Genomic DNA, 106,157 nt, shown 5'->3' with positions numbered 1-106,157 from the left:
GACAGTTCCAGGCACGTGTCAGCCACTACAAACGACGCGGTCACACACCACCAGAAGCCAACAAACCATCACAGCAAGTACCGTTGCAGTACTAGAGCCACTTGTTGCGGCGCAGCGCGCGGTAGATGACCGTGCATACGATCGCCATCAAGGCCCAGACCGCGGGGTAGCCGTACGGGGACTTGAGCTCGGGCATGTGCTCGAAGTTCATGCCGTAGACGCCGACGATCATGGTGGGGACGGCGATGAGGGCGGCCCAAGCGCTGATGCGGCGCATGTCGGCGTTCTGCTGGACGCCGAGCTGGGCGATGCTCGCGCTGAGCATGCCGGAGACGAGTTCATCGAAGGACAGGATCTGTTCGCTGACCCGCTGGTGGTGGTCGGCCACGTCCCTGAAGTACGTGGCGACCTCCGACGGGATGCCGGGGACCGCACCTTCACTGAGGCGCTGCAGGGCGCCAGCGAGCGGCATCACTGCGCGCTTAAATTCGAGGAGCTCGCGCTTGAGCTGGTAGATCCGCCCCGCGTCCACCGGACGGTCCGGGGAGAAGACCTCGCCTTCCAGGGAGTCGACGTCGCCGGCGAAGGCGTCCGCGACCTCGACGTAGCGGTCGACGACCATGTCCGCCACGGCGTGCAGGACCGCCGCGGGTCCGCAGCCCAGTTGCTGCGGATCGTCCTGGAGCTGTCGGCGCACGTCGTCCAGCGGCGGGGCGCTGCCGTGGCGGACGGTGATCGCGTAGCCCGGGCCGGCGAAGACCATGATCTCGCCGGTGTCGACGATCTCGCTGGTCGCGGTGACTTTCTCGTGGTCGACGTAGACGATCGTCTTCAGCACGAGGAACAGCATGTCGCCGTAGCGTTCAAGCTTGGGCCGCTGGTGGGCGTGGACGGCGTCCTCCACGGCGAGGGGGTGCAGGCCGAAGGCCTCGGCGACCTCCTGGAGCTGCTCCTCGGTGGGCTCGTACAGACCGATCCACGCGAACCGACCCTCCTGCGGGTCCATGCGCTTCATGACCGTGTCCAGGGTCACCTGGCCGGGGATGCGGTGCCCGTCCTCGTAGAGCGCGCAGTCCACTACCGCCGATGGCAGACCCGCACCACCCTTGCCACCCCGCTCCGCCACCATGTGCTGCCTCGTGTCACTCGTCCGATGCGTAGGGATGCAACCTACCCGCGACCAGCAGGTGATCACCCGCGCCCCTGACCGCGACTGGTGCTGGCGGAGTGTCGGCCCCGTCATGTCCCCCTCGGCGAGTGCTGCGAGGAGAGGTCCCGGGCGTTCTCGCGGCGGGTATAGCCTGCTCGATGGCCTAATGTCCCGCGCGTACGAAAGGCAGGTGAGTCCCCCGATGTGTGGTGAACCTCCCAGTCGCGCGCCGCGGGGCGCTGCCGTGCCCGGCTCGTAGCCGGCTCTGCAGGCGGCGTCTGCGGCGTGCCCTCGCGCATCCCTCACGCCTTGCTGCTTCCTGCCTGCGGAAGGACCCCTGCCGTGTCCGAGAGTCGTCTGCGTGCCCTGCGCGCGTTCACCAAGCCCGCCAAGCGCCCCGCCGAGCCCCGCCCCGATGCCGGGCAGCCCGCGCCGGCTGTGTCAGCCGGCCAGCAGCCACCCAACGGAAACAGTGTGGTCACGGCCGCGATCTACCACGACGGTGTCCGCACCAGCACCCATGACTCCCTCGCCGAGACCTTCGGAAAGCTTCGCGAGGCGGAAGGAGGCATGGCGTGGATCGGCCTGCACCGGCCGACCGAGGCAGAGCTGCTGTCCGTCGCCGAGGAGTTCGACCTGCACCCCCTCGCCGTCGAGGACGCCCTGGAAGCCCACCAGCGACCCAAGCTGGAACGCTACGGCGACACCCTCTTCGTCGTGCTCCGTGCCGCCCGCTACCTCGACGCCGCCGAAGAGGTCGACTTCGGCGAGCTCCACGTCTTCGTCGGACCCGACTTCGTCATCACCGTCCGCCACGGCGCCGCCCCCGACCTGGCAGCGGTCCGGCGCCGGATGGAAGGCAGCCCGGATCTCCTCAAGCGCGGACCCGAGGCCGTCCTGTACGCGATCCTCGACGCAGTCGTCGACGGCTACGCCCCCGTCGTGGCCGGCGTGGAGAACGACGTCGACGAGATCGAAACCGAGGTCTTCAGCGGAGACCCGAAGGTCTCCCGCCGCATCTACGAGCTCTCCCGGGAAGTGGTCGAGTTCGCCCGCGCGACCCGACACCCCTGACCCGGATCCTCGAAGGGCTCTCGGCCGGCTTCGAGAAGTACGGCATCGACGAGGAACTCCGCCGCTACCTGCGCGACGTGGCCGACCACGCCACCCACGTGACCGAACGCGTCGACGGCTTCCGCCTCGCGCTCCAGGACATCCTCGCCGTCAACGCAACCCTGGTCAGCCAGCAGCAGAACGAGGAGATGAAACAGCTGGCCCAGGCCGGCCACGCGCAGAACGAGGAGATCAAGAAGATCTCGTCATGGGCCGCCATCCTCTTCGCCCCGACCCTGGTCGGCACCATCTACGGCATGAACTTCGAGACCATGCCCGAACTCGGCTGGGTCCTCGGCTATCCCTTCGCCGTCGCCCTGATGGCCCTCGTGTGTCTCAGCCTGTACGTGATCTTCAAGCGACGCGACTGGCTCTGACACTGCATGGAGCCGTGCAGAGCCCGGATATCGCCCCACCCTGCATCGACCCCTGCGCACTTGACTTCCGGCACCGCGGAACGGGCCTCCACCACCGGCTCCACCACCGGCACGTCGGCCTCGGTCCTACGCCGCTGCCGGACAAGGCAGCTGGCGCCGGAGTTCAAGGCCGGTAGATCATTTCGAGGAGGAAGGCGGCGATGAGCATCCATACGCCGATGCCGATCAGCCACCACCACTCAGCGAGGGCACCTGCCGTCACGAGGACAGCGGCCCCGATCGTCAGGCTGATGATCCTGGGCCGCATTCCCCATTCCCGAAGGGCTTTCATTCTCTGCAGTCCCGTCAGTGGTCAGGGTGTCCTCGTGCGGAGGGCGTGAGGTGCCCTCTCGGGGAGAGGCTCACGCACGGCAGTCTAGGTGCGAGGCCGGTCGATGCCGGGTAGCGCGACGACCGAAATCCGGCTCTGCGGACGGCGTGCCTGGCGCGTTGCCGGTGGTCTGCCCGGCTGGAGCGTCGGGTGGCTGTGGTGGTCAGCCGCCGACGTGGATGCCGGGGCGGCGGTCGGGGTCGGGTTCGTGTTTGCGGATGATCTCGCGGGTGACCGGGGCGGTGTCGCCGCGGCCGAGCAGGAAGTAGCGGACCATGTGGACCAGCGGGCTTCCTTCGGCCCAGGCGAAGTAGCAGTGCGGCTGGACGCCGGTGGCGTCACGCAAAGCCAGCAGGATGGCGGCGATGGCGTTGGGAGCGGCCGGTGCAGCTGCGCGCAAGATGCGGTAGCCGTCCACGTCGATGCCATGGACGGTGAGGGTGTCGCTGAAGTCGGACGGGTCGACGACGTCGATCTCCAGGAACAGCACGTCCGCCTGGCCGGGCACCGGGTTGACGCCGCGCTGCTCGCGTTCCTTGTCGCTGTATTCGGCGACGTCGCCGGCCTGGCGGCGGTTGGCGATGATGTTGATGGCACCGTCGTGGGCGAGGGTGTCGTCGATGAACCGGCGGGCGGCCTCGTCGAAGACGATGCGGTCGGCGCGCAGCTCGGTGGTGCGTGAGACACGCGAGATCAGCGACACGATGATGATGCCGGCGATGAAGAAGCCGGAGATGACGATGCCGTCGGGCTTGTCGATGATGTTCGCGACCAGGGCGTAGAGCAGGACGGCTGTGAGCAGGGCGAAGCCGACAGTGGTGGCGCGGTGGCGGCGGCGTGCGGTGGAGACGGTGACGGCGAAGGCGCCGGAGACCATCATGGCCAGGATGCCGGTGGCGTAGGCGCCGGCCTGGTCGTCGACGTCGGCGTCGAAGGCGATCGTGATGGCGATGCACAGGGCGGTGTAGACGATCACGACGGGGCGCACAGCGCGTCCCCATTCGGGGGCCATGCCGTAGTCGGGCAGGTAGCGGGGGACGATGTTGACCAGTCCCGCCATGGCCGAGGCGCCTGCGAACCACAGGATCAGGATGGTGCTGATGTCGTAGACCGTGCCGAACGCCTCCCCGACATGCTCGTGGGCCAGCCACGCCAGCGCGCGGCCGTTGGCGGCGCCCCCCGGCTCGAACAGCTCGTGCGGGATCAGGAGGGTGGTGACGAAACTCGCGGACAGCAGGTAGACGCTCATGATGAGCGCGGCGACGGTCAGCAGCTTGCGGGTGTTGCGGATCCGCGAGCGCAGCCGCTGCTCCTCATCCGCCCCGTCGGCGGCGACGAGCGGCATCATGCTCACGCCGGTCTCGAAGCCCGACAGGCCCAGCACCAGCAGGGGGAAGGCCAGCAGCGCCGGGCCCATCAGGTCGCCGAAGCCACCTCCGCCCGCTGCGAGTGCGTCGGTCCACGCCGACCAGGCCCCCGGGGTGGTGAACACATGCACCAGGCCGATACCGATGACGACCGCGTTCAGCACAAGGAACACCGCGACCAGGGGGATGGCCACGCTGACCGCTTCGCTGAACCCGAGCAGGAACACCCCACCGAGTACCAGCAGCAGCGCCACCGTGAGGGCGACCTCGTGGCCGTGCAGCACCGCGGGGAAGAAGGGGTTCTCCACCACGTGTACAGAGGCGTCCGCTGTGGAGAGCGTGATCGTGATGATCCACGAGGTGGCCACGAAGCCGAGCAGGATGAGCACGAATAGCTTGCCCCACCAGAACGGCAGCAGGTCCTCCAACATCGCCACCGACCCGGCGCCGTGCGGGCTCTCCTTCGCCACGCGCCGGTACATCGGAAGCATGCCCAGCAGCGTCAGCGCCACGATCAGTAGCGTCGCCAGCGGCGAGACCGCGCCGGCGGCCAGGGCGGCGATCGCAGGGACGTAGGCGAGGCTGGAGAAGTAGTCGACGCCGGTCAGGCACATCACCTTCCACCACGCGTGCGGGACGGCATGCCCTTCACCGGCCGCCGGGCCCACCGGCTGCACCCGATGACGCAGCAACCATCCCGCCAGGCCCCCGGTGGGCTGAGCCCGCAGAGACGGACTTTCCACCACTTCCGGCACAACCGGACCTTCCATGTCCTTCATATCCCCCATCGCTTTCTCTCACGGTCTCAAGACACCCGTTGACAGCAGCGCACCAGCGCCACGGCACGATCATCGAGTATCCGACCGGCAGAAGCCGCCACCCACCCCGCGCCTGGCCGACGCGACATACCGTCCCGCCACCCGCAGCCATCTGCGCTCTTCCGCATCGCGGGTCAGAACGTCGGCCGGTGATCGAGCAGCGCCTGATCTATTGCTGGGCTGGTCAAGACGTTCGTTGCGATGCAGGGCACGGTAGATGACGGTGCAGAAGGCGACGTTGGCGGCCAGGACGGCGTGGCAGCCTTGATCCGGGACATCTGCGCTGGCTGGAGCGGCACGAGCCGATCGGGCAGGGAAGAGTACGAAGCTGGGGAGAACAGCGCAGTGACTCCCAGGCGTGCTGCCAGGCCCCGCCCCGCGTCGCCCGGGCGTCGAGGCTGACGAACTGCCGGAACGCGCCCGGCCCCACCACGGAGGTGGCAACCGCTCAGCTGACCTTCGTCACGATAGGCCCCTCGGCAAGCCCCCATCAGGCCTGCCGGGCATGATGGGCCCGACTGATGAACCGCGGCTGCTACGACACCGCGCATTGTTTACTGTCCACAACGTCGTACGGCGACCTCCCGGACAGGACGACAGCAGACCACAGCTCGGGAGGAGAGCTCCCCTGGAGCTGCCCACGGCCCTCCAGGCTGCCCGCGCCACACCCGTTCGGCGTGACGTTCCACTGCTCTGCCCTGACTTTCCCTCCCAGTATCTAACTACTCGTCAGTAGAGTCAGGCTTCGGGCGCGGCGCGTCCTCGACGCCGACGGCATCGCCGCCGCCATACCCGGCCTCGACGTACTGATCAGCGGATTCCAGCCCGGAAACGCCGCCAGGGACATCGCCGACACCGTGGCCCGCTCGATCGCCGACCCCACGGTGTACGCCACGGCCGCGCGAGCACTCCTTAAGACGCTGGAGAGTCATCCGCGGATCCGGCTCATCGTCATCGGCGGCGCCGGCAGCCTGGAGATCGCGCCCGGAGTCGTACGGGCCGACTCCGACGCACTCCTACACGAGACCCTCGACGCGATCGGCCTGCCCAGGGAATACTCCGCCGCGGTGCGCGGCCACCGCGATGCCCTGAACGTCCTGCGCACCTCCAACCGGCTGTGGACCTACTTCAACCCTGCCGAGGACATCGCGCCCGGCGAACGTACGGGCCGGTTCCGGATCGGCGGCGACCAGCCGGTCCGCAACGCGGACGGGCGCAGCCGCATCTCCATGGAGGACGCCGCCGTCGCCCTCGTCGACGAGGCGGAGCTACCGCGCTTCGTCCAACGCCGCTTCACCATCGGCTACTGACCCAACTGCCGGACGGCCCTGACAGTGCGCCACCGCGCCGACAGGACCGGATGCCCACGGAGGCGAAGACCCGAACATCTCCCGCCTGGTCGGCATTGGCCCGTACGCCTGCCGACTACGCCCCGGCCTTCGGCCGGTAGGTGCACACGTGCACTCCGGTGCAGCTGACGACCGTGGAGACCAGTTCGAACGCGCGGAGCCGGCCGTCCGTCGGGTAGATCGTCTTACCGCCGCCGACGAGCACCGGCAGGATCATCAGCCGGAGCTCGTCGACCAGTCCCTCGGCCAGCAGGGTTCGGGTGAGGGACGCGCTACCCATGACCACCAGGTCACGGCCTTCGGCTTCGCGCAGCTTCTTGATCTGGTCCAGTGCTTGGTCGCCGGGGATGCGTGTGGTGTTGTTCCACGTCAGCTCGTCTTCGCCGAGGGTGCTGGACACGACGTACTTGGTGACGCTGTTCATGTGGTCGGCGAACGGGTCGCCGGCCCGGTCCGGCCACGCCGCCGCCATGGTCTGCCAGGTGCGGCGTCCGAACAGCAGGGCCTCGGTGCTGGTCTGCCACTCGGCCAGAGCGCCACCCATCACCTCCGGGTCGAAGAACGGGTGGCTCCAGCCACCGTGGGCGAAACCGCCGTCGGTGTCCTCGTCCGGGTGCCCCGGGGCCTGAACGACGCCGTCCAAGCTGATGAATTCACCAATCGCAATGCGCATGGGGGTGTCTCGCTTCCTGATCCGTTGGGTTCAGATGGGATGGACCGCGGCGGTACCGACGGCCTGGAGGCGCATGTCGGGCTCCATACCGCTGGAATCCCTGTCGTTCGCGACAGAACAGAAGTTGCGTTGCGTTCAGAGATTCAGCAACAGGTGGAACCATCAACCCCCGCTTAGATGAAGGTCACTTGACCAATATCATTGCAATGGCATGAGCGTGAACACTCAGTGGCGGCCTGTGTGGACTACTTCGCCTTGTCCTCCGCGAGGGTGTGGGCGACCAGGGCGTTGGCGTGGCCGTGACCCAGGCCGTGCTCGGACTTGAGCCACGAGACGAGTTCCATGTGCTTCGTCAGGGGGGAGGTCCGGATCAGGTCCTTCCATTCCGCGATCGGACGGCCGTACTTCTTCTCGATCGAGGGGAAGTACGCGGCACCCTGCAGTGAGTCCGGCATGTCGTCCGTGCCTTTCGTTCGTTCCGGTGTGCGTGAGTGTTCGAGTGCGTGAGTGCCGGTACCGCTAGAGGCGCGCCAGCCGGGCTGTCACCGCGGCGAGTCCGGCCAGGCCGAGTGCCGCCCCCGCCGTGAAGGACAGTACGGAGGCACCGGATCCGACGAACCCGGCGAGGACGCCCACCGGGAGCAGGCGGTAGGCGAACGCCCAGCCCGGCTGCCCCTCGGCGGCGAGGCGGCGGGACAGGACCAGGAAGGCGGCGCACAGCGCGAGGTAGCCGACCATGCCGCCAGCCATGTGGACCGCGCCGTGCACGCTCAGCGCGGCGGTCGCGGAGTCCGGCGTACCGGCCGGGAAACCGGCCCCGGGGTCGGCCGAGAACACGCCGCTGACCAGGAAGGATGCCCCGAACACCCCGACCAGCCACGGCGCCGCGCGGTGGCCGGGCCCCTCGGACACCGATCGCCGCATCCCGACCGCACCGGCGATCAGCAGGGCGCCGGCGACGAAGAAGTTGATAATCTGGATCCAGCCCAGGTCTCCGAGGCTCAGCTGGCTGATGGCGTTGCGCGTGAAGTCGAAGCCCTCACGCGTCAGGCCCTGGGCGATCCCCGCGCCCAGGAACAGCGGCCCCGCCACCGCTGCGCCCTTCAGCAGCACCCGCGCCGAGGAGTCGGACCCCGCAGTGGTGGAAGCAGAGGCGGAAGCGGTGGCGGAGGCGCTGATCGTGTCGGTCATGGCATGCCTTCCTCATGTGCCGCACCCACCCGGGGGCCGGGCCTGCGGCGTTGGAATCTCGTTGCATGTAAGACCGTGACGGAAACCCGAACTCATCGGCCCCGATCGTGTGACCCGCGCCACACAAGCAGGGCCGATGTCGCCGACGCAGGCTCAGGCTCAGGCGAACAGCTCGGCGAGCAGCTCGGGGCCGATGGCGATGGGAGCGGGGCGGTAGGCAGGAGGCTGGGTGCCCAGCAGCTCGCGGACCAGGAAGTCCCAGCAGCGTGTACGGACATAGGCCAAGTGGTCGATGAACGTGTGCTCGGCGCCGGGCACGATGAGCAGCTCGAAGTCCTTGCCAGCGGCGATGAGCCGGTCGGCCAGGCGGAGGGTCTGGTCCGGGTGGACCTGGTCGTCCATGTCGCCGTGGATCAGGAGCAGCTTGCCCGCCAGGCGGTCGGCGAGGTCGATGTTGGAAGTGCGGCCCCAGGCCTCGGGGTTGTCCGCGCCGTCGTAGGTCTCCACGAAGCCGGCGTTGAAGTGGCGGGCGTCGTGCGAGCCGGAGAGTGCGGCTCCCACCTTGTATGTCTCGGGGAAGTCCAGCATCGCGCGGGCCGCGGCGAATCCGCCTCCGGAGTGGCCGAACACGCCCACCCGGTCCAGGTCCATCCACGGCCGGGTCTCGGCCAGTTGACGCAGCGCCGCGACGTGGTCGGCCAGGTTGCCCGCGTCGGCCAGGTGGCCGTACGAGGCGTCGTGGAAGGCCTTGTCCCGGCCCGGGGTGCCGCGTCCGTCCAGTGCTACCACTACGAAGCCCAGTGCCGCGAGGGGTTCCGCGTCGAGGCCCAGCCCGCCGGGGTCGAAGGACGGGGAGACCCGGTTGAGCTGCGGGCCGGGGTAGACGTTGTCGACCACCGGGTAGGAGCGGGCGGGGTCGAACTCCCGCGGCCGGTACAGCACTCCGTAGATGTCCGTCACCCCGTCGGCCGCCTTGACGCAGAAGCGTTCCGGCAGAGTCCAGCCGGTGGCGGTGAGCTTGCCGATGTCCGCGCGCTCCAGCTCGACCAGCACGCGGCCAGTCCAGTCGCGGACCGTCGTCACCGGCGGGGTGTCGACCGTGGACGCGGAGTCGACGAAGTAGTCCTGGTGGTCGGGGAGGGCGGCGATGTGGTCCTGGTCGTCGTGGGTGACCTTGGCGAAGCCGGAGCCGTCCAGGCCGGCCCGGCAGACCGTGCGCCGGTACGGGTCCTCGTCGACCAGCCCGGAGGCGGTGAAGTACACCACCCGCTCAGCCTCGTCGACGCGCAGGATCTGCCGCACCGCCCACGGCCCGGAGGTGACCTGCCCGAGCAGCGCGCCGGTGCGCAGGTCGTACCGGTACAGGTGGCCCCAGCCGTCCCGCTGCGAGTACCACAGCACCTCGTCGGCCAGCACCCGCACGATCGGCGGCTCGTACGCCCACTGGTTGGGCTCCACACGGGTGGCCCCAGTCTCGCTGAGCACCGTGGTGACCTCGCCGGTGGCCGCGTCCAGCCGGTACAGGGTGAGCGTGCGCAGGTCGCGCGGCCGGCCGAGGTAGTACACCGCCGAGCTGTCTGGGACCCACCAGGCCCACTTGATCGTGATCGGCGACAGTGTCGGCATGAGCAGCGGCTCGGCCTGGGCGCGGACCACCGTGCCCGCGGCGACGTCCAGTACGACCAGCTCGGCCAGCGGTACGTGCTCGTCCCCGGGGTAGGCGAACCGCTGGGTGTGCAGCACCGGGGCGCCACCGTCGACGGGCCTGGCCTCCAGCAGGTGGGTCTCCCGGACCTCGCGCTCGTCGGTCCGGTGCGCCAGCACCTTCGTCGAGTCCGGCGACCAGGCCACCGCGGGCGGCAGGTACGGCAGGCCGATCTTGCGCAGCAGGGTGCTGTTCGCCGTGCACTCCGGGACGGTGCCGTACTGGTGGCCGGGCGCGCCATCGGCGGTCAGTGCCCACTCGCGGCCGTCGGACAGCGAGCGCGCCCACAGGTCGTGGCCCCGCCGGGACACCGCGAACTTCCCGTCGGGTGACGGTACGTCGAGGGGGCTGCCCGGCGGCGTGAACTCGGCCCGCTCGCACACGTAGTCGTCCAGCCGGCACCGCCAGTACTCGCCGAACGCATCGAACTCGACGGTGTTCCCGCCCAGTTCTATCGACGAGGCCGGCAGGAACTCGGGGTCGACCTGCTGCCCGGAGGCGGTGGCCAGCGCGGCGGCGAGCCGGGAGTGGTCGAAGGCCGGCTCACGGGTTCCGGCCGCAGGGTCGACCAGCACGAACCGCTTACCGACATCGTTGCTCACGGCGTACCAGAAGCGGGCCCCTCCGTCGATCCACTGCGGCCGGACCTTGTCGCCGACGACGAGCTCGCCGGAGCGGGCGGGCCGGCGCAGAAGCTGTTCCGCAGCCTGGTAGTCCTGAATGGTGCTCATTCTTCTTATCCTTCTTCGGTGTCGGTTTGGGCATGGTGATGCCACGGCGGCGCCATCACGGCAGAGGTGATGCGGCCGAGGAGGGCTGAAGCGAGGGCGTCGGCCGTCTCGCGAGCCAGGCTGAGGTGAGGTGGGCTCAGTGAGCGCCGTGTCGGCGTCTGGAATCGCTTCCCGAGCGCGTCCTGCGAGGGGGCGCGACGGATTCATCCTGCAGCTACGAGCCTCTGCGTCGCTCTCTAGAAGCACCTCGGCCAGGGATATTGCTGCATCGTCCAGGTAGTTCCGTGCGGTGGCCGGAGGCGGCGTCGCGAGCTTCGCTGAGCTTGCTCGTCATGTTCACCCAAGGGGGTGCCCGTTCGGAGCTACGGGGGTCAGAGGCTGCGGGCGGTGATGTCGCCGTAGGAGGTGGTCGCGTGGATGTTCAGGCCGGAGGCGGCACCGTCGGCGTTGTTGAGCGAGTTGTGGATCCGGCCGTAGCTGGTGCCGGCGTCCAGAGAGGCGGAGACCCCGCGGGCGGCGCCGACCGAGATCTCGCCGTGCTCGGTGCTCAGGGTGACCGTGCCGGTCATGGCCTCCGCGATGTGGATGGCGCCCTTCTGGGTGCTGATCTGGGCCGGACCACCCAGGCGGCCGACCGAGACGTCGCCGGCCTGGAGGGTGAGGCGGGCGCTCGCGGTCTCGTCGAGCTTGACCGTGCCCTGCGCGCCCTCGAAGGCGACATCGCCAAGCCGTCCGACGCCCTGAAACTCGGCGCTGGCCGTCTTCGCCTCAATGCGGGAGTCGGCGGGCAGGTGGACGGTCACCTCGACGGATCCGGAGTTGCCGAGGATCTGGTTCTTCGCCTCCGGGGCCGCGATCCGCAGGACGCCGTCGCCGTACTCGACCGTGGTCTCCTTCGCCGCCTGCGCGTCGCGGCCCTTCGAGGCGTCCGCGGGCAGGATCTCGACGGTGGTGTCGGCGCGGTCGGCGGCGATGAACCGAATGCGTCCCGCGGGGATGTCGAGGACGGCGGCGATCGGAGCAGGGGTGTCGAACTTCTGCATTGTTCTGTCCTTCGAGTCGTTGTTTCCTGTGAGGGAAAAGCTACGTTGCGTTCAGAGATTCCTCAACGTATCTACTGCGAGAAATCACCATCACTGCAAGTGAAAGGCGGAAAATCGTTGCAACGATCTTCAAAGTAAACGCAACGGCGGACGCCTGATCGTTGCAATGAATTGAACGTGAACGCTCATGGCCTCAGCCAGTGGTGGCCGGGACACGCGGCGGCCGTACGTCAGGGTCCGGCGACCGTGGCGAACTGGTCCTGGGTCCGGGCGGCCTCCTTCGCGGCCGCTTCGGTCGCGCGGTTCTGCATGAGGAAGAGCGCCAGCACCGCGGCACCCAGTACCCCGCAGACACCGACCAGGAAGGTGGCGGACATCGCGGCGGTGAAGGCCTCCCGGGCGGTGGCTGCCAGCCCCTCGTCCCCGGTACGTGCGGCCAGGACGTGCGCCTCGGAAACGGCGTGACGGGCGGACTCGGGCGCACCGACAGGCATCTCGGAGGTGTACGTGCTCGACAGGACTGCGCCCAGCACGGCCACACCGAGGGCGGCGCCGGCCTGCTGGATGGTGTCGTTGAGCGCGGACCCGACACCGGCACTCTCGGCCGGGACCGCCCCCATCAGGGCGCTGGTGGCCGCGGGCATCACCAGTCCGGCACCCGCTCCGATCAGGATCATCGCGGTGGTCAGCGGTCCCCAACCGTCACCCGAGGAGAGGCCGGTGAGGACACCGGACCCGGCCGCGATCAGCAGCAGGCCGAGGACCACCATGATCCGGGTGCCGGTCTTCGCCAGCAGCGCGGCGCCGATGCCGTTGAAGGCGAGCGCGGCGACAGCGAGCGGGGTGAAGGCCAGGCCGGTCTCGGTGGGCGTGTAGCCGAGGACGAACTGCAGGTACTGGGTCAGCACGAGCAGAAGGCCGCCGTTGGCGAAGGTCAGCAGCACCAGCGACAGGCTGGAGCCGGTGAAGACCCGGTTGCGGAACAGCGACACCGGGACCATCGGGTGTGCCGTACGGGTCTCCCAGACAGCGAATCCTGCCAGGCTCAGCACCGCCACGGCGAGCGTGACCTGGGTACTCGTACGCTCCAGGCCCTCCTTGGGCAGCTCGGTGATCGTCCACACCAACGCGGTCATCCCGGCCACGGACAGCACCATGCCCAGCGGATCGGCCTTGCGCCAGGGCCCCTTCGACTCCGGCATCAGGACCAGCGCCGCGAGGATGGCCAGCGCCGCGATCGGGACGTTGATCAGGAAGACCGCACCCCACCAGTACACGGCGATCAGCCAGCCACCGAGCAGCGGGCCGCCCACCACGCCGAGCATGGACACCGAACCCCAGGCGGCGATCGCCTTGGGACGCTCCTTCTCGTCGAAGACGGTGATCAGGATGGACAGCGTGCTCGGCATGATCAGCGCGCCGCCGACGCCCATCAGTACGCGAGCCAGGATCAGCTGAGCGGGACTGTCGGCGATGGTCCCGAGGACCGAGGCCGCGCCGAACAGCGCGAGCCCGATGACCATCACACGGCGTCGGCCGAACCGGTCGGACAGGCTGCCCGAGGTGAGGAGCAGTCCGGCGAAGACCAGGATGTAGGAGTCGATGATCCACTGAATGTCCTGCGCGCTCGCCCCCAGGTCCTCGGCGAGCGGCGGGATGGCCACCGTGAGCACCATGTTGTCGATGACCAGGACCAGCGTGCTCAGGCACAGCACGACCAGGATAAGCCAGCGGCGCGGATCGGGCCGGTGCGACTCTCGTACTTCGTCCACGAAAAACTGAAACCCTTCGACTAATTGCGTTCGGAGGCGCCAGCCGGCGGCACCCATTCGGTGAGCCGGACCACAACGCCATTGGGATCGGTGAGCTGGAACAGCCGCTCACCCCACGGCTCTTGGCGGATCGGGCCGGTGACGGGGGCGTCTTCCCGGCGCAGCCGTTCGTACTCGGCCGCGACATCCGTGACGGTCAAGGTCACGGCCAGATCTGCCAGCCCCTGGCCCCGCCAAGCCTGCGGCGGCAGCTCGGGGTCACGCTCGGACAGGGCGATCTCGGCAGAGCTGTCGTCCCGGCGGAGACAGACGTAACCCTCCGCCGACTCGACCTCACGAAAGCCCAGATGGGTGGTGAAGAACCGGCTGGAAGCGCCTACGTCCTCCACGGTCAACGACACCTTCGTAGTGACGACGTTCATGCACTGAGCATCCGGTGTGGACAAGTTGATCATCAACGGTCGATCATGCAACGTTGATTAAGCCAGGGGTTAACGAACAAGCGGGGCGTGGGGGCGCGTGGAACTGCGCGACATCGAGATCTTCCTGACATTGTCGGAGGAGCTGCACTTCGGACGGACGGCCGAGCGGCTGCACGTGTCAGCGGCGCGGGTCAGTCAGGCGATCAAGAAGCAGGAACGCTCGATCGGGGCGCAACTCTTCGAGCGGACCAGCCGCCACGTACGACTCACACCGGTGGGCGAACAGTTGCTCGGTGATCTGCGGCCGGTATTCCAGAGCCTGAAGGCGAGCGTGGAGAGGGCGCGGCTCACAGCCCAGGGCAAGACGGACATCCTGCGGATCGGCCTGATGGTCACCAACGGCCACGAACTGCGGCCCTTCTGGGACGCCTTCCGTTCGCAGCACCCGCAGTGGGGTCTGCGACTGAGCCACAACGGCTACATGGACCCGTTCGCCCCACTGCGCAACGGCGAGATCGACCTGCTCCTGTCATGGCTCCCGGTCGCAGAGCCCGATCTGACCGTGGGGCCAGTGCTCTTCGACGAGCCCAGGGTCGCACTAGTGGCCGCCGACCACCGGCTGGCCGGCCGCTCGTCGGTCACCTTGGAAGCGTTCGCGGACCACGGTGTCGTGGGGCCGGACGGACTCCAGCCCGAGTACTTCGAGAACGCCTTCGTCCCGTTCTCCGCGCCCAGCTGTCGTGACATCGAACGGAAGTTCCTGGTCACGACGCTGGACCAGCTGTACACGTACGTTGCCGACGGGGAGGTCATCCACCTCCTTGGCAATCAGGTCACCCGCTTCTATGCCCGCCCCGACGTCACGTACATCCCCGTTCGTGACACGCCCCTCCTGCGGTGGGGCCTGGTCTGGCGCTCGGACAACGACAGCCCGATGGTCCGGGCGTTCGTACGCATCGCCCGGGAACTCGGGACGATGTCGCTGTGAGTGACATGCAAGTTAATGATCAACGGCCGACCGTGTACAGCCGGTTGAGGCCAGAGTCAGTGAACAGATGGGGCGTGGGGGCGCGTGGAACTGCGCGATATCGAGATCTTCCTGACATTGTCGGAGGAGTTGCACTTCGGGAGGACGGCCGAGCGGCTGCACGTGTCGCCGGCACGGGTCAGTCAGGCCATCAAGAAGCAGGAACGGTCCATCGGGGCGGAGCTCTTCGAGCGGACCAGCCGCCAGGTCCGGCTCACGCTCGTCGGTCAACAGCTGCGCGACGACCTACTCCCCGTCTACCAGGGGTTGAAGGCGAGCATGGACCGGGCGCGGCTCACCGCCCAGGGCAAGACGGACATCCTGCGGATCAACCTGTTGGTCTCCAACGCACACGAACTGCAGCCCTTCTGGGATGCCTTCCGCTCCCTGAATCCGACGTGCGGGATCCGACTCCGCTACAACGGCTTCATCGATCCGTTCGGGCCGCTGCGCAGGGGCGAAGCGGACCTGCTGCTCGCCTGGCTCCCCGTCGAGGAACCGGATCTCACCGTGGGCCCGGTGCTGTTCGAGGAGCCCCGGGTCGCAGCCGTGGCGTCCGGCCACCGACTGGCGGTCCGGCCGTCGGTGTCCCTGGAGGTGTTTGCCGACCACGGCGTGATCGGCGGGGAGTCACTGCAGCCCGACTACTGGGAGGACGCGTTCATGCCCTTCTTCACCCCCAGTGGCCGGACGATCGAGCGGAACATTTGCTTCGCCACTGATCTGGACTCGCTGTTCATGATCATCTCCTCGGGTGAAGCCGTCCACTCCTTCGCCGCCCAGGTCACCCGCTTCCACGTCCGCCCGGACATTACGTACCTGCACCTCCACGACGCCCCGATGCTGCGCTGGGGCCTGGTCTGGCGTTCGGACAACGACAACCCGATGGTCCGGTCGTTCGTAGCCGTCACCCGCGAGCTCGGCACGATGTCCTTGTAAGGGGCTTTCGGCCAGCCTCACGCACCGACCCCCTGGCCGAGGAAGTGCCGGACATCGGTCGCGAGAGCGGACATCCGCTCGCCGACTTCCAGCCAGGTGGTGACGGCTGCCTCAACACCGCGCTTTGTGAGCTGTCCACAACACAGCTCACCAGCTTCCACGACAGACCGACAGCGGGCTGCGGACTCGAAGGAGAGCCCACCCAGAGCCGCCCGCGGCAGCCGAAGAGTCCGGGGACCAGACCTCTCGGCATGAGGTTCCTCTGCCGAGAGGCGCGCCCACGCTCCCTGTCCAGGAATCTAACTACTCGTCAGTAGAGTCAGCAAAAGGTCGGCATCCGTCCGACCAGACCTGACCACAGCCTGCTTCACATGAGACTCGGCCTCAAGACCGGGAAGCGCCCCCACAGGCCTCGTCGGCGCCCGACGGACCTCCGGAAGCGGAGGGACGGCGCGGCCGCTACACCGGGCTCCACCTTCAGGACATACTCGCAGTTCAGCGCACTCTTCCCCTAGCCTTCAGGCGAGTTGGGGGGAGTTCCGGAGCCGGAATCGGAGCGCCGTCGTAGCCCTTCACCTCGCCGAATCTGGTCCCGTTCATCCAGTCTTCGCGGGCCTTTGCGATATCCTCTTGGGACCGTCCGACCCAGTTCCAGAACAACACGGTCCGCCTCTTCCAGGTGACGACTGTTCGTTCGACTGCATCGTCCGCCGACGGCGCTAGCACATGGGCCCAACAGCTCCACGCCACTGGCCCAACCGCTCGCAGCCGGAAAACCCATGGCGCATCCCCGACGCCAGGCCACGTTCCACGCCGGCTATGGGCACCCAAGCGCATGAAGTGGCACCCCCAACCTGGCTGCCTACCAACGCCCCCTCTTGCTTGGCATCCCACAGCCGCACTGCTCAAGCCCGAGAAGCCGCGAGTAAGACGATTGACACTGGGAGTGCACGCTGCTGTCGCTGGTTCCGGCGGCACTGTATACAACATGACAAGTCTTCTTCAGGCCATGTTGTGCAAGAGTGGGATTGAGGCGGGATGACGCGTGTTGACCGAAATCAGCTGATTGCAGATGACTTGATCCAGGATCGAGTGGTCGCGGACGCACAGCCAGATCCACTGTCGCATGGCCATATAGCCGCACAGCTCCACGACTTGGTGGTGTCAGTGCCATCGCCTACCAACATCGCCCTGTGGGGACCCTGGGGTTCAGGCAAGAGCGGTGTAGCTAACCTCCTGTGCGGGCGCCTTGAGGGAGAAGGGCGACTTCGGTTCGTCCGCTTCGACGCCTTCAAGTACGCGGAGAACCCTCTACGTAGAAACTTCATCAGTGCGGTCGCCGCTGCTCTGGACATCCGTGACGATCGATTTCATGGCGAGCTCTACGGTGGACGCGTCACCGCGAAGCTCGAGTTCGGACGCCGGGACATACGTCAACTTCTGGCCACGTTCGCGCAAATGTTCGGGCAGGTGGTCGGAGTCTTCGTCCTCATCATGCTGCTGCTCGCCTTCGTCAAAGGCGGTCCGGTCCGTCAGACCTTCGTTGATACGGCTACGGAGGCCATAAAGGCGGGCATCGCCCCAGCAGCGCTGTTGACCTCGTTGGCCGTGCTCTTCTCCAGGACGCTGACCCGCAAGCACAAGATCGATGCCGCGCAGAGCGACGAGCAGTTCGAGCAGCTCTTCACCGAGCTCGTTTCCCGGTCCAAGATGAAGCGGCTCGTCGTGTTCGTCGTTGAATTGGACAGGTGCGCTCCGGCCGACGTGGTCGCCACCCTTGACGCCCTGCGTACGTTCTTGGGGGTGGATCGGTGCATCTTCATCGTGGCGGCCGACCAGCAGGTACTCGAAGAAGCGCTTACTCGGGCATTGTCGCAAGCGACCCCCGCCGACACCGTCAATCCCTACTACAGCAGCGGTAGCGGATACCTGGGCAAGGTCTTCCAGTATCAAGTGAGTCTGCCTCCCCTTCTGGTACCGCAGGTCACCAGCTTCGCCGCAGGTCTCGTACGCGGGCGTGGAGGTGTGTGGAGCAAGGTCGACGTGGACCTGATCGTCACCATTCTGGTCCCCTCCCACGTCCGCAGTCCCCGCCGGGTCAAGGCCCTGCTGAATACCTTCGCACTCACCTACAGGCTTGCCGAGCAGCGGGCTGCGGAGGGTCTGCTGAAGACCGATCCCGCTGCTCGGGCCGAGGAGATCGCAAGACTCGTTTGTCTGAGGGTGGAGTTTCCCCTGTTCGCACGGGACTTGTTGCTCGACCATCGATTGTGCGACTACGTACTCATGCTGGATACCGATCGCAGAGCGGATCTGGGGCCATTCGTATCGGAGCAAGTCAAAGAAGCCGCCCGGGGATACGCAGGGCTCACCTCACAAGTGGACCGGCAACTCAGCGTGGACTCGTCCGAAGAGGATGCTGCCGCGGTCCGCAAACACCACGGCCGGCAGCTCGTGGCATATCTGCAGCGCACGAGAAGCCTGTCCGGACCCGGGCGCGACCTCATCTTCCTGCAGACCAGCGGCAGCGTCTTCGGGCTGCCGGCAGCCCTCGCCGAAACACTCGAACAGCATGCTCAGAACGCCGACCTGAGGCCCCTGCAATCCGCCGTTGCCGACCTCTCGCCCGAGGACCGTCCGGCCGTACTTGCCCTGCTGATACAGCAAGCGCGTGAAGCCATTGGTCTGGAAGCTTGGAACGTGGCTCAGGCGGCACTGGCCCTGTGCGGCGACGAGAGCATCCCCATTGAGGCGATCGCCGACTCGGCCATCGAAGCCCTTGCACCCTCCCTGGTGGGCAGCCCACACGCCCTACCTGATGAGGTGCTTCCCGGATGCTGGCGGCTTGCGCGGTCGAGCGACCGCGTTGCCGCTCGCGGGATCCGCAGCCTTGTCCTTCGCCACTCCAGCCTGGATGAGAACACGGCCTTGGCAGCCTCGCTGCTGCGCCACATGTCCGACGCGTTGGCTGCAGATGCGGAGCGGGTTCAGGAGCTGGTCTGCGCCCATCTGCTCAGCGACGACCGTGACCCACTGGTCTCGGTGCTCACCGGTCTCCGCTCAGCCGAGGCCGGACAATTGATGGATGTGGTCGGTCCCGCACTGACGAAGGACCTTCGGGCCGCATTCGAAGCCCACGATGCATGGAAGGCGACGCAGGCAGCGTCAGCTGCTGGGGCCGCGTCCGAAGCTGGCGAGGAGGAACCACCACTCCCCGACATTGCCTTGGAGGCGCTGGACGCGATCTTGGAACATTGGTCCGACGCCTCTCCCAGGGCTGCGCACGCTGTTGCCCGTCTGTTGCTGCATCTCGACCGCCAGACGGGCAGAGAGGCTGTGGAGAAGCACCTGGAGCACCTCCCACAGGTAGGGGACACCGCCCTGGCCCGGGTGATTCTGTCGAGCATGAACCGGCGGCCACTGTCCACCTGGCCGATGTGGCTAGGTGTCCTCGATCCCTGTCTCGACCTCCAGAACGTTTACGACCAGGTCACTCCTCTACTCGCCAAACTGTGGAGCGAGGCGAGTAAGAGCACAACCCCACCTGCGGCCGATACCGTCAGCAAGGTTGCGGACGGCTGCATACGCCTTTTCGGCGACCGGGCGGCCGACCAGCACCCGGACATCACGCCACTCGTCCTCGAGTCTCTGACCACAGCGACCACCGACGCCGAAGCAGCGGAACTGGCAAGACTGCTCGCCGCCTCGCGGCCACTGAACGTAAGTGGCCTTCTCAACCGCAGCGCACTCCTGCGCCACTCCGTCTCCGCTCTCATCTCAACTCTCACCACAGACAATCTGACACCTGCCGTGGACGGCGACCTATTGACGTACGTCGATGCCGCCAGCGCCTTCACGGCCCGCTCGACCAGTTCCCCGAGTCGCAGCACCTCCGCCCTCAGGGCCACCAGTTCGTCGTGGCGCTCTGCCTTCTCCTGTCCACACCACTCCCGCACCGTGCGCAGGGCTTCCTTCTCCGCGTCCAGCTTTCGGTCGTCCCGACGCTGGTGGCCGTACCAGGAAGATCCGTCGTGCTCCTCTTCCATGGATCGTTGGCGCTGGTCGACCTCCGGGAGGATCTCCTCGGCCAGCCGGTGGGCGACCTGGCGTGCGATCCGCTCGGTGATCGGCCAGCCCGCCAGGGAGCAGCCTTTTCTGTCCTCGTGGAGCATGGGGTCGTCGCGCAGTTGGGCAGCGTCCATGCCGACGAGTGGCGCGGTCTCGTCGAGGTGCCCCAGCTCCAGGGCGCCTGCGTCGGCCACCGCCTTACGCAGGCGTAGCCGCCCCTTGGGTCGGACGAAGCCCAGGATCATCCGGGCCGCCTCGAATTCGGCGCTCCCCCGCACTGCCCTCGATGCCTCGGTCAGAGCCAGCTCCGCCGCGTCGTCCGCTCGGAAGGAGTCGACGTCAGCCCAAAGGGCGAGCAGACAGCCGGGACTCACCCATTCCTGGAGGCCGGCCGCGTCACCATCCAAGAAGCGCACGTGGATGCTCCCGGATCTGCCGCCGCCTACTCGGACGATCTCCACTCGGCGCAGTGCACCACCCAGTTCCTTCGGCCTTGCTCGATAGGCCCAGTGCTCCCCGATCTCCATGGGTCCATTGAGCCAGTCCGACGACGTCTGGAGGCCGTCAACGGCAGAATCCGCAGCTCCGGCTATCCGTACGTCTTCTTTCGGCGGGCTCGGTGTTGGCGGTCTCCCTGGCCGGAGCCGTTGACAGAGGCGAGGGCGGACAGTGCGGCGCCGTTGTTCCACAGGCCGAGGTGGTCGCGGTGGACGGCCATGACGCCGTTCTGCACGGCGCAGCGCTCGGCAGGGCCGCTGAAGTAGGTGGTGGTCACGAAGATCGCGACGTCGGCGCCGAAGTGCACTTGGGAGCCAAGGAGGTTGCGGACCTCGCTGTTGGAGATCTTCCGCTTCGGGTTGTAGCGCTTGCACTGGATCACCAGGGTACGGCCGTCGGGAAGCCGTCCCCGGACGTCCGCGCCGTCGTCGTGCGAGCGACCGACCCGGCGCACGTCGGTGCATCCGTCCCGTCGGCACAGGCCGGCCACGAACTCCTCGAAGTCCGTTCCGTCCATCGCGTCGATTTCGGCCAGGGTCCGGTGGCCAGTGATGACCGCGTCCTCGTGACGCCACCTCCGGTCACCGCTGCGGATGAGCCGGTCCGTCTTCCACAACCACCAGCCTCCCGCGGTCACCGCCCCAATGACCAGAGTCCCGACGAGGTAGGGCCAGATCGCGGCCCACGACGACGTGAGCACGCCGAGGACAGCGATTCCTCCGACGGCTCCCGCAGCGAGCCGGTCGTCCCTGCGCTTACGCCGGGACGACCGGCGCTTCGGCTTACGAGCTGCCACCCGTTTCCTCCCCCTGGTGTCGGCCGCCAGTGTGGGTGAGGAACTGCGCAGGCGTAAGAGCGCCTGTTGGCCATGGCTCACTCTCCCAGCAGCAGGGCCTCGAAGCAGCAGCGTGCCTACGTACGCCCTGTGCGCGCCCCTGTCCCGCTGCATAGCTTGCGATGTTGGTCTGTCACACCCGAGCGAGCCGTAAGGGGAACAGGTTGAAGCCAGCCGCTGACGTACTGAAGGAGCTCGTCCAGCCCTCCAACATCTCCGCTCATTCCAGCACCGGGCTGGTCGGCAAGGTCGATGAGGCCGCCGCCGAGGACGACAAGGCCCGCGAGGAGAAGGAGCTCGAAGAGCTCCGGCGCAAGTCGGGTCTGCGCCCCATACCGACGAAGGAGCTGGACCGGACCGTCCAGCTCACGCCCTGGGACGTCTTACACACCCTCGGCCAAGCCATCGCCCTGTCCCGGCGAGGAGCCAGCCGCGGGCTCGCGGAACACTGGGGCTGCCTGAAGTACAGCCAGGCTCTGACCGGCGGCGCCGAGTCCTTCATGACGCTCTCGGCAGAGGGCCGGGAGACCGCGGACTACTACAAGGCGATCCAGTCCGGGGAACTCGGCACCGGCTTCGCCCTGACTCTCGCCCGACAGCTCCTGGGCCGCCGATACCCGGATCACTCGATCTCGATCGTCCCCGCCGACACCGCGCTGCGAGCCGGCTGGGCCCTCACCAGCCGTGACTCCGGGCCGCGATCCGGCTACCGCTACCGGCCACAGTTCTTCGCCGAGGTCTGGAAGCCCGGCGAGCCGTCGTTGGCCATCCCGATCGCCTGCAAGGGCAATCACAGCAACGCCGCCACGTCGCACACCCAGCTGGCGTCCGCCTCCGCCCATGTCGAGGCAGTCCACATCGGCGCATGGAACCAGACGCCGGCCTTGGTGTTCAGCACGGAGCTTCCGACCGAGGGCCCACTCACGGTGCACGCCTTGCAGGCGCGCGGAACCGGCGGCCAGCTGAGCGGCGCACCGGACGCCCCCGACAACCACCTCGATCAACCCGTCGACGACGAGAACATCTACCCGGGAATCCAACGCCCCCACGAGGGCGACGACCCGCCAGCGCCCGAGCCGGGGTTCCACGTCCAGCCCGAGCACTATCCGTGGTTTCGGCGCGTACTCGCCCGAACCGGCGCCGCCGGCCTGACGGCCTTCGCCGGAGACGGCACGGCCACCGCGCAGTACCTGACCAAGAGGCAAGGACAGCGCCACTTCACAGGCCTGATCCATGCCGCCACCGACAGCGTCCAAGACGCATACGTACAGCTCCACGGCATCGACTTCGTCGGCACCGATCACGTCTTCCGCCTCAACAGGACACGGGTCGAGGCGTTCTCCGGAGTCGCGAAGGACCTCTTCCACCATCTCGAGAACGGTCAATTGGAGCGGTACCGCACCGAGGTCCACGCCCAGCGGAAGACATGGCCGCTGCTCGGATGGGACTCGAAGTGGGACGGCCCCGTCTCCATCCATCAGGACGGCTCCGTACTCGCGATGCGCGTACTGACCTAACCCTGCCCGGGCAGGTGTGATGGTGTCGCGCCCGGGTGCACTCGGGCGCGACACCCATCCATCGCCGCCGGTGTGAGTGGGAGCGAAAGGGCTCCGATCCGGAAAATTGATGGCAGCTCACGGGGCCCGTCTGTCAAGCGTCCCGTCGCTCCTCGTGCCCGTCCAGCTGCACACGTAGCCGCTCCGCCTCGGCCTCGGCCCGGCGCAGTCGGCGCTCCAAGACAGCGCGAGCCCGCGGCGGGTTTTCGGGCTTCGGCGCCTCATTGCGTGGAACGAGCCAGCCCACGCGCTGATACGCGACAATCGCGCGAGCATGGGGACACGTATGGCAAGACCGTTCCGGCCTCGGACGCGGCCAGCCTGCCGCCAGCATCCGGCGGGTGTGCTCACGTTGGTGTTCGGATTGAAGCATCGGGTCTGAATCCCAGACCTGCTCGAATTCCTCGATCATCTGTTTCACCCTTGTGGCCTCGGCCAGGCGCGGCCCATCATCGGGTTTCCAGTCGAGGGTTGGCGCTACGACCTCTTCGACGTGTCCGCAGGCCAGCGTCACCTTCCAGAAGGCCGACGTGTGTGCTTCATCGTGGCGGATCACGGCCCACACGTCGGCATCGGCCCATTCGGGGGGTTCTGCCGGGTCCGCGGGAAGGCTCACCTCTTGCCGGTCGCCCCACTCAATGATGTCGCGGTAGGGGGCATCAGCGGAATCATCGTGTCGGCAGTACACCTGTCCCGGCGGCAATGCTTCACCGTCCCCGAGGCCACGCCACTTCCTTTCGCTCGGCGGGGTGCAGTCGTCCGGTGTCAAGAGCTCCTTGAAGCAAGCGCAATCCAGCTGAACCCGCCAGCGGTAGTACCCGTCCGGGTCCGGTGCGAAGAACGGCCACAGCACCGGAGGAATCCCTCTGCGGCGATCGGAATTGAATTTCTCGTACTCGCGCAGGATGTCCGTGCGCCGCTTCGCCCGGCCGGGAAGCCGGCGCGCTACAGCGGGTGGGTGCGCACCTACCGCGGGGTCGGCCATGTTCGAGTCCTCTCACCCAGTGGAAACACTGCTGCCGACGCTAGGAACCTTGAGATTGGCCTACTGCGGAAATAGCGCTCGCTTCCCCTGAACGAAGGAGAGGAAGTTGCCGCCGCCGTACTCCACACCTTCGTCATCCGATGGATGACTGCACCGGTGCCGCTGGCGGGTGAGGCCAGGCGCGGCCCCAAGTACGTTGGGCTCCACGTGACAGAGGCCGTCACGGCGCGCCGACAAGCCCCTGCGCCAGCAGTATGCGCGACCGCCCGGCTGCTGTGCCTCCATGAACAACCCAAGAGGCTGATGCTGACCGTTTGCTGACCAAAGCCCCGTCGCCACGCCGTTGACCTGCGGAAACGCCCAGATGTCAGATGTAGGACTTGAACATGGTACGAAGCATGAAATACTCCCGATATGTCTGCTCCCTGCCTGCTTCGCGCAGGTCAAGGGCGGTCCTGGCAGCCTACAACCGTTCGCAGGTGCGGTCAGCTCTTCCCAGGTCTTTCAGGACTCACGCTGACCGATTGCCGGCCCTCTGCTTCGACGGCAGCGTGGGATCAGCGCCTCTGGGCCTGCTGGTCGCGGAGTGCACAGGCGCAGCAGACGGGGCACATACCGGGCTTTCACTTCCATACGTGGAGCGCGAGCAGCGCAGCACTGGTGACCTGAGTCAGCACGCCTGTGCACGGCCTTCCGTACGCGAATGGTCATGGCATCGAGGTCCACCTCCTTCCGCCGCAGCTCGCCTGCCGCTCTGGACGCCTCGGGCCGTGGGCGCCGAGGAAGCCCCTCAGCCGCCACCGGATGCCGATCGCCTCGGCCCGCGCATCGACCTGTGTCACCGTCGCGATCTCCCGCTCCGGAGCAGCCTCTTCCCCGGCGCCCCTGACCCGGCGCCGGTGTCCGCGGTGGCGTCGTAGTGCTTCGGTCCGTACCCACGATGAACGTCCACGAAAGAGAGGAACCCCAGCCGACGCACGGCTGGGGTTCCTCGAGGTGGTGAGTATCGGTCAGCAGGTGGAGTTGCCCGTGCCTAAACCGCTCGTCTCCGCACTGGCAGGCCGCCCCGAATCGCGATCACCGTGGATCGGGCAGGTCAGCGCTGCAGAGTGAGGACGCCCGGCCGGTATGGCAGTTGGTCGTAGGGGCCGCCCGCGGTGGGGGACTTGCCCTGGTAGAGGAACTGCAGGTTGCAGGGGTCGATGGTCATGGTCTGGTCGGGGTTGTTGCGGACCAGGTCACCGTGGCTGATGTCGTTGGTCCAGGTGGCACCGCTGTTGGCCTTGCCCGCGAAGGGGTTGCTCTCGCTGGCGGCCTGCGGGGTCCACGAACCGCTCAGGCTGGAGGCCGTGAACGAGCGGAAGTAGCGCCCGTTCGCACCCTTCGCCTCGACGATCATGAGGTACTGGTTCTGGCCCTGAACCTTGTAGACCTGCGGCGCCTCGAACAGGTTGCTCTCCGAGTCGCTCATGATCGTCGTGTAGGACGAGCCGAAGTTGCCCGGGAAGTTCCCGATCGGCATGCTCGCCCGGTAGATCTTGCCGTTGTCACCGGCGAAGAACAGGTACATGTTCTGGCCGTCAGCGATCAGGGTCTGGTCGATCGGGCCGGTGGGGGAGTCGGTGCGGGGGATGCTGCCGGTGAACAGCGGCTGCGGAGCGGACCAGCCGTTGGGGTTGGTGGGGTCGCTCGACGTGCGGTAGATGAAGGGCCACTGACCCCATTGGTAGGCGAGGACCCAGATCTTCTTGGGCGCGAAGTAGAACAGCGTGGGCGCCACCGCGGGCTGGCTCATCGCCTTCTGCCCGGCGGACCCCATGTCCGACCAGTTCGTGAAGGGACTGAACGTCATCGAGCCGTACGACGATCCCGACGTGTTCGACGCGTAGACCAGGTGCTTGCCGTTGTACACCACGTTGGTGAAGTCCTTCAGCGAGCCCCACCCGTTCGCCGGCTGCGCCAACGCACCCGTCGACGTCCACCGGTAGGTCGACGGAAGAGCACACGTGCCGCCCGGCGGCGCGGGCGTCGTCGGGGTCGACGTCCCGGACAGGCCGGTCCACTTCTGGTTGGTGCCGGACCAGCAGGAGTGCAGCTGGATCTTGGTGCGGTTGGCGGTGGCCGCGCCGACGGCGTCGAGGCACAGCCCGGACTGGACGCCGGCGATCGTGCCGTTGGTGTTGATGTTCCACTGCTGGCCGGCGCCGCCGTTGCAGTCCCCGATGACCACCGCGGTGCCGTTGCCGGTGCCGTTGGCCATGGCCTCCAGGCACTTGTTGCCGTAGATCATCAGTTGCTTGCCGGAGGTGTGGGTCCAGCGCTGGTTCGTCTGCCCGTTGCAGTCCCACAGCTGCGCCTGGGTGCCGTTAACGGTGGTGAAGCCGTTGATGTCGATACAACGACCGGAGGCGACGCCCTTGATCGCCCCGGTACTGGTCCCGCCGGTGGTACCGGTGGCGGCCTTGAAGGCGTTCATGACGGCGGTGTGGGCGGCCTTGGGGTTGCCGTTGTTGTCGAACAGCAGGGGGCTTTCGCCGCTGCGCCAGGAGTCGCTGTCACGGATGCCCCAGACCGTGATGCCGGTGCATCGGGCCACGGACAGGCAGGCCTTGACCGTGTTGGCGTAGTGGGTGGCCGACGCCCGGGCGATGTCCAGCTCGGTGATCTGGACGTCAACGCCCAGGGCGGCGAAGTTGGACAAGGTGGTCTGGAAGCTGGACGGCGGGCCGTCGGTGCCGAAGTGGCTCTGGAACCCGACGCAGTCGATCGGCACGCCGCGGGACTTGAAGTCCTTGACCATGCTGTAGACGCCCTGGGTCTTGGCGTCCGACCAGTTCTCGATGTTGTAGTCGTTGTAGCAGAGCTTGGCCGAGGAGTCGGCCGCCCGGGCGGTGCGGAACGCTTCCTCGATGAAGCCGTTGCCCAGCACGTTCTGGAACACGGAGCTGCGGTGCTGGGTGGAGCCGTCGGCGAACGCCTCGTTGACCACGTCCCAGGCGTAGATCTTGCCCTTGTAGTGGTTCATCAAGGTGGTGATGTGGTTGTTCATCACGCTGCGCAGCGTGTTCGCGTCGCTGATGGAGCTGACCCAGGACGGGAGCTGCGAGTGCCAGACGGGGGTGTGGCCGCGCAGGCGCTGGCCGTGCGCCGTGGCATGGTTGACGATCTTGTCGGCGGGGCCGAAGTTGAAATTGCCGCGGGACGGTTCGATGGCGTCCCACTTCATCTCGTTCTCCGGGGTGATCATGTTGAACTCCCGGTCCGAGATCGCGGTGTACTTCGAGTCGCCGAGCCTCCCGGCGGCCACAGCGGTGCCGAAGTACCTGCCCGACGGGGCCGCCTGCGTACCCAGGTTCGCGGCTCCGGCCGAGCTGGGGAGGAGCGTCACGACACCGGCTACCAGCGCCGTGGCCGACAGTCCTATCGTCAGTGTCCGGCGACGCCGGCCGAGCCGGTGCAGGCCCTTCATGATTCTCCTCGGGGGTCACGGGTCACCCTGGGTGCCGTCATCGTGCGCGCATCGGCCGGTGCGGCCTGATCCGCCGCGGGGTGCGTGCGGTGCAGGACGTGGCGCCGTTCCTGCGTACCGGTCGCCCGGGGTTCGTGGGTGTGTCGCGTCATGGGAGGGGCCTTCTTCAGGAGATACGTCAACGGGAGAGTCGGGGAACCTCCCACGCCGGCACGCATGGTGAGCGGCGGGAAAGCGCCCCACGATATGGAGGCCTCCGAACTCGCGGTCTCGTAACAAAAAAGTCGCGCTGTCCGGACGATTGCTCGGTGATGCATCTCGCAGGCAAAAAGCGTTATGCCCGGCCGCGCGGCCTGGTCGTCCCTGTGGGAAGGGCGCGCTGCCCTGATCACCGGCTCACTGCCGGGTGGAGAACTGCGTGGTGCAGAATCGTGGTGCAGGATCACCGGCTGTCACTGCGCGACTCGTTCCCCATGCTCAAAGAGGGGTGGCCCAGGCCCTGCGCACGATGAAGGAAGCCTGGCCGGCGAAGGCCCGAGTGCCGTCGGAGCCATCGAGCCAGATGCCACCGTCGCGGTGGCGGAGGACCGATCCGGGATAGTTGTGCGCGTGCAGGGTTACCGACCCGGCGACCGCTCCGGGTTGCGGACAGAAGGTGGCGTCTTCACGGAACAGTTCGCTGCCGTCGTTGGTGCTCAGCCGTAGCCGCAGGTCTCGATGGCGCAGATAACGGCCGTCGGCGGCGCGGAAGGTGACGCACCGTGTGTCGGCCAGCCCCTGGATGACCACGAAGGTGACCCGCTGCCGTGTCTGCGCGCTGCTGGACGCGGAGACTCGGCCGAGCGTCGCGAAGTCGGCGGCATACGTGAGGTACAGAGCGGGGTCGTCGACGGACTCCAGCGACTGTGCGCCCAGCGGAACAGTGGCTGGGACGGCGGACGGACTCACCGGGGACGGTCCGTCCGGCGTGGTGGTGCGCGACGGGACCGGCGCGGGACGGCCGACGGTGGGAGCGGCGATGACGCCGGGCTCCCGATGCGCCGGTTCGGGCCAGGTCGCGTAGGTGGCGGTCCCGGCGATGAGCACCGCGCCGGTGGCGAGGCTCACCAGCGGTTGAGCGGTCACCGCGTGGAGTTTGCCGATCAGCGCGCTGTGCAGACTGCCTCCCGCCGTCGCCGTGCCGGCGGCGACGTGCGCCGTGGCCAGCCCGGCGGCGCTCGCGGCCGTACCCGACAGCAGGCCCTTGGCGGCCAGCGCCGCGATGAGTCCGGCCGGGACGGTCAGCGTCGCGAGGCTGAGGAGCAGTAGTTCGGCCGGAACCCGTTCTGTCGTCGTCGCCGTGCAGACCGGGCAGTCGCGGGTGTGCCGCGCGATCCGCTTGCGCCACACCGATGCAGGGAGACCGTCCCAGCCGACGACGGTCTCGTCCAACTGCCGACAGCGCGGGTCGGCCTCCAGCGCGGCGACGATCGTCCGGCTCAGTTCCAGCTGCTCACGCATGCGTTGCAGGCGTACTCCGACGTGGGGAACAGTGAGCCCCGTCGCAGCCGCGATGTCGTCACGACTCAGCGAGCCGGCGCATTCCTGCCACCACAGCGACAGCAGCACCCGATGGTCCGGGTCGAGCCACCGGCCGGCTTCGACAACCTGGCGGCGCTGGTCCGACGCATGCAGACGCAGGATCGTCACGTCCTCGAGTTCGGCGCCGGCGTCCGGTATCTGGAGTGCCTCGTCGATGACCGTGGTCCGGCCGGCGAAGGCGCGTTGCCGCTGCCAGTGGGTATTGATCTGGCGGAGCGTGATCGACACCAGCCAGGACCGGAAGCTCTCCGGGGCACGCAGGGCAGGCAGGTCGCGCACCACGCGCAGCAGGGTTTCCTGGACGACGTCGTCGACATCGTCATGTCCGCTCAGCGCTCGTCCGACGATGTTGTAGAGCAACGGCAGGTACGCGGCGATCAGCTCCTCGCGCGCCCGATCGTCACCAGCCTGCGCCGCGACGACCAGCCCCGCGTGGTCCGCATCCATGAGCCCCATTCCCACCTCCCTGAGGGGAGCGATCCGCCGAGCACGGCGCCACACCCTAGTGTCGGCAAGGGTATGCGGCCAAAGCCTGTGCCTTGGGTCACTGTGACGTCCCTGTTCCCGCCGCCGGTCCACCCGGGTTGACGTCGGGCGCAGACCCGGCAGCAGGACCGCGGTCAGCCAAGCCCGCTCGGCAACGAGTGCTCTGGTCAACGCCCACCGCACCACGAGGTGACCTGAAAAAAGTTCCCGGCTCAAGGCAACCCTTTGCGGGGCCTGTGACCACAAGGAGTCGGACCCGGCCGTTGCGGTCGCTGGATCCACCATTCCCTCTGGTGGCATGCAAGGAGAAACCCCCCATGAAGAACCCCACGAACGGCGGGCGCCGCGGGCGTCACCGCCGGCGCTGGACCGCGACCGGTCTGCTGCTCGGCCTGCCCGCCGTCCTCGTGCCGTACCTCCTGTTCGTGCAGGAGGACTCGCAGGCCGCGACGGTCGACGGCAATGCCTACTACAGGCTGATTTCCGTACGCAGCGGGAAGGTCATTGACGTCAACGCCTTCTCGACCGCCGATGGCACCCGCATCCAGCAGTGGACCGACCAGAACACCGCCAACCAGCAGTGGAGGCTGAGACCCACCGGGGACGGCTACTACGAGCTGGTGAACCGCAACAGCGGCAAAGTGCTGGGCATAGCGGGCAATTCGACTGCCCAGACGGCCGCCGCCGAGCAGCAGACCGACAGCTCCTCCGCCTCCCAGGAGTGGCGGATCGACGATGTGAGTGGTTCCGACGCCGTCACCTTCACCTCCCGCGGGAGCGGCCAGGTCCTGGACGTCTCCGGAGGCTCCACGGCCGACGGCGCGGGAGTCATCCAGTATCCCGGCAAGGGCAGCACCAACCAGCAGTGGAAGCTGGTGAAGACGGCCGGGACCCAGGCGGTCGGCGCCGGACCGTACACGTGGAACAACGCACAGGTGGTGGGCGGCGGTTACGTCACCGGGCTGGTGTTCAACCCGCGCGAGAAGGGTCTGCTGTACGCGCGCACCGACATGGGCGGCGCCTACCGCTGGGACGTCGCGGCCGAGCAGTGGCTCCCGCTGACCGACTGGCTCGGCGAGAAGGACTGGAACCTTCTGGGCATCGATTCGCTGGCCACCGACCCCGTCGACCCCGCGCGGCTCTACCTCGCGACGGGCACCTACACCAACGACTGGGCGGGCAACGGCGCGATCCTGCGCTCCACGGACCGGGGCCGCACCTTCCAGCGCACCGACCTGCCCTTCAAGCTGGGCGCCAACGAGGACGGCCGCGGGGCGGGCGAACGACTGGCGATCAACCCCGCACAGAACGGCACCCTGCTGCTGGGCACCCGCAAGAACGGCCTGTGGCGCAGCACCGACCACGGCGTGACATGGAGCCAGGTCTCCTCTTTCCCCGTCAAGGACGGGGCGAGCAGCGGCGCGGGCATTTCCTTCGTGACGTACGGCCCGGCCGGAAGCAAGACGATCTACGTCGGGGTCGCCGACAAGTCCACCTCCCTGTACCGTTCCACCGACGGCGGCAGCACCTGGCAGGCCGTCTCCGGGCAGCCCACCGGCCAGATGCCGCAGCACGGCGTGTTCTCCGGTGACGGCTCGCTGTACCTGACGTACGCCAACACCGTCGGACCCAACGGCGCGACGGCGGGTTCGGTCTGGAAGTACACGCCGGCGGGCGGGGCGTGGAAGAACGTCTCCCCGTCCAGCGGCAGCCACGGGTTCTCCGGTCTGGCCGTCGACCCGCAGAAGCCGTCCACGGTGATGGTCACCACCCTCGACCGCTGGTGGCCCGAGGACGAGCTCTACCGGAGCACCGACGGCGGCACGACCTGGAAGGCGCAGGCCGCGAAGTCGGCGAGGAGCGCCTCCGCCGCTCCTTATGTCGGTACCGGCATCGGGCACTGGATGACTGCCCTGGCCATCGATCCCTTCGACTCCGGGCACGTGCTGTACGGCACCGGCAGCGGCATCTGGCGCAGCAAGGACGCCACCGCCACCGACAACGGCGGCACCAGCCACTGGGCCGTGGGGGCGCGTGGCCTGGAGGAGACCGCGCTGATGGACGCGATCGCCCCGCCCGGCGGTGCCACCGTCATCACCGCCATGGGCGACCAAGGCGGTTTCCGCCACGACGACCTGACCAAGGTGCCCGCCGGGCGGCTGGGCAACCCGATGATGACCAACAGCACCGACATCGACTTCGCCCAGTCCAACCCCTCGGTGATGGTCCGCGTCGGCCGTGGCGGCGCGCAGGACGGCGCCTACTCCACCGACGGTGGCAGCAGCTGGAACGGCTTCAAGGCAGAGCCGGTGGGCAGCGCCGACAGCGGCCACATCGCGCTCGCGGCGGACGGCTCCACCATCGTCTGGACCCAGGCCGGCCAGGCCCCGTACCGCTCGACCGACAAGGGGGCGAGCTGGTCGAAGGTCAGCGGCCTGGGCGCCGGCGCCGTGGTCGTCGCCGACCGCTCCTCGGCCAAGACCTTCTACTCACTGGCCGGCGGCACGCTCTACGCCAGCACCGACGGCGGCGCGACCTTCACCGCCCGCGCCGCCAACCTGCCCGCCGGCCGGCTCACGGCCGTCCCCGGCATCGCCGGGGACCTGTGGATCAGCGACGGTGCCAGGGGGCTGCTGCACTCCACCGACGGCGGCCGCAGCTTCACCACGCTCCAAACGGTGCGGTCCGCCTCCGCCCTCGGCTTCGGTAAAGCCGCGCCGGGCGGCGCCTACCAGGCCCTGTACCTGATCGGTACCGTCAAGGACGTCACCGGAGTCTTCCGCTCCACCGACAAGGGCGCCACCTGGCTCCGCGTCAACGACGACGCCCACCAGTGGGGCAGCATCGGCGGCGTCGGCGTCATCGCCGGCGACCCCGACACCTACGGCCGCGTCTATGTCGGCACCAACGGACGCGGCCTCCAGTACGGCGACCCGTCCTGACCCCACCGCCCGAGCGGTGCCGCAGGCACGCAACGGCCTGCGGCACCGCCATGGCTCAGCGACCTCGCCTCGTCCTGCACGAGCTCCCGTGGCTGTGCGGACGATGCGCGTGCCGAGGCGGCGAGGGTGGACCGCGACGCCTGGTACGTCCTGGTCAATCGCAACCGCGGCAAGGCGCTGGACGTCTATGGCGTGTCCACCGCCGACGGCGCGCTGGTCAGCCAGTGGGTGGACGCGCAACGACGGAGCCGACCAGCAGTGGCTGTCGCGGTCGTCTCCGGCGGCCAGATCAGCGGGTGCAGCGGCGGCACCCAGCCCATCGCCTGCTTCGGAATCCACGGCATCGGCGACTCCGTCCTCAACGGCGCGCAAGGCCGGTCCCCGCGCGACGGATTCGTCAGCAGCAACGGCTGCACTTCCCAGAGCCCGCGCGAGCCCGCGCGGGCAGCCGGACGCACGTCACCACCACCTACTCGGGCTGCCGCGCCCGGGTACCCGGTCCAATGGGCCGCGTTCGACGGAGGCCACATGCCCGGTCCGGTCGACGGCTCCCCCAACGAGAGCGGCGTCGCGACCTGGACCAAGGTCCGCAATGTGCGCGCGGCGCCGAGGCGGTGCCCGGCCTCAGGCGCCCGGGGAGTGCAGGGTGTTGCCGTAATAGGCGTCCGGTCCGTGCTTGCGGGTGAAGTGCCGCTCCAGCAGATGCCTCGGTGGTTCGGAGGCGTCCCCGAGTCGGGACCCCAGCGCCAGCGTGTGCAGCGCCATCTCCGCCACGGCCTCGCAGACGATGGCGTTCTCCAGCGCGGCCTTCGCGGTGGATCCCCAGGTGAAGGGGCCGTGTCGTGAGACGAGCGCTCCGGGGACCTCGTCGGCCCGACGGGGGTCGCCGTCGAGCCGGGCCACGATCACCTGTCCGGTGTTGTACTCGTAGTCCTGCGCGCACTGCTCGGCGGTGAGGTCCGCCGTCACGGGGACGGGCCCGTTGAAGGTGTCGGCGTGTGTCGTGCCGAGGACGGGGATCGGGCGGCGCGCCTGGGCGAAGGCGACGGCGTGCGCCGAGTGCGTGTGGGTGACGCCGCCGATGGAGGGGAAGGCCCGGTAGAGGCACCGATGGGTTTCCGTGTCGGTGGACGGCCTGAGGTGCCCGTCGACGACCCGCCCGTCCTCCAGTGCCACCACCACCAGGTCCTCCTCCGTGAGGTCGGCGTAGGAGACCCCGGACGGCTTGATGACGAAGACGCCGGCGTCTCGGTCCACTCCGCTGACGTTTCCCCAGGTGAGGGTGGCCAGACCGGCCTCCGGAATGCGCAGGTTGGCCGCGAGGACCTCGCGACGGAGGTCCTTGAGGATGGTCTCGCTCACTACGCTCTCACCGTCTCTCCGACATGCGCGGCGGCTTCTTGGGACCGGCGCCCGGCAGGCCCCGCAGTCGCGCATGAGTGGGCTGGACTGTTCGGGGGCCGCGCTAGGCATCGCGGCTGCGCGACCGCAGCCGCCCCTTCAAATTGTGAGCGCTAACAGTCAAGAATCTCAAGAGTTGCGTGAATTTTCCTGCCCACAACATGTTGTCACCGCTGCATAATGTGAGCGCCAACATCGATACCAGGGAAGGCCGCTCGATGAGGAAAGGAAGAGAGTTGACCCAGCTCCCAGACGTCTCGCGAGCGCCCACGATGACGGACGTCGCGCGCGTCGCCGGCGTGTCCCATCAGACCGTTTCACGGGTGCTCAGCGATCACCCGAACGTCAGCGCCAAGACCCGGGCCGCAGTGACCCAGGTCATCGAGCAGCTGGGGTACCGCCGCAACTCGGCAGCCCGGGCTCTGGCCACTCGCCGGACCCACACGCTGGGCGTCATCGCGGTGAACACCACTCTGCACGGGCCCGCCAGCACCGTGGCGGGAGTGCAAGAGGCGGCTCGGGACCGCGGCTACCTGACGTCCGCCGTCACGCTTCGGACCGCCACGCAGACAGCCCTCGCCGAAGCCATGCAGCACCTCGCCGGGTGGGGCGTGGAGGGGATCGTCGCCGTCACTCCCCAACGCGCCGCGGTGCGGGCCCTGGCCGCATTGGAAGCACCGTGCCCGGTGGTCACCGTGGAAGGCGGACACACCCTGGACCTGCCGGGGGTGTCGCTGGACCAGAACCTCGGCGCTCGCATGATCACGGAGCATCTTCTCGCGTCGGGCCACACCACCGTGTGGCACGTCGCAGGCCCTCCCGACTGGCTCGAGAGCGAGGCCCGCACACAGGGGTGGGAGGACGCGCTACGAGATGCCGGCGCCGATGTGCCGCCCCTGCTGCGCGGCGACTGGAGTCCGCTGTCGGGATACCAGGCCGGCCAGCAGCTCGCGGGTCGGGTCCTGGCGTCACGAGGGCGGGGAGCGGGCCTCACCGCGGTGTTCGTCGCCAACGACCAGATGGCCCTCGGTGTCCTACGGGCCTTGCGGGAAGCGGGCCTGCGCACGCCGGAGGACGTGGCGGTCGCCGGCTTCGACGACATCCCCGAGGCGGAGTTCTTCGCGCCCCCGCTGACGACGATCCGTCAGGACTTCGCCTCGATCGGCCGGGACAGCATCGGGCTGCTCCTGGACCACATCGAAGGCCGTACCGACGAGTCGACGCACCTGGTGGTGGCGCCCGAGCTCATCGTGCGCGCCAGTACGGCCCGCAGGAGCGCTCCCCCCAGCGCATGACCCCGCCCGGGGGTTTCCCTTTCCCCGTGGCAAGCCGGGCCCCCGGCACCGATGGCACGTCGTACGAGGAAGGTGCCGCGGGCGCGAAAGCCGCCGTCCGGTGCCCCTGCGGCACCGGACAGCGGATACGGCCGGCGCCGCCCCTCTCAGGCGGTGGCCGTGGTGAAACTGTGGATCGTGGTGGACCGGTACAGCTCACCCGGGCGCAGGAGGACCGTCGGGTAGTCGGGGCGGTTCGGGGAGTCGGGGAAGTGCTGGGTTTCCAGCGCGACCCCCGCGTAGGCACGGTACGGCCTGCCTCCCTTGCCCGTGATGTCACCGGTCAGGCCTTGGGCGGTGTAGACCTGGATGCCCGGTTCCGTGGTGCGCACGTCCATGCGGCGGCCGGATGCGGGGGCGTACAACACGGCGGCCTTCCGAGGACGAGCTCGCCGGGCGCCGTCGAGGACCCAGTTGTGGTCGAAGCCACCTCCGCCGAGAGCCAGTTGCGCATCCGTATGGGTCAGGACGTCGCAGAGCCGCCGGTGCCGGCGAAGGTCGAACGGCGTGCCGCTGACCGGGCGGTGAGGGCCGTCGGGGATCAGGGCGGCGTCGACGGGGGTGTAGAAGGGCGCCTCTACCTGGAGGTGGTGGGACAGGACGTTGCCGCGCCCCTCTCCCTTGAGGTTCCAGTAGGTGTGGTTGGTGAGGTTGACAATCGTCGGCGCGTCGGCGACCGCCTGGTACGACAGGGTCAGGTTGTCGTCCCGGTCCAGCGCGTAGGTGACGCGGACGTCCAGGGCACCGGGGAATCCCTGGTCGCCGTCGGGGCTGTGCAGGAACAGGCCGACACCGGTGCGGTGCGTGGAGTGGAAGGGTTCGCACCGCCACACGCGCTGGTCGAACCCGTCGGGACCGCCGTGCAGCGTGTGCCCGTTCTCCTGGGTGGCCAGCCGGTGGGTGACGCCGTCCACGACGAGCCGGCCGCGCGCGATGCGGTTGGCGTAACGGCCCACCGTCGCACCGAAGTAGCGCGCGGAGCCCTCGAAGGCGGCGGGGTCGCGGGCGGCGAGCACCACATCGGCAGTGTGGCCCCAGCGGTCCGGCAGGATCAGGGAATGGAGGCGGGCGCCGCGCGAGAGGACCTCCGCGCGGGCCCGGCCGGGGAAGCCGAACCGCCACCTCTCCCCCGTTCCTTCATCGGCCGTGCGGAGGGGACGGCCCGTTCGCGGACCGGTGGCAGTCCGCCTGGGCTCAGCGGCCTGGTCTGCGGATTCATATACGTGTTCCATGGCAGTGTTCCCAAGCTGTGATCGCGGCACTCGAACGCGGCGGCACGGACTGATGGCTGCTGGGCTGATGGGCAGCGGAGCCGGGGGTCAGTCGGCGGCAGGGCGGCGTCCACTCATCAGACGTTGCAGCACGATGAACACGAGCAGCAGGGCACCGATGACGATCCGGGTCCACCAAGAACTGAGCGTGCCCTGGAAGTTGACGACCGTCTGGATCATGCCGAGGACGAGCACGCCGAGGGCGGTGCCCAGGACGAAGCCGGAACCTCCTGTCAGCAGCGTGCCGCCGATCACGGTGGCGGCGATCGCGTCGAGTTCCATGCCCATGGCGTGGAGGGCGTAGCCGGAGAGCATGTAGAAGGTCAGCAGCAGGCCGCCGAGTGCGGAGCACAGGCCGCTGACGGCGTATACGGCGATCTTGGTGGAGCCCACCGGAAGACCCATCAGGCGTGCGGAGGACTCATTGCCGCCCAGCGCGTACACGTTGCGGCCGAAGCGCGTGTGGTGCAGTACGACGAAGGCGGTCACCAGCACGGCCAGGGCGATGACCACCGGGATCGAGACGAACAGCCCTCCCGGGCCGTACAGCCGGGTCTGCGCGATGCCCGCCGTGGCGGGGTCGCTGATCGTGATGGATTCGGTGCTGATCGTGTAGCAGAGCCCGCGGGCGAGGAACATGCCGGCCAGGGTGACGATGAACGGCTGGATCTCGAAGGTGTGGATGATCCAGCCCATGAGCGTCCCGCTCGCGGCGCCGACCAGCAGGACCAGTGGAATGACGGTGGCCAGGGGCCAGCCGTGTGACTCGACCAGCCAGGCGGTGAGCATGGTCGACAGGGCCACCATGGAGCCGACGGACAGATCGATGCCGCCGGTGAGGATGACGAAGGTTGCCCCGACCGCGACGACCAGGAGGAATCCGTTGTCGATCAGCAGGTTCAGCACGACTTGCGCGGAGAGGAAGCCCTCGTAGCGCACCGATCCGACGCTGAACATGACGACCAGCAGGACGGCCGTGACGATCAGGGGGATACGGGTGCGGGTGCGTGGGGACACGGTCGCGAAGGGGCGGGTGAGTTGCGTGGCGGCGTTCGCGATGCCGGTACTCATGCGCGTACCTCCTGCTGCTGCGGGGCGGCACCCGCCGTGGTGTGGGATCGGGGAGTGGTTGTCCTGCGGCGGCGCAGGACCTTGGCCCGGAAGACCGGGGACTGCACGAGGCAGACGACGATGACGACGAAGGCCTTGAAGACGAGGGTGGTCTCGGGTGGGACGCCGAGGGTGTAGACGGTGGTGGACAGCGTCTGGATGATCAGGGCGCCCAGGACGGTGCCGCCGAGGGAGAAGCGTCCTCCGGTCAGGGCGGTGCCGCCGACGACGACGGCGAGGATCGCGTCGAGTTCGATCCACAGGCCGGCGTTGTTGCCGTCGGCGCTGGAGACGTTGGAACTGATCATCAGCCCGGCGATGGCGGCGCACAACGCGCTGAAGACGTAGACCAGGGCGAGCAGACCGCCGGCGCGGATGCCGACCAGGCGGCTGGCGGCGGGGTTGCCGCCTACGGACTCGATCAGCATGCCGAGTGCGCTGCGACGGGTGACGAAAGCGGTGAGCGCGACCAGGGCGGTCGCCAGGAGGACGGCGAACGGGAGGGTCAGCCAGTAGCCGCCTCCGATCATCTTGTAGGGGGCGCTGGTCACCGTGGTGATCTGGCCGTCGGTGATCAGCTGGGCGACGCCGCGGCCCGCGACCATGAGGATCAAGGTGGCCACGATGGGCTGCACCCCCAGCCCGGACACGAGGAACCCGTTGGCGAGGCCCAGTACGAGGGCGACGCCGAGCGCGAGGGCGACGGCCGTGAGCATGGTGGCGACGCCGCCGGGATGTGCGGCGGTGGAGATGTGCCCACAGGCGACGGCACCGGCGATGGCGACGGTGGAACCCACCGAGAGGTCGATGCCGCGGGTGGCGATGACGAGGGTCATGCCGAGCGCCACCAGGGTGAGGGGCGCGCCGAACTGGAGGATGTCGATGAGGCTGCCGTAGAGGTGGCCGTCGCGTACGCGGACGGAGAAGAAGTCGTGGTGGAACGCAAGGTTGCCGAGGAGCAGAGCGAACAGAATGAGCGTTGGCCACATCAGGCGGTGCCCGGCCAGTCGTCTCCCGATTCCGCCGACCGCCTTGGACTGGTCAGGCTGGGTGGTCATGAGTCCGCTCCGGTGGCGATGGTCGTGAGGATGCGTTCGGGCGTGACGGTGTCGTCGTTCGTGAGGGTGGCCACCATGCGGTGGTCGCGGAGTACGGCGATGCGGTGGCTCAGGCGCAGGACCTCTTCGAGTTCCGCCGAGATGAACAGAACGGCCGTGTCTTCGCTCGCCAGGCGGGCCACGAGTTTCTGGATCTCCGCCTTCGCACCGATGTCGATGCCCCGGGTGGGTTCGTCGAGGATCAGGAGCCGGGGTGCCGTCAGCAGCCACCGCGCGAGGAGGACTTTCTGCTGGTTGCCTCCGCTGAGGTGGCGTACCTGTGCTTCGGGGTCGGCGGGGCGGATGTCCAGGGCTTCGATCCAGTGTCGTGCCAGTTCGTCCTGTTTCGCACGGGACAGCGGCCTGGTCCAGCCGCGGCCGGCCTGCAACGCGAGGATGATGTTCTCGCGGACCGTGAGCTCGCCCACCAGTCCCTCGGACTTGCGGTTCTCGGAGCAGAAGGCGATGCCTCGGGCGATGGCCTGGCGGGGGGTGCGCAGGAGGACCTTCCTGCCCTCGATGCTGACCTCTCCGGCGTCCGCGCTGTCCGCGCCGAACAGGAGGCGGGCGACCTCGGTGCGGCCCGAGCCCAGGAGGCCGGCCAGTCCGATGACCTCGCCGGCGTGGATGTCGAGGTCGTACGGTTCGATCGAGCCGGTACGGGTCAGTTGGCGGGCCCGCAGGAACGGCTCGCCGGCCTCCCGTTCGGCCGCTTCCTCGCGGGCACGGTCGGACAGCTGGTGGAGGGTGGCGAGTTCTCCGCCGATCATGCGCTGGACGAGTGTCACCGAGGTGAGTTCGCCGATGGCGTACTCGCCTTCCAGGCGGCCGTTGCGCAGGATGGTGACGCGGTCGCAGAGGTCGAATACCTGGTCGAGGAAGTGCGTGACGAACAGGATGGCCACCCCGCGGTCCCGCAGGCGCCGTACCAGGGTGAAGAGTTGGGCGACCTCCTCTCGGTCCAGGCTGGAGGTGGGTTCGTCCAGCACGAGCACCTTCGCCGAGACGTCCACCGCCCGGACGATGGCGACCAGCTGCTGCACCGCCAGGGAGTGCGAACCGAGCAGACTGGTGACGTCCAGGTCGAGGTCCAGTTCCGTCAGCAGCTCAGCCGCCCGCTGCCGCATCGCGGACCAGTGGACGAGACCGAACCGGCGCGGTTCGCGCCCGATGAGGATGTTCTCGGCGACCGAGATGTTCGGGCAGAGGTTGACCTCCTGGTAGACGGTGCTGATTCCGGCCTGCTGCGCCTGGAGGGGGTCCGCGAACGTGTGGGGCCGGCCGTCGACGAGGATGGTGCCGCCGTCGGCGGGGTGGACACCGGTGAGCACCTTGATCAAGGTGGACTTCCCGGCGCCGTTCTCGCCCATCAGGGCGTGCACCTCACCGGGGAAGAGCCGCAGGGCGACTCCGTCGAGGGCGAGCACGCCCGGGAACTGCTTGTGGATGTCCTGGGCTTCCAGGACCGGCCGCGGGCCGCCGGCGTCCGTGGGCCGCGGGGTGGACGGGGATGCCATCCGCCCTCCTCTCATGGGTGGGGTGGTGGAGCGAGCTCCGGTGCCAGGCGTCGCGGGCCCGCGAGATCCGAAAGAGACGGGCCGGGCCTTCTGCGGCACCGGAACCTGCGCGTCAGTAGTTCCGGGACGGCAGGGCGGCCGCGGCCTTGTCCTGCGGGAAGACGCCCTCCTGGGTCTCGACCCGGGTCGGCACGCTCTCTCCCGCCGCGACCTTCTTGGCCAGCTCCATCAGCTGGTCGCCGAGCAGCGGGTTGCACTCCACCACGACGTTGATCTTGCCCTCGGTCATCGCGACGAAGGCGTCCTTGATTCCGTCCACCGAGATCACCTTGATGTCCGTACCGGGCTTCTTGCCGGACTCCTCGATGGCCTGGATGGCGCCGAGGGCCATGTCGTCGTTGTGGGCGTAGAGGACGTCGATGTCCTTCTGGGACTTCAGGAACGCCTGCATGACCTCCTTGCCCTTGGCGCGGGTGAAGTCGCCCGACTGCGAGGCAACGATCTTGAATTTGCCGTCGGTACGGATGACGTCGGCGAAGCCGGCCTTGCGGTCGTTGGCGGGCGCGGAGCCCGTGGTGCCCTGGAGCTCGACGATGTTGACCGGGCCCTGTTCGTTCGCGTATGCGCTGGTCAGCCACTCGCCCGCGGACTTGCCCTCCTTGACGAAGTCCGAGCCCAGGAAGGTCTTGTAGAGGGAGGTGTCCTTGGTGTCCACGGCGCGGTCGGTGAGGATGACCGGGATGCCCGCGTCCTTGGCCTCCTTCAGCACCGTGTCCCAACCGGACTCCACGACCGGCGAGAAGGCGATCACGTCGACCTTCTGCTGGATGAAGGTGCGGATCGCCTTGATCTGGTTCTCCTGCTTCTGCTGCGCGTCGGAGAACTTGAGTTCGATCCCGGCCTTCTTCGCCGCCTCCTGGACCGACTTGGTGTTGGCGGTACGCCAACCGCTCTCGGCGCCGACCTGGGCGAAGCCCATGGTGATCGCGCCGCCGGAGCCCTCCTTGGCCCCGGAGGCCGGGCCGGAGGCGGGGCCCTCGGTCGAGCAGGCGGTCAACGCCGAGGAGGCGAGAAGGGTGGCGGTGAGGACGAGAGCTGCTCTGCGAGCCATGACGGGTGTCCTTTCGGGGTGTACGGAAGAGGCTCCGCACGGCGGGAGCCGGACTCGACCCCATAGGAACCCGGGGGCGCCGTCGCCTTGTGAGCGCTAACAAGGCGCGTTCTCAACCCCCTTGCGCGCGTTACCTGTCCGTTACTGCGTCGGGCGCGGCAACGAGGCGGGCCCCATCTTTTCGCGACGCCTCGACCCCCGCCGCATCGCCCGGATGAGCATCCATCCCCGATATGTCGGCGGCAGATCCGCTCGGGCACCCGGCAGAAACGGAGGTTGCGCCAGAGGAGTTCGCGTACAACCCACGCAGAGCTCTTGCCTATCGACATTGTTAGCGCTCACACTACGGTGGACCGCCCGGCCGACCGCCAGGATTGCGGGCGGCAACTCCACCTGCCGGGCCGCCTGCTGCCCCACGGCGCCTTCGAAAGGCACTCTGTTGACGTCACCCCATCCCCTCGCGCCCACCCCGCATTCCGAGGAATCGGAGCAGTACACGGTCGGCGTCGACTTCGGCACGCTGTCGGGCCGCGCCGTGGTGGTGCGGGTTCGCGACGGTCAGGAGCTGGCCGCGGCGGTCCATGCCTACCGGCACGGCGTCATCGACCGGCACCTGCCGCACGGCGGTGCGCAACTGCCTCCGGACTGGGCCCTGCAACACCCCCAGGACTGGCGGGACGTACTGCGTCACGCCGTCCCGGAGGCCGTGGCGGCGGCCGGGGTCGATCCCGCCGCGGTGATCGGTATCGCCACCGACTTCACCGCCTGCACCGTCCTGCCCACGCTGGCCGACGGGACTCCCCTCTCCGAGACCGAGCTCGCCGCACGGCCGCACGCGTGGCCCAAGCTGTGGAAGCACCACGCGGCCCAGCCGCACGCCGACCGCATCAACGAACTCGCCCACGCCCGCGGGGAGAAATGGATCGCCCGCTACGGCGGCCGGATCTCCGCGGAGTGGCAGTTCGCGAAGGCCCTCCAGGTCCTGGAGGAGGATCCGCTCGTCTACGAAACCTGCGCGCGGTGGATCGAGGCCGCCGACTGGATCGTGTGGCAGCTCACCGGAACCGAGTCCCGCAACGCCTGCACCGCCGGATACAAGGGCATCCACCAGGACGGCGCCTACCCGAGCGAGGAGTACCTGGCCGCGCTGAACCCCCGGTTCGCCGACTTCGCACGCACCCGCCTCGCGTTCCCCCTCTCCGCGCTGGGCTCACGAGTGGGCTCGCTCAGTTCCGAGGCAGCAGCGTGGACAGGACTGCGCCCCGGCATCGCCGTGGCCGCGGGCAACGTCGACGCCCATGTCACCGCAGCGGCGGCCCAGGCCGTCGAAGACGGTCAACTGCTCGCCATCATGGGCACCTCCACCTGCCACGTCGTGAACGCTCCCGTCCTCGCCGGTGTCCCCGGCATCTGCGGTGTCGTCAACGGCGGGATCGTCGAGGGAACCTACGGTTACGAGGCCGGCCAGAGCGCGGTCGGCGACATCTTCGCCTGGGTGCTGGACCAAGGCGTCCCGTCGGACTACCTCGCCGAGGCCGCCGAGCGCGGCGAGGACCTGCACAGCCTGCTGACCCGGAAGGCCGCCGGCCAGCCGGTCGGCGGCCACGGACTGGTCGCCCTCGACTGGCTGAACGGCAACCGTTCGGTCCTCGTCGACCACCACCTCTCCGGAGTCATCGTGGGGCTCACCCTCGCGACCCGCCCCGAGGACGTCTACCGCGCGCTGCTCGAAGCCACCGCGTTCGGCACGCGCGTCATCGTGGAGGCCCTGGAGGCGGGCGGCGTACCGGTCCACGAGTTCATCGTCGCCGGAGGACTGGCCAAGAACGAGCTGCTGATGCAGATCTACTCCGATGTGCTGCGCCGCCCCGTCTCCCTGGCCGCGTCCGACCAGGGCCCCGCCCTCGGGTCGGCCATCCACGCCGCCGTAGCCGCCGGCGCGCACCCCGACGTGCGCACGGCCACCGCCGCCATGGGCCGCCGCCGTCCTGCCGTCTACACGCCCGACGCCTCCCGGGCCGAGGCCTACGACGCCCTCTTCGCCGAGTACCGGCTCCTGCACGACCACTTCGCCGTCGGCGGCCTGCTGCACCGCCTGAGGAACATCCGCGACACGGCTCACACCTCGGGCTGACCCCGCCCGCTGGCCGTTCCCGCTTCCCCACCCACGCCCGCCGCCCTCACCTCCGTTGCGGGACGTCACCTTCAGGAGTCCATGTGCCCAGCCGAACATCCCCCGCCCAGGAAATCTGGTTCCTCACCGGCAGCCAAGGCCTGTACGGGGAGGAGACGCTGAAGCAGGTCGCCGAACAGTCGCGGCAGATCGCCACCTCGCTGGCCGACGCCTCCGGTATTCCCGCGCGTGTGGCGTGGAAGCCGGTACTGACGGACGCCGACGCCATCCGCCGGGTGTGCCTCGACGCGAACGCCGACGACCGGTGCATCGGGCTCATCGCCTGGATGCACACCTTCTCGCCGGCCAAGATGTGGATCGCCGGACTGGACGCGCTGCGCAAGCCGTTGCTGCACCTCCACACCCAGTCGAACGTGGCCCTGCCCTGGGACACCATCGACATGGACTTCATGAACCTCAACCAAGCCGCCCACGGCGACCGCGAGTTCGGGCACATCCAGGCCCGTCTCGGCGTACCCCGCAAGACCGTGGCCGGCCACGTCACCGATCCGGTGACGACCGCACGCGTCGCGATCTGGGCGCGGGCGGCCGCCGCACGAGCCGAACTGGCCACCCTCAAGGTCGCCCGCTTCGGCGACAACATGCGCGACGTCGCCGTCACCGAGGGCGACAAGGTCGAGGCCCAGCTGCGCTTCGGCGTCTCCGTCAACACCTACGGCGTCAACGACCTGGTGGAGGTCGTCGACAACGCGGACGAGACCGAGGCGGCTTCCCTCGTCAAGGAGTACGAGGACCTGTACGACCTGCCGCCGGAACTGCGCCCGGGAGGCGAGCGGCACGGCTCGCTGCGCTACGCGGCCCGTATCGAGGCCGGCCTGCGCACCTTCCTCGAAACGGACGGCTTCGGGGCCTTCACCACCAACTTCGAGGACCTGGGCGGACTGCGCCAGCTGCCCGGCCTCGCCGTCCAGCGGCTCATGGCCCAGGGGTACGGCTTCGGAGGAGAGGGCGACTGGAAGACCGCCGTCCTGCTGCGCGCCCTCAAGGTGGCCGCCGCCGGCCTCCCGGGCGGCACCTCCTTCATGGAGGACTACACCTACGACCTGACACCCGGCAACGAGCTCATCCTCGGCGCGCACATGCTGGAAGTCTGCCCCACCATCGCGGCCGCCAGGCCCAGCTGCGAGATCCATCCCCTCGGCATCGGCGGGCGGGAAGACCCGGTGCGCCTGGTGTTCGACGCGGCCCCCGGCCCGGCCGTGGTGGTCGGGCTCGCCGACCTCGGCGACCGCTTCCGCCTGATCGCCAACGACATCGACGTGGTGGCGCCCCCTCACCCGCTGCCCGCCCTGCCCGTTGCCCGCGCGGTCTGGCGGCCCCACCCCGACCTGCGGACTTCCACCGAATCCTGGCTGACGGCCGGAGGACCGCACCACACCGTCCTCAGCACCGCCCTCACCTCGGACCACCTCGACGACCTCGCGGAAATGCTCCGCCTGGAACTCGTCCTCATCGACGAGGCCACCACCCCGAAGCAGTTCCGGCGCGATCTCCGCTGGAACCAGGCGTACTACAGACTGGCACAGGGCTTGTGAACCAGTCGAAGCCCAGTCCGGTCCCCGCGGCCGGGCACCGGCCGACCGGCCCCGACGCCCGTCACCACCGGTCCTGTCCCCCAGCAGGACATGACGACCGGGCGACGCAGCGAAGGTGACGCGACGGATCGAAGGCGGCCGCATCGCCGTGCGGCGCCTCCAGCGCTGCCCATCGACCCCAAATCCCCGACTTCTGCTCTGACGGACTAAGGAGTTCGCCATGCCGGTTCACCCTTCAGCCGCCGCGCCATGATCAAGGCGACCGGCGTCGCGGCCATGGCCGCGGCTGCCGGCCCCGTCCTCGGCTTCGCCTCCGCCGCGGCGGAGACATCCCCGGTCAGGCCCGACCTCGGAGTGTCGACGTTCCCGTTCGACCTGGGTCAGGTCCGGCTCACCAGCAGCCGATGGCTCGACAATCAGAACCGCACCCTGGCCTACCTCCGCTTCGTCGACGTCGACCGCCTGCTGTACAACTTCCGCGCCAACCACCGGCTCTCCACCAAAGCCGCGGCCCCGACCGGAGGCTGGGACGACCCGGCGTTCCCCTTCCGCACGCACGTGCAGGGCCGGAACAGCCCCGCGGCCCGAGCGGCGTCGCCGACCAGCTCGGACAGCCCTTCGGCCGCTGCCGGTCCCTCAGGGGCGATCCCGCGGTTCCTCACCTCCGCGACGGTCTGGACGACCTGCCTGGCCCACCAAATGGACGCCCCGGGGGCACGACTCTGGCCAGGGGCCGGCGTGCTGCGCGCCGGTGACCTCGGCGACCGTCGTGCGGCCGCTCAGGACGCGGCATACGTCGCCGAGCCCGAGGCCCAGCTCCCGCAGGGTGCGGACCAGCTCGACGCGGGCCACGGACGATCGCCTCGACACCGACGACCTGGCGGCTGCTCGCTGACGTAACGCGTGGTGACGCCCGGGCGCATCAGCCCGTAGCCGTCGGTGAACTTCATCGTGCAGGTTCCTCCGTCCGCGCGCGGTGCGCGGTGATCAGGCCCCGGTACCAGTGGTAGCTGTCCTTGGGCGTTCGGGTCAGCGTGTCGTAGTCGACATGGACCAAGCCGAAGCGCTGGCCGTAGCCGCGCGCCCACTCGAAGTTGTCCAGCAGCGACCAGACGTAATAGCCACGCACGTCCACCCCTGCCGAGATGGCGTCGGCGACGGCGGCGAGGTGGTCCGCGAGGTAGTCGATCCGCTCGGTGTCATGGACCCGGCCGTCGGGGCCGACGGTGTCGGCCTCGGCGGAGCCGTTCTCGGTGATCCAGACCGGTGGAAGCCGCGGGTATCGGGCGTGGAGTTCACGGAGCAACGCTGTGAGCGCGTCCGGGACGACGGGCCATCCCATGGTGGTGTGCCGGGTCCTGTACGGGTCCAGCTCGGTGACGCCGATGTCCACGGCGGTGCGCAGTTCGGGGTCGTTCGTGCGGTGGGGGGCGGCGGCGGCGGTGATCGGGCGGTAGAAGTTGACGCCGAGGAAGTCCAGCGGGGCGCCGATCAGCTCCAGGTCGCCCGGCAGCCGCCAGGGGCCGTCGGCGAGGCCGGCCCAGGTCTCGGCCTCGTGCGCGGGGTAGCGGCCCGCGAGGAGCGGCTCGGTCCAGACCTCGTTGTGGAGGACCTTGGCACGGCGCAGGGCGGCTCGGTCCTCCGGGAGGGCTGAGGCGAGGTGGATGCGGTCGAGGTTGAGGGAGATCCCGATCTCCTGGGCGCCCGCGGCGCGCAGCTCCCGTATCGCGAGGCCGTGGGCGACCAGCAGGTGGTGGGCGGCCCCCAGCGCGCCGCGGCCCTCCTCGGCACCGGGTGCGTGCCGCCCCTCGGCGTAGCCGACGAAGGCGGAGCAGTAGGGCCCGTTGAGGGTGATCCAGCGCTCCACCCGGTCTGCGTAGCGCTCGGCTGCGAGGGCCGCGTACTGCGCGAACGCCTCGGCGGTCTCCCTGACGCGCCAGCCACCGCGGTCCTCCAGGGCCTGGGGCAGGTCCCAGTGGTAGAGGGTGACGGCGGGGGCGACCCCGGCGGCCAGCAGCTCGTCGATCAGGCGGTCATAGAAGTCCAGGCCCTTGGGGTTGACCGGTCCGGTGCCCCGGGGCAGCAAGCGGGGCCAGGCGATCGAGAAGCGGTAGCTGTCGACGCCGAGCCCGCGCAGCAGGGCGATGTCCTCGCCGTGGCGGTGGTAGTGCTCGCAGGCCGTGTCGCCCGTGGCACCGTCGAGCGTGCGGCCGGGGGTGTGGCTGAAGGTGTCCCAGATGGACGGGCCGCGGCCGTCCTGGTCGTGGGCGCCCTCGATCTGGTAGGCGGCGGTCGCGGCACCGAAACGGAACCCGGCGGGCAGTTCCGGGAAGACCGGGGTGCTCATGGGCGGTACCTCATGGGTCTGTCGGGCTCCTAAGCGGTCTCGGCTTCCCCGAGACCGCTTGGGTCTCGGGGGCGGGGCTCAGTGCGTGGGGCGGCCCGGCGCGCCGGCCGCCCTCGCGGGGTCTGCCCGGGCCGGTGGTGGAGGGCGATCAGAGCTCCGGCGCCAGGCCGCTCTCGCGCAGCGGGCCAGTTGGACGGGCGGGTGGGAGCCGCAGCCGCCGCCGTGGTCGCCGAAGCGACCGGGCTTCGGCAAGGGTCCGCCGCCAGAAGGCGTCGAAATCCGTCGGATCGGACAACCTGGCCGGTATCGGATGAGTTCGTCCAGGTCGAGGCCTGTGAGCGGCATGGGGAGTTCCTCCGGGCGGAGAGGTGACGAGGCGACGGAACTTGGCGGCCGCAGGGAGCCTTGTCTCGTAGGTCCGGGCACTGCTGTGGGCAGGGGTGGCGGCCCGCCCCCCTCGGACGGGCCGCCGGTCTCGCAGGTGCGGGCCCCAGTCGGTCGTCCCGCCGGACGTGGTGAAGCAGCAGGCGGCCAGACGGAAGCCGCCCTGCAGCGTCAGCCGCAGGTCGTGGACGCCGTCCAGCGGGACGGCGAGCTCGGCCGCGACGGTCGTACTCGTGTAGCGGTCGCCGGTGACCGGAACACCGATCTCCGCCAGCAGCCGGTCACCGGCAGAGTTCCAGCCGCGCCTCCCCGGAACCCGCGTTTTCGAAGGCAGTCTCGGCCTGCACCTTCATGAGCCAAATTGTTAGCGTTCACATTGCGTCCCTGTCAAGGGTTACGGAGCCCTCAACCGAGTGCGGCGTGCGCCTCGCAGAGTGCGGGCCACTGGGGCGGTCAGCCCGCCCGATGGTGCCGGCTCAACGGCGAGCGGCGGGACCCACGCTGCGACGCAGCACCATCTCCGGCGAGATCCGCACATGGGGGCGGGTGTGCGCGACGCCCTCCAACTCCTCGACGAGCAGTTCCAGGGCCCGGCGGCCGAGCTCGCCGAAGTCCTGCCGCACGGTGGTCAGGGGCGGGGTGAAGTAGGCCGCCTCGGGAATGTCGTCGAAGCCGACCACGCTGATGTCGCCCGGGATCGAGCGGCCGGCCTCGTGCAGGGCGCGCAGCAGGCCGAGCGCCATGTGGTCGTTGGCGCAGAAGACGGCGGTGACGTCGCCCAGTTCGGAGATCCGCAAGCCCGCCTGGTAGCCGGCGCGCGCGCTCCAGTCGCCGCGCTCGACATGCGGCACGGGGGCTCCGGCAGCCTCCAGCGCCCCGCGCCAGCCCTCCTGGCGGTCCTGGCTCTCCAGCCAGCCGGCCGGGCCGGCCAGGTGGTGCACGGTGCGGTGGCCCAGATCGAGCAGGTGCCTGGTTGCCGCTTCGGCGCCGGAGCGGTTGTCCACCGAGACCATGGGAACCCGCGACTGGCTGCCCGATCCGACCGCGACGACCGGCACGGAGCTGGAGAGCCTGGCCACCGCACTGACGGCTGAGATCTGGGGCGCGATCACGGCAACGCCTTCCACGCCCTGGTCGCGCAGCCGGTCGACAGCCTCCTGAACCGAGCGGCCGTCCAGGGAGCGCAGGCTCGTCACGCTGACGGAATACCCCGCACTGCGCGCAGCCTGCTCGATGCCGTCCAGCATCGAGGCGGGGCCGTACAGGGTCGACTGGAAGCTGACCACGCCGAGGGTTTGCGAGCGGCGGGTGACCAGGGCGCGGGCGGCGGAGTTGGGCCGGTAGTCCAGCTCCCGGATGGCTGCGAGCACCCGCTCCCGGGTGCCGGGCCGCACGTGCGGGGCGCCGTTGAGCACCCGGGACACCGTCTGGTGGGACACGCCGGCCAATTTCGCCACGTCCGCCATCACTGGGTGGCGCTGCTCGGCCCCGGCGCTGTCGGTTCCCACTCGCACTTCCCTCCTCGACTCCGGGCCACGGTACGCTACCGGCCCTCGGTGAAGGCCATGTGAGCGTCAACGGACAAGGGCATGCGGCGGGGGGCCACCACCATCCGGGCGTGGGGCGGGCGGATCCTCAGGACCGAGATCCGGACCAATGGCGGGACCAACGCTTACCCGAAGCCGCTGAGGCCGCTGAGGCCGCTTGGGTCAGCGTGCCCGGACGGGCCCGACGCGCACGTGCTCCGCCAGGGGAAGCCAATCGCCTGCGGAATTGTTGACCCGACGGTGATCCGAACAGACCCTTGACGGCACTCTTGTGAGCGTTAACACTCAGGTGTTGCCAGGCCGGAGCCGTTGCCACCCCGACTTCGCACGGCGCGAGGAAACGACTCCCGGCCGGGCCCCGCTCGACCGCTTCCGGTTCTCCAGCCGGGTCGCACTGTGCCGGTCGCGGGACATCACTGGAGGAACTGTGCGGAAGTTTTCAGCGGGCCTTGTCACCGTGGGTCTGACGCTGTCGCTGGCAGCCTGAGGCCAGAGCGCCAACGGAGCGGGCGACGGCGGGGCCGGCGGGGATGCCAAAGGCGGCCTCATCGGCATCGCCATGCCGACCAAGTCGTCGGAGCGCTGGATCAACGACGGCAACAACATGGTCGAGGAGTTCCAGGCCAAGGGCTACAAGACCGACCTCCAGTACGGCGACAACGTCGTGGAGAACCAGGTCTCCCAGGTGGAGAACATGATCACCAAAGGGGCCAAGCTGCTGGTGATCGCCGCCATCGACGGTTCCTCGCTCACCAACGTGCTGCAGAAGGCCGCCGACGCCCACGTCCCCGTCATCTCCTACGACCGGCTGATCCGGGGCACCGGGAACGTCGACTACTACGCGACCTTCGACAACCACAAGGTCGGAGTCCTCCAGGGCAGTTACATCGTCGACAAGCTCGGCCTCAAGGACGGCAAGGGCCCGTTCAACATCGAGCTGTTCGCCGGCTCACCGGACGACAACAACGCCACGTTCTTCTTCAACGGTGCGATGAGCGTCCTCAAGCCGTACATCGACGACAAGAAGCTGGTCGTGCAGAGCGGCCAGACCTCCTTCAACCAGATCGCCACACTGCGCTGGGACGGCGGTCTCGCCCAGTCCCGGATGGACAACCTGCTGAGCAAGTCGTACACCGCCGCCCGCGTCGACGCCGTGCTCTCGCCGTACGACGGCATCTCGATCGGCATCATCTCGTCGCTCAAGGGCGTCGGCTACGGCGCCGGCCGGCCACTGCCCGTCGTCACGGGCCAGGACGGCGAGCTGGCCTCGGTGAAGTCGATCATCGCGGGCGAGCAGACCCAGACCGTCTACAAGGACACCCGCCAACTGGCCAAGGCCGCAGTCCAGATGGGCGACGCGCTACTGACCGGCGGCAAGCCCGAGGTCAACGACACCACCCAGTACGACAACGGCGTCAAGACCGTACCGGCGCAGCTGCTCCAGCCGGTCAGCGTCGACAAGGAGAACTACCAGAAGGTCCTGGTGGACAACGGACAGTACACCGCGGACCAGCTGAAGTAGCCCACGGGGCCGAACCGATGGGTCCGGCGACGCCGAACCGGCGGTGCGACGCCCGGGAGACCGCCCGGCACCGCACCGCCCCGACGATACGGATGCACCACCATGGCCCGACCCGTTCTCGAGATGCGGTCGATCAGCAAGACGTTTCCCGGTGTCAAGGCCCTCTCCGAGGTCAACCTCACCGTCGCCGCGGGTGAGGTGCACGCCGTCTGCGGTGAGAACGGCGCCGGCAAGTCCACGCTGATGAAGGTACTCAGCGGGGTCCACCCTCACGGCAGCTACCAGGGCGAGATCTACTTCGAGGGCGATCCCTGCCGGTTCCGGGACATCCGGGCCAGCGAACAGCGCGGCATCGTGATCATCCACCAGGAACTCGCGCTGGTGCCTTACCTGTCCATCGCCGAGAACATCTTCCTCGGCAACGAGCACGCCACCCGGGGCGTCATCAGCTGGCACCGGACCCTGACCCACGCCTCCGCACTGATCCGGCAGGTCGGACTCGACGAGAGCCCGTACACGAGGATCGCCGATCTCGGCGTCGGCAAACAGCAGTTGGTCGAGATCGCCAAGGCGCTCGCCAAGAAGGTCAAGCTGCTCATCCTGGACGAGCCGACGGCCGCCCTGAACGACGAGGACAGCCGCAAGCTGCTCGACCTGATCCTCGAACTCAGGGCTCAGGGCATCTCCTGCATCCTCATCTCGCACAAGCTCAACGAGATCGCCCGGGTCGCCGACGCCGTCACCATCCTGCGCGACGGGCGGACCATCGAGACCATGGCGATCGGTTCGGAGGGCATCTCCGAGGAGCGGATCATCCGCGGCATGGTCGGCCGCGACCTGGAACACCGCTACCCCGAGCGCGTCCCGGAGATCGGCGAGGTCGCCTTCGAAATCGAGGACTGGAGCGTCCGGCACCCGATCGACCACCGGCGCAAGGTGGTCGACGGCGTCTCGCTCAAAGTCCGTCGAGGCGAGATCGTCGGCATCGCCGGCCTCATGGGCGCCGGCCGCACCGAACTGGCCATGAGCGTCTTCGGCCGCTCGTACGGACGGTGGACCGACGGCCGGGTGCGGCTGCACGGCCGGGAGATCCGTACCCGGACGGTGCCGGAGGCGATCGGGCACGGCATCGCGTACGTGACCGAGGACCGCAAGCAGCTCGGCCTCAACCTCAACGACGACATCAGCCGGAACATCTCGCTGAGCTCCCTCGGCAAGGTCGCCCGGCGAGGCTGGGTCAACCGGCACGAGGAGGCCCGGATCGCCGAATCGTTCCGGCGGACCATGAACATCAAGGCCCCCTCGGTGTTCGCGGAGACCGGCAAGCTCAGCGGCGGCAACCAGCAGAAGGTCGTTCTCAGCAAGTGGATCTTCGCCGAGCCGGAGGTGCTGATCCTCGACGAACCCACCCGGGGCATCGACATCGGCGCCAAGGCGGAGATCTACACCGTCATCGCCGAACTCGCCGCCGAGGGCAGGACGGTACTCGTCATCTCCTCCGAACTCCCCGAGCTCCTGGGCCTGTGCGACCGGATCTACACCATGGCCGAAGGCCGGATCACCGGTGAGGTGACCCGCGCGGACGCCACCCAGGAATCCCTCATGCGGCTCATGACCATGAGCGCGGCATACCCCGACAAGCAGGTGTGAGGCATGGCCCAGACCGAGACCACCCCAGAGACCGCGCCCGCCACACCGGATACCGGCCAACGACCGTCTGCTGGTGCCGTACTGGCCCGAGCGCTGCGCGGGAACCTACGCCAGTACGGGATGCTGGTCGCGCTGGCGCTGATCGTGCTGCTGTTCCAGATCTGGACGGGCGGCATCCTGCTCCAGCCGCTCAACATCACCAATCTGATCCAGCAGAACGGCTACATCCTCATCCTGGCCATCGGCATGATGATCGTCATCATCGCCGGGCACATCGACCTGTCGGTCGGGTCGCTCGCCGCCTTCGTCGGGGCGGCCGCGGCGGTGATGATGGTCGAGCACCAGGTGCCGTGGCCCGTGGCTCTGGTGGCCGCGCTGCTGATCGGGGCTCTCGCCGGAGCCTGGCAGGGGTTCTGGATCGCCTATCTCGGGATCCCCTCGTTCATCGTCACTCTGGCCGGCATGCTGCTGTTCCGCGGTGGGACCCAGATCCTCCTGCAGGGCCAGTCGGTGGCGCCGTTCCCCAAGGGCTTCCAGAACCTCAGCAGCGGCTTCCTCCCCGCGGTCGGCCCCCAGACCGATTACCACAACCTCACCCTGGTGCTGGGCCTCGTGGTGTTGGCCGTCGCGATCCTGCAAGAGGTGCGCGGACGCCGGCGGGCCGCCTCGTACGGGCTGGAACCGCTCCCGGCCGGGCTGTTCCTGGTCAAGCTCGGCACGATCACCGCGGCCGTGGTGGCCTTCACGCTGCTGCTGGCCAGCTACCACGGGGTGCCCGTCGTTCTGCTGATCCTCGGTGTCCTGCTGGGCGGCTTCGGGTACGTGATGCGCAACTCGATCCTCGGCCGGCACACCTACGCCATCGGCGGCAACGAGGCGGCGGCGAGGCTGTCCGGGGTGAAGAGCAAGCGGGTCGTCTTCCTGGCCTTCGTGAACATGGGCGTCCTGGCGGCTCTGGCCGGGCTGGTCTTCGCCGCGCGACTCAACGCCGGTACGCCGCAGGCCGGCATCAACTTCGAGTTGGAGGCGATCGCCGCCGCCTTCATCGGCGGTGCCTCCGCGAGCGGTGGTGTGGGAACCGTCCTCGGTGCGCTCACCGGCGGTCTGGTGCTGGGCGTGCTGAACAACGGCATGTCGCTGGTCGGCGTGGGTACCGACTACCAGCAGGTGATCAAGGGCCTGGTACTGCTGGCGGCCGTCGGCTTCGACGTCTACAACAAGCGCAAGGCCGGAGCCTGACCTTGCCCTCGCCCCTCCTCGGCTCGGCGCTGCTGCCGCCGCCCGCACGAGGAGGGGCGCCCCGCCTACCGGGAGCCCGCCTCCTGCGGCTGCGCTCGGACGTCGACGATCCGCTCGAAGAAGAACTCGTGCTTGAGATAAGGAGACGTGACGTCGTACTCGTGACCCGGGTACGGCGGGATCAGCTGAGCGGCCTGGATCAGCCGCCAGCCCGCCCCGAGCGCCGCCACCCCCCGACTCGTACGGCGGCTCGTCGCCGTCGCCCGAGAGTGGTCTACCGCTGGATTCTCAAGCCGGGCCGCACGGTCCCGGACAGCATGTCTTCGCCGGCCAGTACAACCACGCCGCCGGCGGCCGGGAGGCCAAGCACGACGGCTACCGCGTCGACGCCGGCGGTCCCCGCGGCGCCCTCTCGGTCTGGGGCGGCTTCACCCGGCCACGGCCGGGACCCGCACCGACAGCAGGTTGAGCAGGGGCATCAGTGGAATCATCGTGCTGGCAGTGCACCTGTCCTGGCGGCAATGTTTCACCATCCCAGGCCACGCCACTGCCTCTCGCTCGGCGGGGTGCAGGTCGGCGGTGCGGGGCCCGGGCGATGAGCCCCTCCGCACCGATGTCGAGCTGATGGCTGGACCGATCAGGCAGTGAGCCAACAGGCCGCGCAGGAGGTCAGGAGGCGTCCGCGCGCTGCGGCTCCCTGGACGGGGCTGGCTTGGCCGCTCCGGGTGGGCATCGGGTCGGCTCAGGGGTGGAGAACGGCTCCGTTTGGTCCACTCGGGCGACATCTGGCCGACTGCGCGGCAAAGGCCGCTTCCCGAGGGTAGGGAAACAAATCCCGTAATCCGCACACCCGAAGGCCATTCATGGACGCGATCGTACTTCTGCGTGACGACCACAAGACCGTCGAGAAGCTGTTCAAGCAGTTCGAGAAGACCGGGGACGAGGACACGGACGAACGCCGGAGGATCGCCGACCAGGTAGTCGAGGAGCTGACCGTCCACGCCTGGATCGAGGAGCAGATCTTCTACCCCGCCGCCCGGGAAGCAGCGCCGGACACCACGGACCACATCCTGGAGAGCATCGAGGAGCACCACGCGGTCGTGTGGATGCTGTCCGAGCTCAAGGACATGGACGCAGCCGACGAACGGTTCAAGGCGAAGATGAGCGTCCTGATGGAGAACGTCCGCCACCACGTCGAGGAAGAAGAGAAGGACTGGTTTCCCGACGTCCGCAAGGCGATGGGACGTAACCGGCTCACCGAACTCGGTGAGCGGATGGAAGCCGAGAAGCCGAAGGCGCCACGGGATCCGCTGGCCGCTCCCAGCGCCGGCAGCCGATGACACCGGGAGCCGGCTCCCGCGGTGCGGCTCTGAGGGCGGCCGGCGCCGTGGCCCTGGCAGGGATGCTCGCCGTGTTCCTCGCGGGCTGCGGGGCGTCCGGGGCGCGCGTGGACGGCGCCCGGGATGCCGGCCGTGCCTTCGAGCAGGCGCTTGCCTCCCGGGACTACGGGGCAGCGTGCGGCCTGCTGGCTCCTGAGACCCGCACGCAGCTGGAGGAGGACGAGAAGCAAGCGTGCGCGAAGGCGCTGGAGGAGCGGGAACTGCCGGTGCCGGGAGCGGCGGCCGGCGCCGAGGTCTACGGGCGCCAGGCCCTTGTCCACGCCGGCGGCGAGACGCTGTTCCTGTCGCAGTTCACCGGCGGATGGCGCGTCGTCGCGGCAGGCTGCACGCCACAGGAGGACAAGCCCTACCAGTGCGTCGTGAAGGGCGGATGAGCATGCGCGGACTCTTCATTGCCTGCCTCGTCGTGATCGTGGGCGGGCTCGGCTACTTCATCGCGATCGGAGCGATGCAGCGATGAGCAGAAGCCGAGAGGGGGACCGGGAGCACGGGAACTTCTGGAGGGACAACAGCCTCACTCTCGCCTTCGGAACGGCGTTCCTGCTGGTCCTGCTCGGACAGGCACTGGCCGGGCACGCGGAGTTCAACGCCCAGCTCACCGACGACGGCCTCCAGCGGATCAGCCTGGGTGAGTACGTGACGTCCTCGGACTTCGCCGTGGACGTCACGGAGAACTGGCAGTCGGAGTTCCTGCAGTTCTTCCTGTTCATCTTCGGCACCGTCTGGCTCGTCCAACGGGGCTCACCGGAATCGAAGGAGCTCCACAAGATCGGTTCCGAGTCCGACCGCGAACAACGCGTGGGCGATCACGCCGGGGAGGACTCGCCGCGCTGGGCCGGCGCGAAGGACTGGCGGCAGACGGTGTACTCACGCTCGCTGGGCCTGGTCATGGGCGGTCTGTTCGCCCTGTCCTGGCTGGCCCAGTCGATCACGGGCGTGGCCGCCTACGACGAGCAGCAACTACGACAGCTCCAGGACCCCATCGGCTGGGGTGCCTACCTGGCCTCACCGGACTTCTGGAACAGGACACTGCAGAACTGGCAGTCGGAACTGCTGGCCGTGGCCGCCATGGTCATCCTCTCCGTCTACCTGCGCCAGCGGGGATCGCCGGAGTCGAAGCCGGTGGGCTCCTCCCACACCGCCACCGGCGTCGAAGGCTGAGAGGATGCGATGACGTTCTCGTCCACGGGCCGAGTTCACCGTCGGGGGCCAGGTGCACGGTGGGCCCGAAAGTCCCGTCAGGACGGCGAAGTCGCGTTCCATGCCGTCCCACCTCGCCAGGACCGGCCGCTCTCGTACACCCCCGCCCGTCACTGGCGGGAATCGTCCCGAACCGGTCCTCCCGCAGCCCCCTCGGCGCCCCGCAAGCTGCCCTGAACCGGCACCCGGACCGCTTCCCCTGCGGGGCCGGGCACGCCGAAAAGTCCGCCATCCGGCCGAGCGGCAACGCATGATCGCGGATTCTCTGGGACCGCCGGTCGATCCAGCCCCGCCGGGGGGGGGAGGCTGCCGGACACCCCCGTACGGAGCGACCGTGAGCGCGACACGCGCACCTGATCCGCGCACCGCAGACCCTTTCGGCGCAAGGTCGGCCGACACGCTGGGTGAAGCGGAACCACGTCCTGTGGGCGTCGCGCGCTTCACTGGGTGGCCGGCAACCTCGTAGAGAAGGGCACTCCCCATGGGCCACGGCGGTGACGTGATCGCGGAATTGATGACCGACCACGAGGAGGTGGAGGAACTATTCGCGAACATCGAGGAGATTCCCTCCGGTGACGCTCGCAGGAAGATGTACGCCGACCAGGTCACCATGGAACTCGTCCGGCATTCGGTAGCCGAAGAGGCGTACCTGTATCCCGCCGTGCGCAAGCACGTTCCGAACGGCGACGGCATCGCCGACAAGGAACTGGAGGACCACGCCGCAGCGGAACGCATCATGAAGGAACTCGAGGGCTGCGACGCCGGTCACCCACGGTTCGACGAACTCATCACGAAGCTGATGACGGAGATCCGCAGCCATGTGAACGACGAGGAGAACAACCTGTTCCCTCGCCTGAAGCAGGCCTGTTCCACGGAAATGCTGGAGAACCTGGGTGACAAGGTGCGCCAGGCCAAGAAGACGGCCCCCACGCGTCCGCACCCGTCCGCCCCGGACAAGCCGCCCGCCAACAAACTCCTGGCACCTGGTGTCGGGCTCGTCGACCGACTCCGTGACGCGATGAGCGGACGGGGCAAGGAACCTTCCTGAGCGGGCCGCTCCTCCCCCTTCGCCGGACCGGCGCCACCTGCGGGAAAGGTGCCGCCGGTCCGGCGCTCACGGCTGTTTTCGCCCGCCCCCTTGCGGGCAGCCGCTCCCAGGGGTCATCGAGACAGAAGTGCAGCGAGATGACCGAGCACACACCGGACGCCGACTCCGGCTCCGGGAGCCGGTGAGAGGGGACGAAGCCGTGCACCTGGCCACCGCGATCAGGACCTCGGCGCTCGATGACCGGACCTGCGGCCGGCTGCGGCCCTGACAGCGAGGGGAAAGGAGCTCCGATGAGCGAGAACCAGATGGCGGACGACGCCTACCAGCCCACGGGCGGCAACGAGGAGCAAGAGGACGCGGCGCCGCTGGACCTCCAGAACGCCGTGGACGAGCGCACGTACGACGACATGCTGGACGAGGGCCACTCCCCTCCGGAGAAGCCGTTGGGTGTCACGAAGTACGGCACGACGGCGGAGGAGCAGAACGCCGGTGAAACGCTGGACGAGAGGCTGGCTCAGGAAGTCCCGGACGTGGCGGACCCCGACGGGGACGGTCTGGGGGACCTGCCCGGCGGGCAGGGAGAACTGATCGACACCGAGGTGGGCACCGACCGCGCCGGGCGACTGATGGCGCCGGACCAGGGCGTTCGAAGCGACACCACCAAGGAACTGATCGCCCGGGACGAGGGCATCGACGGAGGCGCGGCGAGCGCCGAGGAAGCGGCCATGCACATCGTCGAGGGCGATCCCCCCGCCGAGGGTGAGGAACCCGACCCCACTGTCTGACCGCGACCGTGGGCAGGCGTCGGCCCCGGGCTGCCCCGAACGGCGCTCCTCCGCAGGGGTCCGGCAGAGACCATGACCGACCCGACCGGGGCCCTTCGTGGCCTCGCGCATCGCCCCCCGTCGACCCCCACCAGAGGTGACCCGGCCGTGACGCCCGATCCCCGCACCACCGTCGTCGTCATCACCCACAACCGCCGCGACCAGCTGCTGCAGACCCTCGACCGGCTGGCAGCGCTGCCCGAGCGGCCGCCGGTGATCGTCGTCGACAACGCGTCGACCGACGGGACCCCCGAAGCCGTCGCACGGCTCCGGCCGGAGGTCACCCTGCTGGCGCCCGGCCGCAATCTAGGCGCTCCGGGCCGGAATCTGGGCGTACGTCACGCGCGCACGGCGTACGTGGCGTTCAGCGACGACGATTCATGGTGGGAGGCCGGCTCCCTGGCGCGCGCGGCGGACGTGCTCGACCGGCATGCGCGCCTGGGCCTGCTCGCCGCCTGCGTCCGGGTGGGTCCCGATGCCGACCCCGATCCGCTGAACGCCCTGCTCGCCGCCTCCCCGCTCGACCACGCCGCCGATCTGCCGGGACCGCAGGTACTCGGTTTCCTGGCCTGCGCCGCCGTCGCCCGACGGGACGCCTACCTCCAAGCCGGCGGCTATCACCCGATCCTGTTCCTCGGAGGCGAGGAGACCCTGCTCGCCTACGACCTGACCGCGCTCGGCTGGGGCGTCTGCCACGTTCCGGACGTGGTGGCAGTGCACCGTCCGACCGGTGGCGTGCGGCCGGGCCGGCCCGCGGTCCAGCGCCGCAACGCCGCCCTGACCGCGTGGCTGCGCCGCCCGGTGGGCGTCGCTGCGGAGCACACCCGCCGGCTCGCCGCTGACGCCGCGCGCGACCCGGAGGCCCGGCAGGCGCTGGTGGGGATGTTCAAGCGGCTTCCGGCGGCGCTGCGCTCACGTCGTCCGCTGCCGCCGCCCGTGGAGGCGGCGGCCCGCCTTCTGGACGCGGACGAGTGCGAGCGCGGGCGGTGATCGGCGTGGACCTCCCGAGTTCTTGGCGTCCCCGCCTCGCGACGCGGGCCCACCACGCCGGCAGGAGGGCCAGAGGCGGCATCTACCCACTTCGGCCCAGTGCAGGACCATCAAGGTGACCTCCCTTGGCGTGTCCGGCCCTTGCCCGGCCCCGCCGGATGGAGGATGGCCCGCGACGATCCACCCCTGCCGCCAGGAGACTCCGTGCTGGAACGCAAGCAGCTCAAGGACCGCACCCAGGTCACCTTCATCCTGCCCGCCGATACGCCCCCCGGCCCGGTCAGCGTGGTCGGTGACTTCAACGAGTGGAAGCCCGGAACCCACACCCTGGTGCCGCGTGAAGACGGTACCCGCGCGGTCACCGTCGCCCTGCCCGGCAGCAGCGTGCACTCCTTCCGCTACCTGGCCGCCGGCGACTACTGGTTCGACGAGGACCACGCCGACAGCCACGACGGCATCAACAGCCGCCTGCACACCTGAATCGAACGCGAGTGGGCGGGCACCCGAGCGGTGCCCGCCCACCCACCCTTCCGGGCCCAAGGGCACGGGATGACGACACCTACCGAGAGGAGCGGCCGGATGACCACGGCTCGCGAGATCATGACGGAAGGCGCCGAGTGCATCGGCGCCGAGGAAACGGTCCTTGAGGCCGCGAAGAAGATGACACAGATGGGCGTCGGAGCGCTGCCGATCTGCGGCACCGACGACAAGCTCAAGGGCATGCTCACCGACCGCGACATCGTGGTGAAGGTCCTCGGCGCCGGCAAGGACCCCGCCCAGTGCAAGGCCGGAGAACTCGCCCAGGGCGAAGCGGTCACCATCGGAGCCGACGACGACGCCGCCGAGATCATGCGCACGATGGCCGACCACCAGGTACGGCGCCTGCCCGTCATCGACGGCCACCGACTCGTCGGCATCGTCGCCCAGGCCGACGTCGCCCGTGCACTGCCCGACCCCCAGGTCGGCGACCTCCTGCAAGCCCTCTCCGTCGACTGACACAGGCGCGCCGCCACCGTCAGGCCCGGCTCCCCCGTAAACGATCTCGCGGCCTGGTGAGCGCCCGGCCGGGCGGACGCACCGCTGCGGTCGTCGCCGGGAGGCAGCATGGGGTCCGGGTGGACCGGATGGCCTGGGCGACTGGACACGTGCGCGAACACCGGGTGGAGACCGCCTCCTTTTTCACTCGGACGGTGACCCCCTACACATCGCCGTCAAGGACGGCGCCATGGTCGGCGTACGCGGCCGGGTGGTGGACCGGGTCCACCGGGGCCGCCACGGCCCGAACGACGCGTTCGGCCGGCAGGCCAACGCCTCTCCCGCCCGACCACCTCACCAGACCCCTGGTCCGCGGGGCGGCCGACTGATCGAGACGGACACCTTGATCGAAACCCTGTCGCCGCAGATCCTGACGAGCGTGTGACGGCCCCTGGCGTGCCAGGGGCCTGAGGCCTGAGGTCGGCCGGTCACGGGTGGTCGGGCTGCTGCCCCTCGGGGGTGGGTCCACCTGTCTGCGACTTGTCCTCCTGGCCGGCGGCCGACTTCTTGCTGTCCTTGGGCTGGGCGGCCTTGAGGTGCCTGCTTTCCTGCGGGGTCGCGTTGCACCCTTCCGCAGCGCACGCCGGGGGCGTGTCCTTTTCGGCTCCCTGCCCGCTTCATGCAGGTCAAGGGTGTTCTCCGTAGTCCACGACGCTGCGCTCGCCGGCTCAGCCGTCCCGGGGGATTCGGTGCGCGCTCCGGCAGTTCGGCGCCGCTCCCCGCTGCCGACGGGCGGGAGAGGTTAGAAGATGGATTATGAGCGTCTTCCTGGGACATCTCCGGCGTCGGTTGCCCGGCTCGGCCAAACGCTCCTCCGGCGCCTCTCAAGGTCCCCGCTCAGGACGTCAGCAGGAGCAGCAGGAGTCCGCCCAGCCCTGGGCGGGCAGGGTCCGGCCGCCGCAGCGGCTGTCCTCGCTGCTGAGTGCGCGCAGCGTGGCCGGCGAGGTGTTCCTCCTCCAGCTCGTCGTGGTGGTGCTGCTCGTCGCCGCCGCGGTGGTGGCGCTCGTGGTGCAGGCCCGCAGCGACGCCATGCTGGACGCGCGGCACCGTACGCTCGCCGCCGCCGGGACGTTCGCGGAGTCCCCCGGCATCGTCGCCGCCCTGCGCAGTCCCAACCCGAGTGCGCTGCTGCAGCCGAGCGCCCAGGCGGCCCGGAAGATCGCCGGGGTCGACGGCATCAACGTCTACACGCTCGACGGACTCACCATCACCCACAGCGACCCTCGGCAGATCGGCAAGCGCGTGGTCGGCCCCTTCTCCAGGGCGGCGGCCGGCAAGTCCTTCACCGAGACGTTCGAGGGGTCCCTGGGGCAGTCCGTGGTCTCGGCGGTTCCGGTCAAGGACTCCGAGGACCGGGTCATCGCCGTCGTGGCTTCCCCGGTCACGGTCGCGAACGTACAGAGCATGGTCAACCGGCAGCTGCCGGTCGTCATCGGTTCGGCGGCGCTCGTGCTGGCCCTGTCCGCGGGCGGGACGGCCCTGGTGAGCCGTCGGCTGCTGCGGCGGACCCACGGCCTGGGGCCGGCAGAGATGACGAGGATGTACGAGCACCACGACGCGGTGCTGCACGCGGTGCGGGAGGGCGTACTGATCGTGGGAGGCGGCGGGCGCCTGCTGCTGGCCAACGACGAGGCGCGGCGGCTGCTGGACCTGCCGGCGGACGCGGAGGGGCGGCCCGTCACGGAGCTGGGCCTGGAGGAGGAGATCGCGGCGTCGATCGCCTCGGGCCGTTCCGCGACCGACGAGCTCCACCTGGCGGCCGATCGGCTGCTGGCGGTGAACATCCGGCCCACCGCTCCCTTCGGGCAGGCGGGGACCGTGGTCACCCTGCGGGACACCACCGAGCTGCGGGCGCTGTCCGGCCGGGCCGAGGTGGCCCACGAGCGGCTGAAGCTGCTCTACGACGCGGGGGTGCGCATCGGTACGACGCTGGACGTGGAACGCACCGCCGGGGAACTGGCGGAGGTGGCGGTCCCGAGGTTCGCCGACATCGCCTCGGTCGACCTGCTGGACCCGGTGCTGCACGGCGAGGAGCCGCCCGAGCCGGGTACCGAGATGCGGCGCACCGCCGTCGTCGCCGCGCAGGAGCCGCATCCCCTCTACCAGGTCGGCGAGCTGATCCGGTTCGTTGCGACCAGCCCCATGGCGATCGGGGTGGCCGGCGAGCACGCGGTGCGCGTGGCGGACCTGCGGGTCACCCGGGACTGGATGGCCCAGGACCCCGCCCGGTCGCGGCGCATGCTGGAGCAGGGCGTCCACTCGGTGATCGCCGTACCCCTGCGGGCCCGCGGCGTGCTGCTGGGGATGGCTGGCTTCTGGCGGGTGCAGCCCTCCCCGCCGTTCGAGGAGGAGGACGTGTCCTTCGCCGAGGAGCTGGCCGCCCGGGCGGCCCTGTCCATCGACAACGCCCGCCGCTTCACGCGCGAGCACACCATGGCCGTCACGCTGCAGCGCAGCCTGCTGCCCCGGGGCGTACCGGACCAGTCCTCGGTCGAGGTCGCCCACCGCTATCTGCCCGCGCAGGCGGGGGTGGGCGGCGACTGGTTCGACGTCATCCCGCTGCCGGGCGCCCGGGTGGCGCTGGTGGTCGGCGATGTCGTCGGGCACGGCCTGCACGCCGCCGCCACCATGGGCCGGCTGCGCACGGCCATGCACAACTTCTCGACGCTCGATCTGCCCGCGGACGAGCTCCTGAGCCATCTGGACGAGCTGGTCGCCCACATCGACACCGACGAGGGCTCCGGTGAGCAGGAGTGGCAGGGCCTCACCGGCGCCACCTGCCTGTGCGCCGTCTACGACTCGGTCTCCGGGCAGGTCACCGCCGCCACCGCCGGCCACCCGGGCCTCGCCGTCGTCCACCCCGACGGCACCGTGTCCTTCCCCGAAGTGCCGGTCTCGCCACCGCTGGGCCTGGGCGCCGGCATGCCCATGGAGACCGCGGTGCTGACCGTGCCCGAGGGCGCCCAGCTGGTGCTCTTCACCGACGGGCTGCTGGAGAGCCGTGACCGCGACATCGACACGGGTCTCGCGGCGCTGGGCGCCGCCCTGGCCGGGCCCGCGAGGACCCCGGAGGAGATCTGCGCCGCGGTGATCGGCGCGATGCTGCCCGGCGGGCAGAGCGACGACATCGCGCTGCTGGTGGCCCGGACCCGCCGGCTGGACCCCGGGCGGATCGCCGAGTGGGAGGTGCCCTCCGATCCGGCGGCGGTGTCGCCGGTGCGCAACGCCTGCGCCCGCCGGCTGGCGGAGTGGGGCCTGGAGGAGATCGCCTTCACCACGGAACTCATCCTCAGCGAACTGATCACCAACGCCGTCCGCTACGGGTCGCAGCCCATCCGGGTGCGGCTGCTGTACGAACGCAGCCTGGTCTGCGAGGTCTCCGACGGGTCGAGCACCTCCCCGCACCTGCGCCGGGCCGAGGCCACCGACGAGGGAGGGCGCGGGCTCTTCCTCGTCGCGCAGTTCGCCGAGCGGTGGGGCACTCGCTACACCGCCCGCGGCAAGATCATCTGGAGTGAGCAGGCCCTCCACGCGGAGCCCTCCGCGGCCGGGGAGGACCTGGGTGCGGCGCTCCTCGCCGCTTGGGACGACGAGGTGTTCTGAGACGGCTCCGGCGCGTTCCGAGGGGTCCGGTGCGTTCCGAGAGGGCTCCGGTACGTCGGCCGGAGGACAGTCGGCGGACGCGACCCGCCGGGACTGCGCCGGCCCGGCTGCCGCACGTACGCTGGCCTGGATCAGTACGTGCCGCCCGTTATGGAGCCTTTGTGCCCGCACCTCGTCTCCGGACAGCCGCCGTCGCCGCCTGCCTCGCCCTCGCCGCGGGGCCCCTCGGCGCCTGCGGAGACAGGCCCCCCGCCGCGCCCAGGGCGCCCGCGGTGGCCACCTCCGCCGCGGACGCGGGGGGCATGGCGGCACTGACCGCGGCGGCCAGGAAGGAGGGGGCGCTCAACACCATCGCGCTCCCGAGGGACTGGGCGGGCTACGGGGCGCTGATCGACGGCTTCGAGAAGAAGTACGGGATCGAGGTCGCGGTGGAGAATCCGGAGGGCTCCAGTCAGGACGAGGTCAACGCCCTCAAGGAGCACCGGCGCGACGGCACCGCCCCCGATGTGATCGACGTCGGCGGCACCTTCGGTCCGGCCGCGGCCCGGCAGGGCCTGCTCGCTCCGTACGAGGTCGCCCCGTACGACGACATCCCCGACGAACAGAAGGACCCGCGGGCACGCTGGTACAACAACTACGGCGGCTACGTCTCGATCGGCTGCGACGCCGAGCGCGTCAAGACCTGCCCCTCGACCTTCGCCGATCTGCGCAGGCCCGAGTACAAGGGCCAGGTCTCGCTCAACGGCGACCCCACGAAGTCCGGCTCCGCCTTCGCCGGGGTATACGCCGCGGCCCTGGCGAACGGGGGCTCCTTCGACAACATTCAGCCCGGTATCGACTTCTTCGCGGAGCTGCGCGAGAGCGGCAACTTCATCCCGGTTGAATCCACCCCGGCCACGATCGAGAAGGGGCAGACCCCGATCAGCATCGACTGGGACTTCCTCAACCTCGGATACGCCGACGACTTCCGCAGGAAGGGCGCTGACGTGGACTGGCACACCGCCATCCCCTTCGACGGCAGTTTCGCCCAGTACTACGCGCAGGGGATCAACAAGGACGCCCCGCACCCCGCGGCGGCGAGGCTGTGGCAGGAGTACCTCTTCAGCCCGGAGGGCCAGAACCTCCGGCTCGGGGCGTACGCGCGCCCCGTCCTCATGGAGTCCATGGAGGAGAACGGCACCCTCGACAAGAGCCTGGCGGAGAAGCTGCCCACGGTCGAGGGCACACCGACCTTCCCGACGGAGAAGCAGCAGGCGAAGGCGGGCAGGACCGTCAACCGGAAGTGGGCCGAGGCCGTCTGGGGCTGAGGGTCGGAAACGAACCGAACGAACCGAACGGACCGAACGGACCGAACGGACCGAACGGGCGGGTGTGGTTGCGGAAGAGGGAACGGGAGGTCAGCACCGGCGGCGGTCCGGCCAGATGCCCTCGTGTTGCGGTCCATCGCCCGAGAGGGTGTCGAGCAGCCGCTCGCGGGCCTACACGCGGGTGAGTTCCGGGAACTCGTAGCGGGCCCCGCCGTCCTCCCACCGGACGATGTTGATCAGGTGGCTGTCGACGAAGCGCTGGAGCAGGTGCTCCACGCTGCGGCTGTCGCTGCCGAGGAGCTCGACGACGGAATCGGCGGTGAACCGCCTGGGCGGGAGGATGCTCAGCAGCCGGAAGACGCTCTGCTCCACGCGGCCGAGCCCCTCGTAGCTGAAGTCGTACCGGGAGCGCACGTCGAGTTCCCCGAGGCGGAGCTCGTCCAGCAGCTTCTCGGAACAGTTCCAGTACTACCCCGGCGCGCTCGCGGCGCGGATCAGCGGCGCGGCGCACGCGCGGCTGATGTTCGGCCTGGACCTGGTCGGGCTGATGCGCCAGCACGACCTGCGGGGGCTGGCCGGACTGCCGCCGGCGCTGCGGGAGGATCCGCTGGAGGAGTGGATGGACCGGATCCTGCGGCGGTCGGGAGTTCACCGGACCTGGTCGTGGGGCAGTGGACCATCGATCCCGTTCCGCCGTCGCTGCGGCTGCCGGTCGACCTGCCGTCCGTGCCGGTGCGCTACGGGCCGTACAACGGCGAGGCGCAGGTCCCGGACCGGCTGCGGGAGCCGCCGCCCCGCCGGCCCCGTGTCTGCCTGACCCTCGGCAGGTCGTTCCGCGAGGTGGTCGGCACCGACCGGACGTCGGTCGGCGACCTGCTGGAGGCGGTGGCGGACCTGGACGTCGACGTGGTCGCGACGTTCACCGCGGACCAGCTCGATCCGGGCCGGCGCGTACCGGACAACGTGCGGGTCGTCGACTTCGCACCGCTGGACGCGCTGCTGCCGACCAGCGCGGCGAGCGTGCACCACGGGGGTTCGGGCACCCTCCAGACCGCGCTGGCGCACGGCGTGCCCCAGGTGATCGTGCCGGACAAGATGTGGTGCAACGTCCCCAAGGCGCACCGGGTGCGCGACGCGGGCGCCGGGCTGTGCATCGATCCGGAGGCGCTGCCCCCGCAGGGGCTGCGCGCCGCGCTGGTCCGGGTGCTGCAGGAGCCGTCGTTCCGTGCCGGCGCCGACCGGCTCCGCCGGGAGGTCCTCGCCACGCCGTCGCCCGCCGATGTCGTCCCGGTCCTGGAGCGGCTCACCGCCGAACACCGGTCGCGCTAGAACGGGTCCGGTGCGCCGCGGCCGTCGGGGTGTATGTGCCCCGACGGCCGCGGTGTGCTGCCGCCTACGCGGGCGGAGTGCTCCCGATCCGGGGGAACGGGGTGGTCGAGAAGATCACCTCGACCGGTACCTCGAAGTACTCCGCGATCCTCAGGGCGAGGTGCAGGCTGGGGCTGTACTCGCCGCGCTCCAGGTAGCCCACCGTCTGGTAGTGCACCCCGAGGGCGTCGGCGAGCTGCCTGCGCGTGATGGCGCGCTCGACCCGCAGCACGGCGATGCGGTTGTGCACCGTCTCGTTCGCGGCGCCGCCGCGCGGACGGCCCTGCTCGCCGCTCGAACGCCAGCCCGCCGCGGGCGTGTCGGTGCCGGAGCCGGACCGCGGGGCCACCGCCCCGGTCTCCGGCTCCGCCGCCGACGTGCCCCGGCGCGCCGACGCGCGCTTGCCGCCGGTTTCCTTGTCACCCAACGCGCTTCAATGCCTCCTGTTGTCGGGCCTCGACCTTCGAACCCGTCTCGCCGCGCACCGTACGGCCCAGGACCCTCGGTGCGATCACCAGCGCGACGACGGCCCAGGCGAGCAGCACGACCGCGGTCATGGGCCTGCGCCAGGAGTCGCCGAGCTCGACCGCGACCGCCGCGTCGGGCAGCAGCGCGGCACGGGTGCCCAGGCCCACCCAGTACACGGGGAACAACTGCGCAATGCCCTGGAGCCAGCCCGCGAGCGAGGTGATCGGGTAGAAAATACCCGAGATCGCCATCAGGCCCATCGTCGGGAAGATCCCCCACGTGTTGGCGCCGCGCGGGTTCTTCACCATGGCGCCGATGATCAGGCCGATCGGCAGGGTGGCGAGGAGCCCGAGGGCCAGCACCCACACCAGGTTCAGCCACTTGGCGAGGTCCCCGGTCATCAGGTCGTCGAAGAGGAACACGCTGGGCACCAGGATGATGACCAGGGTGAGCAGGGTGCTCAGCGCGATGCCCAGCACGCGGCCGGCGATGTAGCCGACGAGCCCCTGCGGGACGGTCCTGGCCCGCAGCAGCGTGCCGTCCTCCCGCTCGGCCGCCAGCGCGAACGCCGCTCCGCCCAGGGCCTGGAAGGCAAGCAGGCCGCCGATCATGCTCGGCATGGTCAGCGTCGCCAGCGACAGGTCGGTGCCCTCCACGGTCGAGTTCCGCATGAAGAACAGCACCCCGAGGAAGACGCCCCCGAGGAAGAGGTAGTAGATGATGTCGCCCGGCGACGTCACGCTCTGCCTGAACTCGGTCCAGCCGCGGCGCAGACCGAGTCGCACGGCGTACAGGGTGGGATTCATCGGCCCGCCTCCCGGAAGGCGGCGATCGCCTCTTCGGACCGGCCGGCCTCGTGCTGGCGGACCATGGTCATGTACGTGTCCTCCAGGCTGGCCCGGCGCACCTCCAGGTCGCGGACCCGGTCGCCGTGCTGCTTGAACAGCTCGTGGACGAACGTGCTGGCGTCGGGCGTGGCGTGGACGAACTGTTCGCCGCTCAGGCTCCAGCGGACCTCCGCCTTGCCCGACGTCTGCCGGGCGAGCTGGTCGGCGCTGCCGTCCGCGACGATCTGGCCCCCGGCGAGGATCAGGATGCGGTCGGACAGCTTCTCGGCCTCGTCCAGGTCGTGCGTGGTGAGCAAGATCGTGGTGTCCTCCAGGTCGGAGAGCCGGTGCACCACGTCGTGGAAGTCGCGGCGCGCCTTGGGGTCGAACCCGACGGTGGGCTCGTCCAGGAACAGCACCTCCGGGCGGCCCACGATGCCGATCGCGACGTCGAGCCGGCGGCGCTGGCCGCCCGACAGGGACCCGATCTTCTGGTCCGCCTGCTCCTCCAGGCTGACCATGGAGATCAGCTCGTCCACGTCGCGCGGACGCGGCCGCTCGGGCGTGGAGTAGGGCCGGTAGAAGGCCCCCAGCTGGGCCAGCAGCTCCCGGACCTTCCACTTGCCGTGGTCGCGCCACGACTGGAGTACGACGCCCAGCCTGGCGCGCCACTCCTCGTCGCCCTTGGCCGGATCGACGCCGAGCACGCTGACCTCGCCCGCCGAGCGCGTCCGGAACCCCTCCATGATCTCGATGGTCGTCGTCTTCCCGGCGCCGTTCGGCCCGAGCAGAGCGAGCACCTCGCCCCGGCGGACACTGAAGTCGACCCCGTTCAGCACGTCTTTGGACCCGTACCGCATACGCAGTCCGCGGATGTCGATCACTCGTTCGCCTGCCGAGCCGTCCGGTGCTCCCGCAGCCCGGTTCGCCTCGCGCAGATCACTTAACTCCGCCATAGGCCCCTACCTTCCGATCAGACCTGTTAGATCAAAGATAGTATCTCTACTATGACCCGTATAAGTCACACGACCAAAGGGATCGTCACGCACCGTGAGGATCCAGCGGGCGACGGGCATCTCGATAACCGCCCCGGTGACACCGGACCGCAGGCGCCGCAGGACGGGCCCGGCCGGACGCAGGCCCGGGACCTCGGCCGCGAGCGCGCGGAGCCCGGCCTCCGCGAGGAACCGCGCCGTCGAGGCTGGCAGCGACGTGGGCAGGCCCTCGGCGAACACCAGGGGCTCCGCGGCCCGTTCCCGGGCCGGGTCGAAGGCGGCCGGCTCCGGGTGCACGGCAGAGTCCCGGCCGGTTCGGCTTCCGCCACTCCTACCGGTCGCGCTACGCGCTGTGGGGCGGCGCGGGACGGATCTCGGTGGAGCGGGCGCACACCCCGCCGGAGGTGCTCAAGCCCGTGGTCCGGCTCCAGCAGCAGGACCGGCTGACCGAGCTGGCGATGCCCGCGGACGAACAGGTGCGCAACGCGCTGGCCGCGTTCACGGCCGCCGTCATGGCCGGCGGGGACGGACCGGTCGGCGAAGCGGAGTCGCTCCTGCAGGCCAGGCTGGTCGAGGACGTCCGCAAGGTCGCCAGGATCGTCGGCGGCTGAGGCGGCACAACGGCGCCGGGGGCGAGGCCGCGCACCGGCGCCCGGCGGGCGGCGGGTGCCCGGGCTGCGGTGGCCGTGGTGCGGATCTACGCTGAACCGGTGACCGGCCTCGCCGGAGGGCGGCGTGACACCTGGTGCCACCCGGCGGCGGTCCGAGGGAGGTGACGCCCGATGTCCGCACCCCGGGCAGCAGCGGCGGTCCGCCGTGCGGCTGCAGGAACCGTATGTCTGATCATGTTCACGGGCGTCGGCGCGGGCGCCGCTCTGGCCGACGACAACGGCATGGCCGACAAGAGCGCGCAGGCCATCGCCGACGCCTCCCGCAAGGCCATGTCGGAGGTCACGTCCATGCGCATGGTGGCCAAGGTGACCGAGGGGTCGGGCACCACCGCGCTGGACATCCGCTTCGACGAGGCGGGCAACTGCGTCGGCACCGTCACGCCTCCCGGCGGCTCCGGCAAGGCCGCCGTCGTCAAACGCGGCAACGACGTGTGGATGAAGCTCGACGACGAGCTGCTGCGCGCCCAGGTACCGGGCGGCGCGGCCGAGGACGCGATCGCGCTCCTCAAGGGCCGCTACCTGCACGGCACCACGGACAACATCATGCTGCGCGACTTCGCCCAGTTCTGCGATCTCGACTACTTCAAGAGGGAGTTCTCCTCGAAACCGGTGAACGAGCAGCTGACGAAGGGCTCGACCACCACCGTCGGCGGCCGTCCGGCCATCACGGTCACCGGCAAGCGCGACGGTGACACGGGCACCTACCAGGTGTCGACGCAGGACGAGCCCTACCTCCTGCGCATCCAGGGCGCCAAAGCCTCCGGCGAGCGCGTGGAGGCCACCTTCTCCGCCTTCGACGAGCCCGTCCGGCCCAAGCCCCCGGCACCCGCCGACACGGTCGACCTGTCCAAGCTCCAGTAGCGCGGCTCCGGTAGCGCGCCGCGCGGGAGGAACACCATGATCACCACTGATTTCGCCGTCGGCGCCCCCTGTTGGATCGACCTCGGCGTGCCCGACGTGCCCGCCGCGGCGGCGTTCTACGGCGCCGTGCTCGGCTGGGACTACGAGTCCATGGGTGAGGGGGAGGACATGGAGGGCGGGATGTTCCGCAAGGACGGGAAGATCGTCGCCGGGCTCGGCAAGCTCACCGAGGAGGGTGCCCGGCCGGCCTGGATGATCTACTACAGCGTCCCCGACGCGGACGCCACCACCCGAGCCGTCGAGCGCGCCGGCGGCACGGTGCGGGTGCCTCCCAGGGACCTCGACGAGTGGGGGCGGATGGCCCAGTACAGCGACCCGCTGGGAGGCCAGTTCGCCGTATGGCAGCCGGGAACCAGCAAGGGCGTCGAGTTGGTGGACGAGCCGGGCTCGCTGTCGTGGACGGAGCTCTGCACGAGCGACGCGGCGGCCGCCAAGGACTTCTACGGCGGGGTCTTCGGCTGGTGGTACAGCGACATGGAACTGCCGGGCGGCGGAGGTACGTACGCCCTGGTCACCCCCGCCGGTCAGGCGGCCGAACGCATGCACGGCGGCGTGATGGAACTGCCCGCGGAGCAGCTCGCCACGGCGGGCGGGAAGCCGTACTGGCACCCGGTCTTCGCCGTCACGGACTGCGACGCCGCGGTCGCCGCCGTCACCGGGAACGGCGGCAGCGTGCAGATGGGGCCGGAGGACGCCGAGGGCGTCGGCCGGCTGGCCGTCTGCCTGGACCCGGCGGGCGCGGACTTCGTGGTGCTGACCCCGTCGTCGCACTGACCCGGGAAGCCGGCGGCGGCCGCCGGGGCCGCCCGATCCCTCGGACTCCGGAGCCGGCCCGCGTCCGCCACCTTGTCCCCCGCCGCGGCCGGATCGCTGCCCGACTGCCGAGGAGTCAGTCCTCGTCGACGACGAGAAAGCCGCGGGAGCTCCGACCAGCGCCCCCTCCGGCGCGCCTTCGCCGCGATGCCGGACGGGTCCTGGCGGGGTCCGCGGACCGGGCCCGGTTCAGTCGGTTTCCTCGCTGACCGTGAAAAGGGCCCCGGCCCGGTCCCGGAGCGTGACCCGGCGGTCCGTCGGGGAATACCGTACGGGGGTCACGGCCGCTCCACCGCGGCGGACCGCACGGTCGACGGCGCCGTCGAGGTCGGCCACGGCGAAATGGACGTGCCAGCGGGGCCGGACCTGCGGCTCGGGGGCGTTCTCCACGGCTCCGGCGTCGATCCGCGCGACGGTCTGGCTGCCGCGGCGCACCACCACGTGGTCGTGTTCGTAAGCGACGTCGCAGCATCCGGGCCGGTCGCAGCCCCAATCGAGGACCTCCCCGTAGAACACCGCGGCGGCGAAGGCGTCGCGGGTGCGGAGCTCGACCCACGCGGCCGCGTCCTCCTGCCCGGCGTGCCACTCCTGGACGACCTCGCCCTCCCAGAAGCCGAAGACCGCTCCCGACGGGTCGGCGGCCAGCGCCGCCCTCCCTGTGGCGAAGGCGAGCGGCCCGACCGCCATCGTCGCGCCCCGCTCGCGGACGCGGGCGGAGGTCACCTCCGCGTCGTCGACGGCGAAGTACGGCGTCCAGGCGGTCGGCACGCCGAACTCCGGGGCGAACGCGCCGACGGAGGCGACGGGGCGGCCGTCCAGGAGTGCGACGCGGAAGTTCTCACCGAGCCGGGTGGCACGGAACGTCCAGCCCAGCACCCCGGCGTAGAACTCCTCAGCCTCCGCGAGACCGGGGGCCGTGAGGTTCACCCAGCAGGGCACGCCGAACACGTCACGGCTGTTCGTGGTCATCGCACCGCTCCTCCGATCGCCGCCCCGGCACTCGGTCCCGTCGCAGGACGGGTGCCCCACCGGACCCACTCCTAACACAAACGGACGAAACGGACTATAGGCCGGGCCCCCGACACGCGCGGCACCTTCGACCTCGTCGTATGGGACAAGGGCTGACGATGGCGCTGTGCGCCGGCTTCCCGGTGCGCACACTGGAGCCGGCGGCCCGCGCCGCGGCGGCTGCGGACCGAGGAGAGGTGTCCGGCCTTGAGCGTTCCCGTTCCCGTTCCCATCGTCATCGACTGCGATCCGGGGCATGACGACGCCCTGGCGATCCTCCTCGCCGCGGGCGACCCGGGGGTGGACCTGCTGGCCGTCACCACGGTGGCGGGCAACCAGACCGTGGAGAAGACCACGCTGAACGCCCTGCGGGTGTGCACCGCCGCCGGCATCACCGGCGTTCCGGTCGCCGCGGGGTGCGCGGGACCGCTGGTGGAGCCGCTGCGGGTCGCCGAGGACGTGCACGGGGTGTCGGGGCTGGACGGCCCCCGCTTCCCCGAGCCGTCCCTGGCGGCCGAGCCCGAGCACGCGGTGGAGCTGCTGCGGCGGATCCTGGCCGGGCACCCGGAGCCGGTCACCCTGGTGCCGACCGCGCCCCTGACGAACATCGCCCTGCTGCTGACCCGCTACCCCGAGCTGGCGGGGCGGATCAGGGAGATCGTGCTGATGGGCGGGTCCACGGACCGGGGGAACCGGACCCCGGCCGCCGAGTTCAACATCCACACCGACCCGGAGGCCGCGGACATCGTCTTCCGCAGCGGCGTCCCGGTGACCATGTGCGGCCTGAACGTCACCCATCAGGCCCTCGCGACGCCCGAGGTCGTCGCCCGTTTCGAGGCCCTGGACACTGACCTCGGGCGGATCTGCGCCGAGCTGCTGGGCTTCTTCGCGGGCACCTACCGGCGTCTGTGGGGTTTCCCCGCGCCGCCGGTGCACGACCCGGTCGCGGTCGCCCGGGTCATCGACCCGCAGCTGGTCACCTGCGTGGACGCGCACGTGGACGTGGAACTCCACGGCCGCCACACGCGCGGGGCGACCGTGGTGGACCTGCACGGCACGCTGGGGCTGCCGGCGAACGCCCGGGTCGCCGTCGGGCTACGGGCGGACCTGTTCTGGGACCGGCTGCTGACGGCCGTGGCGGCACTGGGCGGCGGTGGCTCGGATCACGCGGATCAAGCGGATCAAGCGGGGCCGCCCGGGGCCACGTGAGGGGGAAGCCGGTGAGCGGCCACGCGCTCCTCGGCGGCGAGCAGGGCGCTGTGGGCGTTGCGCTGTCCCATCAGCACGCACAGCGTGTACGCGGCGTCGTCGAGCGCGGCGCGCAGCGCCGGGTCGTCGGGCGCGGCCAGCGTACGGCGGCGCAGGGCCCTCAGGTGGTTCAGGTGTCCGCGCAGGACGTCCGGGGCCGGGAGGAGCGTTCCCGGGGCGGGCGGTGAAGGGGGCTGCCGGCTCCGGGCGTGCCCGATTGCCGCGCGCAACGCCCGCTCGCAGTCCGGGTCCACGTCCGCGGGGCAGGCGCGCGTCGCGATGACGGTGCGCGCCATGAGCCGGAGCGTGACGCCCGCCGCGCGCGCCGCGTCGCCGAGGACACGCCGGGCACTCTCGGCCGTGCAGGGCACGAGGGCCATCACCGTCCCGGTCGCGCCGGCGAGCGCGGCCTGGGCCGCGGCGCCGTCCGCCTCCGTGTCCGCGTGCGCGTCCGTTACGGCGGCTCCGCCTTCCGTGCGGCGGTGGCCCGCCGGGCTCTGCATCATCCGTCCGCTCCTCGGGTCTGCTCCGGGTGGATGCCGCTGTGTAGCACCTGCGCAGGAGCGGTCGGCGCGCACACGCGGGCGACGGGGAGCGGATCCCCCGATGTGGGGATTCCCGGAACCGCGCGTTGACTTCGACCTAGTCGCGCGAACGCTCCGCAGCGGCGGGCGTGCCGGTGCGGAGCGTGCCGCGCAGCGGGCGGTCGTCAGGCCCACCCCCCGGCGCAGCACGGTCAGGGTCACCCGTCAGGGTTGCAGGCTCAGAGGCTCAGGGCGTCTTCCGCGTTGTCCATCCAGGGGGTCACGGAGTTCTTGGTGGAGGACACGTACAGGCCGGGGGTCGCCGCCTTGAGCGGGGTCTGTGCCAGATCCGACTCGGTGCTCATGGTCATGGCGATCGAGTCGACGGTCTTGCCGGTGCCGTCGGCGGCGCCGCCCATGAGACCGGCGTAGGCCGACTCGCCCGGGTCGAGCCGGATCGCGTCCTCGATGCCGGGGGCCTTGCCCCGCTCCGTGGCCTGCCCGTCCAGAGCGCCGAAGGTCACGACCGGGTGCCCGAGCGCCCTGCACGCCTTCGTCCCCTTGTTGGTGATCTTCAGCAGGTAGCTGCTGGTCGTGGGCTCCGCCAGGCTCGCGGTGAACGTCACGTCGTAGGTGCTGCACGGGAAGACGTCGAAGTCCGGATCGGCCGACGCGCTCGCGTCGGGGGAACCGGCGGACTTCGACGGCTTGGCCGGCGGTGTCGCGGACTTCGACGGCGACGCGGAACCGGACGGGGACGCGCTCGTGGTCGCGCCGGCGGACGGCCCACCGGTGCCGGCCGCCGCGTCGTCCCCGGTGGGCCCGCAGGCGGTCAGTACCAGTGCGGACAGGGCGGTGAGGGCGACGGCGGTTCTGCGAACGATGCTCATGGTGTTCCCCCAGATGAGGTGCGGCGAGCGCGGGCTGGGCCGGGCCGGTAAGGGCGGGCCTGGCACCAGGGTCCCGCCGAAGCTTCACAGCTTGGTGACGGGGCGTCGCCGAGTCCACCACGGTTGCCGGCGCGCCGCTCCCGCCTCACCTAACCTGAAAACGACCGCATATCACCACGAAGGGGATGCCATGCCCTCACGCCTCAACCCGTACATCAACTTCGACGGCGACGCCCGGCAGGCCATGGAGTTCTACAAGGAGGTCTTCGGCGGCACGCTGTCGCTGAACACGTACGGCGACTTCGGCGGCGCGGACGCCGGCGACGACGCTGCCGTCGCCGCCGCCGACAAGATCATGCACGGCATGCTGGAGACCGCCGGCGGCTTCACGCTCATGGGCGCCGACAACCCTCCCGGGAGGCAGCACGACCCCGGCAACAACATCTCGGTGAGCGTGAGCGGGGAGGACGCCGCCGAGCTGCGCGGCTACTGGGACCGCCTCTCCGGTGGTGGCACGGTCTCGGTGCCGCTGGAGAAGCAGATGTGGGGCGACGTCTTCGGCATGTGCACGGACCGGTTCGGCATCACCTGGCTCGTCAACATCAGCACGCCCGAGGGCTGACCCGGCCGCCGCGCCATCGTCCACGGTGGCGATGCGGCCGTCCCCGTTTCGACACCGCGGCAGCTGCCTTCCCGGCGGGACTCCAGCATGATCGATACTTCGCACCCTTCGACCACAGGAGTCCAGCCCCATGTCCGACATCACCGTGCGCGCCGTACGGCCCGGGGACTTCGCGCAGTGGCGCACCCTGTACCGCGGCTACGCCGACTTCTACGAGGTGGAGCAGACCGAGGATGCGGCGGCCACGGCCTGGTCGTGGGTGACCGACCCGGCCCATGAGGTCAGCGCCCTGGTGGCCGAGGACACCGCGGGCCGGCTCCTCGGCCTGGCCCACTTCCGCCCCTTCGCCAGGCCCCTCTCGGCGACGGTCGGCTGCTTCCTCGACGACCTGTTCGTGGCGCCGGAACACCGCGGCTCGGGCGCCGCCGACCTGCTGCTGGGCGCGCTGCGCGAGCTCGCGGCCGAACGGGGCTGGAGTGTGGTCCGCTGGATCACCGCGGACGACAACCACCGGGCGAGGGCCAAGTACGACCAGGTGGCCACGCGCACCATGTGGGTCACCTACGACATGCCCCCGGCCCGCCCCTGACCGTGAGGCAGGCTTCGAGGACGCGGCCGGGATCACCGGCCGGTCCGTGGGAACCACGCTCGCCCCGAGACGGTCCACGAGGTGGGCCGACGCGTCGAAGAACCGGCCCGGAGGGCAGCGGCTGACGTCGGGGGCAGACCTCGTTGACGTCGATCCCCGCGTCGTGGCCGTCGGTGGTCCGGAAAAACAGCGCGCCGTCACGGAAGTCGGCGTCCGCGGCGACCACGTACGGCCCCAGGACCTTCCGCATCCGCTCCGTCAACCCGCCCGGCCCGACTTGACGGAAGATCACACTCGACGGAAGGGAAGGGATGCCGAACTTCACCGTGCACCACCACACACCCGCCGACCCCGCGGGCGGCGCCTCATGACCATCGACCTGCTCGTGATCTACACGACCCGGCTGGAGGAGTGCCGCGCGTTCTACGCCGGCCTCGGCCTCGACCTCGTACCGGAGAAGCACGGCGACGGGCCGGACCACTACGCGGCGGCCTTCGCCGACGGAGGCGTGCTGGAGCTCTACCCGGCCACGCGCCGCCCGGAGAGCGGCTACCTGCGCCTCGGCCTGACGGCGCCGGCGCCCGACACGGAGGGCCGGACGCCCGGTCGGCACACACTGACCGACCCCGACGGCCGCACGGTGGTACTGACCGTCCCCGAGCCGACCCGATAGGCGCTCGCACGCCTGCCTCCGGGACTGCGCGCGTCACAGCTGCGTCACAGGGCACACCCTCCGCGGTGCCCGGCGCCACCATGTCCGGATGCGCACACCCCAGATCGCCACGCTGCTGGCCTCCGTCGCACTCCTCGCCCTCACCGGCTGCACCAGCGAGCCCGAGAGCGACGCCGAACCCACGCCCGTCGCCACCACGCCGACGGCCTCGCCCACCACCACCGGCGCAGCGGACGCCGCCGGCGTACCGCCCGAGCCCACGGGCGACAAGCGCGTCATCTACCTCGCCACCCTCAACGGCATAGACCCCGCGATCGTGAACGGCAACGACGACAAGGCCATCAGCCGCGGACGCGACCAGTGCGCCGCCATGAAGGACGAGAAGGACCCCACCAAGCGCGTGGCCCAGGTCGAGCAGCGCTTCATCGGCCCCGACCACCCCAATGGCTTCGGCCCGACCAAGAGCGCACTCATCCTCGCCACCGTCCAGGCCAACATCTGCCCCACCTACTGACGGAACGCCACCGGGGCTCCCGGTCCGCCGTCGTGACGACGGCGGACCGGGCCGGTCTGCGCAGTCCCGCTCAGCCCACCGCCCGCTTCACGAGCCCGGCGATCCGCTCCTCGACCTCGGGCGTCACCTCGGTCAGGGCGAAGCCGGCCGCCCACATCGTGTCCTCGTCCAGCTTCGCCAGGTCACTGAACCCGAGGGTCGCGTAACGGGCCTTGAACTTCTCCGCGCTCTGGAAGAAGACCACCACCTTCCCGTCCAGGGCGTAGGACGGCATCCCGTACCAGAGCTTCGGCGCGAGCGACGGGGCGCAGGCCGTGACGACGGCGTGGACGCGCTCGGCCATGATCCGGTCGGAGTCCTGCATCTCGGCGATCTTCGCGAGCACGTCCTGCTCGGCGGCCGCCGCCTTGTCCGCGCGCGAACTGCGGCGCGCCGCCGTCTTCAGCTCCTGGGCGTGGTCCTTCATCGCGGCCCGCTCCTCGGCCGTGAATCCCTCGTGCTTGGCGCTATCCGTGCTGCTCATGACTGATCTCCCCCTTGAGGACCTCGCATGTGCGGGACTTGAGGGGACCTTATCCCGACGCACCGACATCGGCCCGGGCAAACGAACAGAGCCACCGGCAAGTACGGCATTTGCCAGGCCAGTCCCCGGGCTCAGGCTCATTTGCCGTCTTTCCCGACTGGTACATCCCGCAAGCGCAATCCGCACACCCCTCACGACGTCACCGGGCATCTGAGGGCGGATCAGGTGGTGGCGAGGAGATCTCGGTCGACTTGACCAGGGCCACGACGGGCGAGCCGGCGGCCAGGCCCAGCGCCTCGACGGCGTCGGCGGGGACTGCGGTGACGGTGCCTGCGATCTGGTTGCGGATGCTGAGACTCGTGAAGCTTCGACCTCTTGTGTGAACACCGTGCACGGCCCGAACGGGCCGCGCGTCGTCGACAGTAGGGGACCGGGCCGGCCCCGGCTCCGGGTCCCTCTCGTCCGCCGGCCACAACCACCCTCCTGGCTGGCACCTGCCGCTGTCGCGCGTCGCGCTGCCCGTCGTGCGGCCCGGTGCTTCACTGGGGACCATGCCCTTCGCGCACTACGGGGTCCTCTCCGGGACCCTGCACCAGCACTTCCGGGACACCCCCGACACGGAGGGGGCGTGGTTCCACGTCAATCTCCGGGTCGACACGCCGACCGGCCGCTACAAGTGCGCCGTCGACGTGGACAGTCACGAATCGGCGACCGGTGTGCAGTGGAAGGTGTTCACGGTGGACGCCTCCGCGCTCGGCCCGGTGGCCGCGGCGGCCCCCGGGTACCACGAGCTGGCCCGTACCGCCGGGTCCGGCGCCCTCGACTACATCCGGCATCCGGGGCTGCGGGGCGGGCCGGTCTGGCCCTCGTGGCTGCCCGACCGGGTGCGGGAGCTGCTCGAACGGCTGGTGAAGACCTCCCGGCCGTGGTCGTCGGGGACCAATCTCGACGCCGCGCTGGCCTTCGAGCCGATGCTGGTCGTCGGCCGTCCGGTGCTGGTCTTCGGGGAGCCCTTCGACACCGGTCTGGGAGTGCACAACATCCACCAGAACCAGGGCGACCCGTTCGGCAGCCCGTGGTGGCCCGAGAACGGCGTCTGGCAGGACGGGGCGACGCTGACCCGCCGCCCCGACGGCCGGTACGACGTGTTCCTGAACAAGTTCTCCACCCAGAAGGACCACACCGACGCCGACGGACACCCTGTGTAGCCGCCGCTGTCCCGGCATGGTCGGCGCCGTGTCCTGGCCTCGCCCCGCAGCACCCGCCCCGTCACCCGGAGGAAAGCCTCGATGGCCTCGGCACCCCAGAAGATCACCACGTTCCTGATGTTCGAGGGCAGGGCGGAGGAGGCGCTGACCTTCTACACCTCCCTGTTCGACGACTCCGAGGTCATCGACATCAGCCGCTACGGCGCCGACGGTCCCGGCGAGGAGGGCACCGTGCTGCGCGCCACGTTCTCGCTCGCCGGACAGCGGTTCATGTGCATCGACAGTTACGTCAAGCACGAGTTCGGCTTCACCCCGGCGGTCTCGCTCTTCGTGGAGTGCGGGTCCCCGGCCGAGCTCGACCGCCTCTACGCGGCCCTCGCCGACGGGGGCAAGGAGCTGATGCCCGTGGGCTCGTACGGCTTCAGCGCCCGGTTCGGCTGGGTGAACGACCGCTTCGGCGTGTCCTGGCAGCTGAACCTCCAGGACCTGCCTGCCTGAGGCACCTCAGCTCAGGGCCGGTGTGAGGGCGACCGCCAGTGCGGCCCCCGCGAGGGCCGCGGCGGCGAGGCTCGCCGAGCGCCTCGGCGTACGGGCGAACCGCTCCGCGGTGACGATGCCGGTGAGTGCCGCCATCCAGCCGAGCATGCCCGGACCCCCGCCGGCGACGGCCATCACCAGCATCAGCGCCCAGCACGAGCGCAGACAGGCGCCGCCGTGGCGCAGGCCGAAGCGGCCGGTGCCCGCCAGGGCGGGCAGGCCGCTGAGCGGCAGCGGGGAGGAGCGGTGGCAGTCGCGCAGGGCGCGGCGCTTGTGGACCGTCAGCTGCCAGCCGGACGCGAGCGCGAGCGCGCAGGCCAGGACGGCGTCGGCGGGCAGCCGCGACCACAGCGGGGCGAGCGCGAGGAGCAGCGCGCCGTAGCCGGTCCACACCGCCAGGTAGACGGCGGCGAAGCCGGCCATCGCGCGCTGCCGGCGCCTCCGCAGGCTGTTGGCGCCCACGTGGGCGAGCGCCGGGAGCGCCGCGGGCAGCATCATCGCGACGCACATCAGCGCCCACATCGGCAGGCCGCCGAAGACTCCGGGGCCGGGCACCGCGTGGGCTGCGTGGGCCGCGTGCGACGGTGCCGTGTGGTGGTGCGGCGCATCGCCCGCCGCCCCCGCCCCGGTCACGGTCAGCGCGATCACGGCGATCCAGGCGGCGACGGCTGCCAGTTCGAAGGGGAGGCAGAGGCGCGGCCGTGGCCGGCGCGGCGCGGGCGCCGTCCGCGGGGGCCGCGCCCGCATCTCGCCCAGCGGCGCCATCAGGTGTAGCTGAGGCTGACGCGCCCGATCTCGACCGGCGGGTCCTCGCCCTCCGCGTCCGCGGCGTCCCCCCGTCCGAGCGGACGGAACGTCACGTTCAGACGGGCCTCGTCCCAGGCCCCGTCCGCCTGGAGCCTGCGCACGAGCGGAGTGATCTCGACGCTCACCCGCAGGCCGTGGGGGTGCTCGTCGCCCCGGGGGTCCTGGGCCCGCTCGATGCCGAAGAACGACAGGTTGCCGACGCGGTGTCCCTCCGCCTGTTCGCGCGAGGCGCCTTCGGGCAGGTTGACGTAGACGCCGTAGACCGTGTCGGGGTTGGTTTCGCCCTCGATGTCCTCGACGTTGAGGTACACGCGTCGGTCGTTGTCGGGGGCGGCGACGCCGAGTGCCGCGCCGAGGGGTCCGGTGGTCCGCCGGTCGATCGGTACGGCGATGCTCGCGGTGCGGCCGACGAGCAGCACGGGCCGCTCCGACGAACCGGCCATCTCGCGCCGCCTGGGCGGGGTCGGCCCCGAGTCGACGGGACCGCTCGGCATCTGGGGCACGGGGGACCTCGTCATGGACGGCGGGAGCGGCACCGGAGGGGAGATCGGCACGGGCTGCTCGTACGTGTAGCCCAGCCGGCCGGCGATGTCGAGGATGTCGGAGGCCGCCAGGCTCTGCTGGCTGCCGTCCGCGTCGAAGAACTTGTACTCCTGGGTGATCCAGCGCGGGTCGTCGGGATGGTCGTGCCCCGTACGGCTCGACCAGAGGAACCACAGGCGGTCGATGTTGGCGTGGTGGAGCCAGAAGACGGGATCCAGCGCGGCCGTGCCGGTCCTGCCCATCCAGCGGCCGATGTGGCTGTGCACGGCGTTGTGCGGGGTGTCCTCCAGGGCGCCCTTGCGGTTCCAGAAGGTGCTGCCGTTCGGCGTGATGCCCCCGCCGAACTCGGCTTCGCCGACGAACCGGGTGCGCCCCATCGCGTAGGCCGCGGAGGTGATCTCGAAGGGCAGGGGTTCCCCCTGGTTGATCCCGTTCGCCCGCTCGGCGAACAGCGGGTTGGCGCCGCCCTCCTCGTCGCGGAAGGCCGGGGGGATGCGGGCCTGCTCCCGGTCGGCGTCGTAGTCCCAGAACGGCAGCGCCCAGTCGGCCGGGCCGCCCAGTTGCACGACGGTGGCGCGGACGATCCGCTCGAAGTACCAGAGGTACATGCGGTGCCAGGCGAGGAAGTACCACGAGCCGTGCTTGCAGCCGTTCCACAGGGGCCTCGTGGGGGTCGTGTCCGTCCCGTGGACGGCCGCCTGGTAGGTCCAGCCGGTGGGGTCGTCGGGGTCCCGTGCCTTCATCTCGGCGACGGCCGCCGCGTAGTGGGCGAGCGTCAGGTCGTCGGCCGGCAGGGTCCACACGTTCCTGCGCACGTGCGCCACCTGCTGAGGGCTGCCCATCGCGTCCACCTTCCGCCAGAACCCGGATGAACCTCAAGAAACCCGTAGGAAACCTACCGAATGGGCATGCCGGGATCGGACCGGCACGCGGACGGCAGGCCCGAAAGGGCACCCGCGCGCGGCCCGGCGCAATCGGTTCAGGCCGGCGGGAACCCCGGACGCCCCGCGTCCGACTACTGGCACGTGGGAGGCGGAGCCGCGCCGTCCCGCGCAGTCGAGGACGATCGAGGGGCGTGTGATGGGCGGGTTGGACGTACGCATGCGGGGGGTCGTCTGCCGGCACGGCCGGGTGGAGGCCGTCGCCGACGTGGACCTGGAGATCGCCGCCGGTGAGCGCGTGGCGCTGACCGGGACCAACGGCTCGGGCAAGTCCACCCTCCTGCGCGCCGTCCTCGGTCTGCACCGCCAGATGGCGGGCTCGATCCTGGTCGGCGGCCGGGAGGGCCGCTCCCCCGCCGAGTGGGCGTGGCGGCGCCGGGCCTGCGCCTGGATCCCGCAGAAGCCCGCCGCCGGGCGGTTCCCCCTGCTCGGCAGTGAGCTGCTGGCCGGCAGCCACGCCCCGGCGGAAGCGGCCGAGGCGGCGGACCGGCTCGGGGTGGGCGCGCTGACCGGGAGGCCCCTGCACACCCTCTCCGGCGGTCAGCTGCAACGCATGTACCTGGCCCGGGCGATCGGGTGCGTGGCTGCGGGCGCCGAGCTGCTCCTGGCGGACGAGCCGACGGCCGCCCTCGACTTCGACGGGCAGGCGCAGGCCGCGGACGTGCTCACCGCCCTGCCGGTGACGCTGATCGTGGTGACGCACGACCGGGCCCTTGCGGACCGCTGCGACCGCGTACTGGAGATGGCCGCGGGCCGGCTGCGGGTGGTCCGGTGACCACCCTGGCCACCGCGGACCTCGGTGAACTGCTGCAGCTGCTGCCCGTTCAACGGGCGGGAGCGGCACTTCTGCTGGCCGCCGTCGGACTGCCGGTCATCGGTGTCGTCATCGTCGGGCTCGACATCATGCCGGTGCGGTTCGCGATGATGCACGTGGCCCTGCTGGGCATCGCCGTGGGCCTGCTCACCGGACTCGACCCCGTGCTGTGCGCGCTGGTGGCGTGCGCGCTGGCCGGCGCGGGCGTGGCCCCGCTCGCCCGTACCCCGGACGGCCTCTCGGGGGCGATGGGGCTGCTGATGAGCCTGGCCATCGCGGCGGCGCTGCTGCTGCTGGCCGTGGCGGGAGTCAACGCCTCCGGCGCCTTCGCCCTGCTGTGGGGGTCGATCCTGTCCGTCGGCACGCCCGACCTCGTCGTCCTCGGCGTCCTCGCCGTCGCCGTGCCCGGCCTGTTCTGGTGGCGGCGGCGCGAGATCGGGCTGCTGCTGTACGACCGCGAACTCGCCCTGTGCTCCGGCGTCCCCGTGCGGGTGCTGACGGCCGTGCTCCTGGTCCTGGTCGCCGTCGCGGTCGCCGGGGCCATCAAACTCACCGGCGCGCTGCTCGTCGACGCGCTGACGCTGCTGCCCGCACTCGCCGCGCGCCGCCTGGGCAGTTCGCTGAAGTCGATCACCCTGTGGGCGGTCGGCATCGGCGTCGCGGTGAACCTGACGGGGTTCCTGCTGGCCCTGTGGCTGGACTGGCCGCCCGGCCCGGTCCTCGTCCTGACCGCGGGGGCACTGGTCCTCGCGGTGCATTTCATACCCGAACGGAGAATCAGCTCATGGCGCGCACCCGCGTCCGCATCCCTGCCGTCCTCGCACTGAGCGCGGCCCTCTTCCTGACCGCCGGCTGCGGGAACGACACCTCGTCCACGTCCGGCGAAGGACCGGATCTGCCGCGCACCGGGAAGCCGACCGTGGTCGTGACGACCACGTGGGAGGGCGCCTTCGCGAAGGCCGCCGGCGCGGAGGACATCCAGGTCATCGTGCCGCAGTCCGTCCACCACGCCCCCGACTACGACCCCAAGCCCTCGGACCTCGCCGCCGTGGCCAAGGCCGACTTCGTGCTGTACGCGCCGTTCGAGCCGTACGCCGCCAAGATCAAGGAGGCGGCGGGGTCCAAGGCGAAGCTCGTCGAGGTGGAGCTCGACAACGACCCCGACAAGGTGTCCGCCGAAGTGGGCCGTCTGGCGGGGCTGTTCGGCACGGCGGATGCCGCCGCGCAGTGGAAGACCGGCTTCGACGCCGAGTACACGAAGCTGAACAAGGAGCTGCAAGCCGGCTGGCCGGGCGGCCGCAGCCCGTCCGCCGTGACGCAGGTCTTCACGGCGTGGTCGGCGAAGCTCGCGGGCGCGACCACGGTGGGCACGTACGGGCCGGAGGCCGTGACCCCGGCCCAGCTCGCCGAACTCGCGGCGAAGAAGCCGTCGCTGGTGCTGGACAACGCACACATGTCCACCGGCGCGGTGCTGCCGGACTCCGGTGCCAAGCAGGTGAAGATCGTCAACTATCCGGGGGACGACCTCGATCTGCTGCCGGTCTACCGCAACGCCGCGGCGGAACTGAAGAAGGCCATGGGTTCCTCCTGACCGCACGGGCCCGGACCCGGGCGACTCGTTCGCCGGGTCCGTCGACTGCCGGGGCGAGCTGGTGCTCCCTGCGCGACGGGGCCGGGAACGGACGGTGTGGGAGGGCGCTGCGCCGCCGGAGACCTTCGAGCGGGCGCGGGCGCAGCTGCTCTGTGACGCCGGCCGGTACGTGGACCACCGCCCCGCGTGGGAAGGGGACACCGTGGCCGTCGCCCGGGAGATCGGGACCGTGGGCCGCAGCCCCCTTCCTCCCCGGCGCCACGGCCCCTACGACCGCGACGGGCTGGACGAGGACGACGAGGACGACGAGGAACACCTGGGCCCGGGGCGCGGTGCGGCCGGCCGCGGGCGTCTTCCTGGAGGCGGAGGCGCCGGCCGAGCAACCTTCCTCCAGGACTGGACCCACGCACGCTTCGAAGGAGCCCTACGGCACCCTCGCGCAGCGCCTGCGCGCCGGCTTCGGCCCTGCGCTGCTCCGAGAGGAGCGGGCCGTGTCCCTGCGCTGCGGCGACGGCGCCGTGGAGATCGAGATCGGGCCGGCCGCCCTCGACGCCCGACCGGCGGCGGGCCGCCGCCGGATGGGCGACCCGCCTGGGCGTGCGCACCAGGCCCCGCCGGCCAGGCGGGACTTTGACGACACGACCTAGACGAGGGCGCCGCTCTCGGTCAGGCGCTTGCGGAGGGCCGCGCGGTCGGGTTTGCCGGCCGCGGTCAGGGGGAGTTCCGGGACGACGAGCAGTCGCTCGGGGTGTTTGCGCCGCTCCAGGCCGCGCCCCGTGAGGTGTTCGCCGAGGGAGGCGAGGGTGGGGGCGTGTGCCCCGCGGGCCACGACGCAGGCCGCGAGCCGCTCCCCCATCAGCGGATCGGGGACGCCGACACAGGCCACGTCCCGGACCTGGGGGTGCGCGGTGAGTTCGCGCTCCACCTCGGCGGGGCTGATGTTGGCTCCGCCGCGGATGACGATGTCCTTCAGGCGGCCGACGACGTGCAGGACGCCGTCGGCGTCGAGGTGGCCGAGGTCACCGGTGCGGACCCAGCCGTCGGGCGTGCGGTAGCGGGCGTCCAGCTCGGGGGCGCCGACGTAGCACAGCGGGGTCATCGGGCCGCGCGAGAGGATCTCTCCGAGGGCGCCGTCGGGGAGCGGCTCGTGGGTCTCGGGGTCGGCGATGCGGATCTCGGCGACCCGGGGGTCGGGGTGGCCGGCGACGACACCCGAGCCGTCGGTGGGCGGCACCGTACTGCCCAGTCCGGTGTGGCAGTTGACGCCGTCGGCGGAGCCGTAGAGGTTGACGACGGGGCAGCCGAAGGCCTGCGCGGCGGCGGCCGCCGTGGTCTCGTCGAGCGGCGCGCCGCCGAGGACCAGCGCGGTGGGTGACGGCAGTTCTCCGCCCGTCCCGTCGAGGCGTTCGAGCATCATGCGGATCATGGTGGGCACGCCGAGGACGTGCGTCGGCCGGTGTTCGCGCACCGCGGCCAGCGCGGCGTCCGCGGTGAAGTGGTCGAGCAGCACGAGGGTGCCGCCGTGCCGGGCGAGGGTGACGGCGGTGCCGTTGGATCCGAAGGCGGAGGCGAGCGGGACGAGGAAGAGACAGCGCGGCGGGGTGCCGTCGGGGATGAGGGAGGCCAGGAAGTTGCCGCGGCCGCCGGCCAGCGCGTTGTGCGAGTAGGCGACCATCTTGGGCTCGGCCTCGGAACCGGACGAGACCAGGATGCGCGCGGCGCTGTCGGGGTCCGGGCGGGCGGGGACGAAGCCCCCGGGGTCGCTGCGCAGCAGCTGCGTCAGCGGAATCGTTCCATCAGGGATGGTGCCCGGCCGGCCCGCGGCTATGACGTGCCGCAGGCGCGGCAGTGCCCCGGCCAGGGTGCGCAGGTCGGCCGCGGGCCGCAACGCGCGGTGCTCGGTCGCCGCGATGACGGCGACGGCCTCGGCGCGGCGCAGCAGGCACTCGGCCTCCAGCACGCCCCGGCCCACGGGGAACGGCAGCGGGACCGCACCGAGGGCGGCCAGCGCCAGGTCGGCGATGACGGCGGCCCGGCCGTCGGGCAGTTGTACGCCGACCACGTCGCCCGGGCCGATCCCGAGGTCCCTCAGGCCCGTGGCCAGACATCGGACCTTGCGGTCGAGGGCGGTGTAGCAGAGCTTGCCCTTGGCGTCGACGACGGCGGTGCGGTGCAGGTCTGCGATCTGGCGGGCGCGGAAGAGGCTGTAGAGGTCGAGGTCGGGGCAGGTGCCGTCGACCACCCAGGCGCGGCGGAGTTCGGCGGGCAGCAGGTCGCGCAGTACGAGCCTGTCGGCGGTCATACGAAGCTCCAGGGGTCGGGGACTGCGGGGGCGCCGTGCGCGTCGCGGCTGATCGATCCGGCGAATCGCGGGTCGTGGTGCAGGTCGGACAGCTCGGTGGTGACGGCGGTCGCGGTCAGGCCGTGCCCGCGCAGCCGGGACAGGGCCTCGGCCGTGGGCAGGGCGCGCAGGTCGTGGCCGGCGGCGGCCCGGGCATCGGCGTCCGCGGGTGCGATCCAGCCGTCGGCCGTGGCCAGCGGGTACCGGAACCCGGCCGGCCGGCGGGGGTTGTGCCCGCGGGCCGCCCGGCGCAGGGCGGGGCCGGTCAGCGTGTCGGCCGCGCCGAGCAGGGAGGAGTCGACCCGTACGCCGAGGCCGGTGCGTTCGCGCAGGAGCAGGCCGGCGAGGACGGCCTCGGCGCCCAGCAGTCCGCCCAGGACGTCGAGCAGGGTCATCAGCGAGGGCGCCGGCATCTCACCGTCGGGGCGGGCGGCCTCGCCGACCCCCGTACGGGCCTGGACCATGAAGTCCGTTCCCATGGGGGCGTCGTCGAGCCGGCCGGCCCAGCCGCTGGTGTACGCGTGGACGAGCGCGGGGTTGACCCGTGCGAGGTCGTCGGCGTCGAGGCCGAGGGCTGCGGCCTTGCCCGGCGCCCAGTTGTGGAGGAAGACGTCGGCGTGCGCGGCCATGTCCCGCAGCCGCCCCCGGTCCGCCTCCGCCTTGATGTCGATCTCGACGGCCCGCTTGCCGCGGTTGAGGGCGAGCCAGCGGGCGGAGATCCCGGAACAGGCGGGGGGCATGCCGCGCAGCGGGTCGCCGCCCGGCGGTTCGATGCGGATCACGTCGGCGCCGAGCAGCCCGAGCAGGTGTGCGGCGAGCGGCGCCTGGATACGGCGGCCGGCCTCCAGCACGGTCAGCCCGGCCAGGGGTCCGGCGGAATCCCGGCGGGGCCCGGCCGGCAGCGGTGCCGGCCCGCCGGCGCCACCCGCGGCTCGGACGCCCCCTGCGCTCCCGGCGGCCCGGGCCGTCGACGGCGTGAGGAACCACGGGGCGGCGCCGTCGTGCTCGGCGGCTCGGTCCGCGAGGGAGCGCAGCGCGCACACTTCGGCACCGGAGGCGGCCGCGGCCCGGCGGATCCGGTCCCAGCCGTGGGACCGGGCCGTGGTGTGGAGGGCTGCCGGCAGGGGGGCGCAGGCGGTGGCGTAGCGGAACTGGAAGGGCCGCCAGCCGGTGCGGAGGGCGTCCGCAGGTGCCTCCAGCGCCTTCCAGAAGGCGGCCCAGGCTCCCGGATCGAGCGTCTCCAGTTCGAAGACGACCCCGTCGGCGGAGGTGAACGGCGCTCCCCCGGCGGCGATTTCGGCCGCCTCGCCCTCGTCGGCGCCGGCGGCCGCGAGGTACTGGGACACGGCGAGCAGTCCGGCCCGGTCCGCCCCGGTGGTGACCGGCGCGGGTGCCGCGCCTCGGGCCTGGCCCACGAGGTTCGCGAGCAGCCCCTGGACCGCGAGGACGGCGGTGGCCGTGGCGGCGTAGTCGACGGCCAGCCCGCGCGGGGTGCCGTCGCGCCGTCCGTGCACGGCCATGATGCCGGTGGCGGCCTGCACCGTGGCCTCATCGGCGAGCCCGCTCGCGGGATCCGCCCAGGTGGCGGCCGCGTGCGCCGGTGCGAAGCCGCCACCGGTGAGCGTGGTGCCGACGGCGGGCGCGTCCACGTGGACGGGGCGGTCCGCCCGTGCGCCGAGCAGCCGCAGGTGGTCGGTGACGACGCTCGTGATCTGCGGCGGGCCCGAGGCGTCGAAGCGCAGTGTGTCGAGCGGCCGGACCGTCTGCGTGGTTGCCGGTGACGCCATGCCTCTCCTCTCCTGGCGCGGCGGTGGCCGCGGCCGGGGTCTTGCGGGATCCGGGAACCCGGGAGCCTGCGCACCCGACCAGTTCCACGAACAGACAGTCGGTCGGCCGTTCGTGCGAGTTCCCGCGAGTTCGCGGGGGTTGCCGAAACTTTCCGGCGGACCGCACGCGTCCCGGAAGTTCCCGGGAAAGAGGAGGCGAGCAGTGGAAGATCTCCGTACGGACGGTGGCGGAGCCGCACGACAGGATGCGGACGCGGTCGCGCCCGGGGAACGGATCGCCCGGTTCGTCCGGGACCGGGTGTTCCCCCGGGAGTCCGTGCTGGACGGGGGTGGGCCCGCGGCCGCCGAAGCGCTGGCCGTACTGCGCGCCGAGGCCCGGGCCGAGGGGCTCTGGGCACTGCCGCTCCCCGCCGAACTGGGCGGTGGCGGGCTGTCCTTCGCCGCGTACGCCGAGCTGGCCGAGGCCGAGGGGGCCAGTGACCACGGTCCTGCCGCGCTGGGATCCGCCCCGCTGCTCGACGTGCGGATGCTGGCCCGGCACGGGCGGCCCGGTGTCCGCGAGGCGTACCTGAAGCGGCTGGTCGCCGGCGGGATCCGCACCTGCTACGCGATGACCGAGCCGGGGGTGCCCGGTACCGACCCGTTCCGGACCGCCACCCGCGCCGAGCGGCTTGCGGACGGCGGCTGGCGGGTCACCGGCCGCAAGTGGTTCACGTCGGGGGCCGCGGGCGCCGACCTGGTGACCGTCATGGCCCGTACCTCCGGTGCGGACGGGGACCGCGAGGGGCTGTCCCTGCTGCTCGTACCCACCGGCTCCGCCGGCTTCCGCGTGGTGCGCGAACTGCCCGTGCTGGGAGTGGCGGGCCAGTACGAGATAGCCCTGGACGGGGTGCGCGTCCCGGCCGACCACCTCCTCGGCGAGCCCGGCGAGGCCTTGGCCATCGCCGGTGAGCGGCTCCTGCTCGGCCGTACGCTGCGCTGCCTGCGCTGGCTCGGCCAGGCCCAACGGGCCTTCGACCTGATGTGCGAGCGGGCCGCCACGCACGGCGGATCGCGCGGGCCGCTCGCCGACCAGCAGCTGGTGCAGGCCCATGTCTTCGACGCCCTGCTGGCCCTGCGCACCACGCGTCCCCTCGTCCGGGAGGCTGTGGCGCTCATCGCCGCCGGGCAGGACGCGCGTACGGAGGTGGGGCTCGCCAAGGTCGCCGCCGCGCGCATGCTCCAGCAGGTCGCGGACTGCGCGATCCAGGTACACGGCGCCGCCGGACTCGGCCCGGACACCCCGCTCCCGGGCCTGTTCCGCACCGGGCGCGCCGCCCGCATCCTCGACGGACCGGACGAACTCCACATCACCTCGGTGGCGCGCCGCGTCCTGCGCGGCTACGGCTGCGCGTAGCAGCGGCCGGCCGGGCGGCGGTGTCAGTCCGCTGAAGTATTCTTCCGGCCACCGCACACCGACTCGGAGGACCGAGAGAATTGACCGGCATGTCTGCCTTCCCGCTGCCCTTCACCGCTTCGCGTTCCATATCGTTCGCCACACCCCGAACACTGCGGGAACTCCAGATGATGCAGTGCAGCGCGCTCATCCGGGCGAAGCCCGGGTGGTTCGAGAAGATGAACGACGCCGGCATCGTCGCCAGGTGGACGCGGGAAGCGGTCGCCCAGGGCCTCACCGAGGCGCAGGTCCGCTACGTGCTGGACGAACTCCGGCACTACGCAGCGCTCCGGGACGGGCGAACGGGCGTCGAGGTGTCCGCCGTCGACGGGGTCTGGCAGTCGGACACACTCGTCGACGACACGCTCAGGTCCCGGCTGCGCGAGGCGGTCCGGGTGCTGGAGGAGGTCCCGGAAGCGGAGAAGGACTGGCATCCCGGATCCGACGGCCAGGTGCTGGACCTGGTCCATCCCTCACTTTTCTGCCTGGTGCGGGAGGCGAGCGGGGCTCCCGAGAGTGCTTGGCAGAACCCGTCGGACCGCTACTCGAAGTACGAGTTCTCGGAGAGGTTCCAGTGGCTGCCCACGGACGTCGACGTCAGTGACGGCGGCGATGTGGCCTTCCGTTCGTACGTCAACAACGTCCACCCCGAGACCCATGCCGACCTCGTCTCGGTCCTCCCCGACGTGTTCGCGCGCATGCTCCCGCTTCTGGAGAACGTGCTCACGGATCTTCGGCACCCGCGGCCCCTGCGGATCGCGGCCGATCCCTACGGGTGGTACGACTCGGAGCCGGAGTACCCGCACCAGTCCTCCTACAGTGACGACGCGGCCTACCAGGAAGCCCGCAGTGCGTGGGAAGAAGCCTACGAGCAGTGGTGGGAGAACCGCCGGCCGGTCGTCCCGGACGCCCCCGCCTTCACCGCGCCCGAGCTGCCCGGGGAATCCGCCCGGGTCGATCTGCGCGGACGCGGTCTCCAGGTCATCGTCAAGCTCGCCACCATTCACCTCACCCCGGACAAGCCCGAGTACTCCGGCGGCTCCTGGCACGTCGAGGGGATGCTGAACGAGCGGATCGTCTCGACCGCCCTCTACTACTGGGACAGCGAGAACATCACCGAGAGCCGGCTGGGCTTCCGGGCGGCGCTCGACGACCCGCACTACGAACAGAACGACGACAACGGCCTGCGCGAGGTCTACGGCCTGGAGGACGAAGACGCGCTGAACCAGATGCTGGGATCGACGTCGACCCCGGCGGGCCGCTGCCTGGCGTTCCCGAACATCCTGCAACACCGCGTCGACTCGTTCCGCCTCGCGGATCCCACCCGCCCGGGACACCGCAAGATCCTCGCGTTCTTCCTGGTCGACCCGTCGCAGAGGATCGTCTCGACGTCCGATGTACCGCCGCAGCAGCCCTGGTCCGAGACCTCGACGATGACCCTGGAACAGGCCAAGGACTACCGCGAACAGCTCATGCAGGAACGCAAGTTCTTCGTCGACGAGCACAACGAACAGCTCTTCGAAAGGGAGTTCTCCCTCTGCGAGCACTGAGGGGGCCGTGCCAGACCCCGCCGGCCGGGCGGGACGCCGACGACACGACCTAGACGCGGGTGATGTCGACCAGCCCGTGGAGGGCGGCCAGGCCGAGGGCCAGGAAGAAGTCGCCCCAGACGAGCTCGTGGCGGACCGCCGGCCGCGCGGTCGCGTCGTAGCAGCCGTCCAGCAGCATGCCGGCCGGGCGGCCGCCGCCCTCGCCGGTGAGGTGGGACCGGATGAGGTGGTCGAGGATCTCCGCGCCCCGAAGCGCGTACTGCTCCGCCCGGGGGCCGGGGGCCCGGGCCAGTTTCAGCAGGGCGACCGCCGTGATCGCGGCGGCCGAGGTGTCGCGGGGGCCGTCCGGAAGGGCGGTGTCGGCCGGTGGGACCGGCCGGCCGGTCAGCAGTTCGCCGCGCGTGAGCAGCAGGGCGGCCGCGTCGGTGAGACGTGCGGGGTCGCCCGCGGCGCCGGACGGACGCAGCATGGCGTCGGCGACCGCCAGGAGCAGCCAGGCCTGTCCCCGGCTCCAGCCCGGCGGCGGATCCTCGCAGGGCCGCCACCGGGCGGTGGCCGTCTCGAAGCGCAGGGCGGGCCGGAACCAGCCGGATGCGTCGTCGTCCGCGCCGCCGGTCCGGCCGAGGCAGAGGTCCAGATGCCGGTGGAGGTGGGCGGCCGCCGCGGCCGCACCGGCCGGTCCGGCGCCCGCGAGGAGCGGCACCGTGCCGGGGACGGCGTCCACGCGGGCGAGCAGGCGGGGTCCGCCCAGGGCGTCGCCCCAGGGCAGGATGCCGAGTTCCGGGTCGCAGGACGCCAGGCACGCCCGGGCGGCCCGGGCGCGGATCTCGGCGGCTCCGGCGTCGTCGCCGGCGGCGGCGGTCCCGTACCAGAAGATGAGGCCGCGGGTGGCGGTGTCGGCCCCGGCCCACGGTGCGAGCCGGGCCGTGCATGCGGCGGCGGCCCGCCGGTCGGACTCGGCACCGGTGTACCGCGCCCGCAGCCAGAGCAGACCGGCCCAGAAGCCTCCGGTCCAGGACCCGCGGCCGGTCGTGGTCCACCGCCCGTCGGCCGGGTCGGCGTGCAGCGGGAAGCGGTGTCCCACCTCCGCAGCGGTCACCGCGACCCGTTCCATGACCGCCGCAAGTGCCCGGCCGGTCGCCGCGCTCACGCCGTGCCCCCGCGCCGGGCCCGGTCGCGTCCCGCCCAGAGGAACGCGACGGCCGCCGCCACCGCGAACTCCGCCGCCACCAGGAGCCAGCCCGGTCCGTACCGCCCGCTCTGCGCGAGCAGCCCGAACAGCGGCGGGCCCAGGGCGAATCCGGCGAAGAACCCGGCCGCGACCAGCGCGGAGTCCTGTCCGGCCCGACCGGGGGCGGCCCGCTGGAGGACCAGCACCATGGAGACGGCGTTGCCGGAGACGGCGAACACACCGACGGCCACCGCGCCGACCCACACCAGCGGGCCCAGCACGAGGGCGGCTCCCAGCAGGGCGGCGGCGCCCAGCGCGCCGAGCGCGAGCCAGCCCGGCAGCCATTCGGCGCGTCCGGGCCGGGCGGCCTTGGACCAGCCCACCCGGCCGGCGATCCCGGCCACTCCCAGTACGGCGACCAGGGCGCCCGCGGTCGTCGGTCCCATGCCCAGGCGCTGCGCGCCGAAAAGGGCGAGGTAGGTGTTCACGGAGGCGATGCCCGCGCCGAGGAACAGCGAGAAGGCGGCCAGCCAGGCCACCATCGCGCGCGGGACGAGTTCCGTACGGGGTCCCGCGGGCGGCGGCGGGGGGTCCGCGGGCAGGACCCGCAGCGCCCACAGCCCGGTGAGCAGGGCGGCCGCCGCACCCGTCCACACCGCGCCCCGCCAGCCGATCCCGCCGGCGAGCACCGCCAGCGGCGCTCCGGCCGCGAAGGCGCCCAGCTGCACGCCGGACTGCTTGAGGCCGGTGACGGCGCCCCGCCGGGCGGGCGGGACGGCGCGCAGAACGGCCTTGTTGGTGGCCGGGTTGGCCAGCGCCTGCGGTACGCCGCCCAGTGCGACGGCGCCGAGCAGCAGGCCGGCGCCGGGGGCGGCGCCGATCAGGGCGAGTGCGGCCGCGGAGAGCAGCAGCAGTGCGGCGAGCGAGCGCCGGGGGCCGATCCGGTCCACGATCCGGCCGCCCGCCGGGGACAGGGCGGCGGCCGTGCCGAAGCCGATCGTGGTGGTCACACCCAGCAGGGCCGGGGATACGCCCAGTTCGTCCACCAGGCGCGGGCCGAGCGCTCCGAGCAGGAACAGTTGCAGCATCGAGAACGCCATGGCGCAGGTGAGGAGCGCCGTCAGTCGTCCGCCCGCCTCGCCGTCCTGCTCCGCCGGCGATGCCGTCGCCGTTCCCTCCGACGCCACGAAGTCTCCCTTCCAGGGACGTTGAACTCCTCGATCGAACGGGTAGTCAGTCGGGTGGAACGGCGCGCGGGTTCCCGCGCCCCGCTGTGCCCTGCACCACACGAGGCAGGCGGTCCGGCTGTGGCACGGTCGGGTCGCGGAAACTTGTCCGGAAGTGCGCACCCCGGTGTGCGGCTCGGGAGGCCGGTGCGAGGATGAGCCCCGCCATGGAGCCGGTCGTCCGCTGTTTACGCGCCCTGAGGGCTGCGATGTTCGCAGCCCTCTGCGTGCTGCTCGCGGCGACCGGGCACATGCTCATGTCGGATACGGCGGTGCCCTGGTGGGCGCTGCCCGTCGGGTTCGGCGCGGCCGCGGCGACGGCCTGGTCCCTCGCCGGCCGTGAGCGCGGGATCCTCCCCGTCACGGGAGCCGCCGTCGCCGTACAGGCCGTGCTCCACTCGGGGTTCTCCCTGGCCCAGTCCTTGGCGGCGCCGGACCCGGAGTCCGCGGCCGCGGGGGCGGAGGCCGAGGCGGTCGTGCACGCGCACCACGCCGTGCACGGGGCGGCGGATGCCGCGTCCGCCCCGGCCGCCGTGCACATGGCGGGTGGTGGTCACGGATCCGCGGCCGCCGTGCCGGCGGCGTTCATGTCACCGGCCGGGATGCTGCTCGCCCACCTGCTGGCCGCCGTGCTGTGCGGTCTGTGGCTCGCCCACGGCGAGCGCGCCCTCTTCCGGGTGCTGCGTGCCGTGGCCGCGCGGCTGTGGGTCCCGCTGCGTCTGCTGCTGCGTCCGGCAGCCGTCGGGCACCGGCCGCGCCTGCGGGTGCGCCGGCGGCGCCGGCCGCGCGCACCGCGCCGACTGTTCCTCGTCCATGCCATCACCTCAAGGGGTCCGCCGACGGTGACCGCTGTCCTCTGACAGCTGGTCACCCGAGCCGCATCCACGCGCGACCATCTCGCGCACCCCTCGCATGCCATTGAGGCACCTCGTGCACCTCATCCACCGCATGTGACACGTGGACGCCGCGCCTCGGGCCCTCGGCCGTGCCCCCGGGCAGGCCGTGCCCTTCACCGGCCCCGCCGCTCGCGCGGCGCCGGACTCCCCTTGCGCATAAGGACCTTTGGCGATGACTCCTGCCCTGACCACCCACTGCTGTACCACCGGCGAGCGTCCCGCCCGGCACACGGAGGACTCCGACGCGGCGGTGACCCGGCTGGCGCTCGCCGCCCGCGACGGCGACCGCGCGAAGACCGACCGCTTCGTGCGCGCCCTCCACCGCGACGTCTGGCGCTACGTCGCCTACCTGAGCGCCGACACCCAGGCGGCCGACGACCTCACCCAGGACGTGTTCCTGCGCGCGCTGGCCGGCCTCCACCGGTTCGAGGGCCGTTCCTCCGCGCGTACCTGGCTGCTGTCCATTGCCCGGCGCACCGTCGTGGACAGCCTCCGCCACGCCGCGGCCCGGCCGAGGCTGTCGGACCGCTGCGACTGGCAGACGGCCGCCGAGCAGGCCCAGCCGTACGGCGTACCGGGCTTCGAGGACGGCATCGCGCTGGCCGAGCTGCTGGCCGCGATCCCGTCGGAACGCCGGGAGGCCTTCGTCCTGACGCAGTTGCTGGGTCTGCCCTACGCGGAGGCGGCCGAGGCCGTCGGGTGCCCGATCGGCACGGTCCGCTCCCGCGTGGCCCGCGCCCGTACCTCCCTCATCGCCCTCCTGACGGACACCCCCACGGCGGCGCCGGACCCGCAGGCCCCGGCCGCGCAGCCCGAGCGCGCCCCGCGGGCGCGTGAGGCGGTGCTGGCGGCTTCGTCCGCCTGATCCGTAACGCGGTGTCCCGGGCCCGGCACGTCCGGGCCCGGGATGCTCCGGGCGCGGGCCCAGGGGTCAGGGGCGGGCGGCGACGGCTTCGACCTCGAACAGCATGTCCGGCGTGGCGAGGGCCGCGACACCGATGAGGGTCTGCGTGGGCGGCTTGCCGCCCCAGCGCTCCTGCACGGCCGCGGCGATCGGCCCGAGCCTGGTGACGTCGTGGTCCACGACGTACGTCCGGAGCTGGACGACGTGGCCGAGGTCGAGGCCGTGGGCGGCGAGGGCCACGCCGACGTTGTGGAACGTCCGCTCCACCTGCTCGGCGAAATCGGCCGATACGACCGCGCCGTCCGGGCCCGACCCGTACTGACCGGCGAGGAGCACCAGTTCCGTACCGGCGGGGACGGTGGCAGTGTGGCTGTAGCCGAACGGGGCCGGGTCGTGCAGGCCGTCCGGATTGACGATGGCGTGTGCCATGCGGGTTCACCTCTCGTGTGCGACGTGCTGTCTCGTGGTGAAGCCTCGCAACCAATCACGACATCGAGTGTCGTGTATTCCGGTAGCGTTTTCGGGTGCGCGCCGATCGGTTGGTCTCCCTTGTGCTGCTGCTGCGGCAGCACGGCCGGATGTCGGCGACCACGCTGGCCGAAGAGCTGGAGGTGTCCACCCGTACGGTGCTGCGCGACATCGACGCGCTGTCCGCGGCCGGGGTCCCCGTCTACGCCGAGCGCGGCCGGCACGGCGGCTTCACCTTGCTGCCCGGCTTCCGCACCGAGCTCACCGGGCTGAACCACGACGAGGCGCTCGCCCTGCTGGTCGCCGGATCGCGGCGCGGCGCACAGGCGTTCGGCCTCGGCTCGGCGCTCGCCTCGGCCATGCGCAAGGTGGTCGACGCGCTGCCCGAGAGCCAGCGGGCCGCCGCGGCCGGGGCGGCGCGGCGGCTGCTGATCGACCCGGAGACCGACGCCCTCGCGAGGCGGCTGGTCACCGAGGAACTGCCCGATGCCGTGGTGGCGGAGATCCGGCGCGCGGTGTTCGACGGGCACCGGCTGCGCATCCACTACGCGGCCGCGGGCCAGGCACCCGAGTGGCGCACGGTGGACCCGGTCGGCCTGGTCACGGTGCGCGGCCAGGGCTACCTGCTGGCCACGCGGGCGGGCGCGGACCGCACCTACCGGCTGTCGCGGGTCCTGGCGGCACAGGAGCTGGCCGAACCGGCCCGGCGACCGGAGCGGGTCGATCTGGACCTGGCCTGGCAGGAGCGCAGCAGGCGGTTCCGGGCCGGCGCGGGCCAGGTCGCCGTACTGGTACGCGTGGACGCGGCGCGGCGGGAGGAGCTGGTGGGCAGCGCGGTGGCCGTCCTCGCCGAGGAGGCCGACGCGGACGCGGACGGCCGGCTGCGGCTGGAGCTCGGCTTCCAGGACCGCAGGCACGCCGAATGGGCTCTGTGGCAGCTCGCCCCGAGCGCGGAGGTCCTGGCCCCGCAGTGGCTGCGCGACATCCTGCACGCGCGCGCGACGGCGATCGCCGCCCGCTACGGAGAGCCTCCGTCGCAACCGCCCTTCGCTTAAGGGCTGTCCCGTAATCCCCGGCGGGCGCACGACGACAGTCACGGCACCTCGCCGCGTTGTCGGAACGCCCGGATACGCCCAGTATCAGCACGCTCCTCCGCCTTGCGATGCACCGCGTCTGACGCCGCGCGCTGATCCACCGGGGATTACGGGACAACCCTTAGGCGCCGGCGCGGCAAGATATCAGCCTTTCCGGAAAGCGCCAGAGTGTTTGTCCGATGGTGATGTCCTCCGGCAGGGGCGTCGCGCCGGGCACTACCGTCCCGTGACACCCCCGGGAATGCGGGTGTTGCACCGCACGACGCTTGCGGAACCTCCCTGCCCCGCCACCTTCCCGGCCCCACGGAGCAAGGAGGCACATTGCTGTCATTGCGGCGGAGAACCACTCGAGGCTGGTCCATGGCCACCAGGTATTCGATCGCGAGCGGCGTAGTCATCACCGCGCTCGCCCTCACCCTGATCGCCCTGCTGGTCCCCGTGGACAAGTTCGGCAGCCGGGCCACGGCCGCTGTCGCCGCACCGGCGGCCGGCGACGACGACGGCCTCGGCACGGTGAGCACGGCCTACGGGCCGTTGACGGCCGCGGACCGGGACTTCGTCCGCAAGGTCCGCCTCGCCGGGCTGTGGGAGCTGCCCGCCGGGCGGCAGGCCCAGCAGCGCGGGACACGCCCCGCGATCCGAACGGCCGGGGACCACCTCGTCGACGGCCACACCGAACTGGACCGGCAGGTCATCCAGGTCGGCCAGGCCCTCGGCATCGACCTGCCCAACCAGCCTTCCGCTCAGCAGCAGGACTGGCTGGGCCAGATGAGCCGTGCAAAGGGAGACGAGTACGAACGGCTGTTCACCCAGCTGTTGCGCCGAGCACACGGAAAGGTGTTCGGCCTGCTGGCCGGGATCCGGGCGCAGACCCGCAACTCCATGGTGCGAGCCCTCGCCACGTCCGCCAACGCCACGGTGCTGGACCACATCACGGTCCTCGAGGACACCGGGCTGGTCGACTTCGACGGGCTCTCCGACAATGTTCCACCGACGAAGTGAAGTGATCGCATGAGGCAAAAGGGCCATAAGCGCCCCCGGTTGACGACCAAGCTCGTGGGAGTGGTCTCCGCGCTCGTGCTGGGCGGCGGCGGCGTCGCCGTCATCGCCGGCAACGCGTCCGCGGGCCAGGACGGCAACCGCAAGGCGCAGTTGATGACCACCATCGACTGTCCGGACGTCGGGGACAAGCTCACCGCCGTACCCGAGCAGGCCAAGGCCGAGGTCGACGCGAACCTGGCGAAGCTGGACGACCAGGTGGCGGACGCCTACCGGCGGCTCGCTGCCGGCGAGGCACAGGGCGACGCTCTCCTCGGCGAGCTCAAGGGACAGCGGGACGAGACCATCAAGGGCGTGTCCGACGCGATCGACCGGGTGGCTGAACCACCCAAGGACATCGCTCAGTTGAGCTCCTGCGAGATGAAGAAGGCCCCCGCCGAGGAAGACGGCGGGGCCGGCGCGGCAGCACTGAACGCCGGGGCCGACGCCAAGTCCGCCGCGGCCGGCAGCAAGAGCGGCCCGGCGAAGAGCGACTTCGTGAACATCACCAAGGTCCGCCCGAACGTCAACAAGCCCAAGGCCCAGGGCGGCGCCTCTAACGGCTCCTTCAGCGTCCAGTGCGGGCGCAACGACAACGGCCACTTCAACCCCGACAACGTCATCGTCGCACCCGGCGTCTCCAACGGCGCCCACCACATGCACGACTACGTGGGCAACGTGTCCACCGATGCCTTCTCCACCAACGACAGCCTCGCCAAGGCCGGCACCACGTGCAACAACGGCGACCAGTCCACGTACTACTGGCCCGTGCTGCGGCTGCGCGACGGCAAGGCCGAACGGGACGCGAAGGCGCCCGGCGGCGGCCAGGACGGCAACGTCGGCACGATCCTGAAGCCCAAGCAGGTGACGATCGACTTCAAGGGAAGCCCCGCCGGCAAGGTCACGGCCATGCCCCGCTTCATGCGCATCATCACCGGTGACGCCAAGGCCTTCTCCAACGGCAACGCCAACGCCAACGCCTCCTGGAGCTGTACCGGCTTCGAGAACCGCCAGCTGAAGGACAAGTACCCGATCTGCCCCAAGGGCAGTGACGTGGTACGCACCTTCACCTTCCAGAGCTGCTGGGACGGCCGGAACACCGACAGCGCCAACCACCGCACGCACGTGGCCTTCCCCGACCGCAACGGCCGCTGCCAGAAGGGCTTCACCGCCATTCCGCAGCTGGTGCAGCGCATCGTGTACGGCGTGGCGCCGGGCCAGCGGTTCGCGGTGGACAGCTTCCCCGAGCAGCTCCACAAGCCCGTGACCGACCACGGCGACTTCATCAACGTGATGTCGAACGGCCTGATGAACAAGGCCGTGAGCTGCATCAACGACGGGCGCAGCTGCCGCTGACGCTCACCGCGGGGTTCTCCCCCTCTGCTCCCGGGGTCGGGCGCTCCCCCCTTCCTCACCCCGCGCCCGCCCCGGGAAAGGTGTTGGTCCGAAGCCTGCTTCGGACCAACACCTCTTTTGTGTTCCAGGCCCCCCGGCCCCGTTACGGAGGGCGGGACCGGGGGCACGTGCGCCCGCCCCCGTCCGGCCGGACCCGTCGGCTCCTCTGACGGCACCGCCCGGTACCGACATGCACCACTGGCACCGCCATGCACCGCCGGTCCCGCCCGTCACGCCCGTCCCGGCCGTCCCCTGGCACGGAGACGGCCGGCGATGGACGGCGGGCTGTGAACGGTGCGGCGGGCGGTGGAGTGGACGGTGGGGTGGGTGGTGCGCACGGGCACACGAAAACGCCCGGGCCGGCCCCGTTATGACGGGGCCGGGCCGGGCGCGTTGTGTCTCAGAGGCCGTTGACGCGGGCCATACGGCCGACGACAAGCGGGGTGAAGTCCGCCTGGATCACACGGGCCGTCCTGCGGGTCACGCGTGAGTGCTGGCGCCGCACCTGGGCCATCAGGCGGCGGCTGCGCAGGGCCATCTCCAGCTCGAACCGGGTCCGCGGATCACGCAGGCCGGTTCCGAAGAGCTTCTCCAGCTGGCGCATGCGGTACCGCACGGTCTGCGGGTGCACACTGAGGGCCTTGGCGGCCTCGGGTGCCCCGCCGCCCTCGAGCCAGGCGAGCAGGGTCACCTCCAGCCGCTCGCTCTGCCGCGGGGTCAGGTCCGCGAGGGGCCGCAGCCAGCGGGCGGCCAGTGCATGGGCGAGGGGTTCGTCCTGGAGCAGGAGCAGGGTCGAGAGGTGGTCGTCGACGAAGACGGCCCTGGCCTCCAGGCCAGGCCGGCTGGGCGTCAGCGCAGCCAGACGCAGCGCCCAGCGCAGGGACGATGCCGTGTCCCGGAGCGGGACGGCGTGACCCACGGCCGCGAACCGGCCGCGCAGCAGGTGCTCCAGCGGTACGCGGACCTCCGGGTCAGGGCTCGGGACCAGCAGGCACGGCCGGCCCGCGAACATCCCGACGAGGGCGTCCTCCATGACGCCCGCGAGCTGCTGCGCCTCGCCGGGCGTGGCCGGCACAATGGCCCGTACGGCCAGCGGGAGGGGCCATCCGGCCGCCTCGGCGAGTTCGGTGAGGGAGTTGTCGGACGCGACGCGGTCGTCGGTGAGGGTCCTGAACAGCTCCTGGCGGGCCTGCTCGCCCGGCCGGTTGCCTTCAACGGCCTCCTCCTCGGATTCTTCACGCTTGGTCACCCGGAGGCGCTCCCGGCCCGTCTCGCGGACCCCGTCGCGGGACCCGGGGCGGGCCTCCTCGCGGACGTCGTCCCGTCGGCCCTCGTGCGTTATCTCGCACTCGTACGCCGCCTCCCTGCTGCCGGCCGTCTTCCGGCCCGCGGTTTCGAGCTCGGTGGCGAGCTCGGTTTCGACCTGGTTCTCCGCCAGATCCTGGCACTCGTCCGTTTGTTCCCGGGATCGCTCCTTGTAGCCGAGAGTGGTGAGGAGTGCCTCTTCCACCCGCTGCCGGAACAACTCTGCATCGATGGCATCGTTGTCATCGATAAGTGCGGAAAATTCCGGAATTCCATGCAGAAGCTCCTCCACTATCTCGGCGGCCAGTGCGGGAAGTTCCCTGCGCAGGACGCGCGTCCACTCGCCTCGGGGGCGGGACCAGATGCGGTTCAGAAGTTCGCACATCGTTTTCCTCGTTCGTGCCGGGGTGAGGCCTGCCCGGGGAAGAGCGGCAGACCCGCCGAGGTTGCGCCTCGCGTCAACTTCCGTGTCTGACACGAGAGTTGCTGCCCTCGTACTCCCTCCTGGAGAGGTCCGACCACCCACACTCCCGGGATTTTGCTCTGATTTTGCTCTCCGGGACGCGTAGGTGGCGGGCGGCGCGGTGGCCTGTCGCAACCTCCGCTGGAGGGGAATCTTCCGGTGTTGTTCGATGAGCCGGAGACGCGCTGCGAGAAATTATCACGTTTCGATAAATCCTGTGGAGCTGATGTGCAGCTCCACGATGCTGCTGCACTCCGGCCCCAAGTTCCCTCGGCCGGCGCGGAGTTTAAAAGCGCGGCCGGGCAGAGACGACAACGACCCCCGGGTCCCGAGCGCCAGGTGGATCGCTCGGAACCCAGGCGCACAGGAGACCTGGATGCCCTTGTCCCAGCCGCACATGCCTCGCCCACACAGGGCCCGCCGTAAGAGCCGACACGCGGCATCGGCTCCGGCCGCCGGACGGAGGGCCGTTCGGCGGCCCTCACTCCTGCCCACGCCCGGCCGGATGAGTCCGGGCGCGATCTGCGCCGTCGGCGCGGCCATCGTCTCCGTCACCGTGGCCGCCCGCGCGGGCGCCTTCTCCCAGCTCTGGGACTTCCTCGACTTCGGGGCGGGCGTGCTCTCGCTCGTCTCGCTCACCTCGACCGTCCTGTGGGGACTGGTCTCCACCGACAGGCTGCTGCTCAAGTCGGGTCACCGGCTGCTGGCCCAGGGTGTGCATCGCGGGCTCGCGGTGTCCGGCCTCGGTTTCCTGGCTCTGCACATCTGGGTCAAGGTCGCGGAGCAGCGGACGAGCGCGTCCGCCGCGGCGGTGCCGTTCACGGACATCGAACAGCCCGTGCTGATCGGGCTCGGGAGCCTTGCCGGATACCTCTTCGTCGCCGTGGCGGTCTCCGGTGCGGTGCGCAGCGTGTTCGCCACCAAGGGCCGGTCCCTGTGGTGGCGGGCCCTGCACTTCGCCGCCTATCCGGCGTGGGGTGCCTCGCTGGTCCACGGGCTGAAGGCGGGGCGCGCGGCAGACCTCTATGTCACGGTGGCGTACGCGCTCTGCCTGATCGGTGTCGCCGGCATCCTCGCTTTCCGCGTCAAGGCGAGGATGGCCGAGGAGCCGTCAGGTCCACCCGGCCCGATCAGCGCTCCGCAGCAGCCCGTCGTGGCCGCCGTTCCCCGGCCGCGGCGGGAATCGCGTGCCCGGGCGTCAGGCTCCCGGGAGAAGTTCACCGGGCCGGCCGCGCCGCCACAGGACGACAGCCCCGCACTCACGGCCGTGTACGCGGCCGACCCGGCCGGCTCCTACATGGACGCCGGCCTGGGCATGGGCTCCGCCACCGGCATCGACGGGGACCAGTTCGCCACCCGTGAGTGGCGGCTGTGAGCGGCTTCCCGCGCCCCAGCCTCGGCTGCGTGGGCGCTCCCAGACTCCTGGCCGGCCTCGACCAGGCCCCCCGGCTCGACCGCGTGGCGCACCTGACCACCCACGGCCAGATGCCGCGCTACCGGCCCGACGAGCTCGTCGACCTCGCGGAGAACATCGACCTACGCGGTCGAGGCGGGGCCGGGTTCCCCTTCGCCCGGAAGCTGCGCGCCGTCATGCGCGCTGCCGAAGGCCGTGACACGGGAACGGCGGTCGTCGTCAACGCCAGTGAGGGCGAGCCCAGTTGCCTCAAGGACAAGGCGCTGCTGCTGCACGTCCCGCACCTGGTGCTCGACGGAGCCCTGCTGGCCGCCGCCGCGGTCGGCGCCGACGACGTCGTCATCGGCGTCACACGGCCCGACGTGGAGCAGTCACTCCGCGCGGCCATCGCGGAACGCGGCCCCGCCGGCCGCCAGGTCCGCGTGCAGGCTCTGCCCGAACGCTTCGTGACCGGAGAGAGCACCTCCATGGTCAACGGCCTGAACGGGGGACCGACGCTGCCTTCCGGACAGAAGATCCGGACCAGCGAGCGGGGCCTGGGAGGCATGCCCACCCTGTTCTCGAACACCGAGACCTACGCCCAGCTCGCCGTCGCGGCACGGCTCGGCGCGCTGGACTACCGCTCGGTCGGCCTGCCGTCCGAGCCCGGCACCGTGATGCTGACCATCGCCGGCAACACGGTCGTCGAGGCGCCCCTCGGAACCCCGCTGGCCTACGTCCTGGAGCTGTGCGGCCTGGATCCCGGCCAAGGCGTCCTGGTGGGCGGCTACCACGGCAAGTGGCTGGATCCGGGGTCCGCGCGCATCGCCGACCTCTCCCGGGGCTCCCTCGCGGCCTTCGACGCGGTACTGGGGGCGGGGGCGGTGCTGCCCCTGCCGGAGGACACCTGTCCGGCCGGCGAGGTGGCGAAGGTGGCGCGGTGGATGGCGGACGAGACGGCCGGCCAGTGCGGCCCCTGCTTCCGGGGGCTGCCCGCGTTGGCCGACGTACTGGACGACGCCGTCAGGGGCGGGGGCAGAACGGCGCTGGAAACCATCGAAGCCCGGATGAAGGTGGTGCGGCGCCGCGGCGCGTGCAGCCATCCGGACGGCACCGCGGCCTTCGTGGCCTCGGCGCTCGCGGCGTTCCCGGACGAGTTCCGCGACCACGCCCTCGGCAGCGGCTGCGGCCGGCGGGTGGTGGGGGCACTGCCCCTGCCGAAGGACGAGACCCCGGAGGAGAGGCTGGTGGTGGACTGGACCCTGTGCAGGGGCCACGGGCTCTGCGTGGACATCCTCCCCGACGTCGTGCGGCTCGACGCGGACGGTTACCCCTCCCAGGCGTCCATGCCCGTGCCCGCACAGCTGCGGCAGAAGGCGCTGCGTGCGGTGCGGCGCTGTCCCGCGCTCGCGCTGCGCATCCAGGACTGAACCATCTCCCCCGGGTTCAATGTTGGCGCGATCTGACAAATTCTCAAGGATATCGGCATTCTCCTCCACCGGCCCCGTAGAAATTACCCAAGGCACGAGAACGCGAATCCTGACCTGAAGGAGAGATCGTGAAGAAAATGCGTCGTGGAGTATTCGCCGGGTCGGCCGTCGCGGTATTGATGCTGACCGCCGCATGTGGCAGCGGCGAAAATTCCGCGGGAAAGGGGGATTCGGTCCAGCCGGTGGGCGACAGCAAACAGGCGGGGTCCGGCTACGACGGGTACGGGGGCGGGTCGGGCGCAGTCCCCGCGGCCGACGCCGTCAAGGCCGGCCCGGCCGGGGAGCTGAAGGTGAAGGCCTCCGCGGAGCTGGGATCGACGGTCACAGACAGCGCGGGCTTCACGCTCTACCGGTTCGACAAGGACACCCCCAAGCCCCCGAAGTCCAACTGTGAGGGGGACTGCGCCAAGGCTTGGCCGGCAGTCTCCGCGGACGACGCCTCGGCCGGTGAGGGCATCGACAAGAGCCTGCTCGGATCGGTCGAACGGGCCGACGGCACCAAGCAGTTGACGCTGGCCGGCTGGCCCGTGTACCGCTACGCGAAGGACACCAAGGCGGGCGACACCCTCGGCGAGGGGGTCGGCGGAACCTGGCACGTGCTGGCACCCGACGGGAAGCCTGCGAAGGCCGGCGGCGGTGCGGCCTCCGGGTCGGGCGCCGACCCGAGCGCGGGTGGCGGCGCGGACGCCGGCGCGGACGCCGGCGCAGGCGCGGGCCAGGCCGGCGAGCAGGAGCCGGCCAAGGCCGACCCCGTCAGCGTCAACCGGAACACCAAGCTCGGCCCCATTCTCTCGGACGCGGAGGGCCGCACGCTCTACCGCTTCGACAAGGACAGCGCCTGGCCGATGAAGACCAACTGCCTCGGTGCCTGCCTGAACACGTGGAAGCCCGCCAAGGCCGTCGACAAGGAATTGGTGAAGGGAATTCCCGCCGAATTGGTGGGCACGTTCAAGCGGCCCGACGGCACCGAACAGCTGACGATCGACTGCTGGCCGGTGTACACGTTCACCGGCGACAAGGAGCCCGGTGACATCAACGGACAGGGCAAGCAGGGCGTCTGGTTCGCGGTCTCCGACAAGGGCAAGAAGGTGACGGCCACCGGCTGAGGCCGCGGAGCCCACCCCCGAGGGCTTCCCGGACTTCCAGTTCCACTGAACAGCACGACACCCCCGAAAAGCGCGTGGTGCCCGGGCCCCTCCCCTCCCGGGCACCACGATCCCTTTTCCCGATCAGCCCGCGAGGTTCCCATGCCGTCCACCGCCCGCCCCGCCCACCGGATCCGCCCGCCGTTCGCGGCCGTCGCCGCGGCGTGCGCCGCCGCCGTGCTGCTGTGCGGAGGGTGCGCAGGCGATACGACCGCGCCCGCCGGCTCGGCGAAGGCGGCCGGCCCGGCCACCCCGGCCGCTCCGGGCACCTCGATCGAGCAGATCGCCACGGCCATCGGCTGCACCGCCGAAGTGAGCGTGGAGGCGGACGAGTTGCGGCAGGGAGGCTGTGAGAACGGGCAGGGCGCCTACCGCATGGCCACGTTCGCCGCCCAGGAGGGGCTGCGCGCCTGGCTGGACGAGGCCCGGGCGTACGGCGGGGTCTACCTGGTGGGCGACCGGTGGGTCGTCACCACCCGGTCGGCGGACGCCCTGAACGCGCTCCGGGAACGACTCGGCGGCTCCGTGGAGACCGGGACCGAGCACGGCGGCCCCTCCTCCGAGCACTCGGGCTCCTCCGAGCACACCGGCCACCAGCCGACTCCTGCCGCAGGCGGTTGAGTTGGCACCCGCCACGGCGACGGCGCGTCGGCCAGTGTCCTGATATCGGCTCATTCGTGAGAAGCACACGGCACGACCCTTCGGGATGATTCGGCCGGGCCCTTCCGTACAACAAGGTTGGGGCGTAAGCGACTTCTCCGAAAGGAACGGCTTCGTGCGCCTGAAAAGCCTCGCACCGCTGCTCGCCACCGCCGGACTCATCGCCGG

Annotated in this window: 87 protein-coding genes and 12 pseudogenes (1 of these 99 cut by a window edge); 54 read left to right on the top strand and 45 right to left on the bottom strand. The window is 70.6% G+C overall.

Annotated features, from left to right (window positions below; all coding sequences use genetic code 11):
- Nucleotides 1-91: 91 nt before the first annotated feature.
- Complete coding sequence (locus tag ACZ3X1_RS18585) at nucleotides 92-1,129, bottom strand: magnesium and cobalt transport protein CorA (protein ID WP_467280310.1); 1,038 nt, start codon at nucleotides 1,127-1,129, stop codon at nucleotides 92-94.
- Between the two features lie 378 nt (nucleotides 1,130-1,507).
- On the opposite strand from ACZ3X1_RS18585, the pseudogene ACZ3X1_RS18580 reads away from it, so the two are divergent.
- A pseudogene (locus tag ACZ3X1_RS18580) lies at nucleotides 1,508-2,640 on the top strand (magnesium and cobalt transport protein CorA).
- Nucleotides 2,641-2,803: 163 nt separating this feature from the next.
- Here ACZ3X1_RS18580 and ACZ3X1_RS18575 read toward each other — a convergent pair.
- The 3 genes and pseudogenes from ACZ3X1_RS18575 to ACZ3X1_RS18565 form a co-directional block, all read right to left on the bottom strand.
- Nucleotides 2,804-2,947, bottom strand: a complete 144-nt coding sequence (locus ACZ3X1_RS18575) for a hypothetical protein (RefSeq protein WP_467280309.1) — start codon at nucleotides 2,945-2,947, stop codon at nucleotides 2,804-2,806.
- Between the two features lie 226 nt (nucleotides 2,948-3,173).
- Nucleotides 3,174-5,147: an APC family permease gene (locus ACZ3X1_RS18570; protein WP_467280308.1), complete on the bottom strand. Its 1,974-nt coding sequence runs from the start codon at nucleotides 5,145-5,147 to the stop codon at nucleotides 3,174-3,176.
- 326 nt (nucleotides 5,148-5,473) lie between these two features.
- Nucleotides 5,474-5,601, bottom strand: a pseudogene (locus ACZ3X1_RS18565) (pyridine nucleotide-disulfide oxidoreductase); the annotation flags it as partial.
- Between the two features lie 340 nt (nucleotides 5,602-5,941).
- Here ACZ3X1_RS18565 and ACZ3X1_RS18560 point away from each other — a divergent pair.
- Nucleotides 5,942-6,505 (top strand): annotated as a pseudogene (locus ACZ3X1_RS18560) (NAD(P)-dependent oxidoreductase); the annotation flags it as partial.
- Nucleotides 6,506-6,620: 115 nt separating this feature from the next.
- On the opposite strand, the gene ACZ3X1_RS18555 reads toward ACZ3X1_RS18560, so the two are convergent.
- The 7 genes from ACZ3X1_RS18555 to ACZ3X1_RS18525 all read right to left on the bottom strand — a co-directional run bounded on the left by ACZ3X1_RS18555 (nucleotide 6,621) and on the right by ACZ3X1_RS18525 (nucleotide 14,081).
- Nucleotides 6,621-7,217: a dihydrofolate reductase family protein gene (locus ACZ3X1_RS18555; RefSeq protein ID WP_467280307.1), complete on the bottom strand. Its 597-nt coding sequence runs from the start codon at nucleotides 7,215-7,217 to the stop codon at nucleotides 6,621-6,623.
- Nucleotides 7,218-7,462: 245 nt separating this feature from the next.
- On the bottom strand, nucleotides 7,463-7,672 hold the full coding sequence (locus ACZ3X1_RS18550) for a DUF4287 domain-containing protein (protein WP_467280306.1): 210 nt from the start codon (nucleotides 7,670-7,672) through the stop codon (nucleotides 7,463-7,465).
- A 64-nt stretch (nucleotides 7,673-7,736) separates the two neighbouring features.
- Nucleotides 7,737-8,408 (bottom strand): DUF998 domain-containing protein, encoded by a 672-nt coding sequence (locus tag ACZ3X1_RS18545; protein ID WP_467280305.1) that lies wholly within the window; start codon nucleotides 8,406-8,408, stop codon nucleotides 7,737-7,739.
- A 159-nt stretch (nucleotides 8,409-8,567) separates the two neighbouring features.
- Entirely contained in the window at nucleotides 8,568-10,844 is a 2,277-nt protein-coding gene (locus ACZ3X1_RS18540; RefSeq protein ID WP_467280304.1) for a S9 family peptidase, read from the bottom strand.
- Between the two features lie 371 nt (nucleotides 10,845-11,215).
- Complete coding sequence (locus ACZ3X1_RS18535; RefSeq protein WP_467280303.1) at nucleotides 11,216-11,887, bottom strand: DUF4097 family beta strand repeat-containing protein; 672 nt, start codon at nucleotides 11,885-11,887, stop codon at nucleotides 11,216-11,218.
- Between the two features lie 230 nt (nucleotides 11,888-12,117).
- Nucleotides 12,118-13,716, bottom strand: a complete 1,599-nt coding sequence (locus ACZ3X1_RS18530; RefSeq protein WP_467280302.1) for an MFS transporter — start codon at nucleotides 13,714-13,716, stop codon at nucleotides 12,118-12,120.
- Complete coding sequence (locus ACZ3X1_RS18525) at nucleotides 13,680-14,081, bottom strand: VOC family protein (protein WP_467280300.1); 402 nt, start codon at nucleotides 14,079-14,081, stop codon at nucleotides 13,680-13,682. Before ACZ3X1_RS18525 ends, ACZ3X1_RS18530 begins: the two co-directional genes overlap by 37 nt.
- A 97-nt stretch (nucleotides 14,082-14,178) precedes the next feature.
- Here ACZ3X1_RS18525 and ACZ3X1_RS18520 point away from each other — a divergent pair, with 97 nt between their 5' ends.
- Nucleotides 14,179-15,069 carry a LysR family transcriptional regulator gene (locus tag ACZ3X1_RS18520; RefSeq protein WP_467280298.1) on the top strand — a complete coding sequence of 297 codons (891 nt, stop codon included), beginning with the start codon at nucleotides 14,179-14,181 and terminating at the stop codon, nucleotides 15,067-15,069.
- Between the two features lie 84 nt (nucleotides 15,070-15,153).
- Nucleotides 15,154-16,047, top strand: coding sequence for a LysR family transcriptional regulator (locus ACZ3X1_RS18515; RefSeq protein ID WP_467280297.1), 894 nt, complete (start codon nucleotides 15,154-15,156; stop codon nucleotides 16,045-16,047).
- A gap of 495 nt (nucleotides 16,048-16,542) precedes the next feature.
- Here ACZ3X1_RS18515 and ACZ3X1_RS18510 read toward each other — a convergent pair.
- A pseudogene (locus ACZ3X1_RS18510) lies at nucleotides 16,543-16,707 on the bottom strand (pirin family protein); the annotation flags it as partial.
- 378 nt (nucleotides 16,708-17,085) lie between these two features.
- On the opposite strand from ACZ3X1_RS18510, the pseudogene ACZ3X1_RS18505 reads away from it, so the two are divergent.
- Nucleotides 17,086-18,174 (top strand): annotated as a pseudogene (locus tag ACZ3X1_RS18505) (KAP family P-loop NTPase fold protein); the annotation flags it as partial.
- A gap of 1,718 nt (nucleotides 18,175-19,892) precedes the next feature.
- Here ACZ3X1_RS18505 and ACZ3X1_RS18500 read toward each other — a convergent pair.
- Both ACZ3X1_RS18500 and ACZ3X1_RS18495 read right to left on the bottom strand, forming a co-directional pair.
- A pseudogene (locus tag ACZ3X1_RS18500) lies at nucleotides 19,893-20,642 on the bottom strand (PE-PGRS family protein); the annotation flags it as partial.
- A 62-nt stretch (nucleotides 20,643-20,704) separates the two neighbouring features.
- Nucleotides 20,705-21,409: a restriction endonuclease gene (locus ACZ3X1_RS18495; protein ID WP_467280296.1), complete on the bottom strand. Its 705-nt coding sequence runs from the start codon at nucleotides 21,407-21,409 to the stop codon at nucleotides 20,705-20,707.
- A 203-nt stretch (nucleotides 21,410-21,612) separates the two neighbouring features.
- On the opposite strand from ACZ3X1_RS18495, the gene ACZ3X1_RS18490 reads away from it, so the two are divergent.
- Entirely contained in the window at nucleotides 21,613-22,965 is a 1,353-nt protein-coding gene (locus ACZ3X1_RS18490; RefSeq protein ID WP_467280295.1) for a hypothetical protein, read from the top strand.
- Nucleotides 22,966-23,098: 133 nt separating this feature from the next.
- On the opposite strand, the gene ACZ3X1_RS18485 is transcribed toward ACZ3X1_RS18490, so the two are convergent.
- From ACZ3X1_RS18485 to ACZ3X1_RS18475, 3 genes are all read right to left on the bottom strand, one after another.
- Entirely contained in the window at nucleotides 23,099-23,989 is an 891-nt protein-coding gene (locus ACZ3X1_RS18485) for a hypothetical protein (protein WP_467280294.1), read from the bottom strand.
- A gap of 1,096 nt (nucleotides 23,990-25,085) precedes the next feature.
- Complete coding sequence (locus ACZ3X1_RS18480) at nucleotides 25,086-27,458, bottom strand: non-reducing end alpha-L-arabinofuranosidase family hydrolase (protein WP_467280293.1); 2,373 nt, start codon at nucleotides 27,456-27,458, stop codon at nucleotides 25,086-25,088.
- A gap of 477 nt (nucleotides 27,459-27,935) precedes the next feature.
- A complete protein-coding gene (locus ACZ3X1_RS18475) occupies nucleotides 27,936-29,486 on the bottom strand; it encodes a sigma-70 family RNA polymerase sigma factor (protein WP_467280292.1) in 1,551 nt (516 codons plus the stop codon).
- Nucleotides 29,487-29,842: 356 nt separating this feature from the next.
- Here ACZ3X1_RS18475 and ACZ3X1_RS18470 point away from each other — a divergent pair, with 356 nt between their 5' ends.
- On the top strand, nucleotides 29,843-32,467 hold the full coding sequence (locus ACZ3X1_RS18470; RefSeq protein ID WP_467280291.1) for an RICIN domain-containing protein: 2,625 nt from the start codon (nucleotides 29,843-29,845) through the stop codon (nucleotides 32,465-32,467).
- Between the two features lie 261 nt (nucleotides 32,468-32,728).
- Nucleotides 32,729-33,052, top strand: a pseudogene (locus ACZ3X1_RS18465) (alpha/beta hydrolase family protein); the annotation flags it as partial.
- 39 nt (nucleotides 33,053-33,091) lie between these two features.
- Here ACZ3X1_RS18465 and araD read toward each other — a convergent pair.
- Nucleotides 33,092-33,829 (bottom strand): L-ribulose-5-phosphate 4-epimerase AraD, encoded by a 738-nt coding sequence (gene araD, locus ACZ3X1_RS18460; RefSeq protein WP_362622607.1) that lies wholly within the window; start codon nucleotides 33,827-33,829, stop codon nucleotides 33,092-33,094.
- 257 nt (nucleotides 33,830-34,086) lie between these two features.
- On the opposite strand from araD, the gene ACZ3X1_RS18455 reads away from it, so the two are divergent.
- Nucleotides 34,087-35,163 carry a LacI family DNA-binding transcriptional regulator gene (locus ACZ3X1_RS18455; protein WP_467280290.1) on the top strand — a complete coding sequence of 359 codons (1,077 nt, stop codon included), beginning with the start codon at nucleotides 34,087-34,089 and terminating at the stop codon, nucleotides 35,161-35,163.
- A gap of 146 nt (nucleotides 35,164-35,309) precedes the next feature.
- Here ACZ3X1_RS18455 and ACZ3X1_RS18450 read toward each other — a convergent pair whose 3' ends face one another.
- The 5 genes from ACZ3X1_RS18450 to ACZ3X1_RS18430 all read right to left on the bottom strand — a co-directional run bounded on the left by ACZ3X1_RS18450 (nucleotide 35,310) and on the right by ACZ3X1_RS18430 (nucleotide 41,308).
- Entirely contained in the window at nucleotides 35,310-36,434 is a 1,125-nt protein-coding gene (locus tag ACZ3X1_RS18450) for an aldose epimerase family protein (protein WP_467280289.1), read from the bottom strand.
- 87 nt (nucleotides 36,435-36,521) lie between these two features.
- A complete protein-coding gene (gene yjfF, locus ACZ3X1_RS18445) occupies nucleotides 36,522-37,544 on the bottom strand; it encodes a galactofuranose ABC transporter, permease protein YjfF (protein ID WP_467280287.1) in 1,023 nt (340 codons plus the stop codon).
- Nucleotides 37,541-38,641, bottom strand: coding sequence for an ABC transporter permease (locus ACZ3X1_RS18440; RefSeq protein WP_356811803.1), 1,101 nt, complete (start codon nucleotides 38,639-38,641; stop codon nucleotides 37,541-37,543). Before ACZ3X1_RS18440 ends, yjfF begins: the two co-directional genes overlap by 4 nt.
- Nucleotides 38,638-40,197, bottom strand: coding sequence for a sugar ABC transporter ATP-binding protein (locus ACZ3X1_RS18435; RefSeq protein WP_467280285.1), 1,560 nt, complete (start codon nucleotides 40,195-40,197; stop codon nucleotides 38,638-38,640). Before ACZ3X1_RS18435 ends, ACZ3X1_RS18440 begins: the two co-directional genes overlap by 4 nt.
- A gap of 112 nt (nucleotides 40,198-40,309) precedes the next feature.
- Nucleotides 40,310-41,308 carry an ABC transporter substrate-binding protein gene (locus ACZ3X1_RS18430; protein WP_467280284.1) on the bottom strand — a complete coding sequence of 333 codons (999 nt, stop codon included), beginning with the start codon at nucleotides 41,306-41,308 and terminating at the stop codon, nucleotides 40,310-40,312.
- 439 nt (nucleotides 41,309-41,747) lie between these two features.
- On the opposite strand from ACZ3X1_RS18430, the gene araB reads away from it, so the two are divergent.
- From araB to ACZ3X1_RS18415, 3 genes and pseudogenes are all read left to right on the top strand, one after another.
- The gene (gene araB, locus ACZ3X1_RS18425; RefSeq protein ID WP_467280283.1) at nucleotides 41,748-43,442 is read left to right on the top strand and encodes a ribulokinase; all 1,695 of its coding nucleotides are present in this window, start codon (nucleotides 41,748-41,750) and stop codon (nucleotides 43,440-43,442) included.
- An 83-nt stretch (nucleotides 43,443-43,525) separates the two neighbouring features.
- On the top strand, nucleotides 43,526-45,037 hold the full coding sequence (gene araA / locus ACZ3X1_RS18420) for an L-arabinose isomerase (RefSeq protein WP_467280282.1): 1,512 nt from the start codon (nucleotides 43,526-43,528) through the stop codon (nucleotides 45,035-45,037).
- Between the two features lie 249 nt (nucleotides 45,038-45,286).
- Nucleotides 45,287-45,604: pseudogene (locus ACZ3X1_RS18415) on the top strand (beta-L-arabinofuranosidase domain-containing protein); the annotation flags it as partial.
- A 177-nt stretch (nucleotides 45,605-45,781) separates the two neighbouring features.
- Here ACZ3X1_RS18415 and ACZ3X1_RS18410 read toward each other — a convergent pair.
- The 3 genes and pseudogenes from ACZ3X1_RS18410 to ACZ3X1_RS18400 form a co-directional block, all read right to left on the bottom strand.
- A pseudogene (locus ACZ3X1_RS18410) lies at nucleotides 45,782-45,895 on the bottom strand (MerR family transcriptional regulator); the annotation flags it as partial.
- A gap of 88 nt (nucleotides 45,896-45,983) precedes the next feature.
- Nucleotides 45,984-47,384: a GH1 family beta-glucosidase gene (locus tag ACZ3X1_RS18405; protein ID WP_467280281.1), complete on the bottom strand. Its 1,401-nt coding sequence runs from the start codon at nucleotides 47,382-47,384 to the stop codon at nucleotides 45,984-45,986.
- An 860-nt stretch (nucleotides 47,385-48,244) separates the two neighbouring features.
- A complete protein-coding gene (locus ACZ3X1_RS18400; protein WP_467280280.1) occupies nucleotides 48,245-49,276 on the bottom strand; it encodes a LacI family DNA-binding transcriptional regulator in 1,032 nt (343 codons plus the stop codon).
- Between the two features lie 526 nt (nucleotides 49,277-49,802).
- Here ACZ3X1_RS18400 and chvE point away from each other — a divergent pair.
- From chvE to mmsB, 3 genes and pseudogenes are all read left to right on the top strand, one after another.
- Nucleotides 49,803-50,837: pseudogene (gene chvE / locus ACZ3X1_RS18395) on the top strand (multiple monosaccharide ABC transporter substrate-binding protein); the annotation flags it as partial.
- A gap of 102 nt (nucleotides 50,838-50,939) precedes the next feature.
- Nucleotides 50,940-52,487, top strand: a complete 1,548-nt coding sequence (mmsA, locus tag ACZ3X1_RS18390; RefSeq protein ID WP_467280279.1) for a multiple monosaccharide ABC transporter ATP-binding protein — start codon at nucleotides 50,940-50,942, stop codon at nucleotides 52,485-52,487.
- A gap of 3 nt (nucleotides 52,488-52,490) precedes the next feature.
- A complete protein-coding gene (gene mmsB / locus ACZ3X1_RS18385; protein WP_467280278.1) occupies nucleotides 52,491-53,726 on the top strand; it encodes a multiple monosaccharide ABC transporter permease in 1,236 nt (411 codons plus the stop codon).
- Nucleotides 53,727-53,791: 65 nt separating this feature from the next.
- Here the strand turns inward: mmsB and ACZ3X1_RS18380 are convergent.
- A pseudogene (locus tag ACZ3X1_RS18380) lies at nucleotides 53,792-54,002 on the bottom strand (hypothetical protein); the annotation flags it as partial.
- 587 nt (nucleotides 54,003-54,589) lie between these two features.
- Here ACZ3X1_RS18380 and ACZ3X1_RS18375 point away from each other — a divergent pair.
- The 11 genes from ACZ3X1_RS18375 to ACZ3X1_RS18325 all read left to right on the top strand — a co-directional run bounded on the left by ACZ3X1_RS18375 (nucleotide 54,590) and on the right by ACZ3X1_RS18325 (nucleotide 65,133).
- Complete coding sequence (locus ACZ3X1_RS18375) at nucleotides 54,590-55,066, top strand: hemerythrin domain-containing protein (protein ID WP_356811789.1); 477 nt, start codon at nucleotides 54,590-54,592, stop codon at nucleotides 55,064-55,066.
- 47 nt (nucleotides 55,067-55,113) lie between these two features.
- The gene (locus ACZ3X1_RS18370; protein WP_467280277.1) at nucleotides 55,114-55,500 is read left to right on the top strand and encodes a hypothetical protein; all 387 of its coding nucleotides are present in this window, start codon (nucleotides 55,114-55,116) and stop codon (nucleotides 55,498-55,500) included.
- Between the two features lie 82 nt (nucleotides 55,501-55,582).
- Complete coding sequence (locus ACZ3X1_RS18365) at nucleotides 55,583-56,287, top strand: DUF6766 family protein (RefSeq protein WP_356811787.1); 705 nt, start codon at nucleotides 55,583-55,585, stop codon at nucleotides 56,285-56,287.
- Between the two features lie 520 nt (nucleotides 56,288-56,807).
- Nucleotides 56,808-57,374 carry a hemerythrin domain-containing protein gene (locus ACZ3X1_RS18360; protein WP_362622660.1) on the top strand — a complete coding sequence of 189 codons (567 nt, stop codon included), beginning with the start codon at nucleotides 56,808-56,810 and terminating at the stop codon, nucleotides 57,372-57,374.
- 290 nt (nucleotides 57,375-57,664) lie between these two features.
- Nucleotides 57,665-58,159 carry a DUF5709 domain-containing protein gene (locus ACZ3X1_RS18355; protein ID WP_467280276.1) on the top strand — a complete coding sequence of 165 codons (495 nt, stop codon included), beginning with the start codon at nucleotides 57,665-57,667 and terminating at the stop codon, nucleotides 58,157-58,159.
- A gap of 147 nt (nucleotides 58,160-58,306) precedes the next feature.
- Nucleotides 58,307-59,188: a glycosyltransferase family 2 protein gene (locus ACZ3X1_RS18350; RefSeq protein ID WP_467280275.1), complete on the top strand. Its 882-nt coding sequence runs from the start codon at nucleotides 58,307-58,309 to the stop codon at nucleotides 59,186-59,188.
- A gap of 204 nt (nucleotides 59,189-59,392) precedes the next feature.
- Nucleotides 59,393-59,668: an early set domain-containing protein gene (locus ACZ3X1_RS18345; protein ID WP_356811783.1), complete on the top strand. Its 276-nt coding sequence runs from the start codon at nucleotides 59,393-59,395 to the stop codon at nucleotides 59,666-59,668.
- A 99-nt stretch (nucleotides 59,669-59,767) separates the two neighbouring features.
- Nucleotides 59,768-60,184, top strand: a complete 417-nt coding sequence (locus ACZ3X1_RS18340; protein ID WP_356811782.1) for a CBS domain-containing protein — start codon at nucleotides 59,768-59,770, stop codon at nucleotides 60,182-60,184.
- A 229-nt stretch (nucleotides 60,185-60,413) separates the two neighbouring features.
- Nucleotides 60,414-60,608: a hypothetical protein gene (locus tag ACZ3X1_RS18335; RefSeq protein ID WP_467280274.1), complete on the top strand. Its 195-nt coding sequence runs from the start codon at nucleotides 60,414-60,416 to the stop codon at nucleotides 60,606-60,608.
- Nucleotides 60,609-60,979: 371 nt separating this feature from the next.
- On the top strand, nucleotides 60,980-63,826 hold the full coding sequence (locus ACZ3X1_RS18330) for a SpoIIE family protein phosphatase (RefSeq protein WP_467280273.1): 2,847 nt from the start codon (nucleotides 60,980-60,982) through the stop codon (nucleotides 63,824-63,826).
- 161 nt (nucleotides 63,827-63,987) lie between these two features.
- A complete protein-coding gene (locus ACZ3X1_RS18325; RefSeq protein WP_467280272.1) occupies nucleotides 63,988-65,133 on the top strand; it encodes an ABC transporter substrate-binding protein in 1,146 nt (381 codons plus the stop codon).
- A 171-nt stretch (nucleotides 65,134-65,304) separates the two neighbouring features.
- Here the strand turns inward: ACZ3X1_RS18325 and ACZ3X1_RS18320 are convergent, their stop codons facing one another.
- On the bottom strand, nucleotides 65,305-65,547 hold the full coding sequence (locus tag ACZ3X1_RS18320; protein WP_467280271.1) for a hypothetical protein: 243 nt from the start codon (nucleotides 65,545-65,547) through the stop codon (nucleotides 65,305-65,307).
- Nucleotides 65,548-65,653: 106 nt separating this feature from the next.
- Here ACZ3X1_RS18320 and ACZ3X1_RS18315 point away from each other — a divergent pair.
- Nucleotides 65,654-65,698: pseudogene (locus ACZ3X1_RS18315) on the top strand (hypothetical protein); the annotation flags it as partial.
- A 50-nt stretch (nucleotides 65,699-65,748) separates the two neighbouring features.
- On the top strand, nucleotides 65,749-66,462 hold the full coding sequence (locus ACZ3X1_RS18310) for a nucleotide disphospho-sugar-binding domain-containing protein (protein WP_467280270.1): 714 nt from the start codon (nucleotides 65,749-65,751) through the stop codon (nucleotides 66,460-66,462).
- A 64-nt stretch (nucleotides 66,463-66,526) separates the two neighbouring features.
- Here the strand turns inward: ACZ3X1_RS18310 and ACZ3X1_RS18305 are convergent, their stop codons facing one another.
- The 4 genes from ACZ3X1_RS18305 to ACZ3X1_RS18290 form a co-directional block, all read right to left on the bottom strand.
- A complete protein-coding gene (locus tag ACZ3X1_RS18305; protein WP_467280269.1) occupies nucleotides 66,527-66,928 on the bottom strand; it encodes a helix-turn-helix transcriptional regulator in 402 nt (133 codons plus the stop codon).
- Nucleotides 66,921-67,775, bottom strand: coding sequence for an ABC transporter permease (locus tag ACZ3X1_RS18300; RefSeq protein ID WP_030957368.1), 855 nt, complete (start codon nucleotides 67,773-67,775; stop codon nucleotides 66,921-66,923). Before ACZ3X1_RS18300 ends, ACZ3X1_RS18305 begins: the two co-directional genes overlap by 8 nt.
- On the bottom strand, nucleotides 67,772-68,656 hold the full coding sequence (locus ACZ3X1_RS18295) for an ABC transporter ATP-binding protein (protein ID WP_356811813.1): 885 nt from the start codon (nucleotides 68,654-68,656) through the stop codon (nucleotides 67,772-67,774). Before ACZ3X1_RS18295 ends, ACZ3X1_RS18300 begins: the two co-directional genes overlap by 4 nt.
- Nucleotides 68,657-68,758: 102 nt before the next feature.
- A complete protein-coding gene (locus ACZ3X1_RS18290) occupies nucleotides 68,759-69,088 on the bottom strand; it encodes a hypothetical protein (RefSeq protein ID WP_467280268.1) in 330 nt (109 codons plus the stop codon).
- A gap of 80 nt (nucleotides 69,089-69,168) precedes the next feature.
- Between ACZ3X1_RS18290 and ACZ3X1_RS18285 the strand changes: the two genes are divergently transcribed.
- From ACZ3X1_RS18285 to ACZ3X1_RS18275, 3 genes are all read left to right on the top strand, one after another.
- A complete protein-coding gene (locus tag ACZ3X1_RS18285; protein ID WP_467280267.1) occupies nucleotides 69,169-69,402 on the top strand; it encodes a hypothetical protein in 234 nt (77 codons plus the stop codon).
- 234 nt (nucleotides 69,403-69,636) lie between these two features.
- Nucleotides 69,637-70,323 carry a hypothetical protein gene (locus tag ACZ3X1_RS18280; protein WP_467280266.1) on the top strand — a complete coding sequence of 229 codons (687 nt, stop codon included), beginning with the start codon at nucleotides 69,637-69,639 and terminating at the stop codon, nucleotides 70,321-70,323.
- A gap of 36 nt (nucleotides 70,324-70,359) precedes the next feature.
- A complete protein-coding gene (locus tag ACZ3X1_RS18275; protein ID WP_467280265.1) occupies nucleotides 70,360-71,157 on the top strand; it encodes a VOC family protein in 798 nt (265 codons plus the stop codon).
- 228 nt (nucleotides 71,158-71,385) lie between these two features.
- On the opposite strand, the gene ACZ3X1_RS18270 is transcribed toward ACZ3X1_RS18275, so the two are convergent.
- Nucleotides 71,386-72,165 (bottom strand): VOC family protein, encoded by a 780-nt coding sequence (locus ACZ3X1_RS18270; RefSeq protein ID WP_467280264.1) that lies wholly within the window; start codon nucleotides 72,163-72,165, stop codon nucleotides 71,386-71,388.
- A 246-nt stretch (nucleotides 72,166-72,411) separates the two neighbouring features.
- On the opposite strand from ACZ3X1_RS18270, the gene ACZ3X1_RS18265 reads away from it, so the two are divergent.
- Nucleotides 72,412-73,413 carry a nucleoside hydrolase gene (locus tag ACZ3X1_RS18265; RefSeq protein WP_467280263.1) on the top strand — a complete coding sequence of 334 codons (1,002 nt, stop codon included), beginning with the start codon at nucleotides 72,412-72,414 and terminating at the stop codon, nucleotides 73,411-73,413.
- Here the strand turns inward: ACZ3X1_RS18265 and ACZ3X1_RS18260 are convergent.
- A complete protein-coding gene (locus ACZ3X1_RS18260) occupies nucleotides 73,386-73,958 on the bottom strand; it encodes a DUF5133 domain-containing protein (protein ID WP_467280262.1) in 573 nt (190 codons plus the stop codon). The genes ACZ3X1_RS18265 and ACZ3X1_RS18260 overlap by 28 nt on opposite strands.
- Before the next feature lie 257 nt (nucleotides 73,959-74,215).
- Nucleotides 74,216-74,866, bottom strand: a complete 651-nt coding sequence (locus ACZ3X1_RS18255) for a DUF4232 domain-containing protein (RefSeq protein WP_467280261.1) — start codon at nucleotides 74,864-74,866, stop codon at nucleotides 74,216-74,218.
- A gap of 190 nt (nucleotides 74,867-75,056) precedes the next feature.
- On the opposite strand from ACZ3X1_RS18255, the gene ACZ3X1_RS18250 reads away from it, so the two are divergent.
- From ACZ3X1_RS18250 to ACZ3X1_RS18235, 4 genes are all read left to right on the top strand, one after another.
- Entirely contained in the window at nucleotides 75,057-75,488 is a 432-nt protein-coding gene (locus tag ACZ3X1_RS18250) for a VOC family protein (RefSeq protein WP_362622781.1), read from the top strand.
- 130 nt (nucleotides 75,489-75,618) lie between these two features.
- Nucleotides 75,619-76,077 carry a GNAT family N-acetyltransferase gene (locus ACZ3X1_RS18245; RefSeq protein WP_467280260.1) on the top strand — a complete coding sequence of 153 codons (459 nt, stop codon included), beginning with the start codon at nucleotides 75,619-75,621 and terminating at the stop codon, nucleotides 76,075-76,077.
- A 367-nt stretch (nucleotides 76,078-76,444) separates the two neighbouring features.
- Nucleotides 76,445-76,750, top strand: a complete 306-nt coding sequence (locus ACZ3X1_RS18240) for a VOC family protein (RefSeq protein ID WP_356814429.1) — start codon at nucleotides 76,445-76,447, stop codon at nucleotides 76,748-76,750.
- 88 nt (nucleotides 76,751-76,838) lie between these two features.
- Nucleotides 76,839-77,264 carry a DUF732 domain-containing protein gene (locus ACZ3X1_RS18235; RefSeq protein ID WP_467280259.1) on the top strand — a complete coding sequence of 142 codons (426 nt, stop codon included), beginning with the start codon at nucleotides 76,839-76,841 and terminating at the stop codon, nucleotides 77,262-77,264.
- A gap of 70 nt (nucleotides 77,265-77,334) precedes the next feature.
- On the opposite strand, the gene ACZ3X1_RS18230 is transcribed toward ACZ3X1_RS18235, so the two are convergent.
- Together ACZ3X1_RS18230 and ACZ3X1_RS18225 are read right to left on the bottom strand one after the other, a co-directional pair.
- On the bottom strand, nucleotides 77,335-77,787 hold the full coding sequence (locus ACZ3X1_RS18230; protein ID WP_356814427.1) for an iron chaperone: 453 nt from the start codon (nucleotides 77,785-77,787) through the stop codon (nucleotides 77,335-77,337).
- A 199-nt stretch (nucleotides 77,788-77,986) separates the two neighbouring features.
- Complete coding sequence (locus tag ACZ3X1_RS18225) at nucleotides 77,987-78,181, bottom strand: hypothetical protein (RefSeq protein ID WP_467280323.1); 195 nt, start codon at nucleotides 78,179-78,181, stop codon at nucleotides 77,987-77,989.
- A gap of 157 nt (nucleotides 78,182-78,338) precedes the next feature.
- Here ACZ3X1_RS18225 and ACZ3X1_RS18220 point away from each other — a divergent pair, with 157 nt between their 5' ends.
- A complete protein-coding gene (locus tag ACZ3X1_RS18220; protein ID WP_467280258.1) occupies nucleotides 78,339-78,995 on the top strand; it encodes a DUF2278 family protein in 657 nt (218 codons plus the stop codon).
- 81 nt (nucleotides 78,996-79,076) lie between these two features.
- On the top strand, nucleotides 79,077-79,493 hold the full coding sequence (locus tag ACZ3X1_RS18215; protein ID WP_467280257.1) for a VOC family protein: 417 nt from the start codon (nucleotides 79,077-79,079) through the stop codon (nucleotides 79,491-79,493).
- Nucleotides 79,494-79,499: 6 nt separating this feature from the next.
- Here ACZ3X1_RS18215 and ACZ3X1_RS18210 read toward each other — a convergent pair whose 3' ends face one another.
- Together ACZ3X1_RS18210 and ACZ3X1_RS18205 are read right to left on the bottom strand one after the other, a co-directional pair.
- A complete protein-coding gene (locus ACZ3X1_RS18210; RefSeq protein WP_467280256.1) occupies nucleotides 79,500-80,297 on the bottom strand; it encodes a copper chaperone in 798 nt (265 codons plus the stop codon).
- Nucleotides 80,297-81,724 carry a tyrosinase family protein gene (locus tag ACZ3X1_RS18205; RefSeq protein WP_467280255.1) on the bottom strand — a complete coding sequence of 476 codons (1,428 nt, stop codon included), beginning with the start codon at nucleotides 81,722-81,724 and terminating at the stop codon, nucleotides 80,297-80,299. The genes ACZ3X1_RS18210 and ACZ3X1_RS18205 overlap by 1 nt, the downstream gene beginning before the upstream one ends.
- A gap of 238 nt (nucleotides 81,725-81,962) precedes the next feature.
- On the opposite strand from ACZ3X1_RS18205, the gene ACZ3X1_RS18200 reads away from it, so the two are divergent.
- From ACZ3X1_RS18200 to ACZ3X1_RS18185, 4 genes are all read left to right on the top strand, one after another.
- The gene (locus ACZ3X1_RS18200; protein ID WP_356814421.1) at nucleotides 81,963-82,598 is read left to right on the top strand and encodes an ATP-binding cassette domain-containing protein; all 636 of its coding nucleotides are present in this window, start codon (nucleotides 81,963-81,965) and stop codon (nucleotides 82,596-82,598) included.
- Nucleotides 82,595-83,464: a metal ABC transporter permease gene (locus tag ACZ3X1_RS18195; protein ID WP_362622804.1), complete on the top strand. Its 870-nt coding sequence runs from the start codon at nucleotides 82,595-82,597 to the stop codon at nucleotides 83,462-83,464. The genes ACZ3X1_RS18200 and ACZ3X1_RS18195 overlap by 4 nt, the downstream gene beginning before the upstream one ends.
- Nucleotides 83,422-84,228 (top strand): metal ABC transporter solute-binding protein, Zn/Mn family, encoded by an 807-nt coding sequence (locus tag ACZ3X1_RS18190; protein ID WP_467280254.1) that lies wholly within the window; start codon nucleotides 83,422-83,424, stop codon nucleotides 84,226-84,228. Before ACZ3X1_RS18195 ends, ACZ3X1_RS18190 begins: the two co-directional genes overlap by 43 nt.
- A 332-nt stretch (nucleotides 84,229-84,560) precedes the next feature.
- A complete protein-coding gene (locus ACZ3X1_RS18185) occupies nucleotides 84,561-84,875 on the top strand; it encodes a hypothetical protein (protein WP_467280253.1) in 315 nt (104 codons plus the stop codon).
- Here ACZ3X1_RS18185 and ACZ3X1_RS18180 read toward each other — a convergent pair.
- Both ACZ3X1_RS18180 and ACZ3X1_RS18175 read right to left on the bottom strand, forming a co-directional pair.
- Nucleotides 84,872-86,530 (bottom strand): class I adenylate-forming enzyme family protein, encoded by a 1,659-nt coding sequence (locus tag ACZ3X1_RS18180; RefSeq protein ID WP_390073987.1) that lies wholly within the window; start codon nucleotides 86,528-86,530, stop codon nucleotides 84,872-84,874. The two genes, ACZ3X1_RS18185 and ACZ3X1_RS18180, sit on opposite strands and share 4 nt — an antisense overlap.
- Nucleotides 86,527-88,356, bottom strand: a complete 1,830-nt coding sequence (locus tag ACZ3X1_RS18175; protein ID WP_467280252.1) for a CoA transferase — start codon at nucleotides 88,354-88,356, stop codon at nucleotides 86,527-86,529. The genes ACZ3X1_RS18180 and ACZ3X1_RS18175 overlap by 4 nt, the downstream gene beginning before the upstream one ends.
- Before the next feature lie 274 nt (nucleotides 88,357-88,630).
- On the opposite strand from ACZ3X1_RS18175, the gene ACZ3X1_RS18170 reads away from it, so the two are divergent.
- On the top strand, nucleotides 88,631-89,752 hold the full coding sequence (locus ACZ3X1_RS18170; protein ID WP_356814446.1) for an acyl-CoA dehydrogenase family protein: 1,122 nt from the start codon (nucleotides 88,631-88,633) through the stop codon (nucleotides 89,750-89,752).
- Nucleotides 89,753-89,832: 80 nt separating this feature from the next.
- Nucleotides 89,833-91,341, top strand: a complete 1,509-nt coding sequence (locus ACZ3X1_RS18165; RefSeq protein ID WP_467280251.1) for a DUF4246 domain-containing protein — start codon at nucleotides 89,833-89,835, stop codon at nucleotides 91,339-91,341.
- Nucleotides 91,342-91,390: 49 nt separating this feature from the next.
- On the opposite strand, the gene ACZ3X1_RS18160 is transcribed toward ACZ3X1_RS18165, so the two are convergent.
- Together ACZ3X1_RS18160 and ACZ3X1_RS18155 are read right to left on the bottom strand one after the other, a co-directional pair.
- Nucleotides 91,391-92,491, bottom strand: a complete 1,101-nt coding sequence (locus tag ACZ3X1_RS18160) for a sugar ABC transporter permease (RefSeq protein ID WP_467280250.1) — start codon at nucleotides 92,489-92,491, stop codon at nucleotides 91,391-91,393.
- Nucleotides 92,488-93,699: an MFS transporter gene (locus ACZ3X1_RS18155; RefSeq protein WP_356814413.1), complete on the bottom strand. Its 1,212-nt coding sequence runs from the start codon at nucleotides 93,697-93,699 to the stop codon at nucleotides 92,488-92,490. Before ACZ3X1_RS18155 ends, ACZ3X1_RS18160 begins: the two co-directional genes overlap by 4 nt.
- Nucleotides 93,700-93,893: 194 nt before the next feature.
- On the opposite strand from ACZ3X1_RS18155, the gene ACZ3X1_RS18150 reads away from it, so the two are divergent.
- Both ACZ3X1_RS18150 and ACZ3X1_RS18145 read left to right on the top strand, forming a co-directional pair.
- Nucleotides 93,894-94,598 carry a hypothetical protein gene (locus ACZ3X1_RS18150; RefSeq protein WP_467280249.1) on the top strand — a complete coding sequence of 235 codons (705 nt, stop codon included), beginning with the start codon at nucleotides 93,894-93,896 and terminating at the stop codon, nucleotides 94,596-94,598.
- Between the two features lie 208 nt (nucleotides 94,599-94,806).
- The gene (locus tag ACZ3X1_RS18145) at nucleotides 94,807-95,499 is read left to right on the top strand and encodes a sigma-70 family RNA polymerase sigma factor (RefSeq protein WP_356814411.1); all 693 of its coding nucleotides are present in this window, start codon (nucleotides 94,807-94,809) and stop codon (nucleotides 95,497-95,499) included.
- A gap of 66 nt (nucleotides 95,500-95,565) precedes the next feature.
- On the opposite strand, the gene ACZ3X1_RS18140 is transcribed toward ACZ3X1_RS18145, so the two are convergent.
- Nucleotides 95,566-95,967, bottom strand: coding sequence for a RidA family protein (locus ACZ3X1_RS18140; RefSeq protein ID WP_467280248.1), 402 nt, complete (start codon nucleotides 95,965-95,967; stop codon nucleotides 95,566-95,568).
- Nucleotides 95,968-96,062: 95 nt separating this feature from the next.
- Between ACZ3X1_RS18140 and ACZ3X1_RS18135 the strand changes: the two genes are divergently transcribed.
- The 3 genes from ACZ3X1_RS18135 to ACZ3X1_RS18125 all read left to right on the top strand — a co-directional run bounded on the left by ACZ3X1_RS18135 (nucleotide 96,063) and on the right by ACZ3X1_RS18125 (nucleotide 99,494).
- Nucleotides 96,063-97,061: a helix-turn-helix transcriptional regulator gene (locus tag ACZ3X1_RS18135; RefSeq protein WP_467280247.1), complete on the top strand. Its 999-nt coding sequence runs from the start codon at nucleotides 96,063-96,065 to the stop codon at nucleotides 97,059-97,061.
- 399 nt (nucleotides 97,062-97,460) lie between these two features.
- On the top strand, nucleotides 97,461-98,102 hold the full coding sequence (locus ACZ3X1_RS18130) for a DUF4142 domain-containing protein (protein ID WP_037694822.1): 642 nt from the start codon (nucleotides 97,461-97,463) through the stop codon (nucleotides 98,100-98,102).
- A gap of 9 nt (nucleotides 98,103-98,111) precedes the next feature.
- A complete protein-coding gene (locus ACZ3X1_RS18125; RefSeq protein ID WP_356814929.1) occupies nucleotides 98,112-99,494 on the top strand; it encodes a DUF1996 domain-containing protein in 1,383 nt (460 codons plus the stop codon).
- A 439-nt stretch (nucleotides 99,495-99,933) separates the two neighbouring features.
- Here the strand turns inward: ACZ3X1_RS18125 and ACZ3X1_RS18120 are convergent, their stop codons facing one another.
- A complete protein-coding gene (locus tag ACZ3X1_RS18120) occupies nucleotides 99,934-101,223 on the bottom strand; it encodes a PucR family transcriptional regulator (RefSeq protein WP_390073980.1) in 1,290 nt (429 codons plus the stop codon).
- Nucleotides 101,224-101,806: 583 nt separating this feature from the next.
- Between ACZ3X1_RS18120 and ACZ3X1_RS18115 the strand changes: the two genes are divergently transcribed.
- From ACZ3X1_RS18115 to ACZ3X1_RS18095, 5 genes are all read left to right on the top strand, one after another.
- A complete protein-coding gene (locus ACZ3X1_RS18115; RefSeq protein ID WP_467280246.1) occupies nucleotides 101,807-102,676 on the top strand; it encodes a hypothetical protein in 870 nt (289 codons plus the stop codon).
- A gap of 29 nt (nucleotides 102,677-102,705) precedes the next feature.
- Nucleotides 102,706-104,124 (top strand): NADH-ubiquinone oxidoreductase-F iron-sulfur binding region domain-containing protein, encoded by a 1,419-nt coding sequence (locus ACZ3X1_RS18110; protein WP_356814926.1) that lies wholly within the window; start codon nucleotides 102,706-102,708, stop codon nucleotides 104,122-104,124.
- Between the two features lie 137 nt (nucleotides 104,125-104,261).
- Complete coding sequence (locus tag ACZ3X1_RS18105; protein ID WP_356814925.1) at nucleotides 104,262-105,290, top strand: SCO0930 family lipoprotein; 1,029 nt, start codon at nucleotides 104,262-104,264, stop codon at nucleotides 105,288-105,290.
- Between the two features lie 141 nt (nucleotides 105,291-105,431).
- The gene (locus ACZ3X1_RS18100) at nucleotides 105,432-105,950 is read left to right on the top strand and encodes a hypothetical protein (RefSeq protein WP_467280244.1); all 519 of its coding nucleotides are present in this window, start codon (nucleotides 105,432-105,434) and stop codon (nucleotides 105,948-105,950) included.
- Between the two features lie 154 nt (nucleotides 105,951-106,104).
- Nucleotides 106,105-106,157, top strand: the start of a protein-coding gene (locus ACZ3X1_RS18095) for an alpha/beta hydrolase (protein WP_467280242.1). 1,519 nt of this gene lie beyond the right edge of the window; only the first 53 of its 1,572 coding nucleotides appear in the window; the start codon lies at nucleotides 106,105-106,107; its stop codon lies beyond the right edge, outside the window.

The organism is Streptomyces sp. NPDC023541, from assembly GCF_055559995.1.
This window is presented reverse-complemented; position numbering and strand designations above follow the sequence as displayed.

Excerpts from the sequence above, each read along its gene's own strand:
- ACZ3X1_RS18585 (WP_467280310.1), bottom strand. The coding sequence starts at position 1,129 with ATGGTGGCGGAGCGGGGTGGCAAGGGTGGTGCGGGTCTGCCATCGGCG.
- ACZ3X1_RS18575 (WP_467280309.1), bottom strand. The coding sequence starts at position 2,947 with ATGCGGCCCAGGATCATCAGCCTGACGATCGGGGCCGCTGTCCTCGTG.
- ACZ3X1_RS18570 (WP_467280308.1), bottom strand. The coding sequence starts at position 5,147 with ATGGAAGGTCCGGTTGTGCCGGAAGTGGTGGAAAGTCCGTCTCTGCGG.
- ACZ3X1_RS18555 (WP_467280307.1), bottom strand. The coding sequence starts at position 7,217 with ATGCGCATTGCGATTGGTGAATTCATCAGCTTGGACGGCGTCGTTCAG.
- ACZ3X1_RS18550 (WP_467280306.1), bottom strand. The coding sequence starts at position 7,672 with ATGCCGGACTCACTGCAGGGTGCCGCGTACTTCCCCTCGATCGAGAAG.
- ACZ3X1_RS18545 (WP_467280305.1), bottom strand. The coding sequence starts at position 8,408 with ATGACCGACACGATCAGCGCCTCCGCCACCGCTTCCGCCTCTGCTTCC.
- ACZ3X1_RS18540 (WP_467280304.1), bottom strand. The coding sequence starts at position 10,844 with ATGAGCACCATTCAGGACTACCAGGCTGCGGAACAGCTTCTGCGCCGG.
- ACZ3X1_RS18535 (WP_467280303.1), bottom strand. The coding sequence starts at position 11,887 with ATGCAGAAGTTCGACACCCCTGCTCCGATCGCCGCCGTCCTCGACATC.
- ACZ3X1_RS18530 (WP_467280302.1), bottom strand. The coding sequence starts at position 13,716 with ATGGGTGCCGCCGGCTGGCGCCTCCGAACGCAATTAGTCGAAGGGTTT.
- ACZ3X1_RS18525 (WP_467280300.1), bottom strand. The coding sequence starts at position 14,081 with ATGAACGTCGTCACTACGAAGGTGTCGTTGACCGTGGAGGACGTAGGC.
- ACZ3X1_RS18485 (WP_467280294.1), bottom strand. The coding sequence starts at position 23,989 with ATGGCCGACCCCGCGGTAGGTGCGCACCCACCCGCTGTAGCGCGCCGG.
- ACZ3X1_RS18480 (WP_467280293.1), bottom strand. The coding sequence starts at position 27,458 with ATGAAGGGCCTGCACCGGCTCGGCCGGCGTCGCCGGACACTGACGATA.
- ACZ3X1_RS18475 (WP_467280292.1), bottom strand. The coding sequence starts at position 29,486 with ATGGATGCGGACCACGCGGGGCTGGTCGTCGCGGCGCAGGCTGGTGAC.
- ACZ3X1_RS18470 (WP_467280291.1), top strand. The coding sequence starts at position 29,843 with ATGAAGAACCCCACGAACGGCGGGCGCCGCGGGCGTCACCGCCGGCGC.
- ACZ3X1_RS18455 (WP_467280290.1), top strand. The coding sequence starts at position 34,087 with ATGAGGAAAGGAAGAGAGTTGACCCAGCTCCCAGACGTCTCGCGAGCG.
- ACZ3X1_RS18450 (WP_467280289.1), bottom strand. The coding sequence starts at position 36,434 with ATGGAACACGTATATGAATCCGCAGACCAGGCCGCTGAGCCCAGGCGG.
- yjfF (WP_467280287.1), bottom strand. The coding sequence starts at position 37,544 with ATGAGTACCGGCATCGCGAACGCCGCCACGCAACTCACCCGCCCCTTC.
- ACZ3X1_RS18440 (WP_356811803.1), bottom strand. The coding sequence starts at position 38,641 with ATGACCACCCAGCCTGACCAGTCCAAGGCGGTCGGCGGAATCGGGAGA.
- ACZ3X1_RS18435 (WP_467280285.1), bottom strand. The coding sequence starts at position 40,197 with ATGGCATCCCCGTCCACCCCGCGGCCCACGGACGCCGGCGGCCCGCGG.
- ACZ3X1_RS18430 (WP_467280284.1), bottom strand. The coding sequence starts at position 41,308 with ATGGCTCGCAGAGCAGCTCTCGTCCTCACCGCCACCCTTCTCGCCTCC.
- ACZ3X1_RS18405 (WP_467280281.1), bottom strand. The coding sequence starts at position 47,384 with ATGAGCACCCCGGTCTTCCCGGAACTGCCCGCCGGGTTCCGTTTCGGT.
- mmsA (WP_467280279.1), top strand. The coding sequence starts at position 50,940 with ATGGCCCGACCCGTTCTCGAGATGCGGTCGATCAGCAAGACGTTTCCC.
- mmsB (WP_467280278.1), top strand. The coding sequence starts at position 52,491 with ATGGCCCAGACCGAGACCACCCCAGAGACCGCGCCCGCCACACCGGAT.
- ACZ3X1_RS18375 (WP_356811789.1), top strand. The coding sequence starts at position 54,590 with ATGGACGCGATCGTACTTCTGCGTGACGACCACAAGACCGTCGAGAAG.
- ACZ3X1_RS18365 (WP_356811787.1), top strand. The coding sequence starts at position 55,583 with ATGAGCAGAAGCCGAGAGGGGGACCGGGAGCACGGGAACTTCTGGAGG.
- ACZ3X1_RS18360 (WP_362622660.1), top strand. The coding sequence starts at position 56,808 with ATGGGCCACGGCGGTGACGTGATCGCGGAATTGATGACCGACCACGAG.
- ACZ3X1_RS18355 (WP_467280276.1), top strand. The coding sequence starts at position 57,665 with ATGAGCGAGAACCAGATGGCGGACGACGCCTACCAGCCCACGGGCGGC.
- ACZ3X1_RS18340 (WP_356811782.1), top strand. The coding sequence starts at position 59,768 with ATGACCACGGCTCGCGAGATCATGACGGAAGGCGCCGAGTGCATCGGC.
- ACZ3X1_RS18335 (WP_467280274.1), top strand. The coding sequence starts at position 60,414 with ATGGTCGGCGTACGCGGCCGGGTGGTGGACCGGGTCCACCGGGGCCGC.
- ACZ3X1_RS18330 (WP_467280273.1), top strand. The coding sequence starts at position 60,980 with ATGAGCGTCTTCCTGGGACATCTCCGGCGTCGGTTGCCCGGCTCGGCC.
- ACZ3X1_RS18300 (WP_030957368.1), bottom strand. The coding sequence starts at position 67,775 with ATGAATCCCACCCTGTACGCCGTGCGACTCGGTCTGCGCCGCGGCTGG.
- ACZ3X1_RS18295 (WP_356811813.1), bottom strand. The coding sequence starts at position 68,656 with ATGCGGTACGGGTCCAAAGACGTGCTGAACGGGGTCGACTTCAGTGTC.
- ACZ3X1_RS18280 (WP_467280266.1), top strand. The coding sequence starts at position 69,637 with ATGTTCACGGGCGTCGGCGCGGGCGCCGCTCTGGCCGACGACAACGGC.
- ACZ3X1_RS18275 (WP_467280265.1), top strand. The coding sequence starts at position 70,360 with ATGATCACCACTGATTTCGCCGTCGGCGCCCCCTGTTGGATCGACCTC.
- ACZ3X1_RS18270 (WP_467280264.1), bottom strand. The coding sequence starts at position 72,165 with ATGACCACGAACAGCCGTGACGTGTTCGGCGTGCCCTGCTGGGTGAAC.
- ACZ3X1_RS18260 (WP_467280262.1), bottom strand. The coding sequence starts at position 73,958 with ATGATGCAGAGCCCGGCGGGCCACCGCCGCACGGAAGGCGGAGCCGCC.
- ACZ3X1_RS18255 (WP_467280261.1), bottom strand. The coding sequence starts at position 74,866 with ATGAGCATCGTTCGCAGAACCGCCGTCGCCCTCACCGCCCTGTCCGCA.
- ACZ3X1_RS18250 (WP_362622781.1), top strand. The coding sequence starts at position 75,057 with ATGCCCTCACGCCTCAACCCGTACATCAACTTCGACGGCGACGCCCGG.
- ACZ3X1_RS18245 (WP_467280260.1), top strand. The coding sequence starts at position 75,619 with ATGTCCGACATCACCGTGCGCGCCGTACGGCCCGGGGACTTCGCGCAG.
- ACZ3X1_RS18240 (WP_356814429.1), top strand. The coding sequence starts at position 76,445 with ATGACCATCGACCTGCTCGTGATCTACACGACCCGGCTGGAGGAGTGC.
- ACZ3X1_RS18235 (WP_467280259.1), top strand. The coding sequence starts at position 76,839 with ATGCGCACACCCCAGATCGCCACGCTGCTGGCCTCCGTCGCACTCCTC.
- ACZ3X1_RS18230 (WP_356814427.1), bottom strand. The coding sequence starts at position 77,787 with ATGAGCAGCACGGATAGCGCCAAGCACGAGGGATTCACGGCCGAGGAG.
- ACZ3X1_RS18220 (WP_467280258.1), top strand. The coding sequence starts at position 78,339 with ATGCCCTTCGCGCACTACGGGGTCCTCTCCGGGACCCTGCACCAGCAC.
- ACZ3X1_RS18215 (WP_467280257.1), top strand. The coding sequence starts at position 79,077 with ATGGCCTCGGCACCCCAGAAGATCACCACGTTCCTGATGTTCGAGGGC.
- ACZ3X1_RS18210 (WP_467280256.1), bottom strand. The coding sequence starts at position 80,297 with ATGGCGCCGCTGGGCGAGATGCGGGCGCGGCCCCCGCGGACGGCGCCC.
- ACZ3X1_RS18205 (WP_467280255.1), bottom strand. The coding sequence starts at position 81,724 with ATGGGCAGCCCTCAGCAGGTGGCGCACGTGCGCAGGAACGTGTGGACC.
- ACZ3X1_RS18200 (WP_356814421.1), top strand. The coding sequence starts at position 81,963 with ATGGGCGGGTTGGACGTACGCATGCGGGGGGTCGTCTGCCGGCACGGC.
- ACZ3X1_RS18190 (WP_467280254.1), top strand. The coding sequence starts at position 83,422 with ATGGCGCGCACCCGCGTCCGCATCCCTGCCGTCCTCGCACTGAGCGCG.
- ACZ3X1_RS18180 (WP_390073987.1), bottom strand. The coding sequence starts at position 86,530 with ATGACCGCCGACAGGCTCGTACTGCGCGACCTGCTGCCCGCCGAACTC.
- ACZ3X1_RS18175 (WP_467280252.1), bottom strand. The coding sequence starts at position 88,356 with ATGGCGTCACCGGCAACCACGCAGACGGTCCGGCCGCTCGACACACTG.
- ACZ3X1_RS18150 (WP_467280249.1), top strand. The coding sequence starts at position 93,894 with ATGAGCCCCGCCATGGAGCCGGTCGTCCGCTGTTTACGCGCCCTGAGG.
- ACZ3X1_RS18145 (WP_356814411.1), top strand. The coding sequence starts at position 94,807 with ATGACTCCTGCCCTGACCACCCACTGCTGTACCACCGGCGAGCGTCCC.
- ACZ3X1_RS18140 (WP_467280248.1), bottom strand. The coding sequence starts at position 95,967 with ATGGCACACGCCATCGTCAATCCGGACGGCCTGCACGACCCGGCCCCG.
- ACZ3X1_RS18130 (WP_037694822.1), top strand. The coding sequence starts at position 97,461 with ATGGCCACCAGGTATTCGATCGCGAGCGGCGTAGTCATCACCGCGCTC.
- ACZ3X1_RS18125 (WP_356814929.1), top strand. The coding sequence starts at position 98,112 with ATGAGGCAAAAGGGCCATAAGCGCCCCCGGTTGACGACCAAGCTCGTG.
- ACZ3X1_RS18120 (WP_390073980.1), bottom strand. The coding sequence starts at position 101,223 with ATGTGCGAACTTCTGAACCGCATCTGGTCCCGCCCCCGAGGCGAGTGG.
- ACZ3X1_RS18115 (WP_467280246.1), top strand. The coding sequence starts at position 101,807 with ATGAGTCCGGGCGCGATCTGCGCCGTCGGCGCGGCCATCGTCTCCGTC.
- ACZ3X1_RS18105 (WP_356814925.1), top strand. The coding sequence starts at position 104,262 with ATGCGTCGTGGAGTATTCGCCGGGTCGGCCGTCGCGGTATTGATGCTG.
- ACZ3X1_RS18100 (WP_467280244.1), top strand. The coding sequence starts at position 105,432 with ATGCCGTCCACCGCCCGCCCCGCCCACCGGATCCGCCCGCCGTTCGCG.